This window comes from Ammoniphilus resinae (assembly GCF_017873965.1).
Classification (GTDB): Bacteria; Bacillota; Bacilli; order Aneurinibacillales; family RAOX-1; genus Ammoniphilus_A; species Ammoniphilus_A resinae.
This window is the reverse complement of record NZ_JAGGKT010000016.1, coordinates 1-86264: the sequence shown is the minus strand read 5'-3', so window position 1 is coordinate 86264 and position 86264 is coordinate 1. Positions and strand designations below refer to the sequence as shown.

Genomic DNA, 86264 nt, shown 5'->3' with positions numbered 1-86264 from the left:
TTTCACCTGCGTCAGACATTGTTGCTGATGATGAATCCTCACTGACAGACGTTTCTGAATCAGTACTTCCCCCTGTATCCGATGCCGTATTTTCAACGGATGAGTCTACACTACTTGATGTTTCTGATTGACCACTTTCACCTGCGTCAGACATTGTTGCTGATGATGAATCCTCACTGACAGACGTTTCTGAATCAGTACTTCCCCCTGTATCCGATGCCGTATTTTCAGTGGATGAGTCTACACTACTTGATGTTTCTGATTGACCATTTTCCCCTGAACTAGATGATGACGAAGTCGACGATTCGGATGTTGAACTGCTTCCCAATGACTCTGCTCTAACAGGAGTGAATGGATGTATAATGGAAGTTAGTAAAACCATTGCTGTTGCAGTAATGATGTTTTTACTGTTGTATAACGTAGATTTCCGCTTTTCTTTGGACTTTTTAAATTGAGCTTCTGCCCTAAGTTTTGATGCCCTTGACCTCCTCATTTCTTAATCTCCTTTCTCCATAGGTACAACCACCTGAAACGTATCAATTGCACCACCTGGTCCCATTATGTAAACCAACAACCTAACAGAATCAGCATTCTTGGGAATCTCCGGCATGATAATTTCTCCTGTTTGAACGGCACCCGGCTGGATTGGTTTAAGCCAAGTACTATCAAAAGTTCCGGACTTAAAATCAGTGCTATGATTATATTGTTCTCCATCAACTACAAGCTGCGAGAATTGTTCATTAAGAGCAACCGGTACCTCCCTATCATTTTTCAACTTAACCTTCAATTTAGTGGATCCACCACTTCTTTCTATGGAATCTACAGAGAATGTCACATCATTTTTTATATCGACTGCTTCATTATTAACATCAGGTCCATAGGTGAACGTCATCATAGCACTTTCCGCATCCCAACCTACTTTCGCTCCAAGATTCTCTGCAACGAGTCTGACTGGAACATACACATGATCCCCATACTCTACTGCATTCTCAGTGATTACATTTCCGTTGAAATTGAACTGGATCGATTTCACTGCAGCATTGATACTAAAACCATCAGCAAATGCTGCAGAACTAGTTGTTAACAACACTCCAGCTATTGTTCCTATCAAATATTTTTTCATTTGTTTTACCCCTTTCTAATCGTAAAAGAAGAATCAATATGTACTTTCACTATACCGTTCGTTAACGTTCTATTTAGAGAACTAATTTCAGTATACATTTAACAGTTGGAAATATCAACATAAAACGAACATTTAGTGTCATTTTAAGAACGGAGAGGGGTAAAACATTGTAAGCCACTACTGCGTAGTGGCTTACCTTTAATTGGACATAATACTTACGAAGGATCTATCTAAGTTATTAAATTGTATTGGCTGGGCCATCTGGATTCGAACCAGAGCCTGACGGAGTCAAAGTCCGTTGCCTTACCGCTTGGCTATGGCCCAATGGGTATGGATGAGTATGATCACAAGGCGCGGAAATCTTCACTATCTAATAGTGAAGCTCTCCGCTCACTTTGCTGTTTGGAATTGTTTTACAACGACAGCATTTTCTTGTGTTTGTGTTCTTTCTTCAACATTTTCGGAAGCTTGGGTTTGGAATGCTGTAGAATTTGCACCCTGATCCTGCTTTACTTCTGGTCCACATAATATTTGAATTTGATAGGGAATAAAAACATTGCTCTGTATTTGTTCAACATTCGACGAATTGGCGGAAACTTGCAACTGTCCTGAATGTCCAATAACCCCCTGAACTTGTGTAGTCCTTTCTGAGTCTTCTGCATACTGGGTTTGAAGTCCACCAATAATTAATGAGGTTTGCTCTTGGTATAAGTTATGCGAATTAAAGGCACCTAAAATTTGGGTGTTGCCTTCCAACAATGCATCTTGCTCCTGATTTGTTGTAATTGAACCTTTACTTGTTTGGAATTGATCGCTTGCAATTACTCCACTTAGTTGAGTTTGTATAACATTGGTCGATTGGGCCCCTGCTAATCCATGAAAAGCAAAAGTGGTTGAAATAGTTAGCAGGAAAATACTTGAAATGCGTTTGAGAGACATTCGTGATACTCCATTTCTATTGTTTTAAATCATTCTATTTGACCCCACCCAGATTTTCTGGGTGGAGTCGAAGTGAAAATTATTGAATTACTTGGGATTGGGCATTTCCATATACATCTTGAGCTTGACTTTGAGAGTTATTTGAAGCAGATGACCATGCTCCGGTAGTTACCTGCTGGTTTTGAGTATTTCCAAATACACCTGCATTTTGATTTTGAGCGTTATAATGAGAACCACCTGTTATGCTTTGACTTTGATTATTTCCACTAGCTGAGCCTGACTGATATTGGGCTGTATTAGTTGCAGTAATGCCTGGATTTCCACTTACACTTACAGATTGGGTTTGAGTATTCGCTTGAACCCCTTGTACTTGCCCTTGATTATTCCCCCATGATGTAGATGATTGTGACTGAACTCCTCCATTAACATTCCCGTATTGCTCCATGGTAGCATCAGTTGCACCTGTAGCACTTTGATTTTGTCTGTTTAAAAGAACATCTTGACCTTGGGATTGATTACTGTTGTTACCACTAATTGTTTGTGATTGGGTATTACCAAAAGTACTATTCGATTGTGTTCCAGTAATATTTCCTGCACCTGAAGCAGCTTGAGTTTGAATATTTCCTAAAGAACCACCACCAACTGCCATACCACCCACATTTTGAGTTTGTTGTTGGCTTACACTGGAAGTTCCATATGCACTAGAAGCTTGATTATTATTAACAGAGTTCGCATTTTGTGTGAAAGTTGACTGATTAGTATTTGCTATGCCAGCATATTGTTGATTAAGGCCTACGCTCTGCATTTGGCTCTGGGAGGTCCCATTTGCATACCCAGATTGAATATAGCCACTCTGAGCATTCCCACCAACTTGCATATACTGATTGGAAGTTGTATTACTGCTATCCGCAAATACCGATGTTCCCCCCATTAAAGACGCTGCTAGAATTCCTACTCCTACAAGTTTCTTAATCATGCCATTACCTCCAAATTAAATTGATTTTTCAAAAGGAGAACCTTTATGTACGTTCCCTTTCATGGCTTTAGTATATTCCGAATTGGCGGAAAACAAAAATCTCATTCCAGCCCAAAATTCGTTAAAAAGAACGTTTTTCGTTCCATATACAGCGTATATCTGTGTGTTTCTTTGTTTTTCTGCTATTTAAAGAACGATATCGTTTTATATATAGAACAAATTGGTCATATATATATTATTAGAGTTAACAGACTACTATAATAAAAGGGGAGTCCATGCTATATCTTGTATTTCCCACAAACCCTTACTATTCTGGTTTGAAGCTACCCCATATACTTTATTCCTTCAAATTTTGTCAATCTGGTAAAGTCCAAAATTAAAGGTCTTCTCTATAGAAAAAACTCCAAGATTCTTAAATTATAGTTTTCCTTGAATTAACTATTTTAATTATTTAAAAACAGCTTTAACTTTTTCGCGTTTCGTTCTATAATAAGAACGAAAGATTTCTTATACAAAACGATATGGTCTTTTTACCTTTTTCTTAATTTCAACATAAGGAGGGATTGGTCAAAATCAATGCATGAAATGGATCAAAACATTAAATAAAGGAGTTTAGGGCATAGACATGAAAAAGAAAATGATTCCGGTTTATTCAGCCATTACGACTTTTTCTTTGATATTTAGTTTGTTTTCTCCTGGTTTTGCCGAAGAGATAAACAACAATAGTACTGTACCTGACATTGGCATAGATCGACCCATACCTTCAATGAATATTTCCGATTACGCTAACAATAATTCCAGCTCATCTGATTTTACAAACGGAATCACAGGCAACACAAAAATTGACCCAATTATTCCTCAGAATGAATTGCCAAGTAGCATTAACATTGACAGCATTATTCCAAAAAACGGATCTCCAAGTGACTTTGACATTAACAATATTGATCCGTCAAAACTCCCGGGCAAACTTAACATTGACCCTAGCCCTCAGAAGGGATCACTTGACACTAAACAAACTGAAGCTGGGTCTGGGTTAGTAGGCGGTATTAAAATTGACACGGATATTCCTGGGAAGGGATTTCCGAACGGCATAAACATTGACCCTATTGATCTTTCAAAATTTCCGGAAGTTGTTGACATTGACCCTGGGATTTGGAAGCCATTCCCTGACGTGAATGATACTAATCCTCAAACTGGAGTTCCAAACAGCATTGACCTTTGCGAAACCTGTAAAAACAAAAGAGGTATTTACACCAACGTTTCCGTAAAGGGATATCTAGAAGGAGATAATGAATGGACTATTACCAAAGAGGTAAACCATAAAGTTTTGTATCCAGATGATAAAAACAATGACAAAGCGACTGCAACTTGGGAAATCACGGTGAAAAAGGAAAGGAGGGGTAAGACCACCGCCTACATTGATGGTGAAATTAACATTACGAACAGAAATGATAAGGCTACAGATCCTCTTTCCATTAAGCTAGATCTATTTAAAACGTCTTCCGACACTCTTATAGGCTCTAAAACTATAGTAGATCCTAATGATAATGTTGCACTGGGTCCTGATGAAAATAAAATATACAATTACAAGATTGACATTCCCGAAAAGGAAGTATCCACAAATAGTTCTTATCGAGTAGCTGTGCAAATATCAACAACTAATGGCTCCACTATAAAAATTAGCAAAACTACAAACTTAGAAGATCAAGGAAAAAACACCATCAAAGTCGAGGACATTTTGGATAATGACCAAAAAACAAAGCAGGAATTTTATTTTAAAGACAGCGGCTCAAAATCCTACAATACTCCCTTTACATGTGATCAAAAAGGTGATCATACAAATATCGCCACAATCGTGGGAACTGAAGCCCGTGCTTCTGCTACCGTAACAGTAAGGTGCGGTGGTGACGGCGATGACGGTGATGACGGCGATGACGGCGATGACGGCGATGACGGCGATGACGGCGATGACGGCGATGACGGCGATGACGGCGATGACGGCGATGACGGCGATGACGGCGATGACGGCGATGACGGCGATGACGGCGATGACGGCGATGACGGTGTTAAAAGTGATAAAGGTGACGGTCAATCCAATGAACCGATTATTTCGGAAGGGATGCCAAATCATTCGGAGCCACAATTGGAGGAACTGCCTGAGAAAACACCTTCAATGGATAACGTCTTACCAGTTAAACAACTGCCAAATACAGCAAGTCCGTGGTACAATTTACTAATGGTTAGTTTTGCCTTATTTGTTGTCTCTGGCATTGCATTATGGAAATTGAAATTTAAAAAGAAGAACCCCTAAATTGAAGAACCTCAGATAAGATACTGTATAGAATCCCGGTTCTATACAGTTCTTTTTTATATACATTTGAAATAAAGTGTTGTTTTTGCAGATGTAACCTCAATAATCATTTAGTATTAACAACGAACATAGCAGCAGTCTAATTTTAACTGTAAAAATTAACTTTATTTCGACTTGTTTTTACCCTATAATGAACCCAGAAGTATTCTAAATAGAACGATGCTAATAAAGGAGTCATTATGATAGGAAAACGGATACAGCAGCTACGAAAGGAAAAGGGATTGTCACTTTCTGAATTAGCGGAAAGAGCAAGTGTGGCCAAGTCCTACCTAAGTTCTATTGAGCGAGAAATTCAATCGAATCCTTCGATCCAATTCTTAGAAAAGGTGGCTAGTGTGCTTCAAGTTCCAGTCGATAGCCTAATTCACCCGGATCAAGAACAAGAATTAAAGCACATAGATGAAGATTGGATGAAGCTAGTTAAAGAAGCAATGGCCTCTGGAGTTAGCAAAGATCAATTCAGAGAATTCTTGGAATTTAATAAGTGGAGATTGGAAAAGGAAAAGGATAACTAAAAAGGCTCTCAAAAGTCCGTTTTTTTGACTTTTGAGAGCTTCTTTATTTCAACTGAGCTGTTAAAATATACCTTTGCGGTGCGGGACCAATAAAATCAAAGGGATAACATGTAATGATTGTTAACATTTGTTTATCATGTGTAAGCTGTAGACCTTGATAATCTGGATCTACAATCTTGTGCTCTATAATCTCATATAGGAAGCTACCTTCTTTTGTATCGATGGTTAAGAAATCCCCCATTTTTAATTCACCAAGTCCCCGTAAAACTGTGTCACGATGCCCAGCAAGAATACTATTTCCAACTTCCCCTGGTAATACAGATTCCGGCAAATGCCCTACACCTTTTGCAAGAGTGGCGGAATCAGAACCTTGTAAAATGGGTAGTGTTCGATCTAAGCGGTCTATTTCCATTTTACCTATTATTTCTCCAGTATTTGGTCTTTTCAATACCTTAAGATTAGCTTTGCCTGGTTCCATTCTATATTTCTCGATAAGGTTTTCTACTTTGATTTCATCTTGGTTGCTATCCTGTCCTATCGTTACTTGTTGATTCCATTCTTCAACCATTCGATTCATACTATACTCAGACCAAATAATTTGGAATAAAGCGTATCCCAATAGGACTATAGAACCTAAGAAGATTCCTATCACTATCGATTTTTTCATAATACACCTCACCATTTCGTTTCTTATAAAGAACTATACCGGACTAAACTCCTACTTGCAATAATATTAAAAAATATTAATCGACTACATCAGCCGACATACTTTGCAAAAATAAAATAGTAAAATAAAATATAGTTCTCAATAAAGAACATCGTTTTATTCACTACCCCCTGAAATAAAATTCACCTTTCGAATAGTTTGAAAAAGGAGGCGAACTAATATGATCGGACATAAAATTCATCTATTGCGTATTAAAAACGGGCTTTCCATCTCAGAGCTGGCAAAACGGGCGGATGTTTCTAAATCTTATTTGAGTACAGTGGAGCGTTCTAACGATTCCAATCCTTCAGTTCAATTTTTGGGGAAAATTGCGCGGGCCTTACACATTTCAATAGATGATCTTCTTCAGGAAGATGTCCTCACATATGGGGTCCATGCACTTGACTCCGAATGGGAGGAGCTTTTGAATGAAATAAAGGAATCGAATATGACCAAAGAACAATTTCGTGATTTTATAGAGTACAAACAATGGGTCAAAAAGAACAGTCTATAAAAAAAGAGTACAAGCCTCCCTTAGCCGTACTCTTTATCCAACGCGTTTTCAGTTTGATAGTTTCGCAAGTCTTTCGTTAATTAACTGGACCTTTTTATATAATAAAATCCGTGCCTGCCAATGCTGCGGATCTTTAACGGATTCTTTGATCATTTCCTTCTGATGGTGAAGTTTCTCCAGATCACACACTGTATTCAAATAGACGACAAACTCCTGCAGGTCATTCTCCATTTGTGAAAAAACTTGATTTTTCTTAGCAACCTCCTGTACTGTTTCTATTGCCATTTTTGATCTGCCATCTCCATTTCTATTAAAGAACAATTCGTTCTTTAATAAGAATAACGCAGATCCTGCTGTTTTTCAACCAGCAGCTATGAATTTAATATGGGATTTTGTGAGATGAGCTATTTCTGTGCTGATTCATCGCATTCTCCCTGACTACACCTTTTCCCTTTGCAACTGAGGGTCAAAGCGATACCCCTTGCCTCTGATGGTTTTAATATATTTTTGCCCCATCGATTTCGTTACAAGCTTCTTCCGAAGATTGCTAAGATGAACGACTACCGTTTTGGAGTCACCCCAGCTCGGAGAATTCCATACTGTAGAAAACAATTCATCGAGTGAAAAGATTTTATCGGGATTATCAGCTAAGGTCATCAGTAATTTAAATTCGGTTGTGGACAGATTGATGATCTCCCCTTCTACAGAAACATTTTGTTGTTTACTGTCAATCCGCAGTCCCGGGTAATTCAAGACCTTATTTACATCTGAGGAGGATTTCATCACTCGATACCGGCGAAGATTCGCACGCACTCTTGCCATCAATGAACGGGGACTAAACGGTTTGGTGATATAATCGTCTGCCCCTGCATCCAGACCTAAAATGGTATCGCTTTCACTTCCTCTACAGCTGAGAAAAATGATCGGTACATCTGTCATTTTCCTCATTTTCCTGCAGGCTTCAATCCCATCTATCCCTGGTAGTTCAATGTCTAGAATAATTAGATCCGATCCTCCAGTATGCAAAACCGCCTCTTCCGCAGATCCATACACTATTGGTTGGTATCCGTCCTTTTCCAAGTACACAGCAATCACATTGGCAATTTCTTGATCATCTTCGACAACCATAATGGTTCCGTCATTCATTCAGGCCCCTCCAATCCGCTATGATAGTTAAGGAAGATTTCCAACAAGTACATTTTACGCATGACTAGGACCATTATACCATTTTTTAACATATATTTAATATTTAAATATTCCCGAATATACTAATAACTGTATTAACTAACAAAAATAACCGGATCAATTCCCTTTGCTTTGTTCCGTAGGAATTTTATCCGGCTATAGGTCTGACTTTTCGCTAAACGCCCGTACGCCTCTCTTATGATGTTTGCTCTGGAATCGCAAGCGAACGCTCTTGTCGACGGTTCTCTTTTCTTTTCCGATAAGCCCCAATGGCCCAATAGACGACAGCATAGAAAATCAACGCAACCCAAATCCCATTCACTCCACTTCCTGTAAGGAAGGCTAGTCCTTTTTCCTTAAATGCCTCCCACGAAAAGAAGGAAGCAGTTTGAAGCGCGGTTTCATTACCTACACCCGTATGAACAAAGAATTCTCCGACTTTGTAATTAAAGACAAGGAACAGCGGAATCAACAGCTTTCCAGTGGCAAATCCAATTAAAGATACGGAAAACAAGCTTCGTGTAAATCTTATTAATGGAAAAAGCAATAAGAAGGCTAGTCCCATCGTTGGCAGGGTAATAAATTCGACAAACATTCCGATCGCAAAGCTGCGTGCAATGACAGTGGAAGCCCCTTTATTTCGCATCAGAACGATAAACTTATATTTCAAACCGCGAATAAATCTTCTAAACATAGGGTCCCTCCTGTCTTGATATCATGCCTGTCCTGCTATCTTAACTATACTCCTTCAGAAGGAGAATTGAAACCGTTTTACTAATATAGGAAGAAAAAAGCTGGTCATTCGACCAGCTTTTAAAATTATGCCGCTTTATCAATAGAAGATACATACGCGACAGCTTTCTTCTTATCATATTGGCCTTCCCATTTGGACATCACAACGGCTGCCAAAGAGTTTCCAATTACGTTTACGACGGTACGTGCCATGTCTAGAAGACGGTCCACACCAGCGATGAAGGCGAGACCTTCAAGCGGGATCCCTACGGATCCAAGGGTAGCCAGAAGAACGACGAACGATACACCTGGCACACCAGCAATCCCTTTGGAAGTAACCATGAGAACGAGGACCAAAGTAATTTGGGTACTGATTGGCATATCAATGCCATACATCTGGGCGATAAAGATCGCTGCCAGTGCTTGATAAAGGGTTGACCCATCCAAGTTAAAAGAATAGCCTGTTGGAATAACAAAGGAGGTGATGGCTTTTGGACAGCCAAACTTCTCCATTTTTTCCATGATTTTAGGAAGTACGGTTTCCGAACTGGATGTGGAATAAGCAAGAAGCAATTCGTCTTTCAGAATCTTAATGATCGACCACACGCTTGTTCCAGCGATTTTGGCAATGGTGCCAAGAACTACGAAGATGAAGAACAACATGGCTACATAAACGGTGATCATCAATTTCCCAAGAGGGATCAGAGAATCTACTCCAAATTTTGATACGGTAACCCCGATCAAAGCAAACACCCCAAATGGAGCAAACTTCATAATTTGGTTGGTCACCCAGAACATCGCATCGGCTACACCTTGGAAAAAGGCCAGTACAGGTTTTCCTCGATCGCCAACAGCAGCAATACCTAAACCAAACATGACGGAGAAAAAGATAATGGCTAACATATTTCCACTTGCCATGGAATCAATAATATTGGTTGGTACAATATTTACAAAGGTATCCGCAAAGCTGTGGTTTTGCACTTCATTCGTTGTTTCCACATACTTCGTAATATCTCCCTTGGATAGACTGGACATATCAATTCCAGCCCCAGGTTGCACGACATTTGCAAATAATAATCCGACAACAATCGCAATAGTGGTTACAATCTCAAAGTAAAGGATCGTTTTCCCACCGAGCTTTCCTAGTTGCTTCACGTCTCCGACCCCGGCAACACCAATGATTAGCGTTGACACAACGATCGGTACAACAATCATTTTAATTAGACGGATAAAGATGTCGCCAATCGGCTGAAGGTAAGTGGATACGGCTGGGTTGCCGTAAAATAGTGCACCTACGATAATACCAAGAATAAGACCGATCAAAATCTGCATCGCAAGTCCAAACTTTTTCATCGAATATCGCTCCTCTCCTATATAAAAACGCTTTCTTTTCTTCTGGGCTAATCAAAGTTGTTTAGTAAGGTTATTATAAAAGAGAGGCTACAACATCCGACAAAATCCTACAAAGCAAATGTAAATTTTTTTTGAAGAAAATTATGGATAAAGCAATTTGTCCTGGACTTCGATATAGAGCAACTGAAGGAATTTCTTAATATTCACCTTTGTTTTTGTCGATGCTTCTTCGTTCTCCATTTCCCGCATTCGTTGCCGTACATCCTGAAAATCAAAAAAACGTGTGGCATAATGTTCAAACTTGGGGTGGGTGTAATCCATCAAACCGAGAGATGAGAGATGGTCCATGGCGGCAAAGATCGCGCGGCGAACTCGCTGCTCGATCGCTTTGCTTTCTTTTCCCTGATCTTGTTCAGGCTTGTTGCGCTGGGCGATGACTTCGTACAATTCCTTCAAGGGTGGCATCGACATTGGATCCACTTGCGTGAGTTGCAAGTATTCAATAATAGAAATGAGATCCTGGCTTCCCGACTCCCCTGCGATTCCCATATCGTTAAGAATACTTAGAACTGCGCTGCGGGCACTCACTTTGGGTTTATTTCTCGTCTCCATTCCAGCCAGGGATTCTTTAATTACAGTGAGAGACCGCTTCAGAATCAGCTGATCTTTTATTTTTTGTAAAAGGGTCTCAACCTCAATCCGATTGATTGGCTTATGGATGAAAAATTCTACCCCTTTTTGATAGGCTTCTCCAACCATCTCTTTATTAGTCACCTGCGAGATCATGATGAAATATCCGTTAAACCCTTTTTGCTTCAGCCGATCCATCGTTTCTAGTCCATCCTGCTCAGGCATTAGCAAATCGATCAAGACGACTTCCGGGTGAAGCTGCAAAATTAAATTCTCTGCCTCCACCCCATTTTCTGCGGTTCCGAGCACTTGCCCGATTTCTTTTTCCTCTATTATTTTTTGCAGCATCCGGCGGCTGCTAGCATCATCATCGACAATAAAAAAATGAAAGGACATTTATAGTTCACCTCTTTTCACCTGGGTTATGGGTATGGTCAGGGTGCATGTTGTCCCCTCAGGAGTTGATTTGATTTCGATCGTTCCTTTTAGGGTTAAGATAATATCCTCCACGTGGGAAAGGCCGATGCCTGTAGCAGCGACTCCTTCTTCATTAAATTTAGTAGTAAAACCGGGTTCAAAAATGAGCTCGAGATCCTCTTCGGTGATTCCCGGACCATTGTCTCGAATGGAAAATTGCAGATTTGCGTTGAATGGGTTTACTTCAATAGAGATTGCCCCACTGCCTCTAATAGCCTCTACTGCATTGGCAACCAGGTTATTCAATATAGTTAATAGCGGTAGATAACGGTCTGTTGCGAAATCCTCTATTTGTTGAGTGACAGTAAAATGGATCTGTCTGCCTAATCTCTCACTGTATTTTTCGTTTGCATGTATGACAAATTCCAACAGCTCGGAAAGCTTCATCGTTTGTTTGTTATCGTCTAGGTAGAGTTTCGAAAGGCCGGCAAGAATACGCTGTGAATCCTTCTTGACCTCATGGATTTCCTGTGCGATCTGCAAGGCTTGTCTGCTCCATTTGGGATGTTCTGACTTCCTTAACTTTTGGTACAAATCATGACTCAGCGCCATAATGGACTCGATATTTTCCATCGATTTTTTTAGATAAAGGGTCTCAGCATAGAGTCCGGATCCTGTTTTCAGTACTTGCTCCATACGTTTGCTTTGATCCTTCAGGACAAGACCGCTATAGATTCCTACGACAAAGTAGCTGCGAAAAATGGCGACCCCCATCAACATCAACCATTCTTCAGACTGGAACTGGGTTGATCGCAGAATATGCTCTACACCGTTGACGACAAATTCCAGCGCTGAGATCATTCCCCCTAAAAACAGCGGCTCTGTCCGATATTTTTGCGGTTTGATCAGGACGAGTCCGATAGCATAGAGGATATAAAAGACAAATGCTGGATAATGGGCGTGTAAGCTTAGTCCTAGGGAAGGGGTACCTTCTAGGATGAAGTCCTTGATTAAGCGAAACACGAGGACGGTGAGTCCGGTGAGAATTCCTGTGCGTAAATAGGACTTCGGCTGCTCAATTAAGTTTAATAGAAAAAAAACGGTGCTTCCCAGTCCGAATCGGAAGGCTTCACCGCTGAACGGTACTACTTTAAATTCGCCGGCAAGGGCAGTCAAAATCGCGATATACAACACTTTAGCCTATCGCCTCCACTACACATGCTTCCCTTTTTTCAGGAAGAACAACCTTTGGAGGAAGATAAAAATCAGCAAGCCAAGCAAAATCCCAAATGAATCGATGAACACGTCATGAATTTTCGGGGTTCTATTAGGGGTGAACGCCTGATGCCACTCATCGCTCATTGCATACAAAAAGGTGATAAGGAAGGAGATGAAGTAGCTCAATCTGCCGATTCGCCGCCAGGTTAAACGGACAGCCCATTGAATGAGAATGGCTAGCACGGTATACACAAACACATGCGCACCCTTACGAACGAAAAATTCTACAAACCCCGGCACCCCTTTTGTCTGGATGCTCACTTCACTCCCGGCGTAGTTGACTTTGATATGGGAGAAATTTTCTTTAATGAACGTTTCCGGAAGCTTATCCTTCAGCCATGGCCGCATGTCCTGCTGTTGATAAGGCTGTGAGGAGAACGAAAAAATAAGAAGCATCCATAGTAATGCGGGTAACCAATATTTGAACATAAGGCTCCTTTCTTTATGCATGAATGATTTTGAAAAAGCCTGTCTACCTAATTTCTGTCTTGGCAACCTGATTTCCTGCTTGAAAATATTTTCAGGGGCAGTTGATAAGGGTTCTTGTGGGATTAATGGGGAGGATTTTTCGAGGGATTTTTGGGATTTGGGGAGGGGGAGTTTTTGGTCGTATTTACACCTTGCCAAGCATATAAATGAAGGGGACAGACAATTTTCGAAAGGGGGCCTGGAGTTCATGCTGTGGAGAAAGCGAGGGGTCTTGGGTAAACCATCTATACCTTTTGGACCGTTGATATTGGCAATGGTTGTGTTGTTGCTGATTTCTGGTATTTTCTATCTCTTCAGAGGCCCAGCCCCCCTATATCATAAGGAATTAACAGTACCAAGAGAGGTTGTTGAACAGTTTTATCGCTATGAGCAACAAGGGGATTTTGGAAGCTCCTGGGAACTGATGCACTCACAAATGAAAGAAAAGCTGGATAAGAAGAGGTATATCCAATGGGGCGCGAAATTTTTTATGGATGAATTTGGTGTGGATACATTCGGATTCACGGTGGAATCTATAAAGCATTTGCCATCTTGGCAGATGTCCCCCTCAGCGACGAAGCTCGCGAATGTGTATCAATTTAGGGTGACCCAAACATACCGTAGTAAATATTTTGGGATTTTTGCAGTCAATCGGGATGTGTTTGTTGGCGATGATAACGGCAAGCTCCGCGTTTTGTGGGCCTTCCCTTAGGGGAAGGCCTTTTTGGTAATATTTTGTTAGCGGGGGAGTGGCAAACTTTCGTGTTCCTGTTGGCACTCTCCCATTGGGTCAGTTCAAAACTTGAGCCGTCTCCACTGGAATTGATCTTTATAACCTGGATGAAGTTCAATTCCTAAGCCATCTCCACTGGAATTGATCTTCATAACCTGGATGAAGTTCAATTCCTAAGCCATCTCCACTGGAATTGTTCTTCATAACCCGGATGAAGTTCAATTCCTGAGCTGTCTCCACTGGAATTGATCTTCATAACCTGGATGAAGTTCAATTCCTGAGCCGTCTCCACTGGAATTGATCTTCATAACCTGGATGAAGATCATTTCCCGAGCTGTCTCCACTGGAATTGATCTTCATAACCTGGATGAAGATCATTTCCTGAGCTGTCTCCACCGAAATTGTTCTTCATAACCTGGATGAAGTTCAATTCCTGAGCCATCTCCACTGGAATTGATCTTTATAACCTGGATGAAGTTCAATTCCTGAGCCGTCTCCACTGGAGTTGATCTTCATAGCCCGGATGAAGTTCAAATCCTAAGCCGTCTCCACTGGAATTGATCTTCATAACCTGGATGAAGTTCAATTCCTGAGCTGTCTCCACTGGAATTGATCTTCATAACCCGGATGAAGTTCAAATCCTGAGCCGTCTCCACTGGAATTGATCTTCATAGCCGCCATAAAGGACACCCACCAGGTAAAACCAAGGTAAATGTCCTTCATAGTCAGTCCCCTACCTCGCCACCCGCATCTCCGCGCATCGGCTTGGTTTTGGGAACAGCTTGTCGGGGTTGAGCAGGTTGTTTGGGTTGAACACATCGCGAATGCAAAGTTGAGCCTCGAGTTCTTCTTCGGTAAATACAAAGCACATTTCATTCTGCTTTTCAATTCCCACGCCGTGTTCCCCAGTGATCGAACCGCCAACATCTGCACATACTTTCAAAACGGCCGATCCGACTTTTACTGCGAGCTCGGTCTCACCCGGTTTTCTTGCATCGTACAAAATGAGCGGGTGGAGGTTTCCGTCTCCTGCATGGAATACATTGGCGATGCGCAGTCCGGATTCTTCACTAATTTGCCTGATTTTCTCCAGCACTTCAGGTAATCGGCTGCGCGGAATTACGCCATCTTGCACCAAGTAATCGGGAGAAATGGCTCCCATTGCAGGAAAAGCGGTTTTCCGGTTGGCCCACCAGCTCGCTCGTTCGCGATCGTTTTCTGCTACTTTGACCTGGGTGACCTTCCGGTGCTTGCAAACCTCGATGATCTCGTCAATTTGATCATCAATTCCAGCGGCGATGCCATCGACCTCAATCAACAGCAGCGCTTCTAGACCTTTCGGGTGTCCGACGGGGAAGTTTCCAGCCTCGACAGCTTCTATGGCGGTTTTATCCATCATTTCCAGAGCGGCAGGGACAATGCCCGCAGCAATGATATCAGAAACAGCATGGCTTGCATCCTCGACCTGATCGAAGTAGGCAAGAACAGTCTTTTTGCCTTCTGGATTTTTTAGAATCCGCACGGTAATTTCCGTGACAATCCCCAGGGTTCCTTCCGATCCCGTCAAAATCCCCATCAAATCATATCCTGGCATATCGGGTGCACCGCCAATTTCTACGATCTCTCCATTTGCCAGGACGAGCTGCATTCCAAGAATATGGTTCGTGGTCACCCCGTATTTCAGACAATGGGCACCGCCAGCGTTCTCTGCAACATTTCCACCGATAGTGCAAGCATATTGGCTAGAAGGATCTGGGGCATAGTAGTACCCTTTGCTCGCCACCGAATTAGTTAGCTTCAGGTTAACAAATCCTGGTTGGACAACTGCTAAGCGATTTTGCAAATCGACATGGATAAGCTTGCGCATTTTCACGAGGCTCAATATCACTTCCCCGCTCAATGGAATCGCCCCTCCGCTTAACCCAGTCCCGGCCCCCCGTGGGATAAAGGGGACTTCATTTTCGTAGAGATATTTTACGATTTTTGAAACTTCTTCTGTTGAAGTTGGAAAAACGACGGCCCGTGGGGCCCGCTTGTGAACGGTATAGCCGTCACACTCATAGGCCAGAAGGTCCTCTGGGCGATACAAGGCAGCATCTCGGCCTACAAGATCGATTAATCCTTGAACAATCACATCCCTGATCATCCCCGGTCCTCCTTTTCCTCATTTTCATAAGCCCAATCTAGCATTTGTACGGTATGAACGATTTTTTGTCCATTTCCATGCTTCATCACACCGATACTCATCTGTAGCATACATCCAGGATTCCCCATGGAGATCATCTCCACATTCGATGGCACATGGCACATTTTTTCCTGCAGAACCTTCCCCGCCATATCTGGTTTCACCAAATTATAAATCCCTGCACTGCCACAGCAGCGATCCGCTTCAGGCATCTCCACCAATTCGACACCGGGGATTTCCCGCAGGATTTGTCTTGGTTCCGAACGAACCCCTTGACCATGAGCCAAGTGACATGCATCGTGATAGGTTAGCTTTGTGTCAAGACGCCCTCTAGGCTTTTCATATCCCTGGTCCACCAAAAACTTAGAAACATCCTCAATTTTTTCGGAAAACTGTTCAGCTTTCTCGTGGTACGCAGGGTCGTTTTGCAGCAGTTCCGGATACTCCTTTAAGGCACAGCCGCAACCTGCAGCGTTTACGACAATTTTATCGACATCAGCCGCGAGAAAAGCATCAATATTCTGTCTAGCAAGTCGTTTGCCTTCCTCGCGATCGCCTGCGTGGATATGTAGGGCCCCACAGCAGCGCTGTTCACGGGGAACAACGACCTCATAGCCATTGCGGGTCAACACGCGAACCGTTGCTTCATTGATATTGCCGAACATCACGTCCATCACACAGCCGGTCAACAGGGCTACCCGTTGTTTCGCCGCTGCATCCCCTTTTGCTGGGATGACTTCGGGGTATTTCTTCTTCACCGGATCGGAAACCGTTGGCATAACTGATTCCATATCTGCCAGATGGGGCGGCATGATCTTCATTAAACCTGTTTTCCGTACCACCTTTTGTAGGCCGGATTTTTGGTAAACCTTGAGTAACCCTCCTATTGTATGGAGCCGGTTCGGATGTGGAAATACGCCACGGAGGAAGAGTTTGTTCACCTTCGCTTTCCACCCGGTCAACGGCATCGCTTGGCGGATCTGCCCGCGAGCAGACTCAATCAGGGAGCCAACCTGGACCCCAGATGGACAAGCGGTTTCACAGGCCCGACAATCCAAGCAGGTGAAAATCGGGTTTTCAAACGCCTCGTTAATTTTCAATTTACCTTCTGCGACAGACTTAATGAGATGGACGCGGCCTCGCGGGGATTGGTGTTCATGCCCAGTTTCTAGGTATGTTGGGCATGACTCCAAACACATACCGCAGTGCACACATGCTGAATATTTGTCCTCATCCGGCGGATCTTCCCAAAGATAATTGCTTCTGGACTCACAAGGTGGTTCCATCTTTAATGGCATACTCATTCTAGATCCCTCCTACAAAGCGACTTGGATTTAAAATGCGTTTTGGATCAATGGCTTTTTTAATCCCTTCAAGCAGGGCAAAGTACGGCGGCCTTTTCCCCCAGACATCGAGTTCACGTCTCACTGCCAGCGGGGCATGCTGAATGATCACATAGGCTGCCTTTTCTGATGCTCGGAGTTGATCGATAAAGCCGGCATACTTCGCTAGATCTCCACCGCCGACATAGGCCTTTGCAATTCCATGACCTAATCCGCCATGTGCCTCCACCTGAACCCCCAGCTTTTCACCTAGTTCATGGCAGCTTACAAGAAGGTCCAGCGCGTCCAAGTTTTTGCTACCAATTTTTAGGGCGATTCGTGAATCGATGTCTGTGCCCGGAATGACGGCTGGTGCAAGTTCGGAAAAGCGTCTCCACCAGTTTCGTGCATCTTCTTGATCGATGTGATCAATCACCGCATTCTCCGGTTTATGCGTATGAACCCAATCTTCCTGGTAGTGCACCGCTTTTTCTACATCCTCAAAAGCAATGGCTAGGGCATACTGCTCTTTTCCATTTAGTAGAAAGTTTGTGGAAGGACTGAGTACCTCTAGCGAAACTGGCTCGATCATCGAATCTAGCAAACTGATCGCAAATGGGAGTACATTCTGCACCTGTGGAAGATGGAGAATGACAAGACTTTCGTATTTTGGCACCGGGCGCAGCTTGAGGGTGATTTCCGTAAGAACGGCCAAGGTTCCCATCGAGCCGATAAATAATTTATTCATGTCATAACCGGCGACATTTTTCACGACTTTTCCACCTGTGCGTAAGACTTTTCCATCCGGGTAGACCAATCTTGTACCGATCACCAAATCCCTTGCTGATCCATAGCGAAGTCTTTTCGCACCACTGTCATTCGCCGCAATCACTCCTCCAATCGTCGCATGACTCGGCCACATTGGGTCAAGGGGCAGCATTTGCTGGTGTTTCCCCAGGTATTCACTCAATTCCTGCATCGTAGTCCCTGCGCGAACGGTCAGCGTCATGTCCCCCTCGGAGTATTCCACGACACCTTTGTAATCAGCAAGGGAAAGAAGGATATCCGCCTTTTCCTCTGTTCCCCCGAATCCCCTTTTTGTACCGCCTCCCACTGGGATGACTGACAAGGATTGTTCATGTGCGTATTTTAAAATGGCCGATATTTCTTCTTCTGTTCTGGGAGAAATCAGATATTCCCCCCAGTTTCCAATGTCGTCTGAATCTTCCTTGATCGATTGGATCCGTGCTTCTTCTACTACACTACTCAGCAGCATAGGAGCCTCCTTCAGCATAAGTATGGGACTGATTGCTTAGCAACTGTTCTACAAAATTCAGGTGATCTAACATCGTGATGCGCGCGGTGTCTGGGTCTTTTGCTGAGATGGCATCATAAATGGCGACGTGCTGTTGAAAAACTTTGTTGGTTAAAAGGGGGTCAGAAAAAATCAGCCGATGACAATCGATGATGGCTTTTTTCATGGTCGTAGACAGGGTGTTTGTGAGATGGACTAAAATTTCATTTCCTGTGGCTTCAGCAAGTGTCGTGTGAAAGTCAAAATCCAGCTTCCATCCTTCGACGGTTGGCGTCTGTTCGAGCTCAGTAATAATCGCGTTAATCTTTTGTAAATGGGATTCCCTGCGATGGGTTGCTGCCAGTTCAGCCATTCCCGACTCTAGAATTTTTCGTACGGCAAAAAGCTGCTTGATATTCTTCTTCTCTAAAAGATGGATTTGATGAAAGAGTGATGTGCCATCCCACCGGCTGACAAAGCTCCCATCCCCCTGCTTCACATCCACTAACCCTTTTCCCTTTAGGGATGTGATGGCGTCGCGTACCGCAGATCTTCCCACGGCGAACATTTCGCAGAGCTCCCTTACGGAAGGAAGTTTTTGTCCCGGTTTAAAACTGCCTGAATGGATCCACTCCTCGATTTGCTTTTCGATGATTTCGGAAACTTTTTGTGTTGTAATTTTTTCGACTTTCAGGCTGATCACCTCCCCAAGGGTCTGTTATCAGATATCTGATAGGTAGATATATACTGATTATTTCATCTTTTTATGTGGTAGTCAATTATGAATTTTCAGATGTATGTGGGTGGTTTGAGGACACGCGTCTGTTGACTATCCCATTTTCTCAGCTTTTTGTCGAAAATAATTCCTGTACAGGGTATGGGGTGTTTGTTATTATATTTGTGGGAACACAAGTTCTTATTATCTACAATGTAAAAAGAGGCCCGACCTCTTGGCCAGCCTCTTTAAAAATTCTATTAAGAAAAACTACGGTTTACCTGTTCGACTACTTCTTGCGGAGTCATACCCTGGGCATTAATAACAGATGAGTTTGTGGCTACATCCGCCATCCCCATTACATCTTTGTCTTGTCCAGAAATGACGCAAGCATCACATTGCTGTGCATTCTCAGCTTCCAAATCCACGACTTCATGACCGCTGTTTTGAAGCTGCTGCTTCACATCACTTAATGTTGCTTCTACACCAATTCGCGCCATGTTTTCCATCACCTCCCATCTACACAATAATACTTTGAGCAGAACTGGTAAGAAATATTCCGCAAAATTTCAACATCCTTACACATTTCACCGCTGAAATTACGAATTTTAAACCTTTTTGTTACAATTTCAAAATATAAAGAAAAATTAATTCACATCGACACTTTTTTCACGATCAAACGACATTCTTTTTGAATCGAATCGATTATTATAATAAATGATTGGATGTGCATCAGAAAAAGGCAAACTCGTCGAAAGGCGGGGACGCAAAGTCACGGGTCTAAGGTGATCCTTTTCATCTTCACTAGGACGGCCGGATTACCTGTATAAATGTTCCTTGGGAGGGATTTACGGGATGGAAGTGGAAGAAAAGGAAATCATTTTGACAGTGGATGAAGAATGGGTAGAATTATTGAAATTAGCACGTGATATGGGCATTACTCCCGAGGAAGTCCGTGCATTCTTGAGACAGTCGTCAAAGTCCGTTTATCAATCGGCTTAATACAAATAAACTAGAATCGGGGTACGGCAGGCTTCATGAAAATGGGGCCGCTTTTTTTTGTTAACGCAACACAATTGCCACAATTAAGAGTTAAATGTGTGATATTTGTCACACCTATAAATTGCCACCCCACTTACTATTAAGGTAGTTCAAAATTTTAAATTCTATTGAAAGCTGGTGGTCGTGATGTTATGTTCAAGAATTCTTGTCGCTTATGACGGTTCGGAATTAGGTAATAAAGCGTTGAAAACAGCGATTGAATTGGCAAAAGCAAATGAGAAGATTGAGATGGATGTCCTTCACGTTGTGGAAGTTCCAGTGCTCTATGGCGAATTCCTTGTAGCTGAGCCAAACCTTCGTGAAACAGCCTTGAAATATGGAAAGGAAACGTTGGAACAAATCAAAGACACCCTAGATGCCATCCCGAACAAAACTCGCACCTTCATTGGAGAAGGACAACCAGCGCAAACCATACTAGACCATGCCCAGGCAAATGATTGTGACTTAATCGTAATGGGAAGCCGCGGACTAGGCGCCTTCAAAGAACTATTCCTCGGAAGCGTCAGCCATAATGTGGCGCAACAATCTCCTGTTCCGGTTTTCATTGTTAAATAGAAGGAGGGGGGGCTCCCAAGTTGGGGAGAGACCCTTTTTTTGTAGGGACTCGGTCCTGATTCGGACTCACTACCGGTTTCCTCCTTGCTCAGTCCGAATCAGGCCCGGTTTCGGACTCACTCTCGAGGTTTCCTCCTTGCTCAGTCCGAATCAAGCCCGGTTTCGGACTCACTCTCGAGGTTTCCTCCTCGCTCAGTCCGAATCATGCCTGATTTCGGACTCACTCTCGAGGTTTCCTCCTTGCTCAGTCCGAATCATGCCTGGTTTCGGACTCACTCTCGAGGTTTCCTCCTCGCTCAGTCCAAATCAAGCCTGGTTTCAGACTCACTCTCAAGGTTTCCTCCTTGCTCAGTCCGAATCAGGCCCGGTTTCGGACTCACTCTCGAGGTTTCCTCCTTGCTCAGTCCGAATCAAGCCCGGTTTCGGACTCACTCTCGAGTTTTCCTCCTCGCTCAGTCCGAATCATACCCGGTTTCGGACTCACTCTCGAGTTTTCCTCCTCGCTCAGTCCGAATCAGGGTTATGGAGGACCCTTCATCGAGAGTCAAAACATCCATTGGGTCCTTGAAAAGATGGTCATTACCTCCCTAACAGAAAAAAGACCAACCCACAGGGTCAGCCTTCAACTTTCCTTCCATTCACCTAAACACTCGAACATTCCTTCAACTGGCTTTGATAGACCTCATGAAACGTACGCACCGCGAAATCGCGTGCATCGGGCTGGCCGAGCTCGACCAACGTGTCCCCAATCAAGCGGATCGCCTTCCCGAACATCTCCTCCGTGACGTTGCCCATGTGCCCGATGCGGAAGGCCTTTCCAGCTAACGACGCAAGCGCACCGGCGACGACGACGCCCTTATCCGCCAATGATTTGCGGAATGCTGCATCGTCCACGCCCTGAGGATAAAGGATACAGCTTAAAGTTGGTGCGGCCACTTCTTCCGTAGCCAAAGCCTTCATCCCATAGACTCCAAGGGCTTCACGCACAGCCCGACCCAACGCCCGGTGGCGGCGATACCTTGCCTCTAGTCCTTCGGCCATTACAATCTCAAGTCCCTTATTCAACGCATAGATCATATTGACTGGCGGTGTGGCGTAATATTTGCCAGGATTGTTCATGATCGGAAGCCAATTTTTGATATCCGTATAGTAGGCTGATATCTGTCCAAGCTCTTCGCGTGCCGCCAATGCCGACCTGTTAAAAGCGACAATTCCTAATCCCGGCGGTACACCAATGGCTTTTTGTGAACCGGTCAAAACGATATCGATTTTGGCACCACCATTGCCATACCCTTTACACATGTTCTCTTCTACACCTGCTGCTGCACAAACACCGTCAAGGATAAAAAGAGCACCCGCCTCTTTCACAACAGGCACTAATGCTTCCAGGTCTGCCGCCACTCCCGTCGATGTATCGACATGTGTCACCGTAACGGCTTTAAATCCGCCCTCGGCTAGCTTCTGCCTAACCTGTTCGGGATCGATTTGCTTTCCCCATTCTGCTTGAAGCGCTTCCACTTCCATTCCGAAAGCTCTTCCTAAATCAATAAATCGGTCCCCGAAATAGCCTTGGCTCACCACCAACAGCTTCTCACCGGGTGCAACAACATTTACTATCGCCATCTCCATAGCCAATGTCCCGGAACCAGCAATAATAAATACCTCTCCATCGGTCTGAAAAAGGTCTTTTGTCTTTTGAATCGCTTCTGAAAAAATACGAACAAAACGTGGATCTGTATGTGCCCAGGTTTCACTTGACAAGGCATCGTAGATTTCATCAATAACAGGGGTGGGGCCAGGAATGAACAGCATTTCTTTGTTTGGCATGGTATCCTTCTCCTTCTTTTCCTTCTATTCTTAACATTTTATCTTCTCTACCTCTTCTGTTATTCCTCTTTTCTGAAAACAGAAAACTAACATTTCGACAAAACTAGTGAATTTCCCACCAAGGAATCTCATTTGCCTCTAGCGAATAAGAATGAGAATGCAGAAAAAGAACGCAAAGAGGTGAACACCATGCCGCAGCAGTGGGAGCCCTTGTTGGAACATCCCTTATTCGACGTCATCATCCAGGAGATTCGAAAATTTCCTTTTATCAATCACATCTCGATCCATGCGAGTTTTAATAATATTGCCTACCAAGGTGATACATCGACCAAAAGCTTTATACAACAGTTCAAAAATGCGTTTGACGATGACGTCAACAAAATGACGGAGTTTTTTCATCGTTATATAAAAGAGGAAATCGATTCTGCCCCCAAAATTGCGGTTGAAACAGAACCAATTTCCTCCGAGATTTGTCAATCCATTTTAACGTTAAGTTTCCCCTTTTTCATTAAGTCCCTTAAGGGATAACCACTAGATTTGTGGTGACGCGCCGCTGCCTTCCATCCGAAGGGCGGTTTAAAATTTGTCCGTTGTAATAAAAAGCGCTAGATCCCCCGCCGTCAAGGTTATAGGCGTCTTTCACGTGGAATTCCAGCAGCTTGTCCTGCGCCTCTTCCAAGGTAACGCCGCTGCTCCAGCCTTTTCTACGGCCATCGATGACGATGATCAAGAGATCCCCGTTGGTGAAATGCCCGATTAACGTCCGAGGGTGCTTCGCGTTCGCCCACTCCCGCGGGATGGGCTGCTTTTTCCCATCTTTTAAGAGGGTTGGTAGAAAGCTCGCGCCTTGGAGTACCCCCATTTTCTCCAATTGGGCCTTGGATGTAACCTTCCCGCCGACCAATCGACCTTGCTCGTTAAAGCCCACAAAGTCTAAATCTTGATAAGTATAAAAGGTTTTAATTTTGCCATCCACAACCGTTATCCCGATCGGAAATAGCTTGCCATTGGCATCCTTTCCAAATCCACCGGCATTGACTGCAAGCACCGCCCCTTTACGTTTGGCCGCTTGGCTTGTTGTTTCCCCATAGGGATCGTCAGTTAATACCATCTTAAGAGCTTTGGGATTTTTCAGATGGACCTTGGCCATATAACCTCGGTAGCCCGATTCCTCAAGCGAGTACACTTTGACCGTTGCATTGTCTCCAAAAGTCTGACCTACCGGATCGCCTAGCAAATTAGAGAGAATTTCATCGAGCACACTGAGTGATTTGGCATTCTGTGTTTCACTAAGGGCGAGAAGCTCGTTCACCTTTTCATGATGTTCCTCCGCTGCCTTCTGCTCTTTTTTGGCCGCCTCATGAATCCGCCCCAAGGTCTCTTTCGTTACTGTGATTCCTTCATTAATCCCCTGTACCTGTGCGGAAGCTTGTTCGATAGGAAGCTGCAGCTGTGTCCATTCCGCAGACAAGATCGGGTTTTCCTGATAAAAAGCGAAGAAGAAGCCAATTACCGGTGCCGCTAAAAAAAACATAAACAGCTGCCATTTACTGAACACGGATTGCTTCCTCCAGTTGTTTGAGGGAATTCTTCAAAGAGGCAAGCTGCTTGTCCAACGCCGCCATACGACTTTCCAAAGCCTGCTTGGTTTCATTTGTCCCATTGATCGTTTCATCGGTCATCGCCAATTCTTCCTGAATGGCCGATAATTCCTCCTGAACTTTCCCCAACTCCCCTTGTAGAGCCCCAATCTTTTCCTCATTATGTTGGTTCACTTCGGCAATTCGTTCATCAATATAGCTTTGTGTATTTTGAATATAGTGCTCAGCAACTTTATATCCTCCGAATAAGAGACCCGCCCATAGAATAACCCCAATTATAATCGGGATGGCAGGATGAATCGCTCTCCGCTTTCTTTTCCGCTGCGGACTGGTTTCACTTTGTATTGGAACAGATGTCTCCATAGCTGTGCCCCCCTTTTTCTCTTCTATTTTACCATGTTTTGTCGAATCGTGTTGGCGATAAAGCAAAAAAGGGACTGACATCCTTTTGGGATGCAGTTCCTTTTCTTGTTTAAGCTGAGTGCCGTTTGGCTTCAGCTTTGGGAAGCCAAACCGAGAAAGTAGTCCCCTCTCCTAAACTGCTTTTTACCGAAATCCGTCCATCATGCAGTTCAGTCAGCTTTTTCACAATGGAAAGGCCCAACCCTGTACCCTTGTTTGCCTTTGAGCGGCCGCGATCGACTTTAAAAAACCGCTCCCAAATACGGTCCAGGTCTCCTTCCGAGATTCCAATTCCGGTATCGGCTACATCCACCCGAACGAAGTCCCCTTCCGATTTTGCCTGCAAACGAATTTCCCCGTTCTCCGTGAACTTCACTGCATTTTTGAGGAGATTTTTAAAGATTTGCACCACCCTATCTTTATCTGCAAAAACCATGGGTAATGATTCCTCCGGGATCGATAGTTTTAATTCTGTTGCCTTCTCTGACGCCTCTTCTTCCAAAGTAAAAGATACCTTTTTCAACACTTCCCCAAGGTCAACAGGGGCCTTATATAAAGTCACTTCTTCATTTTCCAATTTGACCAGATCCATCAGGTCATCGACTAGCCGGTTTAAGTGCAGCGATTCCTGATACATTACCTGGTAATACTTTTGCCTTGATTCTTCCCCTTCCACTAACCCGTCCTGCAAAGCTTCCAAGAATCCTTGCATAGCCGTCAACGGCGTCCGCAGCTCGTGGGAGATATTGGCGATGAAATCGGTGCGGATCTTTTCCTGCCGTTCTCGATCCTGCTCAACCGTTTGTAGCTTAGCAGCCAACTTGTTAATCGTCTGGGCGAGATCTCCGATCTCATCTGGATTGCTAATCGATACCCGCTGATTATAATTTCCGGTGCCAATTTCCACCGCTGTTCGCTCGATTTTTCTTAAGGGAAGGGAGATCGACCAGGACAAGTAGGACACCATCGCCGTCGTGATCAGAACGCCCAGCAAAGTGACCCAAAGCGTGGTTTCTCGCATAAAACCAAAGGTCTTATTAATCCCCTCCACCGGAGAATGCAGGACGATCCCGCCATAGATCATATCCTTCTTCCCCCAGGGGACCACGACGGAAAGCATCGGTTTATCCAGGCCCTCAAACTGTTCAAGTTCAGATACGACCTGCTTTCCTTTCAACACTTTGCTAACCATCGATTCGGCCACGGACTTTCCGATAAAGACTTCATCCTCCATCGAACTGGCCACAATTTTACCAGAACGATCAAACAGCCAGATTCTTGTATCGAAAGATTGGTCAAAAAAAGCAAGTAGGTTCTGCACCTCTTGATTCGGTAAAGGCAGATCCTGAATGGCAAGATTAACATTTTTCGCTTTGCGGACAAGTTCCTCCTGTGTGACATCGTAAAAATGGTCCTTGGCAAAATAAGAAATGGCAAATCCTACGGCGCCAAGCCCGAACAGGACAATTACCAGATAGCTTACCAAAAGGCGGCGAAACAGGCTTTTATTGATCCACTTCATGGCTTCGCAACCTCAAATTTGTAGCCAACCCCCCACATCGTGTGAATGCAATCCATTTTTAAGTTGCTAAGCTTCTGTCGAATCTTTTTAATATGCACGTCAACCGTGCGAATATCGCCGAAGAAATCATATCCCCAGGTTTGTTCCAGCAACTGCTCTCTTGTAAAGACAATCCCCGGTGATTTCGCCATCTGCATTAAAAGATCGAATTCCTTTGGCCTGAAGGCGACTTTTTCCCCTTTTACTATGACTTCCCGGCGCTCCGGGTCAATGGTTAGATCCGTAAATTCCAATCGATTGGTCTCCATTTCGGTTTTCTCCCGCGGTTGGGTGCGGCGAAAAATGGCTTTCATCCTAGCAACCAGCTCCCGCGGACTAAAAGGTTTGGTTATATAATCATCAGCTCCCAGCTCCAAGCCGAGAACCCGATCCACCTCTTCTTCCTTGGCGGTCAACATAATAATGGGGACATCCGATGTTTTGCGAATCTCCCGACACACCTCAAACCCATCCATCTCGGGCATCATCACATCAAGGATCAGCATATCCGGGGCCTGACTCTGTGCAAGTTCAATGCCCGCCTGCCCATGCTCTGCCTCAATGAGCTCGATCTGATGCTTAGTGAAATATAGACGTACAATTTCACGTACATTTGGGTCATCATCAACAAGCAATACCTTTGTATTGATCATTTTCTAACCCTCCTTTGGTGAACAGTCTTTACACTATTCGAAAGCACCTTGTGATAAATGTATGGAAAAGATATGAACAATTTGTGAACTTTTTATGATCCTTTTATGTTTTTTACTTTTGACAGTCAAAATAGGGCTTTTGTCCCCGAATGGTTTAAGTGGTAATTTCGACATCATTAGGCAATATTTGCAAATGGAGGTGCTTGTCTTGAGGAATCAATTAAATGCACTTTATGATAAACTTCTTGATCAATGGCACGGATTGCGACGTGAAAGAGGCTCCCGGAGGAGGGACCGATCGAGTGAGTTTCGGCGCTCTGTGTTAACGGAAGAGGACTTGGAAAAGTTGGAGCGGATTGCGCAAAAGAAAAAGCTTTCGGTTCCTGAACTGTTGCAGCACGCGGTGAGTTCTTATTGTCAGGAATCAGATCAAATGCTTAAAGTGAAAATCAGCGAGGAACAAAAAGAAAGAAATCCGCTGCTTCGATTGCGCGGACTCGCTTCAACATCTCGGCCAAAAACGGAAATGCAAGGAGTTGATCTTTATGAATCCGACGACCTCGACCTTACCCTTATCAGGTAACAAAGTCATCTTTCTTGATAAATCTGCACTGCTTGTCTTTATGGATCAACACCACCCCCAACACGGGAAGGCTGTTTCCTATTTTTTAGAGTGGGATGATCTGGAGCGTCCGCTTGTGACTTTGAATTTCATTGTGTATGAATTACATCAATGGCTTCTTGAACACTCTGGTTATGATCACGCACAGTTCTTCTTAAATGTGGTGCAAAAGGCGGAGCAAAACGGGGTGCTAACCGTCCTCTCCGTAGATGAGGATCTAGAGCGCGAAGCCCTGCAAATGATCACCGACCAGCCACAATATGAGCTAAGCTTTATGAAGGCTTGTATCCTTTTGGTCATGGGACAGTTGGAAATCAAGCGAATCTTTTCGTTTGACCCTTTTTATAAAGGGGTTGTGAAGTATTTTCCCTATATTCAACTGATCCCGAGTGGTAAGGGGGACTGACAGTCCCCCCTGCTCGACACAAAAAGATAGGGTTGCCCGCTTGGGGCAACCCTATCTTTTGCAGTTTAGAAATAGTTGGATAAAGGATTCATCGCTCGTTGATTGATCTAATGCTTCCATCATTGGCTCATAGCAATCTGCAAAAATCATATCCTGGAGCATCTTGACCATAGCGATTGCCTCGTAATGCTGGAGTTGGTGCTGATCCTGAAAGATCTGGATGATCTCGTCGATGACTTTTTTTATTCTGTGATGTTCTACCGGATTATGCAGCACCTTTTCCAACGAGATTTCGCTCATGACTGTCGTGATGTTTTCGCGTTCTTTAGGCGATACTTCGCTCAGATATTGTTGTAATTCCAAAGATGCTCACCTTACAATTAGTTTTGTGGTGCTGTATCAGCGCCTGCGTCCGTACCAGCGTCAGCACCTGTATCGGCACCAGCATCAGCACCCGCGTCTGTACCAGCATCAGCTCCATCTGTTGCCCCAGCATCTGGTGTAGTATCCCCTGCTTCAGGAGCTGGTGCTGGCGCTATGTCACCACCCGTTGGTGCAGCCGGTGCTTCCGTTTCCGTTCCGCCCGGAACTGCTGGATCCTGTGAATCTCCTTCGCTCGAACATCCTACCATTAATGCAAAGGCCAAAGCTCCTGTTAGTAAACTTAAGAAGAATTTTTTCATCTTATCAAACACCCCTTTAGTAGTTAATAGCTTTCCTAATGAATTAGGATTGAGTATAAGTCTACCCAAGGGTTATTTCCATTCAATTTCCAATTTGTGAAAGGATCATGATCAATTTATTAAAAAACTGTGACCATCTCTCTCGTTACGCCTTTTTCCACTTGGAATGCCGAACCCGTGAGGAAACCATAACACTTCTTGGTGCCTCCTGATAGGAGTAAGCCAATCCTTGGATCATCGCAGAGCTTCCCACTAATAAAAGGGCGATTTGCGGACTCATAATGGTAAAGTCAAAAATCCCCTGACCAGCGATCATCGCTACGACTCCACATAACAATGGAGTGAGGCGGCAGCTTTTCGCAAACAAAAATCGCGCCTTTTGCAGCAAATCCCAAAACATCCAGGCAAAAATCCCGACACCTACCAAACCGAGCGTGGTCGCAATCGTTAATAGTGTATTATGTGCATGAAAAATACGTCCGTACAAATACAGGCTGTACTTATAATGGTAAATCCCAAACCAGCCCCAGCCGGTAAAAGGTTTGAGAAGAAACATATGAAAGCAGCTTTTCCAAATTTCTTGACGGTCGCGAATCGAGGAATACAGAATTTCCCCCCGCGGAAACAGATCTGGAAATAAAAGCATGAGCGCTGTGCTCGAAAGCAGGATGAAGGTGATGAAAAGCATCTTCTTCTTATGCCCTGCAAAATAGCTATATAGAATAAAACCGATGAAAATCCCAATTGCAGCGGCGCGTGATGCAGTCATCACCAATACTGTCGCAAATAAAACCATTCCCAGAGCGTACCCTAATTTCCTTTTCCCTTTTGTCCGCCCAAAAAAGTAGAAACCGATCATCAGCATAATCGCATACCAGGTCCCTGCTAAATTCGGGTTGTTAAATGTGCCAGAGATCCGTTCAAATTCTTCCAAGGAAACAATCGAGCGGGTCCCCAGTAGATACTTCCACCATGCTGGAGTGTAGGTGATGATATTAACTTTTGCCAATACCCCTATGACTGCTGACCCTATTGATAAGGTGAACAGGCGTGCTAGCAATTTCTCCACACTTTTTACGGTTTGAAAATGTTCTTGAAGATACACACTAACCGCAACAAAGCCTAACATTACAAAAGCGGCGAGGCTAGACTCGATGCTTTCATTGATGAGACCAACAAATAATGACCATAAAAATAACAAAAGAAGCCCTCTTGACCAGGCGTCTCTCAACTCCCATTGACCCTGCCGTATGTAATGAAACAACATATATAACAACGGCAAAAAAGCCAGATAAGGCGAAAAAATGATCAACCCTAAGCTGACATTCAAAGCAAATACCCCCTGAAAACTAGTTTATCTATCTATCTTTTTTAACAGGAAAACTCTACTCCACTGCCTGATCTTTTGCAAGCTGCAAAAAGTCCTGTATTTTCTCCGATTTGCTCATGTAAGCTATTTCATTTGGTTCTTTCGTCGGATCACCAATCCAGAACATAAAAAAAAGCGAGCCCATTTCGCTGAGCCCGCTTCCTCCATTATTCAGGAATATTTCCACCGGCAATTCTGTCCCCAGAATTACCCGCAGGGTTGGTTTTCTGATCATCTTCTTTCGCATGAATAATAATCGATTTGCCTCTTAAGGAATTTTCTTTCCCAGGTTCAAGGGTTGCTCCTGGAAGGTTGAATTTCCCTTTGCCAGCTCCATTCGCCTGTACCTCTAGATTCGGCATGTCTCCAAGATGTGGTCCTTTCGGATTTTCCAGGCCATGCTCTTTGCCGTAGGGGTTCAAATGGCCTCCAGCCGTGGCAAAATCAGTCCCCCGAAATGCTTTTTCATGAATATGGATGCCATGCTTCCCAGGCGGCGTGAGTCCTGTGACGTTGACTTCCATCAACACTCCTTTTGCCTGTTGGGTAAGCTTGGCTGTTCCAATGACATGGGATGTAGCATTGACGATATTCACGTTCACACTTTGCATGTTTTCCGAGACGGGAATAGCTTCTGGACTTTGTTCTTCAGCATGGGTCTGGGATGTTTGGGCACTTAGATCTGGTGCGGGGGCAATATTTGATTCTGGGGACAGGTTTAGTGTATAAAGTCCAAGCACCACCAGTACAAACAGCCCACTGTACAAAATAACTTTGCGCATCATTCATAACTCCTTTGCAAAAAATATGGATTTCCCAATCCCAGTTTATCCATCTTTTCACTTTTAAAACGTCACCGTGGAAAAGGATCTGTTTGAGGGGTTTCTTTTTGCTCCCTTTAACCACTATCCCCGCAAGTCATGTGATATCTGGTATACTAAAAAAAGGAAAAATATAGAAGGGGAGAGCAAGCCTATGAAAAAACTATCAGAGCAAAAATGGAATGATTTCGTCGAGGTCTCCCTCTTGAAGAAAGCGGCCACGACGTGGATTAAGAATGCCAATTATTTCAACATCTATACTGGTGAGATGATGGAGGGGAATATTGCTCTTTTTGAGGATCGAATTGCTTATGTTGGCGGCAAAGAACCCAAAGTAGATGAATCTACGATCGTGATCGATGCTGCAGATTATACGTTAGTACCCGGGTATATTGAGCCACATTCCCACCCCTTTCAAATCTATAATCCGCTGACCTGGATCGATTACTCCCTCTCACGCGGAACGACAACCATGATGCATGACAGTCTGCTCTTTTTCCTCAATGCCCCCCAGGAGCAGATGGAGAGATTTTTTCAGGATCTGCAAGATTCTCCGGTAAAAAACTTCTGGTGGGCCAGGCTCGACTCCCAGACTCCTAGTCCGGAGTTAGAAGCAAGGGTCCCGATACAGCGAACCCTGCAAACGCTCGAGCATCCGCAGGTGATTCAGGCTGGCGAATTAACTGCTTTTAAACGGATGCTTGATGGGGAACCTTTGCTGCGGGAGAGGATGTTCCTGGCATATCAATCAGGAAAACGGATCGAAGCGCATAACCCGGGTTCTTCTGTGGAAACGCTAAATGCAATGATGGCTGCAGGTGCCACCTGCTGTCATGAGAGTATTACAACCGAGGAAGTAATGCGGAGGTTAAGGCTGGGGCTTTACGCGACTCTGCGAAATTCCTCAATCCGCCCGGATCTGCCCGAATTGCTGCAGGGTCTTCTGAAGCTGGAGCGCGTCCCATGGGATCGATTGATGATGACGACGGATGGGTCTCCTCCATTTTTCTATGAACAAGGGACGGTTGACCGGCTAATCCATATCGCATTGGACTGCGGGGTTCCTGTCTGGGAGGCATACCGGATGGTCACCTTAAATCCTGCTGTCTATTATGGATTGGACCCGGATTTAGGCGGGATTGCTCCAGGACGAGTGGCAGATATTTTATTCCTTGAGGATCTGCATCATCCGACACCTGTGCAAGTGATGGCTAACGGGAAGCTGGTTGAAAAGGACAGGTCGGCCGCTCAGATTGATTGGTCTTCCTATGGAATTCTGGGAGTTCCAGCTGCAGATTGGAAAGCTGAAGCCGATTGGTTCCACGTTGCGGCGAGAGAGGATTTCCCTGTTGGCGAGATGATGAATGCGGTCATTATCCGCCAGCGTGATGAGACATTACCCGTAAATGATGGTGCAATTGATTTAACTGATAAACCAGACTATCTTTATGTAGCCCTTCTCGATCGTGCCGGAACATGGATAACGCGGGGCATTGTAAAAGGTTTTGGCAATGTGGAGGCATTAGCAAGTACCTATACCGTATCGCAGGACCTTTTTGTGCTTGGCCGGAATCCGGAAGAGATGGCTGCCGCAGCGAATCGGGTGATGGAAATGGGCGGCGGGATTTGCCTTCGGGAGAACAAAGAATCACTGTTTGAACTCCCCCTACCTTTACTTGGCGGGATGAGTGAAAAAGGGATGGCAGAGTTGATCGATGAGACGAGTCAATTCCTACGGTTGCTGCAGGAACGCGGTTATCAGCACGAGGATCCGATCTATTCCCTATTTTTCTTTACCGCCATCCATTTGCCCGTCATCCGCTTTACCCAGGATGGGATTTACTCGACCAAGCAGAATAAGATTCTTGTACCTAGTCAGCGGTTGCGATAGGGAGAGGGAGAGGCGCCGATGATGACCATCTTCGCATTTTCATAGGAGCATTTTGGTCATCATTGCCTTGATGATGACCATCTTCGCATTTTCATAGGAGCATTTTGGTCATCATTGCCTTGATGATGACCATCTTCGCATTTTCATAGGAGTGTTTTGGTCATCATTGCCCTGATGATAACCATCTTCGCATTTTCATAAGAGCATTTCGGTCATCATTGCCCTGATGATAACCATCTTCGCATTTTCATAAGAGCATTTCGGTCATCATTGCCTTGATGATGACCATCTTCGCATTTTCATAGGAGCATTTTGGTCATCATTGCCTTGATGATGACCATCTTCGCATTTTCATAGGAGCATTTTGGTCATCATTGCCCTGATGATAACCATCTTCGCATTTTCATAAGGGCATTTCGGTCATCATTGCCACGATGATGACCATTCTCCCACAAGAAACATCCCTTCTGATCAGGAGGAAACTCAAAAACTCACTCCGATCAGAAGGGACAACATGCTACTTCGGTTCAAGCCCCCGCTTAAAGACAAAGGTCGTCCTAACATACGTACGGCCGCCTTCCTCGTAGGAAGAGCGGTTCGTGCTAATCAACTCCCATCCTTCACGCCCCAGTCGATTGAACTGGATTTGAAGCTGTTCAGGGTAATTGGCCATCGCCTCGTCCACAATTTGAATTTTATATTCCCACAGTTGATTCGACATGTTACTACCTCCTAAACCAGAATTTACTTTAAAAAATATGCTGAATTTTGGAAGAGTAGTACAACATTCTGCCGTCACTTTCTAACATTCCCCTTGAATACACTAACAGGAGGGATGTATTGAATGGCCTATCAAATTCTCATTACCTTAGACAATCGAAGGTTGACTTTGCTGCAAAATGGTCAAGTGATTAAGACCTACCCAATCGGAATCGGCAAGGTTGCCACGCAAACACCGGTAGGAACTTACAATATTATTAACAAAGCCCCCCATCCAGGGGGGCCATTTGGCGTGATGTGGATGGGGCTAAGCCGCCCGCATTATGGAATCCATGGCACAAATAATCCCGGATCGATCGGTAGAGAGGTATCGCACGGATGTATCCGCATGTATAATCAGGATGTGCTGGAACTTTCGAGAATTGTTCCGATCGGAACGACGGTCATCATTCGCTACCGCTAAGGCTTCCAACCCATGGTGCTGCGAACAGATGCACACCACCCCTCATACAACTGATCTGCTCGTTCCTTCTCCATCGCGGGAGTGAACTCTCTTTCTACGGTGTGGTTGGCGAGGATTTGTTCCTTGGTTTTCCAAAATCCGACGGCCAAACCCGCCAGATAAGCGGTGCCAAGGGCCGTCGTTTCTTTTACTGCGGGTTTTTCCACCTTTGTCTGGATAAGATCTGCTTGAAACTGCATCAAAAACTGATTGCTGATCGCACCACCGTCCACTTTTAAGCTCGCTAAATGGATTCCAGCATCTTCCTGCATCGCATCGACAACGTCCTTTGTTTGGTAAGCGAGTGATTCGAGTGCAGCGCGGGTCAGGTGCTCTTTTGTCGTACCGCGAGTGAGGCCAAAAATGGCCCCTTTTGCCTCCATATCCCAATATGGCGCACCTAATCCAACAAAAGCGGGGACGAAGTAAACACCCTCTGTGGAGGAAACCGCTTGGGCCAAGGCCTCCGATTCAGGGGCTGTCTCGATCAATTTCAGACCATCTCGCAACCATTGAATGGCAGCGCCGGCAACAAAAATGCTCCCTTCCAAGGCGTACTTCACGCGTCCGCCTAGTCCCCAGGCAATGGTTGAAAGCAAGCCATTCTTTGATTCCACGATTTTCTCCCCCGTATTCATCAGAAGAAAACAACCTGTCCCGTACGTATTTTTCACCTCACCTGGCTGAAAACAGGTTTGCCCGAACAAAGCAGCCTGCTGGTCCCCGATCGCACTGGCGACAGGAACTTTATCCCCAACAATTGAAGTGTATCCATAAATTTCGCTTGAAGCATGAACAGAAGGAAGGATTGTCTTTGGAATCTGAAACAGCTGAAGCAGCTCCTCATCCCACTGGAGGGTATGGATATTGAATAGCATTGTACGCGAGGCATTCGTATAATCGGTTGCATGTACTTTTCCCTGGGTAAGCTTCCAAATTAGCCAACTGTCGATCGTGCCAAACAGCACGTCCCCTTTTTCCGCCTTTTCCCGGACCCCTTGGACATGGTCCAAAATCCATTTGATTTTCGAAGAGGAAAAATAGGCATCGATGACTAACCCGGTTTTCTGTTTGATGACAGGCTCTAGCCCATTCCGCTTCCACTCCTCACAAATATCGGCACTTTGCCTGCTCTGCCATACGATGGCCGGGTAAACCGGCTCTCCCGTATTTTTATCCCATAACACCGTCGTTTCCCGCTGGTTAGTCAATCCGATGGCAGCCACTTGAGCAGCGTCTAACCCCATTTTTTGTATGGCATCTTCGATCACGGCCTTTGTGGTTTCCCAGATTTCATTCGGGTCATGCTCCACCCAACCAGGCTGTGGATAATATTGGGTAAATTCCCTTTGGGAGATGCCTGCCACATCACCTGCCTGATTAAAAAGAATCGCCCGCGTACTTGTAGTCCCTTGGTCGATGCTCAGAATATACTTATCCATAACACTCCCCCTTTTCTATTATTCTATGGCTTCTTTTTCTACAAAAGAATCTTAACCCAGTCCGTATCCCATCTGTTCAGAAATCGCCTGCCCTGTTTCTTGCACCATTTTTATGAACCCTGTGAATGTTTCGTCATCTATACTCGAAAGAAGAGATGACAAACTAATCGCTGCGATCACCTGGCCCGAATGGTCGCGGATGGGAACCGCCACACTTCGTACCCCTTCCTCATTTTCCTCATTATCGATAGAGTATCCCCGCTGACGAACGAGTTCCAACTCTTTCAAATAGCTTTCCCGATCGGTGATCGTATTTTTGGCTCTTCGCTCGTATTGATAATCTGCTAAAATTTCCTCTATCTTCTCCTGCCTTTGATTACCTACCAAAACCTTCCCCACCGCACTACAATGAATCGATACCCGGCGTCCAATGCGAGAATAGAGCACTACCGCCAAAGGTCCTTCTACTTTATCAATATAAACCCCATGTTTGCCGTCGAGAACAACCAGATGTGTGGTTTGGCCGGTCCGCATAGAAAGATCATGAAGATTTCTTTTCGCTATCTTTCTTATATCTAATCCTTGGATGACAAAATTTCCTCTTTCTAGTAGTTTCATCCCTAACTTATACTTCCCATTTTCTGTATTTTGTCCAATATATCCGTGGTATTGAAGCGTTTTCAAAATCGAGTGAACGGTGCTCTTGTGAAGGTCTAGTCGCTCACTAATTTCTGTGATTTTCAGCTCCATTTCATGCTCGTCAAATAAATCGAGTATTTTTAAAGCACGATCAACCGCTTGAATGAGTCGCATAGGCTTTCCCCTTTGTAAAGTCTTCGAATGATGTACTTTGATCTTAGCATAATGTCGAAAAACTATAAAGAAAACTTCCATTAGTATTCCTACCCCGTTCATGCCGGATAAATATGTGTATTGACCTTTTTGTTGATAAACTTTATAATACTAACAGAAATTGGTCATGAGAAACGAGACCAATATGAAACTATTTCATTCATAAAACTGAATCTCTTATCGAGAGTGGTGGAGGGACTGGCCCGATGAAACCCGGCAACCCGCTTGCAGGATTCCTGTTAAGCATGGTGCTAATTCCTGCGGAACATCTTGTTCTGGTAGATAAGGAGTAGACATTTTACATCCGATGCCTTCTTCTTATGAAGAAGGCTTTTCTTGTCGCCTGAGAAGTGTCGATTTCCTGAATTCTAGTAAACTATTTTTTTAAAAAGGAAAGGTGGAAAAGAAGATGGGATTATTATCTTATCAAGTTGAGGGGAAGATTGGAACGATCACAATTCAAAATGACAAGCAGCGTAATGCGCTTTCCTTGCCACTTATTCAGGAATTTGACCAGCTTTTGCAAACGATTGGTCGCGAGCGTGAAGTAAACGTGTTAATCATCCAGGCAGAAGGAAAAGTATTTAGCTCTGGACACAATCTTCGCGAAATTTCTGGAAAACCAACTCGTGAAGTTCTACATTTATTCCAAGAATGTCAAAAACTATTCCGCACCATCCGTGAAATCCCTCAAATTACAATTGCCAAGATACACGGCATTGCTACAGCAGCTGGAGCTCAATTGGTAGCGGCATGTGACCTAGCTGTCGCAAGTGAAGCGGCGAAATTTGCCACCCCTGGGGTACATATCGGATTCTTCTGCACTACCCCTTCCGTGTTTGTCAGCCGTAACTTAGGCCGCAAAAAAGCCGCTGAAATGTTATTTACTGGTGATTTTATTTCTGCTGAGGAGGCTTTAATCCATGGACTTGTTAACAAAGTAGTAACACCTGAACAATTATCCGATGCCGTACAGGCGCTAGCTGAGTCCGTTGCACGCCATAGCTTAAACACGCTAGAAATTGGGAAGAAAGCATTCTATCAGCAGATCAATATGGAAGACTTCCAAGCATTAAACTATGCTTCCGAAGTAATGGCAACCAACAGCCAGCATGAGGATGCTGTGGAAGGGATTTCTGCCTTTTTGGAAAAACGCCCTGCTAAATGGAGTGACCGAGCATAAGCTCGGTCTTTTTTTCTAATTTTGTCACTTTTCCTCTCCCTTTGTGGCCGAAAATCTCTTATAATTTGTGGAAAAGAGATCAATTAAATGAGAGGTTACGATGGATTATCATACTCGAAATGAACCCTTCCGTTTTATTTTTGCCCCCCCCTTGGAAACCAAGTTTAAAATTATCCAATTAGAAGGAAAACCTGTTCAAACATCTGAAGGAATCGCCAAAATTATTGACCTCAGCCCACACGGAATGAAGCTGGAAACATCACTGAACATGCCTACAAGTCGGGAATTGGAGTTGGCCTTCGAATTTACATTGAATCAAACCTCTTTTATTTTAGAGGGGGAAATTCTTTGGCATAAAGGCAACCAATATGGATTAAGATTGGACATAAAAAAATCAACGGAAGAACAGTTAGTTAAGGAAATAAAATTTTACGCTAAAACCCACAAATAGATGATACAATATTGCTTATATTTGAAGTGCTCTGGAGGGAATTATGCGTAAACGTACAAAGTGGATACTAGGTAGTGTAGTTTGCTTAGCTGTACTCGGCGTAATCGGATATAATTGGGTAATCAGTTTTGCCTCCGACCGGCTGGTAGAACAAGTAACAAAGGACATGTTGACAGATGACGAAGTAAATGAACTGATGAAGGAGCCCGCGGTGCAAAAGGCATTGGAAGAGCAGTTAGGAGCTATCCCTTCTGATCAGGAGGAAGTTGATCAGGATTCTGCTGGGGATAGTCAGAAGAGTGATCAAAACACCACGGTCACACCTGAACCTTCCGAATCTGGGGGTCGGGCTGGTTCCAGTTCCAGCGGGTCCGAGACCGGCACTTCAACAGCTACTACGGGAAATCAAGAAAAAGTCGGCTTTTCGAATAAGGAAGAAGCATTGAAATTCCTACTCAGCCGATTTTCCATGTCAGAACTGAAAGAGTTTGTTTCCATGGCCAGCGGCGGAGTCACTGCTGAAGAAAAACAGGAGATCAAAAAAGCCCTTTTAGAGCGTCTTTCTCCTGAAGAATTTCAGGCACTGAAGGTGTTGGGGTTGATTGAACTGAAAAAGAGACAGCAGGAGTTGCCGTAAGAGGACTGCCTGTTGCGAGATGAGGGATATATACCCCTATAATTGAGGTTATGAAGGACAATTATTGGGCTAAATGCTGCCGGTATGTCCTTCATCAGAAAGAAAAGCAAAACCCCTCGCCATCAGCGAGGGGTTATCATTTACATATGTATTTGGTGCGGATGAAGGGACTTGAACCCCCACGATGTTGCCACCACTAGAACCTGAATCTAGCGCGTCTGCCGATTCCGCCACATCCGCATTTACTATGCTTTTATTATAGTGAGATTCCGTTTGTTAATCAAGAAAAAATTTACCCCCATTAGCCAGATGCTATTAGCCCTTTTTCTACTTCCAAATAAATAGGTGGATGTGGATAGGTACACGTCCATACACTTTTAGTTATTTAACCATAAGATAGGCGTAGTAACTTATGACAGAGGAGGTCCCACCATTATGGAAAATAAAAAGCTGCCCGGAGAACCAGAAAACCAGATTCAGGTGATTGATCTATGGACACATGAACATCTCTTTTCCCTTCCCGTCACAGAGAAAACATGTGGCATTGCTCTCAGTCCCAATGGAGACCGCGCCTATTTGACACACCATGAGACAGATCAACTAACCATCTGGGATACTTCTGCCCGAACCATATTGGCGACAATTTCTGTAGGGAGAAAACCCAAAGGTATAACGCTTTCTCCTGATGGGTCGCGGATTTATGTCACGAATTCAGGTTCGAGGGACATTTCGATCATTAATACAGAAACGCAAGAGCTCGAACATACCCTCCTGTTGGATGGAAATCCAATCGGAATTTCTTCCGCGGAAAACGGCTTACTTTTTATACTTACCGATCCCACTCAGAGTGAGGCAGATCCTGCCCTAGAATCAACTCCAAAGGTGCCGGCAGCTGACCCTGCCATTTTAAACAATCCACTAAACCAATTGGAGAGTACCAATCCATTTAGCGATACAAATCCACTTCTCCGAAAAGATCCGGCGACTGATGATCCGACTAAAGTAAACAATGAACTCTCCACTTTATCGGAAAATGAAAAGCTGTTAAACAAGCTGCCCACAAAGAATAATTTTCCGAGTATGCCGGACAATGTAGATATGTCGTTACCAAACACAGATTTACCAACTATGCAGCTGCCAAACATGGATTTACCAAACATGCAACTCCCAACAAATTTCCCTGCATTAGAGGCGCCAAATTTCTCAATGGGCGATTTGGCGAAGCTTGATCTCCCCTCTTTTCCTCAGGGGATGATCCCAAATGATCTACTTGCAGGTTCTTGGAATCTTGGTACACCCAATGCATTAAATATGATTCCACCACTGCCCCCCCTTAGTTTTAATCCTGGTAATCTTGCTTTTCCCATGCCACAAACACTTCCGAGCAACATGATGTTGCCTGCAAATTTGCCTCAATTCCCGTTTGAGCCGTTTCAGGGTATGAATCTAAATATGCCAAATACAGCAGGCGTTCAATCACTCAACCTCACAAGCACGTTAAAAAGTAGACTCCAACGCAAAGCACAGTTGAACAAATTAACCCATTTACGACAGAAAATTCGCAGTCTGGGTCTGCCAGACCATGTGTGTACGGCATTAGAAAAAAATCTTAACAAAGCCATCTTTCACTTAAAGACCTTTATCAAACAAGTAAAACGTTTTATGGCAATGCAACTAATTCCACGGCAAAAGGGGCTCGAACTAATTCAAGCAGCACAAAGGTTGATTTCATGATCGGAATCTGCGGTTTTGGTTTGAAAAGCCGAAGCCGCAGAGTAAAAAGAAATCGAACAGTTTTCCTCCTATGATATAATCATCGTATGGATAAGGAGGAATGAAAATGTTCCGAGGTAAAACCTTTCGAGTGGCAGTTTTTGTTTTTGCTATTTTATGTCTTCCTACCTTTTGTTCAGCAGATACTTCTTTAAGAGATCAAGCAGTCGATTTTTGGGAACAAGGCCAAGAGTTTGCAGAGAACCTTGCTTTGCCGCATCAGCCGATCTCGGATTCAACACCCGCACCACCCTTAGCAACACTTAAAACCAATCAGCAGGGTATCTTGGGTATTGCTATAGGTCAGTCAACACAACACCTAAAGGAAACATGGGGCAGTCCACAGCGCATTGATCCACATCCGTTAGGCTATGTGTGGTGGATTTACAACAAGGATCCCAACCATTATGTACAAGCTGCTGTAAAGGATGGGAAAGTAATGGAGATCTATTCCAATGCGCCAACCTGGTCTTTTCGCGGAATACAAATCGATTCTAGTAAAAAAGAATTGCTAGACACCTTCCCTTTTCAAAATAGAATCACCTTCTCCTATGAGAACGCCCAAGTTAGCGTTGATAACAACGTGGATGGGAAAGCACTATTTATGATCGAAGAGCAACCTATCTTATTTTATCTTGATCTTTACCGGGAACAGCGAGTAACGGGAATTCGCTTTCTTTCCAAGGAAGCCTTGGTAAAAGGGAGCTTCTTTAATAGGCAATTTACATATACCGGGCAAAAGCCAAGTCTGACGAAAGCTTCTTTGAATCAGGAACAACAGGACAAGCTTGAGCAAAGCATGGCCAAACAAATTTTTGATCTCACCAATGTGATTCGACAAAGATATAACCTTTCGGTTCTAACGTGGAATGAGGAGGCTGCGAGGGTAGCCCGCTCGCACAGTATGGACATGGTGTCCCATCAATTTTTTGATCATGTGTCCAAAACGACGGGAATGGATCCTTTTGAACGGATGGAATTTGCGGGTATACATTATAAAACGGCAGGAGAAAATATCGCCTATGGTCAAAACGATGGAATAGAGGCTTTGGAAGGTTGGATGAATTCAGAGGGACATCGAAAAAATATTTTATACGCTCCATTTACTACACTTGGCGTTGGGGTAAAGAACGATTATTACACGCAAAATTTTGTAACGCCCTAATACGAAAAAAAGGGGCTGAATGCCCCTTCCCCTAAAACCGACAGTATTTCCCGAGAAATGATACCATTTTGTAAATACTGACAAAACCTATGATCTTTCTAAAACCATAAATTGTCCCGTTGCTGAGGCAATATGGTCCCCTTTTTCATTTAAGGCCTCTGCAGATAGGACGACAATCCTTCTTCCCCTTCTAATTATATTGGATTTCACAATCAAGGTTTCCCCTGTCATTGGTTTTAAATAGCGAATATTCAAGTCAAGGGTTGATCCGTATTCTTCCGGTTTCAGCGTGGTAGAGAAAGCTGCTCCCATCGCCATATCAATGACAGTGGCAATGACTCCACCATGAAGAACCCCATATACTTGCTTAAACTTTTCCGTTACAGGTAGATGCAATTCTGCTTGTTGATCCTCTGCATAAATTACTTCTATTCCAAAAAGCTTCCACACCTCACCTGTTGCCAATCTCTCCACCCTAGGATGTATTTTCTGTTCGGTCATGTTTGAACACTCCTTTTTTTATTCTGTTCTCATCTGATTTTCTAGCATCTATTAACCTACCTAATATTTTACAATAATATTAGTAATTAAACAATTATGATAGTTTTAATGGGGTAATTCACCAAAATTCCCTATTCTTCGACAAATCTTGTGGTCTCAAGTCCAACAAGTTGGTATAATAGGAACAACAATCTTGAGTAAAAGGACTGCTAAAATGCGACTTGTATCCATTTACAACTGCAGATCAGGAATGATCCTCGGAAAGGCTGTATACCATGAAAATGGCAAAATGCTAATTTCTAATGGAATGGAGCTCACCGATCGTTTTATCAACCGCCTAAATGAACAAGGTGTTACACATCTTTATATCCTGGATCCTCTGACGGATGATATTGTCATTGACGAAACCATTCCTTTTGAACTGCGCACTCGGACCATCCAAATGATCCAAACCCTATTCAAAAACATCCATGAGGTGAAGGGAAAGCGCAAACTAAGCGATCTCATCAGAATTTCAGATTTCCAGAAATCCATTCAAAATATTATTTCTCTGCTTCAATCCAACAAACGGGTCGTTGATCTGCTTACCCATATTCACGTGAAGGACAATTATCTTTTTTCTCACTCCTTCAACGTGATGATTTACACCAGCGCACTTGCCGTTGAAAAAGGCCTCCCTTCGGAGAAAATTTATGAAATCGCAGTTGGTTGTCTTCTGCATGATATCGGGAAGCTACTGCTACCTGAAGAGATTCTACATAAACCTGGAAGGCTTACAAACGAAGAGTTCGCCCAGATCAAGGAACATACTAATATTGGCTTCGAGCTATTAAGAAAAGAATGGGATATTCCCCTACTTGCGGCCCATTGTGCCTTTCAACACCATGAAAAGTGGGATGGTACGGGTTATCCTCGAGGACTTAAGGGTGAAGAAATCCATCCTTATGCGCGGATAATGGCGGTTGGAGATGTATTTGATGCATTAACTACACATCGTGTCTATCGCAGGGCTATGCTTCCTCACGAGGCGATGGAACTGATATTTTCTGAAACAAACCTCCACTTTGAACAGGGTATAGTCGAGCTTTTTCGCAAAAAAATTGCCATCTATCCGATTGGCGTCACGGTGAAGCTCAGTACGGGAGAGACTGGTGTTGTCGTTGCCTATAATCAACACTGTATCGATCGACCGATCATCCGAATTTTCAAAGGAGAATCGGGGGAAGACTTGAAGTCACTTAAGGAAATTGATCTATCCAAAGAGCTATCTGTGATGATCGTGGAATGTGATGCGATATTATAAATCCCTCCTTCATGGAAGGAGGGATGGTAGTGTGCTCGCTAGGGTGCAACAAACTTTAACTCAGGAACCCATTGGTTCATATGCGTTTTAATTTCTTCATATGTTTGTGGATTGATCTGTTCAAGCAGCTTGATTTTGTAGTTTCGATAGTTCTTTTTCGAACAAAATGTCGGCAAAAAAGTCGGCTCCTTTAACTCGATTGTCATCAGATCCCCTTTCACTTTTTTTACCACATCGATTCCTACAATGCCTCCGATTTCTTTGTATTTCCCATCTTGTCCAGAAATGAAGTTCCCCAGCGACCAAGCCACAAAAGTTTGATTCCCCTTTGCACCTGTCAACCAACTCACGGGCTGCAGGACATGTGGATGATGTCCAATCACAATCTGCACCCCTTGATCAGCCAAAAATTGTGCCAGATCTTTTTGGGTATCATTTGGCATTCTTTCATATTCATTACCAAAATGCAGACTAACCACAATCACATCAGAAAGATCCTTCGCCTTCTCGATATCTTTTTTCATCTTCTCTTTATCGATCAAATTGACAAGATAAGGTTTGTCTTTAGGCAAGGGAATCCCGTTGGTTCCGTAAGTATAGGCGAGAAACGAAAAAGTGACTCCGTTTTTTTCAACGGTTCGAATCCGTGCTTGATCTTCCGCTGATCGGTTGGCTCCGAGAGATGTAATCCCCAGTTTATCGAGGTGATCAAGGGTATTCAGAATTGCTTTCTCTCCCCGATCCAAAGTGTGATTATTCGCCAAGGTCATTACATCAATCCCTGCTTCTTGCAGGGCTGTTCCCATTTCTTTCGGACTATTGAAACGCGGGTATTCAGAAAGCCCCAGTTCCGTGCCCCCCAGCATGGTTTCTTGATTGGCTATGGCGAGATCTGCTGCTGATAAAATGGGCTTTACCTCTTCAAACATCGTGGTGAAATCATAGCCATTCTTTTTGTGTGCATCCCGATAGACTGAACCGCTCACCAAGATATCCCCAATCGCTGCCAATTTAACAGAGTAGACCTGAGCTCTGATTTCTGGTGGGGCAAGAACTTCCGCAGGTTCAGTTGGAGTGACATCTTGAACCTCCTCTGGCACTTGTTGTCCTGTTGCAGTACTTACGGCCTCGGCAACCGCAAACTGCTCTTGTGAATACCTGACAACCCAAAACACAGCAATCATGGCGATGAGCAGAAAAATGGGAATGACAATTTTGGTTTTCAATTTTTCACATCCTTTTGAGTCTCATTTTCTCTACTTAGATGCTCTTTTCCGGCTGCCTACTTCGTCTACCTTTTTAATAGATTTTAAAATATTTTCGGCTGTTACAGGAAACTGTAGATGATGGATCGATCTCGCCGGTTCACAAGACTTACGAGCAACAAGGGCCAAGTCTTCTTCGCTGATAGGGTCCTCTGCTAGATCTGTCAAACAAATGGGAAGTCCAATATTTTGATAGAAGGACATTAACTCTTCCATTTCCGAAGGTTTGTCCTCAAGCATAAGCTGAACAAGCAAGCCAAAGGCAACCACATCTCCATGTAATGCGTGACTCGTTTGGGGAATATTGGTCATCCCGTAATTGATCGAGTGTGCCCCAGAAGTTTGGCAAGTATGGCTTCCCAGTCCACCAACAAGTCCACCCAATAAAATGTTTGTATCGATGACTTGACTTAATGCTTCGGCGTTGGAATCACCTGATTTACATTCATCAATCGCTTTCACACTGTACTCCAGCAATTGTTCTTTGGCTAATTCGGCAATTTTCAGCCCTGCTTTCGTTCTCGCATTCTGTTCCTTCCCCTCATTGATCGGATAGGCTTCATACCACTTTACCAAGGTATCACCGATTCCAGATACGAGATACGATAGCGGAGCATTTTGAATCACTTCTGTATCTACGAGAGTTAGTATTGGACAAAAATCAAACTTCTCTATTTTCACAAAGACATGCTCAGGCGTATACATAATCGATTGAGGGCTAGTCGCTGCGCAAGTGGAGGCAAGCGTCGGAAGCGTGATGATCGGCAATTCTAGTCGGTTCGCCACAATTTTTGAGATATCCAGGGCTTGACCGCCCCCAATTCCCACGACAAAATCAGTCGAGGAGTCTCTTAATTCTAGCAATCTCTCCATTTCCTCATACGAGCAATGACCCGCAAATAGTTCAAGTTGATAGTCCATTTCCCCTTGTTTTAAGCTCGGCACCAAAGCTTCTTCCACCTTACTCCAGGCCGTTGGACCGCTTATAATGAAAGGCTTATGACCGAATTTCTTGAACCAATTCGCTGCATCCTTCAGAACTCCAGGCTGCTGTAAATAATTTGAAGGAAACGCTTTCGAGACAAACATGTTTAACACTCCCACTCTTTGTAGTTTTCTGTTGTTTCTTGTTTTATTTTACTATATTTTCTGAAGTGATAGTATGTTTTGTTGTGAGAATTCGATGAATAGAAAAAGGCCACCATTGAGGCAGCCTCCATTTTCAACTATTCATTTATTTCATTTTCTTATTTTTCTTCTTGTTTCGTGGACCAATCTCCGTGTCGACCATTGTTGAGGTCAAATCATCTGCTTCAACTGTCTGCTCAAGGTTACCTACTCCCTTTTGCTTCTTCGCCGTTTGTTCATCCCTCCTTTCCGCTTACTAGTATCTCCCGCAAAGGAAAGTTTAGCACCTGGGTAGTTTACAATTTCATTCTGATATAAGATAGGAGATGAGTGATAAATAAAGGAGGAATTTTCATGGTTGAGCATTTAGTTATTCTAAAGTTTGGAACTAGTACAACGGGTGAGCAAAAGAACGAAGCCATCCAGCGGTTAAAAGGGCTTCAAGGACAAATCAGCGGAATCGTTGATCTGCAGGCTGGCCATAATTTCTGTGAGAGAAGCCAAGGGTTCGAAGTGGGCTTGTCTGTTCGCTTTGAGGACAAGGCTTCTTTGGAAGCGTACGGCCCACATCCGAAGCACCAGGAAGTAGTTGCTTTCCTAAGAGAAATTGGATTAGTTGACATTATTGTTGTGGATTTTGAGCACTAGGATTTGATTCGGACTCTGCCGGGCAGAAGTCTTGGGGTTCAGTCCGAATCCGGAGCTAATTCGGACTCTGCCGGGCGGAAGTCTTGGGGTTCAGTCCGAATCCCGGGTCGATTCGGACTCTGCCGGGCAGAAGTCTTGGGGGTCAGTCCGAATTCGTGGTTGATTCGGACTCTGCTGGGCGGAAGTCTTGGGGGTCAGTCCGAATCCGGGGTTGATTCGGACTCTGCCGGGCGGGAGCCTTGGGTTTCAGTCCGAATCCGAGGCTGATTCGGACTCTGCCGGGCGGGAGCCTTGGGTTTCAGTCCGAATCCGGGGTTGATTCGGACTCTGCCGGGCGGGAGCCTTGGGTTTCAGTCCGAATCCGGGGTTGATTCGGACTCTGCTGGGCAGGAGTCTAGGAGTTCAGTCCGAATCCGGGGTTGATTCGGACTCTGCCGGGCGGGAGCCTTGGGGGTCAGTCCGATTCCATTCCCTTTTGAGAACTTAATAAAAGCCTGTTCAGAAATAGCCTCGTTGCCTGACAACTAACTAAGTTTTCTACCTAATCGTGTCAGAAATAACCTCGTTGCCTGACAACTAACTAGGCTTTCTACTTAATCGTGTCTGAAATAACCTCGTTGCCTGACAACTAACTAGGTTTTCTACCTAATCGTGTCAGAAATAACCTCGTTGCCTGACAACTAACTAGGTTTTCTACCAAATCGTGTCAGAAATAGCCTCGTTGTCTGACAACTAACCAGGTTTTCTACCTAATCGTGTCAGATATAGCCTCGTTGCCTGACAACTAACCAGGTTTTCTACCTAATCGTGTCAGATATAGCCTCGTTGCCTGACAACTAACTAGGTTTTCTACCTAATCGTGTCAGGAATAGCCTCGTTGCCTGACAACTAACTAGGTTTTCTACCTAATCGAGTCAGATATAGCCTCCTTTCCTGACAACTAACCAGGTTTTCTACCTAATCGTGTCAGATATAGCCTCGTTGCCCGACAACTAACCAGGTTTTCTACCTAATCGAGTCAGGAATAGCCTTGGATTTCGATATTAGTAAACTAGCTTATTGTTCTCACTAATCTACCATACCTCTCCAACAAAACTCTTCTCTCTTTCACATGTTCCTTCCACACAACCCGGAGAAAACGGCCGGCCGAGGGTTGGGGGGCCGCCCCCCATATTCTCCCTCACCCTTCGATCACTGAAGGCTTTGGCCTAGAAACGGCGATAGTCCACACACAATACCCGACACCCGAGACAAAAAAGGCGATAACACCAGGGATCCATGATGCCGGGAGCACAAATGCCAGAAATGTTCCTATAAATATCATGGTAATGCCCCGCTGATTATAGGTATACGATCCGGTCAATACGCTGAGGTCGATCTTTCTTTTCTTTATCACTAGAAAATCTGCGCCAACTACGCCAATTACGGGTGCAATCAAGTACCCAAGAACAGAGATATACTCCTTGGCCTCTTCAACAATCGTTGGAAAACACCCAAGTACGGTGGCCACGATGCAAAAATAAAGGGTGCTGCGGATTCTTCCCAGGCCGGGAAAAGAATTCAACAAACTAAATCCGCCTGAATATGCGTTAAACATGTTGATAATAACCATAGCCAGCATTCCGGAGGAAAAGATGATTAACAATGCCGGAATGGAGGATGTTGCTTGATAAACAGCCACATAAGGATTCCAATCCCCGGAAGCGGCTGCCGCGTAAGTGGCAATTATAGCCGTTACCAAAAAGCCCAAGGCATTACCAAGCAGGAGTCCCCAATGGGCTTCTTTTGCTGATTTGGCATATCGAGCTAAATCGGCGGAGCTGGCTGACCCGGGTATATACTGGATAAATGCCAGTCCGGCAAAGAAAACTTTGGCTGTCCATGTATTTGTTGCGCTTTGAGAATTCCAAACGTTGGTGAACATAAAGTTTTCTGCAGGTGATGTAATAAACACATAAAGGAATGTGACAGACCCTAAAGTTAGCAATGGAAGGCCATATCTGGTGATATTTTTAACGGCATCAAAACCGACCACCGCGAGTATGGACATACAGAAAGCAAGGGTAAGACTAACAGGTAAAAAGGGCAGTTCCACTTTCCACATCTGTTCAGAAAGCGCCTGGATCATCAGGGTACCCCCGACAATTTGCACAGAAAACCAATATAGTGACGTCATACATCGGGCTGGTGATGAGACATACCGGGCACCTTTTACCCCGAGCATCGCTCTCATCGCAAATTGCGCAGGGATCCCATATTGTGCCCCAGAATAGGACATTAGGGAAACCATCAAATAAGCCATGCCCGCACCAATCAACGTAGATAATAACGCCCAGCCCATGGAAAGGCCGCCTTGAAGTACGGCAAGCGCTGGCACTAAGAAGTTTCCTGCGTTCGCCGAAAAAGAGAATTGGATAATTGCAAATTCATACCAGCGGGTTGTCTTCTGATCTTCAGGGACAGGTTCCAGCCCAAATTTTTCTATTGAATTTTTCTCCATCTCCAACCAGCCTTTATCTGTTATTTATTACTTCCTAGTATATACCCGCCTTGAATTAAATTGAACTCCCCACCCACAATGGATCTTCGACAAAACTCCCCCTCTTTCCATAATTTTTTATTTTGATGTGAAAATAACTAGTGACGTATAGCAAATAAAATTTTACAATTGTAATATATAGCCAAAATTTTGAATGTAGAGGGAATACATTATGTTGAAAGATTTATGTGTGAATATTTCCATTCTCCTATCCTTTTTATTTGTTATCCATTACTTTATTTGTAAAGAACCGATCGACAAAAACACCACCGTTAAAAAGCGAATATTTTTAGGGGTTAGTTATGGTGCCGCGAGTGCTGTATTGATGTTGTTCCGCTTTGAATTTGATTTGGGGGTAGTTGACCTGCGCCACCTTCCAATGCTGCTAGCTGCCTTATACGGCGGTTGGGTTTCGGTGGTGTCTTCTGGAGTCGTGTTGATAATTGTCCGATTATTTTGGTCAAGTCAGATGACCACCTTTCCGGAAGCGATTGCCATCATCCTTCTTGTCATCGTGGTTTCTCTGCTTATTTCCTCTATCATACATTCCAAAAAAAATCAGTGGATAGCGATGAACCTCAGCACGATGATCATGGTCCCTCTCATTCTTTCACACACTTCTGGTCGAACGGAATGGACTTTTTGGGTGGGGTATGATGTTGCCTTCTTGCTCGGAGGAGTTCTCGTCTATCACCTTGCTGAATCGCTTCGAAACGCCCAAGCTACTACCCTTAAACTTCATCAATCACAAAAACAGTTAGAAGAAACAGTTCAGCATTGGCGTGAGGCCACTGAGCAACTGGAATCCTATATCACCCACAACGCAGATCCCATTATTCTCTTAGATAAAGAAACGATGATTGTAAAAGTAAACCCTGCTTTTGAGCGCCTATTTGGGTGGAAGGCAGAGGAAATTTTTAGGAAACCAGTCCCTGTTATTCCCAGCGATGATCAACAATTCTCCTCTGCCCTTCACAATCTGACCACACAAGGAAGGCCAGTCATCCACTACGAAGCGGATCGGGTTAAAAAAGATGGTTCGATCTGTACGGTTTTTGCTTCTGCTGCAACGATCTATGATCGTTCTAATCAACTGATTGGCTATTCGGTTGTTTACCGGGATATCACGGAGAAGAAGCTAATGGAAGAGAAACTGCGCAGAAGTGAGGCGCAGTATCGCCTTATTGCTGAGCATTCATCCGATCTGATTGCGATGTTAAGCGTTAACGGCGATACCCTGTATGTTTCCCCTTCCCATTTGCCAATTCTAGGGCTTACCCCAGAGGAATTCCTTGGAAAAAATGTAGTGCCATTTATCCATCACGAGGATACACCAAGAGTTGTTCAGCTATGGCGGGAATCCCTTGCAAAAAAAGGTTCATCAACCCTCGAATACCGTTTTTTACACAAAGACGGACACTACGTTTGGTTGGAATCCAACTATGTGCCGATCCTCACAGGCTCTGGTGAGGTAGAAAAATTTGTAGTCATTAGCCGGGATGTGACCGAGCGGAAAGAAACGGAGAATCTGCTGCGCAACTCGGAAAAGCTATCTGTTGTAGGGGAACTGGCTGCAGGGATTGCCCATGAAATCCGCAATCCTTTAACAACCCTAAAGGGCTTTATGCAAATGATGAAAACGGAAGAAGATCATCCTTACTATATCGATGTGATGTACGGCGAGTTAGAACGGATGGAAGGAATCACCAATGAATTTCTCTGTCTAGCTAAACCGCAAATCTCTGAAATTAAAGAAATTCAGATATGGATACTGCTTGAGCAGGTATCGACCCTTCTCTATCCGCAAGCTTTACTTAATAAGATCGAGCTGATTGTAGAGAGCGAGCCAAACCTTCCGCTGATCACCTGTGTGGAAAATCAAATTAAACAGGTCTTTATCAACCTTGTGAAAAATGCGATTGAAGCTATGGACCACGACGGTGAGATTCGTTTGACCGCTCAGCGAGAAGACGAGCAGAATCTATTAATTACGATTCAGGATCAAGGAATTGGAATTTCCCCGGACAAAATTAAGAAATTGGGACAGCCCTTCTATAGTTTGAAGGAAAAAGGAACGGGACTTGGATTGACAGTATGCCAAAAAATTATTCGCGAGCATCGGGGATGGATTGATTTCCGAAGTGAAGTCGGAAAAGGAACAACAGTTGAGGTGAGATTGCCTTATCGAAGGAATGATCGGTGAACGCGTGAAAAGTTGTTAGAACGTACAAAAGGCACCCACAAGGGATGCCTTTTTAGGTTACTACAGCTTGTTTAAAATTTCGCGGATGAATGCAGGCTCGTCCTTTGGCGTTCTAGAAGTGATCAAGTTGCCGTCCACAACTACTTCTTCGTCCAAATACTCAGCGCCTGCAAGCTTCACATCGTCACGAATGCCGACAAAGCAAGTCGTCTTTTTACCTTTCAGAATATCAGCGCTGATCATGACCTGTGGACCATGACAGATCCCAGCAATCGCTTTACCTTGGTCATTCGCTTCTTTCACAAATTGCACCATTTGATCCTGAACACGAACACCTTCAGGTGAAGATCCTCCAGGAATCACGACAGCATCAAAGTCGGCAGCCTTTATATCATTGATGGATACATCGCTTGTATAGGAAACTGTTCCTTTTTTCCCTTTGATTTCTGCACCTTTTTCCGCTCCGACGATGACCGCTTCATGACCGGCTTCTTTCACCGCGTCGTAAGGATTTTTCATCTCGGAATCCTCAAAGTTATTCGCTAGTAGAAATGCTACTTTAGCCATATTTAAACAACCCCTTTGCCATCATTTGGAACCTACTGACTATTGTACCTATTCTGATCTATCTTGTACAGCCCCTGTTTGTTACCCTACTCCTTGCTTTTGAATCTGTTCTAAATACTCTCTACCCTTTTCAATCATATACCTAGAATACACATGGGAAATGGAAAGGAAGAATGCCGTAAGCAGCAACAGAACACCGAAGGTCCAGCCGAAAACTTGATTGTTCGCATGTACGGAATTATAAATAATAAAAATAAAACATCCCATCGTGATTAAGGTAGATATCACAATTCGCCGCAGTCTTTTCAGTCCTTCTTCCTTTGAGAAGATTAAAACCATATCTGACTGGCCCTGGATCACTTTAAAAATAACCTGTTTCAATGCTTGTATTGCAAAAAGTCTATATATACAGTAAAACCCAACAATCAATGCGAGGAACAACCAAACAAACCCCATCCCCCCATTTTCCAGGTCCAAAAAATAGAGTTGCATAAATAAAATAGGAAAAACCGCCCGGATACAAACCGAGAAGGTTAATTTGATAAAGCGTTTTAAGTCCTTACGCTCCATTTTCGGTTCAAATGCCATTTAGATCCTCCGTTCTTACACTTAATTCCGTCCTTTATCATAAAATACGCCAAATCTCTGCCAAACTTCCTCTAGCTTATCCAACCTTGATTCTACCTCTTTCATCCGCTCTTTTCCAACAAAAGTAATCAGCGCGTTGATCAAGCTGAGTGGAGCAACAAAGGAATCAAGGAAAGTAGGCATTTGACTGGAAGCGGTCAAGATCACATCGGCGTGAGGAATCAATGGTGAGAGCAAATTGTCCGTAATCACAATCGTCGTCGCCCCCTGTTCCTTAGCAAAAGCAACGGCCTCGATCGTGCTGCTGGAATACCTGGCAAAACTGATGCCGATTACGACATCACGCTCACTAAGTTTATAAAGTTGTTCACCGATCCCTTCTACTGAAGTGATCTGTTCGGTATTTCCCAACACGATTGTTAAATAATATTGAAGAAAAACCCCGAGGGACACCGCACTACGATTGGCGGAAATATAAACTTTTTCCGCGTGCAGAAGCAGGTCAACTGCCTTAAGAAAAGCTGCCTCATCTAACTTTTCCATGGTTGATTTGATATTCGCCATATCATCGCGAAAAATTTCGTATACCCCTTGTTCTTTTCCCCCATAGGCAACCGAAGACATTCGCAGTCTTTCCGTTGTCGTCAACTGCTGTTGAACAGAACTTTGCATCGCCTGCTGCAGTTCGGGATAGCCGGAATAGTCTAAGGACGTAGCGAAGCGAACGACAGTAGCCTCACTCACCCCCACTTTCTGCGCTAGCTTGGCGACTGTAAAGAAGGGTACAGCATGCGTATTTTCTAAAATGTATTTCGCAATTTTGCCTTGTGATTTGCTCATCTGTGGGATCTTTTCCGCGATATACTGGTATACATTGTCCCGGTCCATTTTTACCATTCCTCTATTAACAACAGTTTGCCTCATTATAAAAAACTTTCCAGGATGATTCAACAGGCAAGAAACTTTCCTATTTTCAAAACGAAAAAACCAAGATACAATGTAATATATATTTCATACTAATTAATATTTTAAAATAATATTTCATAGGAGTGAGTATTATGTCCATTAGCATGTTAAGTGAGGCCTACCAAGAATACGTCAGGAAAACCCCAAAATCCAAGCAGTTTGCTGAAGAAGCCCGTAAAGTGATGCCTGGTGGGGTAACGGCCAATATTAAGGCTTTTGACCCTTATCCCATCGTGATGCAGCGTGGAAACGGCGCTTATCTTTATGATCTCGATGGCAACGAATATATTGATTATTTACTTTCTTATGGCGCGCTGATGCTTGGCCACGGACACCCTGCTATCAAACAGGCGATACAAACCCAGATGGAACAGGAAGGAACCTTCTTGTTTGGCACCCCCCATCGTCTGGAAGTGGAAATGGGCCGTAAAATCCAATCGCTATACCCTAGTATGGAAATGATCCGCTACACCAACTCCGGGACGGAAGCAACGCTGCTTGCCATTCGGATGGCTTATGCCTATACCGGCAAACACAAAATCGCTAAGTTTGAAGGGCATTATCATGGAGGCTATGATCAAGTACTGTTAAGCGTCAACCCAACTTTAAGCGAAGCAGGACCTGCCCACGCACCAAAATCGTTAATTGAATCCAAAGGGGTTGATCCTTATCATGCGGAACATACGGTGATTCTCCCCTTTAACAATCTAGAAGCTGTTGCCGACATCCTTCGCCAACGAAAAGATGAAATCGCTGCCGTCATGATGGAGCCGATTCAGGGCGGGTTCATCCCGGCGGATCGCGCTTTTATGACTGGCCTTCGAAAACTGACCGAGGAATTAGGAATCCTATTGATTTTCGATGAAGTGAAGACCGGTTTTCGTCTTGGGTTAGGAGGTGCTCAATCGATTTTTCAAGTAAAACCAGATCTGACCACGTTGGGCAAGGTGGTTGGCGGCGGGTTCCCTGTTGGGATTATTGGCGGCAAGAAAGATATTTTGATGCAAAGTGCCCCTACCTCTTCATCTGACGTATTCGACAGCAGTCAAAGTCATAAGTCTAGTGCGAAGGACGTATTATTTCATAGCGGTACTTATAACGGACATCCTACGATTCTTGCCGCGGGGTTAGCGACGATTGAGGTATTGGAAAAGGAAATAGACCATGTCCTGGCTGTGACCGAACAATTAAAGGAAGGAATTCGCAAGCTGTTTGCCAAGTATGGTATAGCGATGCAAACCGTAGGAATGGGCTCTATCTTTAATGTAGTTATTACTGAAGAGGAAGAGATCAGCAATTACCGCGATCTGCAAAAATCCAATTTTGCCCTGCGCAAAGAGTTGGACTACTATCTACTTGCCTCAGGAATCTATACGAAACCATTAAACCGCTATAGCATGGCAACCGTTCATGGGGCCAAAGAGGTTGAACGTACACTGGAAGCCTACGAAGGGGCTCTGTCCAAGCTCATTTAACAAAATTGAAAATCTGGTATTCCTGTTTCACTTTCTCAAAACTTCTGCAATGTATATTGCAGTAAAAGTCTGTGTATGATAAAATTTCAAATATGGGCGGGAATTCAGATTTTTCTATAACAGACGGTGAAACCGCTTCCAGTGTGCTTTAACATAACAAATATATAAACAAGGGGGATTGCACGGATGAAAATGAAAAGATGGGCTTCTTTTGTGGCGGTTCTTGCTTTGGCTTTAACGACTGCCTGTGGTGGTGGCGCAAGTACACCAGCTCCAAGTCAGCCAAAGGAACAAAGCAGTGAACAAAAACCCGCAGAGAAACCTGCAGAGAAGCCAGCAGATTCTGGCAAAAAGCAAGAAATGATCTTAGGAACGGGAAGTACAGGTGGAACCTATTATCCACTTGGCGGTGAGATCGCAAACCTATGGAACAAGAACGTGGAAGGGGTTAACGTCACTTCTACTGCTTCTGCAGCCTCGATCGAAAACCTCGCCAAAATTGGAAGCGGTGAATTTGATTTAGGAATGACCGTTCACTTGCCTGCTCGTGATGCGGTGAATGGCAAAGGAGAGTTTGAAGGGCATAAGATTACAAACTTTGGATTTATCGGCCATGTCTATCCTGAGGTCTTGCAAATCCTTGTACGGGGCGAGAGCGGAATCAATACCATCGCTGATCTGAAGGGTAAGCGTATTGCAGTTGGACCTGGCGGTAGTGCAACGGCTGTTCTTTCAAAGATTATTTTAGAGGCTTACGGGGTTAAGGAAGGCGAATACGAGGCATTTAGCGAAGGTTTTGGTGCTGCTAAGGACCGCGTACAAGATGGAACGATTGACGCCTCCTTTGGTATTTTGGGTGTGCCCGCTTCAAGTATTGCAGAATTGAACGCCGCTACTAAGGATGCCAAGATTCTAGAAATCACCGGGCCAGAACTGGATCAAATCGTGGAAAAGTCAGGCTATGGCGCCCTTACGATCCCAGCAGGTACGTATGAGTGGATCGACAAAGATATCCATACGATTTCTGCCTACGCGATTATGGTGGCAAGCTTGGATAAAGTGAGTGAAGAACAAGCATACAACCTAACGAAAACCATGATTGAAAAATCAGGTGATATAACCCACGCGCAAGCGAAATTCACGACAAAGGAAAATGCCTTGAACGGTTCGGAAGGGCTTCCTTTCCACCCAGGGGCTGAAAAATATTACAAGGAAATCGGTTTAATTAAATAAGATCTGTTGTTCCACCTCTTTACATTCACCAAAACATGGTAAGGGCCAGACACGCTGTGTCCGGCCTTTTTGTACCTTCAAACCGACAACTTCGAAAGGATGGTGAAACCGTTTGGCCAAAACTATCGACCAAGTAGACGCACAAGCTTCCGCAGAAGCCATTTTGGAAAAATATGATCGTGAAAGCAATTATCGTCGAAATTTAGGACTTTGGACGTGGGTCGTTACCTTTATAGCGGTTGCCTTGACCGTTTTTCACCTTTATACCTCTTATTTTGGAACTTTGCAAACACAGATTCAAGGTGCTGTGCACTTGGGAACAGCCCTTGGACTGATTTTCCTCTTATACCCGATTAAAAGCGGGCTTCATCGCAAACAGACTGGAGTTCCCTGGTATGATGTTCTGCTTGCCTTCACTTCGGTTTTTGTTTGTTATTATAACGTGTTTCAATATGAAGAACTTTTAAAACGAACCGTTTTCGGTTACACGAGCTTGGATATCATCGTTGCTAGCTTAGGCGTTCTACTTGTGCTTGAAGCCACGCGTCGATGTGTGGGGATGCCCATTGTCATTGTCGCCGCCTTGGCCCTTGCTTACGCCTTATGGGGCAGTGGGATTCCCCTTTTCTCTCATCGCGGCTTCAGCTGGTCCATTCTTAGTTCTGATCTTTATTTTAAAACAGATGGAATTTTTGGTGTTCCGATTCGGGTTTCTTCTACGTTCATCTTCCTCTTCCTCTTCTTTGGGGTAATGCTGACCAAAACAGGGATTGGAAAATACTTTAATGATCTTGCTTTTGCTTTAACTGGAAGATTTACGGGTGGGCCTGCGAAAGCCGCCGTCGCAGCCAGTGCCCTGCAAGGAATGATCTCCGGCAGCTCGATTGCCAATACCGTTGGATCTGGTTCCTTCACCATCCCAATGATGAAGAAGGCCGGCTACAAACCTGAATTTGCTGCAGCAGCAGAAGCATCCGCTTCGACTGGGGGCCAGCTGATGCCACCGGTTATGGGTGCTGCCGCTTTTATCATGGCGGAATATACGGGAATTCCCTACAGCGAGATTATGATTTACGCGTTGATTCCAGCCATCCTCTACTTTACTGGCGTATTTTTGGGGGTTCATTTTGAATCCAAGAAACAAGGAATTTTCGGCTTGCCTGCTGATCAATTGCCGAAGATGAAGGAATTGCTGATCAAACAAGGGTATCTACTACTTCCCTTGATTATGATTATCTACACCCTTCTCAGCGGGAGAACGCCGATGCGAGCCGCCCTCATCGGGATAGCTGTAGCGTTCTTAGTAAGCTTTTTTTCCAAGGAAACACGTTTCAACCTGGCTGGAGTTATCGATGCATTGGAGCAAGGAGCAAGAGCTGCCCTACCGGTTATCGCCGCCTGTGCTTCCGCAGGGATTATTGTTGGGGTGGTTGTACTTACAGGGCTTGGTGCAAAGGTCGCTGGAGGAATCATTACCTTGGCTGACAATGTTCTAATCCTAACCCTCTTCTATACGATGATTGCCTGTATTATTCTCGGTATGGGTCTGCCAACAACAGCCAATTACATTGTTACTGCGACGATTGCTGCTCCGGCACTGATCTCCATGGATGTTCCGGTCATGGCTGTGCACCTGTTCGTGTTTTACTTTGGGATTGTTGCTGACATCACCCCACCGGTGTGTTTAGCGGCCTATGCGGGGGCCGGTATAGCCAAGGCTAATCCCTTTAAGACAGGTATTAATGCAACCAGGCTCGCCATTGCAGCCTTTATCATCCCGTATATGTTTGTCTACAATCCGGCACTCGTACTCGTCGATTATACACCGTCAAGCCTAGTCCTTGCGCTCATCTCCGCGTTTGTCGGAATGGTCGGAATCAGCTCCGCCGTGATGGGCTTCCTGATTAGAAGGGCGCGTCTTTGGGAGCGAATCTCCCTCTTTATCGCCGGACTTTGCCTAATCGATCCACACTTTATTCTAGACATCATCGGTTATGGAACAATCGCCATTATGTTCTTTATACAATCTCGCCGCCCGGTTGATGTGGAAGCGAGTAATTCAGTAGGGCAATCTTATGGAATGTAACGAAAAAGGACCGGGTATCCGGTCCTTTTATTTATGCACTTAATACTTATAAAACCCTTCCCCGGATTTGCGGCCAAGCAGGCCAGCGTCAACCATTTTTCGGAGCAATGGGCATGGGCGATATTTCGGATCGCCGTAGCCTTCGTACATCACTTCCATAACAGAAAGTGTCGTGTCCAAACCGGCGAAATCGGCCAACTCTAGTGGTCCCATCGGGAAATTGGCGCCGAGTTTCATAGCGCGGTCGACGTCTTCAGGTTTGTTTCCTTCCATAACCATGTACATTGCTTCATTCCACATTGGCACTAATAAACGGTTCACTGTAAAAGCTGGGAAATCCTGTGCTGTAACCGGCTCTTTGCCGATCGCTTCGGATAAATGCATGACGGTTTCGTAAGTTTCATCCGAGGTCCTTAATCCACGGATCACCTCAACAAGTTTCATTACCGGTGCGGGGATGAAAAAGTGCATCCCGACCACCTTATCTGGACGCTTCGTCACTCCGCCCAGCTTGGTAATCGAAATTGTAGATGTGTTGGAAGCAATGATTGCTTCTTTTTTGAGCAATTCATCAAGTTTGCGGAAGACATCCTTCTTGATTTCTTCCTTTTCGGTGACCACTTCAATGGCAAAATCTACGTCGCTGCCATCGGCCATTTCTATAGAGGTGCTGATCCGCCCAAGGATCTCCTCTTTTTCCGCTTCTGTTATGCGGTTTTTAACCACACTGCGTTCCAAGTTCTTGCGGATCGTCTGGATTCCGCGATCAACAAACTCCTGCTTTACGTCGACCATTAAAACAGGCATTCCAGCCGTCGCAAACACCTGGGTGATTCCCGAGCCCATTTGTCCTGACCCAACAACCATCACTTTTTCTATATTCATTGTCCCTTACCTCCGTTCCCACTTATTGTTGTGCATTTTTATAAATGACTGCTAATCCTTGACCACCGCCGATACATAAAGTAGCTAAGCCGTATTCCAGGTTCCGCTCCAATAAATCGTACATTAACTTCACTGTGATCAAGCAGCCGGTTGCACCAACAGGGTGTCCGAGGGCAATGGCTCCACCGTTGACATTGACCTTTTCAGGATCTAGGTTTAAGCCTTTAGAAACAGCCAAAGCTTGGGCGGCAAAGGCCTCATTGGATTCAATCGAATCGATCTGATCGAGAGTTAGACCTGTTTTTTCAAGTACCTTCTGTACAGCAGGGATCGGACCAGTTCCCATATGCGATGGACGTACCCCAGCAACAGCAGCTCCGACAATCGTTAACAATGGCTTGATCCCAAGTTCACGAGCCTTGGACTCGGACATCATCACCACAGCGGCAGCCCCATCGTTGATCCCGGAAGCATTTCCCGCGGTAACCGTTCCATCTTTCTTAAAGACAGTGCGCAGCTTACCTAGAGTTTCCAGTGTTGTGTTTGGTTTTGGATGTTCGTCGGTATCAACAATGATATCATCGCCTTTTCTTTGCTTTACGGGGACAGGCACGATTTGTTCTTTGAACTTTCCAGATTCAATAGCGCGAATTGCTTTTTGTTGGCTTTCCAAAGCGAATTGATCCTGTTCTAAGCGCGAAATCTCGAATTCTTCCGCCACGTTTTCCGCGGTAACTCCCATAGAATAGCGTTCAAACGGATCGGAAAGGATATCTTGCAGGCCATCCACCATCCCCGTGTCACCCATTCTTGCTCCCCATCTCATATCGCGGGAAAGATAAGGGTATCTGCTCATATTTTCCGCCCCACCTGCGACCACGATCTCTGCCATCCCGGTTTGGATCGCTGACATTCCTGTCACAATCGCTTGTAGCCCGGAAGAACAAAGGCGGTTGACGGTTTGTGCGGTGGTTTCAACCGGCAATCCGGCTTTGATTGCGCTGACACGTGCTAAGTATGCTTCTTCTCCAAATTGTCCCACACATCCCATGATCACTTCATCAACCTGGCTAGCATCAATCCCTGCGCGGTTTACGGCTTCTTTAATAACAATTGCCCCTAAATCAGATGCAGAAACTGTTTTAAAAGCCCCTCCAAACGTACCAACTGCTGTTCTTACCCCACTGACAATAACGATATTTTCCATCCTGATCCTCTCCTTTTCTTTTTTAAATGGTACGAAGTAAATGTTTCACAACCTTGCCTCCAGGGTTACGCGGAAGCTGGTCGGTAAACTCGATGTATTTAGGTACTTTGTATTTTGCTAGCCGAGGCTTCAAGTAGTCTAGCAGCTCCTCGACTGTCATGCTGTGCCCCTTCCGGCAAACGACAACCGCTTTGACCGCCTCCCCATAAACGGGATCGGGAACACCGACAATCGCTGCTTCGAGAATTTTCGGATGCTGGTACAGCACATTTTCCACTTCGGCGCTAAAAATTTTATCTCCGCCGCGGTTGATCATATCTTTAATCCGGTCCTGAATGACGATGAAACCTTCTTCATCCATGGATGCCATATCACCCGTATGAAACCATCCATTACGAAACGACTTTTGCGTGGCATCTTCATTGCGCCAATAACCCGGAATGACGAATGGGCCCCGAACGACTAGCTCTCCTGTTTCTCCTGGTGGACAATCTTTTCCCGTATCCGGATCAACAATCCGACACTCCCCGTTCGGCACGGCAATCCCCACCGTTTCCTTACGTGATAATTGGTATTCCATCGGCAACAAGGTGGTCGGCGACGTGGTCTCTGTCAAACCGTAGGCGTTTGTCAAGACGACCTGTGGCAACCATTTCTTTAGGGTTTCGATCACGTCTGTCGGCATTGGGGACCCTCCATAAACGATCCGCCGCATAGAACGCCAATCAAAACTTTGATAATCCGCCTCAGCCAAAGCCATCATATAAACCGTTGGGGATCCCATGATATGGGTAACCTGCTTCTCTTCCACCAGTCGCAACATCTCCCGTTTATCATATTGCGGCATCAAGACACAACTGGCTCCCAGGTAGATAAAAGTAGCAAGCTGTGCAGCAAGGCCGGAGATGGTAAACAGCGGGATGGCGATCAACGTACGATCGGTATCCTTCAGCTCGAGGCAATTCACATAATTCAAGATCGTATGGACAAAGTTAAAGTGGGTCATCACGGCCCCTTTGGGCAGCCCCGTTGTACCCGAGGTGTACATAATAAAAATCGGATCATGCTCTTTAACTTCAGCGCTTACCATGATTGGGGCTTCTTGCGAATCTAGCTCAGAGAAAGGTAAAGTCCCCTCCGGAACTGTCTCCCCTGTAACAAAGAACGCTTCACAAGGAATCGCGTCCCTTATCGATTCAATATGTCCCCACCACTGTGGATTGGTCATGATTACGCGGGCGCCGGAGTTCTCCAGCATATACTGCAGTTCCTTGGCCTTTAGCTTTGTATTCAGAATCACGCCAATCGCGCCCAATTGGGCTGCAGCATAAGCACAAATTGCAAATTCCACACTGTTCACCAAAAGAATCCCGATACGATCCCCTTTTTTCAGGTTAAACCTGTGCTGCAACTGATAGGCAACATTGTTCACGCGCTTCTGAAATTCCCGATAGGTTATTGTCGTGGTATCTGTAATAAATACCTCTTTATCCGGGAATCTTCGGGCGCTCTCCTCCAAAGTCTCCGTTAAGGTCTGCGGGCGGTTGGAGTAAACTTTCAGGGGGATCCCAGAAACTTCTTCTTTATGCAATTCTTTTAGAATGTCATCTGACCATTTTACCAACCCTGACCTACCTCCCATGCTTGTCTCTTTTCGAGTCTGCTTGACAGCGAATTCATAACCGAACAATGAAAAAATAAATTAAGTTCCTGTTACTCTGAATTTTCCACCCTAAAATGTTATTCAACAACAATCTCCAATTTTCCTCCAATATTTCGAAAAGTAGGCAAGAAAAAAAGAGGCTAATTTCTTAGCCTCCATTCATCCACGTGATTCCATCGTTTTAAGGTGTGGAATGCGGCATCTTGCGATGCTTTGTAGCTTGTTCGTAGGCATAGCCTATTTCGAACAATGTCGGTTCACTCCAGGGGCGACCCAGGAATTCGATCCCAACGGGCACACCTAGCGGTGCTGTCACTGTCGGTGTAGAGAAACCGCCAGGCACGGTTAATGCTGGGAACCAGGTTCCGGCTGCTAGCATTCCATTCCTACCTGTTTGCGAATCACCTATTTTTACGACCAATTCCTTTTGGTGTGGGTAAACCAATGCATCTAATTGTTGATCTGCCATCACTTTCATCACCAGGTCCCGATTTTCCTGTCGTTTGACTAGGCGATTCTTGTATTCTGGCATTTCCATTGGATTTTCCAATGCCTGGGCGTCTTTCAGGCCTTGTTCAATGGTTGGATGTACACCTGCCGCAAGCAGTTCCGCAACATTCTTGACAGGTGCATCTTCACCCAGGGTTTCTAGGTAGTTGTTAATTAGTGGCTTTGATTCATAAACCTGAACATCCGTTTCACTGGCCAGCTTATCGACATCCAGTTCAGGTACATCCAAATAAATAATCTCCGCACCCTGCTTTTTAAGGTCCTCAATGGCCTGTTCCATCACCTGATTGACTTCCTGATGTTTGGCTTCCGAACCAAATAGTGTCTTCAACACACCAAGCCGTTTGCCTTTTAGGCCGTCTTCTTTCAAGGAATCTGTATAGGTTTTGGGAATATGTCCTACACTCCAAGCTGTTTCGATATCGGCAGGGTCATAGCCCGCTAACACATCAAGCATAACCGCCGCATCTGTCACCGTATTTGTTATAGGGCCTGCTGTGTCTTGGGTTAAGGCAGCAGGTATAATGCCATCTCTGCTTAACAATCCTCTGGTCGGTCTAAAGCCCACGAGATTGTTTGCAGATGAAGGTGAGCGCACGGAATTCACCGTATCTGTCCCCATACCAGCAACTGCAAAATGGCTAGCAATCGCAGCGCCAGTTCCGCCGCTTGAGCCTCCCGGTGTACGGGTTAGGTCATACGGATTTAAGGTTTGTCCAGCCAATGAGCTGACTGTGGTCCCCGAGCGAGCAAGTTCGTGCAAATTCGATTTGGCCAGAATAATTGCCCCGGCATCTCTCAGCTTTTTCGTTAAAAACGCATCATCTGGCGGAATCGAACCCTTCAATGCCTGGGCAGCTCCTGTTGTCGGCATATCGGCGGTATCAAAATTATCCTTCAGAATGATCGGAATCCCATGCAGCGGTCCGCGAATTTTCTTTTGTTTGCGTTCTTCGTCAAGCTTCTTTGCTTCCTCCATCGCATGAGGGTTAATGTAAATGATACTGTTTAGTTTTGGGCCCTTTTGATCATAGGCATCCATTCGTTTCAAGTAATATTGAATCAATTCCTGTGATGTCAGCTGCCCGGTATGTAAGGCTTTTTGAATATCTGGTATGGTTGCTACCGTTAAATCGAGGTGTTTATTTTTTTCACTTGCCGCGGAGTTGCTGGCAGCAGCAGAAAAGGGCAATACGGTTGTCATTACCAAGGTTAACAAAAGATATGACGTCTTTTTCCATGCTGATTTAACCAAATCTCATCCTCCTTTTTCCCATTTAAATTTAAGTAGGTCCTAAGTTGAATGTAATCCTGCGGTCCCTTATTCCAGTCAATCAACTCCTCTTAAAATAATTTAAATTATATTAATATTTATAATGTTTAATTATATGATAGTCAATAGTTACTTTTTCCTAAAAGAATGATTACAGGGCGTTGCAATAAGGCTATTATAGGAGAGGATATGGTTAAATTTACATCCTCTCTATTTAAACAAAATAGTTTTATAGGAGAATGGTTGCATTTTATAATACATACAGGTTTCTTGAATTAGATAAAAAGGGGGCTTTTTTCTGCAGCTTATTGTTGATAGCCTAAATGACATCATTTGGAGTCGCGCCCTGATTCTTCTTTGCCTAGGGGCAGGGTTGTTTTATTCCATATCGACTCGTTTTCTGCAAATTCGTCACTTTGGGCATATGGTAAAAATCATGTTTGAGGGAAAAAGTTCCGATGCCGGTGTATCTTCCTTTCAGGCATTATCGATTGCCCTTTCTGGAAGGGTTGGAACTGGTAATATTGCCGGTGTAGCGACTGCTATTGCTGCTGGTGGCCCCGGATCGATCTTTTGGATGTGGCTAATCGCGTTTTTGGGTGCTGGTTCTGCCTATGTTAAGTCGACACTTGGACAGATCTATAAAAGCAAACAGGAGGGTCAATTTCGTGGAGGGCCTGCCTTTTATATTGAAAAAGGGCTAAAAAAGAGATGGTACGCTATATTATTTGCTATTGTTACTGTTATTTCTACAGGTATTTTAATGCCCGGCGTGCAAGCCAACAGTATTGCGATCGGAATCGACAACGCCTTTGGGATCAATCCAAAAGTAACAGGTATTATTTTGATCATTATTCTCGGAGTGATAATTTTTGGTGGGGTCAAACGGATTGCGCATGTTGCCGAGTTTGTTGTTCCTTTTATGGCATTAGGCTATATTCTCGTAGCTTTAATCATCGTTGGCTCAAACCTTTCCCAGCTTCCCAGCGTTCTATCTCTCATTTTTTCTAGTGCGTTTGGAGTGCATTCCGTATTTGGAGGAATTCTTGGTGCGGCGATATCCTGGGGGGTCAAACGTGGAATATACTCCAATGAAGCTGGACAAGGAACGGCTCCTCATGCGGCCGCAGCGGCAGAGGTAACCCATCCTGTCAAGCAAGGATTGGTCCAGGCCTTTTCCGTCTATATAGACACTTGGTTTGTTTGTTCCGCAACCGCTTTTATGATTCTCTTGACTGGGATGTATAATGTCACGCCTGAAGGATCTGCCCCGATTGTCAACAATTTGGGGGATGTCAAAGCCGGGCCTTACTTTACCCAACAAGCTGTTGAATCTGTACTTCCCGGTTTTGGAGCACCTTTCGTTGCTATTGCCCTGCTCTTCTTCGCCTTTACCACAATCATGGCTTACTATTATATAGCTGAAACAAATCTTGCCTATCTAAATAGAAAGGTGAGAAGGGTATGGTCTGAACACATCCTCAGAATTGCTGTTTTGGGGATGGTTTACTACGGATGTGTAAAAACGGCTGAACTTGCCTGGGCTTTGGGCGATATCGGTGTAGGAAGCATGGCCTGGCTAAACCTGATTGCGATCCTTCTGCTCTCTAGGCCTACTTTAGTAGCCTTGAAAGATTATGAAAAGCAAAAGAGAATGGGACTTGATCCCGTTTTTGATCCGATTAAATTGGGAATTAAAGATGCTGATTTCTGGGAAAATGAATATCAACCTGAAACTCGGGCCTAGTCTTGATGTAGACGTTGTGACTGTGGGGTGGGGGGGTGTGTGTTTTTCCAATTCTTGTAGGCATAATCCCCTCTCCTCAGAAAGGACTGATTTATTTTAAGGTGACTCCTTGGCGAGGTGGTGTTACTTCTTTGTCCCCTATAGGCACTATCCCTTTTGGTCAGGAATTTACTTAGGGATAACTATTTTGTTATTGAAGGATATCGTGAGTCATTGCTGGATGTTAAATAGGGTTACTTTTCTAACTCCTTTAGGCATCATCCCTTTTGCTCAGAAAAACTATTATTGTTGCCCAAGCTGCTTAGAGTGGGCACATTCCCTTCGATCCATAAGCTGGTTGTTGATTGCTTGTTTCCTAACAATTAGATAGGGAGATCGGCCAATTGCTTTGGTTTAAATCTTTTCCTCCGCCCTACTATCGTCCTGTAACTCACCGCTTTCGATGAAGCGCAGCACTGAATAAGGCTACCGAAAAGAGGTGCTTTTTGCAGCAGCCGATTTAATCGATAACAAAATTCATCTAAATAAGCTTGTAAATGTCGACCTCCAATGCCATGAAATGTTTCGTTGATCCAACGTTGGGCAATGGTAAAGATAGGGTATCCTTTTTTAAGTTTGCGTGGTTTTAGCCTCTCTGTAATAAACTCCACTTGGGATTCTTCAGATTGAATATACCGATCGGCAAAGTTCTCTTTTTCTTGACGATTAATCCTTTTCTCCCTTGGAATCTCTACAAGAAGCTTCATTTTAATATAGGTAGGTTCTTTTTGTTCATTCAGGTTGACTCCAACAAGAAGCGGGTGCTCTTCTGCATGTGTGAAGTGTGTAGGATTATAAGGCCGGCCATAGCAGGCATCATGGACTTGCACAATTCCGGATAATTGAACAGAAGCATCCGCCTCACTCATCGCGCGGCGAATTTTATGGAGCATTAACCAGGCAGTTTTATACGTCACATTGATTTCCTTTTTCAAAGCCGTTGCACTAATACCAGGAGAAGGTTGGGATACTAGGAAGATCGCGTGGAACCACTTTTGCAGAGCTGTATGACTTCCTTCCATGACGGTTCCAACGGTTAAAGAAGCCTGGTAGCGGCATCGGGCACATTCATAGAGAGGTAATCTGCGGGTGATAGTCATATAATACTGGCGATGACTGCAACGCGTACAGACAAATCCTTCAGGCCATTTCATTTGAAACAAGTAGTCAGCACAGGCCTCCTCTGTATTATACCGAGACAAAAATTGCTCCAAACTAAGCTCCCCCACCATATTGATCCCTCCTAATAATACGAACGTTTATTCCTATTTAAATAATAACAAACACACGTTCTCGTGTAAAGGAGAATCCTTCGACAAAGACTAGGTCTCTATTACCTATTTCCATCATCTGTTTATTATCCCTCTTCTTCAGTTCAAACATATCGCAGCTTGTTCACACTTTACTCTGCCATCCGCGGATTTTCTTCTGAATAAAAGGGATAGTGGGCAAAGAGTGGTGAAAAGTAATAGGCAATCGGGGCCATACCCTTCTTTTCCATCTGCGGCGTTTCTTCTGAATAAAGGGGATAGTGGGTAGAAGAATGGAAAAAAGATATATCAGGTGACAGCCGGAGCTAATTGAAAAACGAAACGTTAAAAGAAAAACCCAAGGAAAACCTTCCTTGGGCGGAAATCAGCTTATTTTATTCTGATCCGGAACTTTGAACTGTGCAACCTCACGTTGCAGTTCCTCTGCCATTCGGGATAACGATGTTGCAGATCCCGTAATTTCTTCCATTGAGGCTAGTTGTTCTTGGGCTGCTGCTGAGATGTTTTGCGTTCCAGATGCCACGCTTTGTGAAACGGTAGAGATGTTTTCCATTACATGTACAACCTGTTCCGTACTTGCTGACATTTCCTCAGAGGCGGCGGAAATCTCCTGAATCTGTGTCGCCACCTCATCAATCGAATGCTGTATTTCCTTAAACAGCTTACCGGCGTGATGTACCACCCGGATCCCCTTAGCTACCTCATCAGCCCCTTGTTCCATCGAACGAGAAGCATGTTTGGAGCCGGTTTGGATATTTTCGATCAGCTGTGAAATTTGTTCAGATGAATGTGCCGATTGTTCCGCTAGTTTTCGCACTTCATCGGCAACCACTGCGAATCCTCGACCATGCTCCCCTGCTCGAGCTGCTTCAATCGCGGCATTTAGCGCCAACAAATTCGTCTGCCCAGCAATCCCCGATATAACCTGCACAATTTCCCCAATCTCTTGAGAGCGTTGATCCATTTCCTGAATGGCCTGTGATAATTCTGTAATTTTTGCTTGAATGGCATCCATCTGTTGGACTGCCTCTTGAATGGAGTCGTTCCCTTCTGCTGCTTTTTGCGCGGCGTTAAGTGAGACAGACGAAGTTTCCATGGAACTTCTAGCAATCTGCTGAACCCCTGCGGACATATCGTTAATGACCTGGACACCCTCGTCCACGCTTTGCGCTTGTTGGTCTGACCCCGATGCCACTTCCTGAATCACGGCTGTGATTTGTTCCGTAGCCCGGGAAGTCTGCTCCGAGCTTGCCGACAGCTCAGCAGATGCCGCTGCAACCTGCTCTGAATTCAAATGAACCTGAAGGATTAGCCGGCGAAGATTGGATGACATCTGGTTAAACGTTTGTGCCAAATCTCCGATTTCGTCACGATTTTTAATATGTAAAGCTCCAACAGTGAGATCCCCATCCGCAATCGATGCAGCGTGAACCGCTAAGGCATTAAGCGGTTTGGTAATCACTCTGGAAAGGAAATAGCCAATAACAATAGAAAGAACAAAAGCACTAACCGTCATGATCAACGTCAGATTTTTGACAAATCCCGCCAGTTGTTCACTGATAGCCTTTTCCTCCTTCATCATTTCCTCTTGCCGATCAGATGTTTCAGCAGCTAAACGAGTCATTCCGATACCAAGTGGAATAACCTCACTAACTGTTAGGCTTCTTGCCTGTTCGAGATTGGTCCCAGCCGTTTGAATAACCTGTTCCGCTTTGTCTCGAAAGTATTTATTCGATTGCTTGATCAACTCAAAACGCTTCATATCTTGCTCGCTTTCCATAAGTGGCATCGCCTTATCAACCCATTGATCAAGATCCTTGCTTTGCTGACGAAAACTTTCCACAAATTCTTCATTCGGTGCAAGCAAAAATCCCCGCAGACTGTCAGATTGTTGAATAGCGCTTTTTTCAACCTCCTGTGCCGCGGTAAAAATCGTCATTCTCCGCTCCAACAGGTCATTGTACGATGTTTGCATTTGCGATAGAAACGCAAAAATCACACTGCAGGTAACACCAAGCAATAACGCGATGGATAAAAAACCTATCGTTAACTTCTTACCAATGTTAAATCGAAATCTGCCTTTCAAAAACTCCCACCCCTTTTTTCTAGTTGCAGCCGACCTTGTCTTTTTTATATTGGTCCATTTTGACTATATAACCAAATCAGCCAAAATTCAACATTAATCGGGAATTCAGCAAGCAGGGGACAGGGCTTCATTTCTACTTTTTAATAGAATAGGTCACTTCACGTTCTTTATTAGTAAAAGGATGCTTATAGATAAAACGAAGAGAACCGTCTTTTTCACCGACAAATGTGAGTGAGTCTGTGTAGAATGGCAGATCATTTTTCTCTGCAATCTCCTGTTCCTCCTTGGTTAAAAGCTGCTGATACAATAGGACTTTGTTGTTCGTCTTCAAGTCAATCAAGATATGTTTCCCAGTTTTGTTAGGCTTCACAAGCAAGTAATTTTCGCCCATTCCTTCTATAGAGTAAGAATCACCCTCCCCTACCAATCGCACCAAATCATAGGTTTGCGTAACTTTTCCTGTTTGATCCACTAGCTCGATCATTTGCCCGTCAGTAAATACAGCCTGATCTTGATAGATATAACCTAATTTTCCAGTCCAGTAGCGATAATAAGCTTTGGTTTGATAGATGATCTTTTGATCTTTCACAAGAAGTTGGTATGCTTCATTATTAATGTGCGGTTCTCCATAATTATCCCAAATTGTAAGGATCCAGGTGTTCTGACTCCATTTTCTGGCTTCCATCCGTGCAAACTCTTTAATCGGTTCCCCTATAGAACCAATTTCCTTGGCAGGGACAAAAGATTTGGAAACATATAAAGTACCGGTTTTGTCATCCAACCAAAACCGATGATTCTCTATATCGATTCCGTGGCCGATGGTATAGTGCTTTGAATCCGTAATCTCAATCGTTCGCTTTGCAGCTTTCCATTCTACCTGTGCACCGAGTGATTCAGCAACAAAACGGAGTGGCACAAAAGTTTTCCCATTCACTAAACGAGGGACTGCATATAACATAGTTTGCTTTTCGTTGACGATGGCTTCTTTTGAACCAATCCTTAGCTTGGCGTACTGTGGACCGCGGATAACCGTGATCGATTTTGTTTTCCCCTCCCAGTCTACTTGGCAATCAAGTGTTTCCACAGCATCCTTAAGTGGGATTAGCCAGGTTCCTTCCGCAAAATATGGTGGATTTTTTAGAGATATGGTGCTTCCGTTTACTTGGATTTGAACAGGCTGATTTTCCTTTGGTTGAATTGTCTTCGCTTGAACTGTATTTGTTAATAGAATCGTTGCTACTAGTGCCGCAAGACCTGTTATTTTTACTTTTCTCATCAGGTTCCCCTCCCTATGGCTGTATAAGTGTATAGACGTACTTTTTCATAGAAAGTTTCCTTTGGACCTTCCATACCACAGAGGAAAGCTACTCCTTCTTACAGAATTATACCTTTTGAGAGGAATCCTACGATATACATTCCACTCTCCTCTGACCACTCTCCCCTTTCGTCAGTAACCACACCCTTTGACATTCCTTCACATTTTTAGCAGCAAGAAAAATAAAGCGAACCTTTTCCTCAGGAAAATTGTTACATACATAGAAACCAACAAACAGAAAGGAGGGAAATACGCGATGACGCCTCGTGAGGTTTTTGAACTGTATAAAGAAGATGTTTTTCGAACCTGCTATTACATGCTACAAAATCAACAGGATGCCGAAGATGTGTGCCAGGATGTTTTTATTAAGGCGTTTGAACGGGATTTTCTGACCATTGAAAAGGTAAAGCCTTGGTTACTGAGTATCGCCATGAATACATGCCGAAATTTTTTAAAGCGAAGGAGTCGCCAGGGGATCTGGGATTGGACGAAAAAATTAATGGATCCCCATTCCTCAGAAAAAAAATTGATCAATGAGGAAACTCGTTCGGAACTCTTTCAGATCTTGGGGGAACTGCCCGAAAAGATTCGGTCCGTTGTCATTCTTCGGTATTTCCATGATTTGAGCTATGAAGAGATTGCAGAAGTTCTGCAGATAGCAGTTGGAACCGTGAAATCACGCTGCTTTAAAGGACACCAGACATTACAAAGAAAATCCAAGATGCAAAAACTAGCTAAGGAATGGGGGGTTTTATAAATGAGTGAAATGGAAAATCAGTATCGCCAATTGCTTCAGGAAGAGAAGATTCCGCAGGTTGATTTTGATCATATGTGGAGCCGCATTGAAAGGGATATAAAGCCTAGAAAAAAAGCTGTTCCAACGAAGAAGGCCGTGCTCATTTTTTCGACGGCTTTCCTGTTAGTTGTTGGAACCGCCTCGGCCAATTATTTTAGCAAAGTGGGTCAAACCGAAATTAACGTTGTTTCACAACAAGAATTACCGCCTCCTCCGTTCCGATCAACGGAAGTAAATGAAGAAGACGCTCACCCAGATCTTTCGATGTACGGAACGATCACTCGGGAGGAATCAGTGAAATTAGTTGGAACACAATTTGCCCTCCCCTCTTATGTGCCAGAAGGTTTTCAGTTGGCATTTGAAGGGGGCCAGGATTACATGTTCGTGATGAACGAGGACCGGTCCTTTCAGAAGAGGGAGTTAATCCCTATTCTCAAGCATCTTTACCATGCTATTTATACCAACGGAGGCGTCAAACCAGATCAGAAGCAGATGAAGGATGCTGTTCACGTCAGCTACTTCTTTTATAACACTGAGATTAAAAGCTCCATTAATATGGTCGCCGAGAAAACAAAATCTTTTACATTTGAAGGGTATGATGCTTTTTATCAAGAAGATGTGCTCACTGTCTTTCGACCCGGGGAAAAGGATGGATTAACGGAGATTAAGATTTTTGGACCAATCCCTTCCGAGGAAAAAGAGAAGATGATGAAAAGCCTCCTGGATGGATGGAAATAAGTTAAAAAAGCTGTAAGGAGGCCACAACCGCTTTCGTCTATTCATGTAGTTTAATCTGGTGGAGGGATTCTGCATGAAAAAATTACTGTTGTGTACCACATTGTTGGTGACTTGTTTACAAGGGATGGCATCCGCCGCGGCTGTGGCTCCCGCCGAGGTTCGGATAGAGTTATTAGAGAAGGCATTTTCCGCTGCGACGGCCAAAGACGCTGTGAACGCTTGGGCAAAGGGACTGCAGGATCGTAACGGGGCTATTCAGTATGCATATCTGTCAAAAGAACTGCGGGCAAAATATTATTTTGCGATGGAAGAATTGAATTGGGTAACGGGTGGATCCAGTCCGTGGGTCGAGCGTTTTGCGGTGACAAAAGAAAACAAGTTATCTGAACAGAAGGTAGTTTATGATTTAACTTTTGAGGTGACTGATTCGAGCAAGCTGAAAAGGCAGGAACAGGCAAAGGTTACAGCTGTTTTGGAAGATAAGAAATGGGTCATTTCGGACGTCGTAATGGATAAAGATGGGGTTGTGGGCGTACGGTCTCCCTATCTGTCAGGGGAGTTTTATCTTTACGAGGAGGAGGACTTTTCTTTAGCCCTCCCCTCCTCTTGGAAAGGGAAATTGAAAATCGTGAAGGATGAGGAGTTAAATCGAACTGGATTTCTTTATAAAGGCTCAGGCAAAGATGATGGTGCCTTATTCGGAGTCGAGCGGATCGCCCTTCAGGATTGGAATGACTGGGGTCAGGAAACGGGCATGCACACCTATCTAGGTGAGCGAAATGGAATCGTTTATGCGTTAGTGAAAGCATCGGAAATCCCTTACGCGGGTAATCCTGATGGGGTGGAATACCAGGAGGCTTTGGTAATGATGATGAAGGTGAAAGAACTGGTGAATAGTTTTTCTGTGCGGGGCTAGCTTCTGATCAAGCGGGATAGTGGGCACAGGGTTTTAACATAGGCACCCTACCATGGCTAGCGAGGATTTTAACGGAAAAATTTTCCGCTATACTCAAAAATCCTAGCAATATTAGCTCAATAGCGGTAAAAATTTCCGCTATTGAGCTCTAGTAACCCAATTTATCTGTTCCTTTGGCCGAATAAGGGAAAAATTTTCCGCTATTCATCACTTTTCAAGCCCAGATTTACGAATAACGGAAAATCTTTCCGCTATTCTCTCCTATAGCTGCTCCAACGCCTGCTCCAAATCAGCTATGATGTCTTCCGCGTCTTCGATTCCAACAGAAAGCCGCAACAGTCCCATGGTAATTCCCCAGGTTTGTTGTTTTTCCGGTGACCATGCCCGGTGGGAGGTCATCATCGGATGTGACAAGGTTGAGGCGACACCTGCCAGAGATGGCGCGAGATTGATCGATTCAAGGGTGCGTATGAAACGATTGATTTTCTCTTTGTCATCAACCACTTTAAAACTGACCATCCCGCCATAACGCCCATCCAATAGTTTCTCTGCCACCGCAAAAGTCGGATGTGTCGGCAATCCAGGGTAGTAGACCTTTTCAATTTTGGGGTGCTGGGCAAGGAACTGCGCTATTTTCATACCATTTTCACAGTGCTGCTTCATCCGCAAAGCAAAGGTTTTAATTCCTCGCAAAGCCAACCAAGCCTCAAACGGCCCAAGATTACAACCCATGCGCACAATGATTTCCCGCGTCCGGTTGATCTTCCCCTGATCCGATATCACCACTCCTGCTGTAACATCGTTATGGCCGTTTAAATATTTCGTTGCACTGTGGACCACGATATCTGCTCCAAATTCTAGAGGACGAATGACGTATGGTGAAGTAAAAGTGCTGTCCACAATCAATTGGCATTGATGGGCATGCGCCAGATCAGCCAAAGCGCCGATATCCATCACCGTAAGTAAAGGATTTGCCACGACTTCTGTGACAAAAGCCTTCGTATTCGGTTGGATGGCACTCTCTACGGATGAAAGATCGTGAAAAGAAGCAAAGCTGTACTCAACTCCAAGTCTGTTTAACTCTTTTTCCAATAAGGCACCGGTTACACCGTAAATCTCCGAGGAACAAAGGACATGATCCCCCGCTTGAACACAGCTGAGGATCCCGGCGCAGATCCCAGCCATCCCCGAAGAGGTGACCACCGCTGCTTCCCCGCCTTCAAGATCAGCATAGACTTGCTCCAAAGCGGATGGATTAGGATTTTTGTCACGGGAATATAAGTAGGAATCACTGGAAGGTTCAAAATAGCTTTCCATATGGCTTAAATCATCAAAAGTAAAAACAGAGGTTTGATAAATTGGCATTGCTTCCGGACGATTGGATAGATGGATGTCCTTTCCCCCATGCACAGAACGAGAGGAGAAGCCTTTCTTTTTCATTGCCTTTTGCCTTCTTTCGTTTTTAAATTGGTCTCGTAGAACAGTTTAATTGTAAAGTATTTTTACCAGAAGGGAAAGTTTGATCATGGGAATGATCACTAGCGAGGGTTGTGTGCGAGGAGATAGCTAGATTAAGCGGGGAAATTTGAAAATTCCGCCTAAATCTTTACTTTAAAGATAGGCGGAATTCTCGGTTCATAAATTAATAGAGAATCTCTAGTCCCTTGCGATTCCCTTCATGCAGCTGTAGTCTACGGTAAATTGCCTCCATAAAATAATAATCACCATACATTGTGGACTCATTGATCCCAGAATTTCTAGGCTTATCCACAGTGGCCTTTTCAATAATCCCGAACCGCTCCATATCATGGTATAGACAGTGAGTGGCCATGCCCTGCAAGATTTGGTCGGCACGATCTAGCCAAATGTCCGCATCCAGTGAACCTGCCTGCTTGAGAAGATCATACATTAAAATCATCCCGGAGGCTGCAATGGAAGCGGAAGATGCGTCAAGGGGCTCGTCGGTACGATTTTGGAAGACAAAATCCCATCTTGGCAATTTCAAATCATCATCTAAATGATCCCAGTAGTACTCGCCTATTTTTTGCGCCGCCTCAAGATATTCTGCCTTCTTCGTGTATCGGTACATATTGGCAAATCCGTAGGTCGCCCAAGCTTGGCCTCTGGACCAGCAGCTTTCAGGAGCAAAGCCCTGATGGGTTCTTCTTTCCACGATCTCATAACTGCTTGGATCCCAGCGAACCACATGATAAGTGGAACCGTCGGGGCGAACATGATGTTGTAAAATGTGATCGGCAGTATGGCAGGCTAGTTCATGGTATTCCGGTTTGTCCTGCTGCTTTGCAACCCAGGATAACAAGGGAAGGTTCATGATCGTATCAACTATGGCCACCCCTTCATAGCCTGGTTCATCCCAGGCTAGAATCAGCCCGACTCGATCTTCGAACAGATCACGCATGTTTTTTGCCCCAGCCTCGGCCAAGCGAATAAACTCAGGATCCCCTGTCAGATGGTAGCCCAAAATACAGCTTGGTCCAAAAATAAAGCCTTGATCATGCGTTTTATTGTCAGTCACGCGGACAGCAAGCCGTTTTGCCCATCCGGCTGCTTTTGTTTGAAGCTGTGCTCTCTCCGACTCGACCGCGTATAGCGATTTCAGCCACAACAACCCAACCCAAAATCCGCCTGTCCAATGCCCATTTTCGTGTGTCAGCCATTGTCCATCCCTTGTAATATGCGGAAATTCACGTAAACTCTCCTCCATATTCGCTACTTTTTGCAGACCTTTCTCAAAAACTTCCTTTTTAGTTAACCTCACTTTGCTCGCTCCTCCCTTTTTCTAATCGATTAGATATCAACACACTAACGATAAATCCCATCTCCGCTTGTTTTTCTCACCACAAGTTGCGTCGGCAGAACGATTTCCATCGGTTCCATAGTCTTTGTTCGCTGAATTCGGTCAATGATCAAACGGGCGGCCTGTTGACCGATCTCATAGCGGGGGATACGCACACTGGTTAACTGAATACGCTGGGTACCAGCAAAAAATAGGTCATCAAAGCCAATCACTGCCATATCCGCTGGAACCTGGTATCCCCGATCCTCCACCGCGTCCATGACTCCTAAGGCAACCATGTCATTCATACAAACCACGGCAGTTGGTCTTTCTTCCCAAGGCAGGCGCATCAGATTTGCGGAAGCATTATAAGCGAGCTGGTAATCTCCTAACGTATTGCACATCCATTCCTGACGGATTGGGAGACCGGCGTCTGTCATCGCCTTGATAAAACCCTCTTTTCGTTCCATATTCACTGAGGTCTCATCCACACCTGTAAACATAGCAATCCGGGTATGACCAAGGGAAATAAAATAGCGTACGGCCGATGTGACCCCCTGGAAATTGTCGGCCACAACAGAATCCACCTGAAGATCCTGGATACGGCGATGGGCCAGGACGATGGGATACCCTTCTAACACCAGTTCCTGCAGAATCCCCAGGTCTTGCTTGACGGCACTGGCGATGATTAATCCATCTACTTTCCCTTCCCGAATTTGCAAAACGGCATTGATGATCCGCTCCCTTTGCTCATTGGTATTTAACATGACTAGAGAAAAACCGGCGGCCTGTGCTGCGTCCTCACAGCCTTTTGCTAAATCAGGAAAAAAGGGATTCGTAATATCTGATAAAACCAAACCTAAAGTCTTTGTATTCCTAGCTCTAAGCCCACGGGCCACAGCGTTGGGAACATAATTCAGTTCCTCAACAGCCTGCAAAACGCGTTCCCTTCGCTGTGGACTCACGTATCTTGTGTTGTTTAATACATAAGAAACGGTAGCCACGGAAACGCCCGCATGCTTTGCAATGTCCTTAATCGTTACCAAATCCTCACTTCCTGTGAAAGATAATATTTAACCGTTTAAATTTTCTAAAATATACCTAAATGATATAACAAATCTGAAAAAATGCAATATTTAATTGCAGCAAAAAAATATCCCGACACCATAACCTGGCGCCAGGGACAGTCATCTAGTGTAAAACATAGGACTGGAATTGATTTTGTTTCTCAAAAAATTGTGCAGTGAAATCTTCCGCCGAAATGGGCGGGCTAAAGAGATATCCCTGTCCTTGGTGGCACTGATGACGCTCCAAATAACGGAATTGCTCCAAGGTCTCTACCCCTTCGGCAATCACTTTGATTTCCAGGAATTTGGCCATCGAGATGATCATCGAGGTTAAGGCAGCATTTTGTTTATCTTCTAGTATATTTCGGATAAAGGATTGATCAATTTTTAACCGGTCGATGGGAAGTTCTTTTAAATAATTCAAGGAGGAATACCCTGTACCGAAATCATCGACAGAGACTTTTACTCCAAGCTTCTTTAACTTTTGCAAAACACCAATTGCATGGCTCACATTCATCGTCATGCTTTCGGTAATTTCCAACTCTAGATAATGCGAAGGAAGATCTGTTTCCTCAAGAATTTCTTCAACCTTTTCCGCTAAATTATGCTGGAAAAATTGCCGTGTAGAGAGATTCACGGATATGCCAAAGGGCGGAAATCCCTGTTCGTGCCAAGCCTTTACCTGTCTACATGCCGTTCTTAATACCCATTCACCAATTGGAATAATCAACCCTGTTTCTTCCGCAATCGGAATAAATTGACCCGGCGAAATCCACCCTTGTTTCGGATGCTTCCATCGCAGAAGGGCCTCGAGGGCAAGGATCTGCCCGTTACATAAATCAACTTGTGGTTGATAGACGACATGTAATTCGTTTTTTTCCAGAGCTTTATGTAAATCTTGTTCCAGGACTAACCTAGCCAAAGACTGCTGCTCCATGGTCGGATGAAAAATGGCAAATCGATCGACGTCCTGCTCAGCTTCGTTCATGGCAATCTGCGCGTGTCGCAGAAGTTCGCTTTTCGCTTCGCCGTGTTCTGGATAAACCGCAATTCCTATGTTTACGGTGACATTTAAAAGAAGGCCCTGAATCACAAAAGGGTCGTGCAATGCCTCGTGAATATGCCGACAAATTCCCACCGGGGATTCACCAGCTATTGCACTGGGGGCCAGGATGCAAAACTTGTCCCCTCTCAACTTCCCCAAAAATAAATCATCAGAAAGAGACTCACGAAGACGGGCTGCTACCGATTGCAAAACCAGATCTCCGAAGGTATAGCCGAGTGATTGATTAATCGTTTTAAAGCGGGCCATTTCAAGCAATAACACAACCACTTTGCCATCTGCATGCTGTTCTATCATCTGGTCCAGCTTTTCATCAATGTAGCGTGAATTCGGGAGCTTGCTCGTTTCATCGTGATGAGCGACAAAAGCCAAATGTTCGCGTGCTTCTTTTAATTTTTGGAAAGGTTCCTCCACAGAACTATAATAGAGAGCCCTTAAAAGGAAGTAGAAGCCAAATACCTGAAAGATATGCCCAACAAAATTCATTACATCGTAAACACTTTTGTATGTAGTGAACATCGAATCGCCAATCATTAAATAGATCGAAGCTAAAATCAGCACTCGGTTGAAGGTTTCTTTGGACTTTATATTTTTCACAAGAACAACAATGATAAGGAATTGCAAAATAATCGCTGTATACTGCAGGCCATTTTTAAGTGCCGTCGTTCCGATCCCTTCCACAACCAATTGCGGGAGGACTTGATTGGGATGAAGAATGATCGCTATCCATAGAAGTGAATAGAAAAAAGCCAAGCCATAAGCTCCCCATCGATATTGAGGCTGCACCTGCTTTTCCTTGGTTACCACAATCAAGAGCAGGCATAAGGCCTGTGTCACTCGATTTACAATATAAAACCAGGTCGCACGATAGGGTGAACTGTCCACTAGGAAAAACGGCATTCCTTTATATGTAATGACCTGGAAGATCTCCAGGATGCCAATCGATAGGAAAAGCGAGCCAAGCCACAATCGGTGATTGGACAAAATATGCGGAAAAATCATCCACGCCTGCAGGGCGATCGTAAAAGAGATGATGATAATAACAATCTCGATAATGAGATGAATCGTAAGATGGTTTTGCACTCGAAAAGCTGGATCTGATAGTTCAATAAAAAGGAAAGCGAGTACGAGCATGATAAGTGATACCATGATCACGATTCCTTGTGTTTTCCAAAACTTCATCACTGCCCCTCCTCCCTATGTACTGGATCATAAATAATTATTTTTTTATATTTGATGAATCTATTTTACTGCAAGGGAGTTCATTATACTTCTGAAAGTATTATGAACTTTGTTCGAGGGGGTTGATTGGACAGAGGAAAACCGAATCGAATCGGCCCAATGAAAAAAAGGAGCAACGAGTGCTCCTTCTACAGTGTGGACCCACTATCAATCACAACGATCGCTCCCGTCATCGAATCGGTTTCGATTAGTGCTTTGATTTGCCGTGCGTTATCAGCTAAAGTTGGAAGAGAATGAAGCGGTGAGCTTTCTATGAAGCTATCAATTGTCTTCTGACTGTGCCCACGTGTCCATCTCGTATCCAATAATCCAGGGGCAATTGCATTGACTAGTATTTCTGGCCCTAATCCTTTAGCCAAGCCTTTGGTCAAATGGATTGCAGCCGCTTTTGAAACGGAGTATGGAAGGGAGCTTCCTCTTGGTCTAATGCCTGCTACAGAGGTGGTGATGACAATTCGACCAGCCCCCTGTTTTTTCATATAGGGAGCAGCTGCTTTTGCAGTAAGCCAAGCACCTTTCACGTTCACTGCCATGATGCGATCCCAATCCTCTTCTGTTACCCCATCGATATCGTCAAAAGAACGGAAGACAGTCGTCCCTGCATTGGCCACAACCGCATCTAATCTACCAAACTTTTCAATAATCGCCCCTATCATATCATTCACTTCCGCGCTGGAAGAAACGTCTGCCCGAATGGCCATAGCGGTTCCACCCAAAGCTTGAATCGCCTCAACCGTCTCATTTGCATCCTGCTCTGAACGAGAATAGTTGACAGCAACAGACATCCCCGATTTTGCCAAGTCTAATGAAACCTCACGTCCTAGCCCAGTTGCCCCACCAGTAACCAAAACTACACGACCTTTTAATTCCATGTTATGTACTTCCCTTCTATTTGTATTTCAATTCTATTAAAATAAAACATTAAATAAACATTTGGCATTATATGGCTAATATTATGATAATTTTAATTGTAAATCAATAAAAATTTGGGATATTTTGTCATAGTCCGTGTGGAGGTTTGGAGATTTGTCCTTCATCTAGGCAATGAAGGACAAAATGATGGCGGAAAAACTCAGTGAAATGAATCACCCATTAACAATCGTCCCCCCATTTATATGAAGCATCTGCCCTGTCATGTAAGAGGAATCATCACAAGCTAGGAATACATATCCCGCTGCCAACTCCTCTGGCTGTCCTGCGCGCTTCATCGGGGTATCCGTACCGAAAACCGCCACTTGTTCTGCGGTAAAGGTTGAAGGAATTAGCGGGGTCCAAATCGGCCCTGGTGCTACGGCATTGACGCGAATTCCTTTATTCACTATAGATTGGGATAAGGACCTAGTGAAGGTGACGACAGCCCCTTTTGTTGATGAATAATCGATTAACTGTTCATTTCCTTTATACGCTGTAATCGAAGCAGTATTGACAATACTGCTGCCTGGTTTAAGGTAGGGAAGAGCTGCTTTGGTTAGGTAAAACATGGCAAAGATGTTTGTACGGAAAGTTCTTTCAAGTTGGACCGAAGTAATGTATTCAATCCCAGGCTGCGGATGCTGCTCAGCGGCGTTGTTGACCAGAATATCGAGACCCGAAAAGGTTTGTACCACTTGCTGGGCGATCTTTGTACAAAACGCCTCATCCCCGATATCCCCAGGAATCAGCAGGCATTTTTGCCCCGTTTCTTCCACGCGTCGCTTTGTTTCTTCTGCATCCTGATGCTCGGAAAGATAGCTTATGGCTACGTTGGCCCCTTCCTTTGCATAGGCGATTGCCACCGCTCGACCAATTCCACTGTCCCCGCCGGTTATTAATGCCACTTTCCCTTTCAGCTTACCGCTTCCTTTATAGTCGCGATCCTCGGAAATCGGCAGAGGATTCATCTCATATTCCAAGCCAGGCTGTTGAAATTGATGTTGTGGGGGTTGTGAAGATGGGTAATTTAATTCTTTACTCATGGTGGGTACCTCCCAGTTTTTTCCCTTCTTACTTTTTACTGGGAGGGGGGGGAATATGCTTTTCTTGGGTTTGAGGAGGTGGGCATCAAAGCCTTGAAGTTCATTGACCGGCGTCTGATCGGCCTCATTGATCTTCATAGCCCCGATGAAGTTCATTGACCGACGTCTGATCGGCCTCATTGATCTTCATAGCTCCGATGAAGTTCATTGACCGACGTCTGATCGGCCTCATTGATCTTCATAGCCTTGATGAAGTTCATTGACCGACGTCTGATCGGCCTCATTGATCTTCATAGCCTTGATGAAGTTCAATGACCGGCGTCTGATCGGCGTGATTGATCTTCATAGCTCCGATGAAGTTCATTGACCGACGTCTGATCGGCCTCATTGATCTTCATAGCCTTAATGAAGTTCATTGACCGACGCCAACCTCGACCTCAACCTCAATATCCTGAAGCTTCCCTCGTCTCCATAACCGCTTTCGCCCGCTTAATCTTAAACGCAACGATCCAAGCAATGACAACTAGACCGAAGGAGATCAAGAATGCAGTTTTCATCCCTGCGGTCAGCGCGAGTACTGGATCAGCAGTGCTTCCTGCCTGTTCCATAAAACGCTCCGCGCTGGTCGACATCACAGTCACTAAAAGGGCTGTACCGACTGCACCGGCCACCTGCTGCAATGTACTGATGATCGCTGTACCGTGGGGATACAATGGAACCGGAAGTTGGTTCAGGGCATTAGTCATGACGGGCATCATGAGCATGGAAATCCCTAGCATCAGCAAAGTATTCATCACCATAATCTCCAGATATGGTGTCGTCACGGTGATAAAAGCAAATCGCCACAGCGTCACAGCCATCAACCCTAATCCGATTACGGCGAGCCACTTGGCCCCAAACTTATCAAACAATCGCCCGGTGACCGGTGACATAATCCCCATCACGATCCCACCGGGAAGCATCACGAAGCCAGCTTTTAGCGGACTATATCCAAGCCCATTTTGCAAAAAGATCGGCAACAGCATCATTGCAGAGAACATCGCCATCATCACGATGATCATAATTACAGTCGATAGCCTGAAAATGGGGTATCTAAATGTCCGCAGATCAAGCATCGGATGAGCCATTGTCAACTGACGCCAAGTGAATAATGCGAGCGAAACCCCACCAATCACAATCGGCATCCACACCTCGTTGCTGGTCCACTCCACATTTTCTCCGCCGGCACTGCTAAACCCAAACACGATTCCGCCAAATCCTACAGTGGATAGAAACAGGGAAACAAGATCAATCGACGGACGGCTGACTTCCGTGACATTTTTCAATTTGATAAAAGCAAAAACAATCACAAACAACGCAATCGGCAAAACACTATAAAACAAAACACGCCAACTAAAGTGCTCGACAATAATCCCGGACAACGTCGGTCCAATCGCCGGGGCAAAGGTGATCACGATTCCAATCGTCCCCATTGCTGAACCCCTTTTTTCCAAAGGAACCATCGCGAATACGACATTCGTAAGCAGCGGGAACATCAGCCCTGTTCCCGCTGCTTGCAAGACCCTTCCCAACAACAACACAGCAAAATTCGGTGAGATCGCCGCAATCAAAGTCCCGAGCGTAAATAAACCCATTGCCGATAAAAAGAGACCCCTTGTCGTAAACCGTTCAATTAGAAAGGCTGTGACCGGAATCAATACACCGATCACCAAGAGGTATCCCGTACTAAGCCACTGCGCTGTACTTGGTTCGATCCCGATATCTGCCATAATTTTCGGCAGGGCCACATTCAGCAGGGTTTCATTCAGAATAGCGACAAACACACCAAAGATCATCACGATAATGACTAAAAGGTTCTCCTTACTCCCAAAGGTGCCTCCGTCTTTTTCTATTTTTTGGTCCACAAATTTTCTCCTCTCATGCTAAACCTTTTTTCTTCCTCATCAACAAACCTATTAACGTAAACAACAGCCCAAAAGTTGCAGTCCCAAATGGATAAAGTAGTGGAAACAAGAGACTGGGCCAACCCTGCAGGATATTTGAACGATATCCGAGTGCAATCGGCGAGGTCGATGCCTGATTGACAAAGTTCACCCGCTGCGGAAGATCCCCCCGTTCATCATAGGTAAATTGGTCCAGGGTGACTTGCCCATCCTTTTGAATCCGAAGAGTGCGCCAAGCAAGGTCTTGCTCCCTTTTAAATTCAGGGCCGGAAACCCGTTGAACAAGAACCAATTCTTCGTTCCCCTCCGATTTAACCCTTAACACACCAAAAAAGCCATGGTATCGATTGTTATCAAAGTAATTTGGACGTATCTCAATCGGATTTTCAACAGAATAATCCTTGCCATTGATGACCACCTTCAATTTGGAAAGCGGATAGTCCTCTTCATCGACAATCCCCGGCTGAAAATAATCTTGGGTTAGAATCGTATGACCATTCCAGGCGTATTCCCGAGTATATTGGGTTGAATCTTTTCCCCGCTGCAGATCGTTCTTGACCGTGATCCCTTCAACCTCAATCGGAGCCCCTTTTCCAAGGATCTCAACCTTTCCAAGCTCCATGAAGTTCACGCTAATTTGATCGATTTGAAACTCTCGATTCACTTTATTTTCATAGTAAATTTCCCGTCCCATTAAAAATAATGGATTAATCGAGATAAAGATCAATACCACTCCAAAGATGAGAAACCACCGTCTCATTTTTAACATCGCCCCTTCCCATGGAAGTTACCCATTATACCATGGAAATAGGGGAAAAACGACAATTTTAGATTAACCGTTCTATCCGTTTCTTTTTCCAGATCAGGCGATAATAGGTATATTGTAAAAGGAGGTTCACGAAAAAGGCAGCTGGATATCCAATCCAGATCCCTTTAATTCCAAGGCTTGTGAACGAAGAAAGGTAATAGGCAACCGGTACCTCCACCAACCAAATAGAGACAATGCCAAATACCATGGGCCACAACACCGTTCCACTGGCTCGCATCATGGAGCTGACAATCATCGCATGACCGAAAACCAGGTAACTCCACAGAGTGATCATCAATAGGCTATGGGCGATTTCAAGCGTTGACTGGTTGGTGAGGAACCAGGATAGAATATGCTGTGAAAAAAGATAGACAACGATCACCAGGAATCCGCCGATCAAGTAGTTTAGCAGTAACCCCGCTCGGAAGACCTGGGCTAACTGTTCTTGTTGGCCCCTCCCAATGGCATGAGCCGCAAAAATCGAAACCGCCATACCGAGACTTATCGCTGGCATGGAAACGTAACTGACCACCTGGTTAACTGCACCATAAGCTGCCGTTGCATCCGATCCAAAACGATTGACAAAAGTGATCACGGCAATTTCTGATAAAGAAACCAGGATCATATTGACGCTGGATGGAATCCCAAGGCGCAGGAGCTTTTTTAGTAAAGCCATGTCAATCCGTAAATGTTGCCGAACCGACGCATCAAATTGTAGCGGGTGGTTGGTTTTCTTCAGATAAATGAGCATCACGATAAAGGTTAAAACCGTCGAAATCACAGAAGCATAAGCTGCACCATAAACCCCGAGTTCAGGCAAGCCCAACCAGCCGAAAATAAGAAAAGGCAAGAGCGCAACATTTAGTGAGGTACTAACAATGAGCAGGTGAAAAGGGGTTTTTGAATCTCCTGTTCCCCGCATGAACGTCGTATAAGCAATGTATAAAAACAGAATGGGCATCGACCAAAATAAAATGCGGGCATAGTGAACGCTAACCCCAATCACATTTTCCGGCGTTCCAATCAGGCGCAGAATATCCCAAGTGAAGATTCCACCGATCAAAGCCAGTAGGACACTTAGCACAAAGGTTGTGGTCAGTGTTGTTCCGACTACTGCTTTTAGTCGCTCCTGATTTCCCGCACCGTACGCCTGACCGATGAGAATCGAACTGCCCGCACCGATTCCGATCGTGAAAGAAATAAGCAGAAAAAATAGCGGAAAGAAGGCCGAAATCGCCGCTAACGCATCGACCCCCACCCACCGGCCGACAAAGATACTGCCGGCTAATTGCCCAATCGATTGCAGGGCATTACTTAAAATTAAGGGGATCAAAAAGATCAACATAGGGCGCATGACTGTCTGATTTTCATTCCCCTGTGAATTCACAACCTCTTGGGCCGATTTCATCTTTGGTACTCCTATTCATTAAGATTTTTTCTTATTATACCCTTGATCCCCATAGGGCTGAAGATGATCTAACCACTTTTGTTCAAGCTTTTTTAAATCATCTTTCGGATCAACATATTCATTTTTATTCTCTTTTAAAATTTCTAGCACCTCAAAGACAAATGCATCTTCCCCATACTGATTCCACTCCGCTTGTAAGGCTTTGTTCATATGGGAGCCCATCTTCAGCTGAAACAATTTCCCACTTAAAGTCTTCAAATTTGTGGTGCTATCGATATAGATTTTGTTGTTTTGCGTGTTGCGAATTTGATACACCCCAGCCTCACTTTTCGTTTCTTTATATTGCTGTTTCAGTTCCTTCTTTCTATCCAATTCTTCCATCCCCTTTTCTGACTTCTCCTCTTTTTGGGCGGACTTTACCCAGTATTCACTTCCCTCAGGTTTTCGCTCTAAAAATCCAAGATCAATTAAATACCTACGTACCATCACATAATCGTCGAAAGTCTCTTTTAAATGGTCATTGATTTCCTTCTCGGTGTAGATCTGGTCTGGATCAAATTGCTTCACTATTTTTTCCAGTACGGATCGCTTATCCTTTAGTTTCTTCGGAAAGGGCTGGAGTGCACGGGACTTGGGCTGCTTTTCTCCATTTTCCTGCAACAGCTCCATCAAGGTTAAAAATATCTTTGCTTGGCGCTCCTTCTCCTTGAGAGCAAAACGATGGTTGCGAATCGTCGAGGCACTGCCGATTCCCATTTCCTTTTGCACCTCGGGATCGCTTTTCCCTTGATAAAAAAGGTGTAGCAGGTTTTTCTGATGATCGGTGAGACCTGTGATTTTTTTGTCCTGGTGAATCAAGTATTCAAACACTGATCCATGATATTGCTCGATATGAATTTGCGTAAAACGTTCCGCATCGTAGAATCGGTCTTGGTCCGGGTAGATCCTCCCTTTTTCAAACTGAGTCCCGCAAAGCAGACAAACATACTGATCCGTCTCGAGGGTGTATCCTTTTTTAAGCTCTTCGATAGAGGCATTCCAAAGTAATTCCGAAAACATAAGTAAACACATCCTATTTTTGTTTGTTTTATAATAGACATATTATCATTATGTTTACTTATTAGTCAACATAAAAAAGGGGGACTTACCGAGGAAGTTAGAAGAATACTGAATGGGGTATTTATTTGTAATCATTACACCAATGTGAGCAGGACTTTATTTCCCGTGACCTAAATCCTATTTCCCGTGACCTGGACCCCTCTTTTTGTGACCTGGATTCCACAAAAAAAGAGGCAACCCCATCATAATATGGTACCTGTAGTTAGGACACTTGAAAAAGAGTGTTTTATCTGCAGGTATTTTTTTATATACTTAAATTTCAACATACGGGAAATAAGGG

80 protein-coding genes, 2 tRNA genes, 1 pseudogene and 2 riboswitches are annotated in these 86264 nt (G+C 44.4%); of the genes and pseudogenes, 26 read left to right on the top strand and 57 right to left on the bottom strand.

From position 1 onward, the window contains the following. From J2Z37_RS20225 to J2Z37_RS20205, 5 genes and pseudogenes are all read right to left on the bottom strand, one after another. Positions 1-493: pseudogene (locus tag J2Z37_RS20225) on the bottom strand (hypothetical protein); the annotation flags it as partial. A gap of 3 nt (positions 494-496) precedes the next feature. Then, a complete protein-coding gene (locus J2Z37_RS20220) occupies positions 497-1123 on the bottom strand; it encodes a stalk domain-containing protein (protein WP_209812124.1) in 627 nt (208 codons plus the stop codon). Positions 1124-1372: 249 nt separating this feature from the next. Then, positions 1373-1447: transfer RNA gene (locus J2Z37_RS20215), tRNA-Gln, on the bottom strand. Positions 1448-1513: 66 nt separating this feature from the next. Then, complete coding sequence (locus J2Z37_RS20210; protein WP_209812123.1) at positions 1514-2062, bottom strand: hypothetical protein; 549 nt, start codon at positions 2060-2062, stop codon at positions 1514-1516. Positions 2063-2141: 79 nt separating this feature from the next. After that, complete coding sequence (locus J2Z37_RS20205) at positions 2142-3038, bottom strand: serine-rich family protein (protein WP_209812122.1); 897 nt, start codon at positions 3036-3038, stop codon at positions 2142-2144. 625 nt (positions 3039-3663) lie between these two features. Here J2Z37_RS20205 and J2Z37_RS20200 point away from each other — a divergent pair. Together J2Z37_RS20200 and J2Z37_RS20195 are read left to right on the top strand one after the other, a co-directional pair. Next, positions 3664-5349: a hypothetical protein gene (locus tag J2Z37_RS20200; RefSeq protein ID WP_209812121.1), complete on the top strand. Its 1686-nt coding sequence runs from the start codon at positions 3664-3666 to the stop codon at positions 5347-5349. Between the two features lie 239 nt (positions 5350-5588). Further along, positions 5589-5924, top strand: coding sequence for a helix-turn-helix domain-containing protein (locus J2Z37_RS20195; RefSeq protein WP_209812120.1), 336 nt, complete (start codon positions 5589-5591; stop codon positions 5922-5924). A 43-nt stretch (positions 5925-5967) separates the two neighbouring features. Here the strand turns inward: J2Z37_RS20195 and J2Z37_RS20190 are convergent, their stop codons facing one another. After that, entirely contained in the window at positions 5968-6591 is a 624-nt protein-coding gene (locus J2Z37_RS20190; protein ID WP_209812119.1) for a class D sortase, read from the bottom strand. 220 nt (positions 6592-6811) lie between these two features. Between J2Z37_RS20190 and J2Z37_RS20185 the strand changes: the two genes are divergently transcribed. Then, on the top strand, positions 6812-7144 hold the full coding sequence (locus tag J2Z37_RS20185; protein ID WP_209812118.1) for a helix-turn-helix domain-containing protein: 333 nt from the start codon (positions 6812-6814) through the stop codon (positions 7142-7144). A gap of 48 nt (positions 7145-7192) precedes the next feature. Here J2Z37_RS20185 and J2Z37_RS20180 read toward each other — a convergent pair whose 3' ends face one another. From J2Z37_RS20180 to J2Z37_RS20150, 7 genes are all read right to left on the bottom strand, one after another. Then, positions 7193-7429, bottom strand: a complete 237-nt coding sequence (locus J2Z37_RS20180; RefSeq protein ID WP_209812117.1) for a hypothetical protein — start codon at positions 7427-7429, stop codon at positions 7193-7195. Positions 7430-7582: 153 nt separating this feature from the next. Beyond that, positions 7583-8290, bottom strand: coding sequence for a response regulator (locus tag J2Z37_RS20175; RefSeq protein WP_209812116.1), 708 nt, complete (start codon positions 8288-8290; stop codon positions 7583-7585). Between the two features lie 235 nt (positions 8291-8525). After that, entirely contained in the window at positions 8526-9023 is a 498-nt protein-coding gene (locus J2Z37_RS20170; protein ID WP_209812115.1) for a DUF2062 domain-containing protein, read from the bottom strand. 125 nt (positions 9024-9148) lie between these two features. Further along, on the bottom strand, positions 9149-10414 hold the full coding sequence (gene gltP / locus J2Z37_RS20165; protein ID WP_209812114.1) for a glutamate/aspartate:proton symporter GltP: 1266 nt from the start codon (positions 10412-10414) through the stop codon (positions 9149-9151). Positions 10415-10555: 141 nt separating this feature from the next. Further along, positions 10556-11440 (bottom strand): response regulator, encoded by an 885-nt coding sequence (locus J2Z37_RS20160; protein WP_209812113.1) that lies wholly within the window; start codon positions 11438-11440, stop codon positions 10556-10558. Then, a complete protein-coding gene (locus J2Z37_RS20155; RefSeq protein WP_209812112.1) occupies positions 11441-12655 on the bottom strand; it encodes a sensor histidine kinase in 1215 nt (404 codons plus the stop codon). It abuts the gene before it with no gap. A gap of 18 nt (positions 12656-12673) precedes the next feature. Then, positions 12674-13168 (bottom strand): VanZ family protein, encoded by a 495-nt coding sequence (locus J2Z37_RS20150; RefSeq protein WP_280922245.1) that lies wholly within the window; start codon positions 13166-13168, stop codon positions 12674-12676. Between the two features lie 247 nt (positions 13169-13415). On the opposite strand from J2Z37_RS20150, the gene J2Z37_RS20145 reads away from it, so the two are divergent. Then, entirely contained in the window at positions 13416-13919 is a 504-nt protein-coding gene (locus tag J2Z37_RS20145) for a hypothetical protein (RefSeq protein ID WP_209812110.1), read from the top strand. Positions 13920-14522: 603 nt separating this feature from the next. Here the strand turns inward: J2Z37_RS20145 and J2Z37_RS20140 are convergent. The 6 genes from J2Z37_RS20140 to J2Z37_RS20115 all read right to left on the bottom strand — a co-directional run bounded on the left by J2Z37_RS20140 (position 14523) and on the right by J2Z37_RS20115 (position 19956). Further along, a complete protein-coding gene (locus tag J2Z37_RS20140) occupies positions 14523-14663 on the bottom strand; it encodes a hypothetical protein (RefSeq protein WP_209812109.1) in 141 nt (46 codons plus the stop codon). Between the two features lie 10 nt (positions 14664-14673). Continuing rightward, complete coding sequence (locus J2Z37_RS20135; protein WP_209812108.1) at positions 14674-16086, bottom strand: FAD-linked oxidase C-terminal domain-containing protein; 1413 nt, start codon at positions 16084-16086, stop codon at positions 14674-14676. Further along, positions 16083-17429, bottom strand: coding sequence for a (Fe-S)-binding protein (locus J2Z37_RS20130; RefSeq protein WP_209812107.1), 1347 nt, complete (start codon positions 17427-17429; stop codon positions 16083-16085). The genes J2Z37_RS20135 and J2Z37_RS20130 overlap by 4 nt, the downstream gene beginning before the upstream one ends. Position 17430: 1 nt before the next feature. Continuing rightward, positions 17431-18723 (bottom strand): FAD-binding oxidoreductase, encoded by a 1293-nt coding sequence (locus tag J2Z37_RS20125; RefSeq protein ID WP_209812106.1) that lies wholly within the window; start codon positions 18721-18723, stop codon positions 17431-17433. Then, positions 18710-19444 (bottom strand): FadR/GntR family transcriptional regulator, encoded by a 735-nt coding sequence (locus J2Z37_RS20120; RefSeq protein ID WP_342453860.1) that lies wholly within the window; start codon positions 19442-19444, stop codon positions 18710-18712. Before J2Z37_RS20120 ends, J2Z37_RS20125 begins: the two co-directional genes overlap by 14 nt. 272 nt (positions 19445-19716) lie before the next feature. After that, positions 19717-19956, bottom strand: coding sequence for a YkuS family protein (locus J2Z37_RS20115; RefSeq protein ID WP_209812105.1), 240 nt, complete (start codon positions 19954-19956; stop codon positions 19717-19719). A 231-nt stretch (positions 19957-20187) separates the two neighbouring features. Continuing rightward, positions 20188-20282, top strand: a riboswitch (cyclic di-GMP riboswitch). A 29-nt stretch (positions 20283-20311) separates the two neighbouring features. Between J2Z37_RS20115 and J2Z37_RS20110 the strand changes: the two genes are divergently transcribed. Further along, a complete protein-coding gene (locus J2Z37_RS20110) occupies positions 20312-20458 on the top strand; it encodes an anti-repressor SinI family protein (RefSeq protein ID WP_245204006.1) in 147 nt (48 codons plus the stop codon). 186 nt (positions 20459-20644) lie between these two features. Further along, positions 20645-21073, top strand: coding sequence for a universal stress protein (locus J2Z37_RS20105; RefSeq protein WP_209812104.1), 429 nt, complete (start codon positions 20645-20647; stop codon positions 21071-21073). Positions 21074-21715: 642 nt separating this feature from the next. Here the strand turns inward: J2Z37_RS20105 and J2Z37_RS20100 are convergent. Then, positions 21716-22900 carry a pyridoxal-phosphate-dependent aminotransferase family protein gene (locus tag J2Z37_RS20100; protein ID WP_209812103.1) on the bottom strand — a complete coding sequence of 395 codons (1185 nt, stop codon included), beginning with the start codon at positions 22898-22900 and terminating at the stop codon, positions 21716-21718. Positions 22901-23032: 132 nt separating this feature from the next. On the opposite strand from J2Z37_RS20100, the gene J2Z37_RS20095 reads away from it, so the two are divergent. Continuing rightward, positions 23033-23428 (top strand): hypothetical protein, encoded by a 396-nt coding sequence (locus tag J2Z37_RS20095; protein WP_209812102.1) that lies wholly within the window; start codon positions 23033-23035, stop codon positions 23426-23428. On the opposite strand, the gene J2Z37_RS20090 is transcribed toward J2Z37_RS20095, so the two are convergent. The 4 genes from J2Z37_RS20090 to J2Z37_RS20075 all read right to left on the bottom strand — a co-directional run bounded on the left by J2Z37_RS20090 (position 23418) and on the right by J2Z37_RS20075 (position 27117). Further along, the gene (locus tag J2Z37_RS20090) at positions 23418-24458 is read right to left on the bottom strand and encodes a phosphodiester glycosidase family protein (protein WP_425340342.1); all 1041 of its coding nucleotides are present in this window, start codon (positions 24456-24458) and stop codon (positions 23418-23420) included. The genes J2Z37_RS20095 and J2Z37_RS20090 overlap by 11 nt on opposite strands. Next, positions 24448-24864 (bottom strand): coiled-coil domain-containing protein, encoded by a 417-nt coding sequence (locus J2Z37_RS20085; RefSeq protein ID WP_209812101.1) that lies wholly within the window; start codon positions 24862-24864, stop codon positions 24448-24450. Before J2Z37_RS20085 ends, J2Z37_RS20090 begins: the two co-directional genes overlap by 11 nt. A 109-nt stretch (positions 24865-24973) precedes the next feature. Beyond that, positions 24974-26425: a sensor histidine kinase gene (locus J2Z37_RS20080; RefSeq protein WP_209812100.1), complete on the bottom strand. Its 1452-nt coding sequence runs from the start codon at positions 26423-26425 to the stop codon at positions 24974-24976. Beyond that, complete coding sequence (locus tag J2Z37_RS20075) at positions 26422-27117, bottom strand: response regulator transcription factor (RefSeq protein WP_209812099.1); 696 nt, start codon at positions 27115-27117, stop codon at positions 26422-26424. Before J2Z37_RS20075 ends, J2Z37_RS20080 begins: the two co-directional genes overlap by 4 nt. Positions 27118-27325: 208 nt before the next feature. Between J2Z37_RS20075 and J2Z37_RS20070 the strand changes: the two genes are divergently transcribed. Further along, a complete protein-coding gene (locus J2Z37_RS20070; RefSeq protein WP_209812098.1) occupies positions 27326-27700 on the top strand; it encodes a hypothetical protein in 375 nt (124 codons plus the stop codon). Continuing rightward, on the top strand, positions 27663-28145 hold the full coding sequence (locus J2Z37_RS20065) for a type II toxin-antitoxin system VapC family toxin (RefSeq protein WP_209812097.1): 483 nt from the start codon (positions 27663-27665) through the stop codon (positions 28143-28145). The genes J2Z37_RS20070 and J2Z37_RS20065 overlap by 38 nt, the downstream gene beginning before the upstream one ends. A 51-nt stretch (positions 28146-28196) precedes the next feature. Here the strand turns inward: J2Z37_RS20065 and J2Z37_RS20060 are convergent, their stop codons facing one another. The 5 genes from J2Z37_RS20060 to J2Z37_RS20045 all read right to left on the bottom strand — a co-directional run bounded on the left by J2Z37_RS20060 (position 28197) and on the right by J2Z37_RS20045 (position 30979). Beyond that, on the bottom strand, positions 28197-28508 hold the full coding sequence (locus J2Z37_RS20060; RefSeq protein ID WP_209812096.1) for a hypothetical protein: 312 nt from the start codon (positions 28506-28508) through the stop codon (positions 28197-28199). 17 nt (positions 28509-28525) lie between these two features. Beyond that, positions 28526-28828 carry a hypothetical protein gene (locus J2Z37_RS20055; RefSeq protein WP_209812095.1) on the bottom strand — a complete coding sequence of 101 codons (303 nt, stop codon included), beginning with the start codon at positions 28826-28828 and terminating at the stop codon, positions 28526-28528. A 145-nt stretch (positions 28829-28973) separates the two neighbouring features. Further along, positions 28974-30158 carry an O-antigen ligase family protein gene (locus J2Z37_RS20050; protein ID WP_209812094.1) on the bottom strand — a complete coding sequence of 395 codons (1185 nt, stop codon included), beginning with the start codon at positions 30156-30158 and terminating at the stop codon, positions 28974-28976. A 55-nt stretch (positions 30159-30213) separates the two neighbouring features. After that, a complete protein-coding gene (locus tag J2Z37_RS25895; RefSeq protein ID WP_280922244.1) occupies positions 30214-30342 on the bottom strand; it encodes a hypothetical protein in 129 nt (42 codons plus the stop codon). A 22-nt stretch (positions 30343-30364) separates the two neighbouring features. Next, on the bottom strand, positions 30365-30979 hold the full coding sequence (locus J2Z37_RS20045) for a superoxide dismutase family protein (protein WP_245204001.1): 615 nt from the start codon (positions 30977-30979) through the stop codon (positions 30365-30367). A 193-nt stretch (positions 30980-31172) separates the two neighbouring features. On the opposite strand from J2Z37_RS20045, the gene J2Z37_RS20040 reads away from it, so the two are divergent. Next, positions 31173-32909, top strand: a complete 1737-nt coding sequence (locus tag J2Z37_RS20040) for an adenine deaminase C-terminal domain-containing protein (protein WP_209812092.1) — start codon at positions 31173-31175, stop codon at positions 32907-32909. A 517-nt stretch (positions 32910-33426) separates the two neighbouring features. Here the strand turns inward: J2Z37_RS20040 and J2Z37_RS20035 are convergent. Further along, entirely contained in the window at positions 33427-33630 is a 204-nt protein-coding gene (locus tag J2Z37_RS20035; protein ID WP_209812091.1) for a DUF4177 domain-containing protein, read from the bottom strand. Positions 33631-33753: 123 nt separating this feature from the next. Here J2Z37_RS20035 and J2Z37_RS20030 point away from each other — a divergent pair, with 123 nt between their 5' ends. Then, a complete protein-coding gene (locus tag J2Z37_RS20030; RefSeq protein ID WP_209812090.1) occupies positions 33754-34092 on the top strand; it encodes a L,D-transpeptidase in 339 nt (112 codons plus the stop codon). Here the strand turns inward: J2Z37_RS20030 and glpK are convergent. Both glpK and J2Z37_RS20020 read right to left on the bottom strand, forming a co-directional pair. Beyond that, entirely contained in the window at positions 34089-35573 is a 1485-nt protein-coding gene (gene glpK, locus J2Z37_RS20025) for a glycerol kinase GlpK (protein WP_209812089.1), read from the bottom strand. The genes J2Z37_RS20030 and glpK overlap by 4 nt on opposite strands. Before the next feature lie 51 nt (positions 35574-35624). Continuing rightward, complete coding sequence (locus J2Z37_RS20020; RefSeq protein ID WP_209812088.1) at positions 35625-36386, bottom strand: IclR family transcriptional regulator; 762 nt, start codon at positions 36384-36386, stop codon at positions 35625-35627. 213 nt (positions 36387-36599) lie between these two features. Further along, positions 36600-36714: riboswitch (SAM riboswitch) on the top strand. 120 nt (positions 36715-36834) lie between these two features. Here J2Z37_RS20020 and J2Z37_RS20015 point away from each other — a divergent pair. From J2Z37_RS20015 to J2Z37_RS20005, 3 genes are all read left to right on the top strand, one after another. Continuing rightward, positions 36835-37608, top strand: a complete 774-nt coding sequence (locus tag J2Z37_RS20015; RefSeq protein ID WP_209812087.1) for an enoyl-CoA hydratase-related protein — start codon at positions 36835-36837, stop codon at positions 37606-37608. Between the two features lie 100 nt (positions 37609-37708). Beyond that, the gene (locus tag J2Z37_RS20010; protein WP_209812086.1) at positions 37709-38059 is read left to right on the top strand and encodes a PilZ domain-containing protein; all 351 of its coding nucleotides are present in this window, start codon (positions 37709-37711) and stop codon (positions 38057-38059) included. A 43-nt stretch (positions 38060-38102) separates the two neighbouring features. Then, a complete protein-coding gene (locus J2Z37_RS20005; protein WP_209812085.1) occupies positions 38103-38696 on the top strand; it encodes a hypothetical protein in 594 nt (197 codons plus the stop codon). Between the two features lie 153 nt (positions 38697-38849). Here the strand turns inward: J2Z37_RS20005 and J2Z37_RS20000 are convergent. Then, a tRNA-Leu gene (locus tag J2Z37_RS20000) sits at positions 38850-38936 on the bottom strand. A gap of 195 nt (positions 38937-39131) precedes the next feature. Between J2Z37_RS20000 and J2Z37_RS19995 the strand changes: the two genes are divergently transcribed. Both J2Z37_RS19995 and J2Z37_RS19990 read left to right on the top strand, forming a co-directional pair. Next, positions 39132-40430 carry a YncE family protein gene (locus J2Z37_RS19995; RefSeq protein ID WP_209812084.1) on the top strand — a complete coding sequence of 433 codons (1299 nt, stop codon included), beginning with the start codon at positions 39132-39134 and terminating at the stop codon, positions 40428-40430. A 106-nt stretch (positions 40431-40536) separates the two neighbouring features. Next, positions 40537-41634 carry a CAP domain-containing protein gene (locus tag J2Z37_RS19990; RefSeq protein WP_209812083.1) on the top strand — a complete coding sequence of 366 codons (1098 nt, stop codon included), beginning with the start codon at positions 40537-40539 and terminating at the stop codon, positions 41632-41634. Between the two features lie 87 nt (positions 41635-41721). Here J2Z37_RS19990 and J2Z37_RS19985 read toward each other — a convergent pair whose 3' ends face one another. Beyond that, a complete protein-coding gene (locus J2Z37_RS19985; protein WP_209812082.1) occupies positions 41722-42135 on the bottom strand; it encodes a PaaI family thioesterase in 414 nt (137 codons plus the stop codon). A gap of 193 nt (positions 42136-42328) precedes the next feature. Between J2Z37_RS19985 and J2Z37_RS19980 the strand changes: the two genes are divergently transcribed. Beyond that, positions 42329-43438, top strand: a complete 1110-nt coding sequence (locus J2Z37_RS19980; protein WP_209812081.1) for an HD-GYP domain-containing protein — start codon at positions 42329-42331, stop codon at positions 43436-43438. 38 nt (positions 43439-43476) lie between these two features. On the opposite strand, the gene J2Z37_RS19975 is transcribed toward J2Z37_RS19980, so the two are convergent. Both J2Z37_RS19975 and J2Z37_RS19970 read right to left on the bottom strand, forming a co-directional pair. Then, positions 43477-44664: a CapA family protein gene (locus tag J2Z37_RS19975; protein ID WP_245203998.1), complete on the bottom strand. Its 1188-nt coding sequence runs from the start codon at positions 44662-44664 to the stop codon at positions 43477-43479. A gap of 30 nt (positions 44665-44694) precedes the next feature. After that, positions 44695-45792 (bottom strand): iron-containing alcohol dehydrogenase family protein, encoded by a 1098-nt coding sequence (locus J2Z37_RS19970; RefSeq protein WP_209812080.1) that lies wholly within the window; start codon positions 45790-45792, stop codon positions 44695-44697. A gap of 393 nt (positions 45793-46185) precedes the next feature. Between J2Z37_RS19970 and J2Z37_RS19965 the strand changes: the two genes are divergently transcribed. Further along, a complete protein-coding gene (locus J2Z37_RS19965) occupies positions 46186-46479 on the top strand; it encodes a Dabb family protein (RefSeq protein ID WP_209812079.1) in 294 nt (97 codons plus the stop codon). Between the two features lie 1180 nt (positions 46480-47659). Here J2Z37_RS19965 and J2Z37_RS19960 read toward each other — a convergent pair. Next, positions 47660-48979, bottom strand: a complete 1320-nt coding sequence (locus J2Z37_RS19960; RefSeq protein WP_209812078.1) for a purine-cytosine permease family protein — start codon at positions 48977-48979, stop codon at positions 47660-47662. A 211-nt stretch (positions 48980-49190) separates the two neighbouring features. Here J2Z37_RS19960 and J2Z37_RS19955 point away from each other — a divergent pair, with 211 nt between their 5' ends. Next, complete coding sequence (locus J2Z37_RS19955; protein ID WP_209812077.1) at positions 49191-51221, top strand: PAS domain S-box protein; 2031 nt, start codon at positions 49191-49193, stop codon at positions 51219-51221. Positions 51222-51281: 60 nt separating this feature from the next. Here J2Z37_RS19955 and J2Z37_RS19950 read toward each other — a convergent pair whose 3' ends face one another. From J2Z37_RS19950 to J2Z37_RS19940, 3 genes are all read right to left on the bottom strand, one after another. Next, positions 51282-51788: a type 1 glutamine amidotransferase domain-containing protein gene (locus tag J2Z37_RS19950; protein ID WP_209812076.1), complete on the bottom strand. Its 507-nt coding sequence runs from the start codon at positions 51786-51788 to the stop codon at positions 51282-51284. Between the two features lie 81 nt (positions 51789-51869). After that, complete coding sequence (locus tag J2Z37_RS19945) at positions 51870-52376, bottom strand: hypothetical protein (RefSeq protein WP_209812075.1); 507 nt, start codon at positions 52374-52376, stop codon at positions 51870-51872. Between the two features lie 21 nt (positions 52377-52397). After that, entirely contained in the window at positions 52398-53300 is a 903-nt protein-coding gene (locus J2Z37_RS19940) for a MurR/RpiR family transcriptional regulator (RefSeq protein WP_245203995.1), read from the bottom strand. A gap of 134 nt (positions 53301-53434) precedes the next feature. Here J2Z37_RS19940 and J2Z37_RS19935 point away from each other — a divergent pair, with 134 nt between their 5' ends. The 3 genes from J2Z37_RS19935 to J2Z37_RS19925 all read left to right on the top strand — a co-directional run bounded on the left by J2Z37_RS19935 (position 53435) and on the right by J2Z37_RS19925 (position 58136). Continuing rightward, positions 53435-54817, top strand: coding sequence for an aspartate aminotransferase family protein (locus J2Z37_RS19935; RefSeq protein ID WP_209812074.1), 1383 nt, complete (start codon positions 53435-53437; stop codon positions 54815-54817). A gap of 186 nt (positions 54818-55003) precedes the next feature. After that, positions 55004-56050: a TAXI family TRAP transporter solute-binding subunit gene (locus tag J2Z37_RS19930; RefSeq protein WP_209812073.1), complete on the top strand. Its 1047-nt coding sequence runs from the start codon at positions 55004-55006 to the stop codon at positions 56048-56050. A 112-nt stretch (positions 56051-56162) separates the two neighbouring features. Beyond that, positions 56163-58136, top strand: coding sequence for a TRAP transporter permease (locus J2Z37_RS19925; protein WP_209812072.1), 1974 nt, complete (start codon positions 56163-56165; stop codon positions 58134-58136). Positions 58137-58175: 39 nt separating this feature from the next. On the opposite strand, the gene J2Z37_RS19920 is transcribed toward J2Z37_RS19925, so the two are convergent. The 4 genes from J2Z37_RS19920 to J2Z37_RS19905 all read right to left on the bottom strand — a co-directional run bounded on the left by J2Z37_RS19920 (position 58176) and on the right by J2Z37_RS19905 (position 63656). After that, complete coding sequence (locus tag J2Z37_RS19920) at positions 58176-59021, bottom strand: 3-hydroxyacyl-CoA dehydrogenase family protein (protein WP_209812071.1); 846 nt, start codon at positions 59019-59021, stop codon at positions 58176-58178. A gap of 22 nt (positions 59022-59043) precedes the next feature. Further along, the gene (locus tag J2Z37_RS19915; RefSeq protein ID WP_209812070.1) at positions 59044-60228 is read right to left on the bottom strand and encodes a thiolase family protein; all 1185 of its coding nucleotides are present in this window, start codon (positions 60226-60228) and stop codon (positions 59044-59046) included. 22 nt (positions 60229-60250) lie between these two features. Further along, positions 60251-61852 (bottom strand): class I adenylate-forming enzyme family protein, encoded by a 1602-nt coding sequence (locus J2Z37_RS19910; RefSeq protein WP_209812069.1) that lies wholly within the window; start codon positions 61850-61852, stop codon positions 60251-60253. 220 nt (positions 61853-62072) lie between these two features. Then, on the bottom strand, positions 62073-63656 hold the full coding sequence (locus tag J2Z37_RS19905) for an amidase family protein (protein WP_209812068.1): 1584 nt from the start codon (positions 63654-63656) through the stop codon (positions 62073-62075). Positions 63657-63972: 316 nt separating this feature from the next. On the opposite strand from J2Z37_RS19905, the gene J2Z37_RS19900 reads away from it, so the two are divergent. Further along, positions 63973-65421, top strand: a complete 1449-nt coding sequence (locus J2Z37_RS19900) for an alanine/glycine:cation symporter family protein (protein ID WP_209812126.1) — start codon at positions 63973-63975, stop codon at positions 65419-65421. A gap of 362 nt (positions 65422-65783) precedes the next feature. Here J2Z37_RS19900 and J2Z37_RS19895 read toward each other — a convergent pair whose 3' ends face one another. From J2Z37_RS19895 to J2Z37_RS19885, 3 genes are all read right to left on the bottom strand, one after another. Next, positions 65784-66689, bottom strand: a complete 906-nt coding sequence (locus J2Z37_RS19895) for a transposase (RefSeq protein ID WP_209812067.1) — start codon at positions 66687-66689, stop codon at positions 65784-65786. Positions 66690-67095: 406 nt separating this feature from the next. Next, positions 67096-68817, bottom strand: a complete 1722-nt coding sequence (locus J2Z37_RS19890; RefSeq protein WP_209812066.1) for a methyl-accepting chemotaxis protein — start codon at positions 68815-68817, stop codon at positions 67096-67098. A gap of 133 nt (positions 68818-68950) precedes the next feature. Further along, entirely contained in the window at positions 68951-70093 is a 1143-nt protein-coding gene (locus J2Z37_RS19885; RefSeq protein ID WP_209812065.1) for a stalk domain-containing protein, read from the bottom strand. Between the two features lie 295 nt (positions 70094-70388). On the opposite strand from J2Z37_RS19885, the gene J2Z37_RS19880 reads away from it, so the two are divergent. From J2Z37_RS19880 to J2Z37_RS19870, 3 genes are all read left to right on the top strand, one after another. Continuing rightward, positions 70389-70889 carry an RNA polymerase sigma factor gene (locus J2Z37_RS19880; RefSeq protein ID WP_209812064.1) on the top strand — a complete coding sequence of 167 codons (501 nt, stop codon included), beginning with the start codon at positions 70389-70391 and terminating at the stop codon, positions 70887-70889. Beyond that, positions 70890-71666 carry a hypothetical protein gene (locus J2Z37_RS19875; protein ID WP_209812063.1) on the top strand — a complete coding sequence of 259 codons (777 nt, stop codon included), beginning with the start codon at positions 70890-70892 and terminating at the stop codon, positions 71664-71666. It begins immediately after the preceding gene. A gap of 73 nt (positions 71667-71739) precedes the next feature. Continuing rightward, positions 71740-72582 carry a hypothetical protein gene (locus J2Z37_RS19870; RefSeq protein WP_209812062.1) on the top strand — a complete coding sequence of 281 codons (843 nt, stop codon included), beginning with the start codon at positions 71740-71742 and terminating at the stop codon, positions 72580-72582. Positions 72583-72843: 261 nt separating this feature from the next. Here the strand turns inward: J2Z37_RS19870 and J2Z37_RS19865 are convergent, their stop codons facing one another. From J2Z37_RS19865 to J2Z37_RS19820, 10 genes are all read right to left on the bottom strand, one after another. After that, the gene (locus J2Z37_RS19865) at positions 72844-74022 is read right to left on the bottom strand and encodes a trans-sulfuration enzyme family protein (protein ID WP_209812061.1); all 1179 of its coding nucleotides are present in this window, start codon (positions 74020-74022) and stop codon (positions 72844-72846) included. Between the two features lie 202 nt (positions 74023-74224). After that, entirely contained in the window at positions 74225-75361 is a 1137-nt protein-coding gene (locus tag J2Z37_RS19860) for a glycoside hydrolase family 88 protein (protein ID WP_209812060.1), read from the bottom strand. A 44-nt stretch (positions 75362-75405) separates the two neighbouring features. Then, positions 75406-76425, bottom strand: coding sequence for a LacI family DNA-binding transcriptional regulator (locus J2Z37_RS19855; RefSeq protein WP_209812059.1), 1020 nt, complete (start codon positions 76423-76425; stop codon positions 75406-75408). Between the two features lie 145 nt (positions 76426-76570). After that, positions 76571-78691 carry a bifunctional diguanylate cyclase/phosphodiesterase gene (locus J2Z37_RS19850; protein ID WP_209812058.1) on the bottom strand — a complete coding sequence of 707 codons (2121 nt, stop codon included), beginning with the start codon at positions 78689-78691 and terminating at the stop codon, positions 76571-76573. A 188-nt stretch (positions 78692-78879) separates the two neighbouring features. Then, a complete protein-coding gene (locus tag J2Z37_RS19845; protein ID WP_209812057.1) occupies positions 78880-79623 on the bottom strand; it encodes an SDR family NAD(P)-dependent oxidoreductase in 744 nt (247 codons plus the stop codon). A 213-nt stretch (positions 79624-79836) separates the two neighbouring features. Next, positions 79837-80706 carry an SDR family oxidoreductase gene (locus tag J2Z37_RS19840; RefSeq protein WP_209812056.1) on the bottom strand — a complete coding sequence of 290 codons (870 nt, stop codon included), beginning with the start codon at positions 80704-80706 and terminating at the stop codon, positions 79837-79839. A gap of 443 nt (positions 80707-81149) precedes the next feature. Continuing rightward, complete coding sequence (locus tag J2Z37_RS19835; protein ID WP_342453859.1) at positions 81150-82610, bottom strand: MDR family MFS transporter; 1461 nt, start codon at positions 82608-82610, stop codon at positions 81150-81152. 13 nt (positions 82611-82623) lie between these two features. After that, positions 82624-83409, bottom strand: coding sequence for a hypothetical protein (locus J2Z37_RS19830; protein WP_209812055.1), 786 nt, complete (start codon positions 83407-83409; stop codon positions 82624-82626). Positions 83410-83476: 67 nt separating this feature from the next. Beyond that, positions 83477-84811 carry an MATE family efflux transporter gene (locus tag J2Z37_RS19825; RefSeq protein ID WP_425340343.1) on the bottom strand — a complete coding sequence of 445 codons (1335 nt, stop codon included), beginning with the start codon at positions 84809-84811 and terminating at the stop codon, positions 83477-83479. A 72-nt stretch (positions 84812-84883) separates the two neighbouring features. Next, positions 84884-85924: a DUF2087 domain-containing protein gene (locus J2Z37_RS19820; protein WP_209812053.1), complete on the bottom strand. Its 1041-nt coding sequence runs from the start codon at positions 85922-85924 to the stop codon at positions 84884-84886. Positions 85925-86264 lie beyond the last annotated feature (340 nt).

Bases quoted from the DNA above. Each gene is read 5' to 3' on its own strand.
- J2Z37_RS20130 (WP_209812107.1), bottom strand. From the start codon at position 17,429: ATGAGTATGCCATTAAAGATGGAACCACCTTGTGAGTCCAGAAGCAAT.
- J2Z37_RS19955 (WP_209812077.1), top strand. From the start codon at position 49,191: ATGTTGAAAGATTTATGTGTGAATATTTCCATTCTCCTATCCTTTTTA.
- J2Z37_RS20135 (WP_209812108.1), bottom strand. From the start codon at position 16,086: ATGATCAGGGATGTGATTGTTCAAGGATTAATCGATCTTGTAGGCCGA.
- J2Z37_RS20210 (WP_209812123.1), bottom strand. From the start codon at position 2,062: ATGTCTCTCAAACGCATTTCAAGTATTTTCCTGCTAACTATTTCAACC.
- J2Z37_RS19865 (WP_209812061.1), bottom strand. From the start codon at position 74,022: ATGAAAAAGAAAGGCTTCTCCTCTCGTTCTGTGCATGGGGGAAAGGAC.
- J2Z37_RS20220 (WP_209812124.1), bottom strand. From the start codon at position 1,123: ATGAAAAAATATTTGATAGGAACAATAGCTGGAGTGTTGTTAACAACT.
- J2Z37_RS20170 (WP_209812115.1), bottom strand. From the start codon at position 9,023: ATGTTTAGAAGATTTATTCGCGGTTTGAAATATAAGTTTATCGTTCTG.
- J2Z37_RS19920 (WP_209812071.1), bottom strand. From the start codon at position 59,021: ATGAATATAGAAAAAGTGATGGTTGTTGGGTCAGGACAAATGGGCTCG.
- J2Z37_RS19970 (WP_209812080.1), bottom strand. From the start codon at position 45,792: ATGTTTGTCTCGAAAGCGTTTCCTTCAAATTATTTACAGCAGCCTGGA.
- J2Z37_RS20190 (WP_209812119.1), bottom strand. From the start codon at position 6,591: ATGAAAAAATCGATAGTGATAGGAATCTTCTTAGGTTCTATAGTCCTA.
- J2Z37_RS20195 (WP_209812120.1), top strand. From the start codon at position 5,589: ATGATAGGAAAACGGATACAGCAGCTACGAAAGGAAAAGGGATTGTCA.
- J2Z37_RS20145 (WP_209812110.1), top strand. From the start codon at position 13,416: ATGCTGTGGAGAAAGCGAGGGGTCTTGGGTAAACCATCTATACCTTTT.
- J2Z37_RS20035 (WP_209812091.1), bottom strand. From the start codon at position 33,630: ATGTCGAATCAACTGTGGGAATATAAAATTCAAATTGTGGACGAGGCG.
- J2Z37_RS20150 (WP_280922245.1), bottom strand. From the start codon at position 13,168: ATGTTCAAATATTGGTTACCCGCATTACTATGGATGCTTCTTATTTTT.
- J2Z37_RS20175 (WP_209812116.1), bottom strand. From the start codon at position 8,290: ATGAATGACGGAACCATTATGGTTGTCGAAGATGATCAAGAAATTGCC.
- J2Z37_RS20045 (WP_245204001.1), bottom strand. From the start codon at position 30,979: ATGCGCAAAGTTATTTTGTACAGTGGGCTGTTTGTACTGGTGGTGCTT.
- J2Z37_RS20015 (WP_209812087.1), top strand. From the start codon at position 36,835: ATGGGATTATTATCTTATCAAGTTGAGGGGAAGATTGGAACGATCACA.
- J2Z37_RS19965 (WP_209812079.1), top strand. From the start codon at position 46,186: ATGGTTGAGCATTTAGTTATTCTAAAGTTTGGAACTAGTACAACGGGT.
- J2Z37_RS20075 (WP_209812099.1), bottom strand. From the start codon at position 27,117: ATGATCAATACAAAGGTATTGCTTGTTGATGATGACCCAAATGTACGT.
- J2Z37_RS19960 (WP_209812078.1), bottom strand. From the start codon at position 48,979: ATGGAGAAAAATTCAATAGAAAAATTTGGGCTGGAACCTGTCCCTGAA.
- J2Z37_RS20205 (WP_209812122.1), bottom strand. From the start codon at position 3,038: ATGATTAAGAAACTTGTAGGAGTAGGAATTCTAGCAGCGTCTTTAATG.
- J2Z37_RS19885 (WP_209812065.1), bottom strand. From the start codon at position 70,093: ATGAGAAAAGTAAAAATAACAGGTCTTGCGGCACTAGTAGCAACGATT.
- J2Z37_RS20115 (WP_209812105.1), bottom strand. From the start codon at position 19,956: ATGGCGCGAATTGGTGTAGAAGCAACATTAAGTGATGTGAAGCAGCAG.
- J2Z37_RS19880 (WP_209812064.1), top strand. From the start codon at position 70,389: ATGACGCCTCGTGAGGTTTTTGAACTGTATAAAGAAGATGTTTTTCGA.
- J2Z37_RS20030 (WP_209812090.1), top strand. From the start codon at position 33,754: ATGGCCTATCAAATTCTCATTACCTTAGACAATCGAAGGTTGACTTTG.
- J2Z37_RS20105 (WP_209812104.1), top strand. From the start codon at position 20,645: ATGTTATGTTCAAGAATTCTTGTCGCTTATGACGGTTCGGAATTAGGT.
- J2Z37_RS19840 (WP_209812056.1), bottom strand. From the start codon at position 80,706: ATGAGTAAAGAATTAAATTACCCATCTTCACAACCCCCACAACATCAA.
- J2Z37_RS20055 (WP_209812095.1), bottom strand. From the start codon at position 28,828: ATGAAAAAATTCTTCTTAAGTTTACTAACAGGAGCTTTGGCCTTTGCA.
- glpK (WP_209812089.1), bottom strand. From the start codon at position 35,573: ATGGATAAGTATATTCTGAGCATCGACCAAGGGACTACAAGTACGCGG.
- J2Z37_RS19935 (WP_209812074.1), top strand. From the start codon at position 53,435: ATGTCCATTAGCATGTTAAGTGAGGCCTACCAAGAATACGTCAGGAAA.
- J2Z37_RS19825 (WP_425340343.1), bottom strand. From the start codon at position 84,811: ATGCGCCCTATGTTGATCTTTTTGATCCCCTTAATTTTAAGTAATGCC.
- J2Z37_RS20125 (WP_209812106.1), bottom strand. From the start codon at position 18,723: ATGCTGCTGAGTAGTGTAGTAGAAGAAGCACGGATCCAATCGATCAAG.
- J2Z37_RS20020 (WP_209812088.1), bottom strand. From the start codon at position 36,386: ATGCGACTCATTCAAGCGGTTGATCGTGCTTTAAAAATACTCGATTTA.
- J2Z37_RS20200 (WP_209812121.1), top strand. From the start codon at position 3,664: ATGAAAAAGAAAATGATTCCGGTTTATTCAGCCATTACGACTTTTTCT.
- J2Z37_RS20085 (WP_209812101.1), bottom strand. From the start codon at position 24,864: ATGGAGACATCTGTTCCAATACAAAGTGAAACCAGTCCGCAGCGGAAA.
- J2Z37_RS25895 (WP_280922244.1), bottom strand. From the start codon at position 30,342: ATGGGCTCGCTTTTTTTTATGTTCTGGATTGGTGATCCGACGAAAGAA.
- J2Z37_RS20110 (WP_245204006.1), top strand. From the start codon at position 20,312: ATGGAAGTGGAAGAAAAGGAAATCATTTTGACAGTGGATGAAGAATGG.
- J2Z37_RS19845 (WP_209812057.1), bottom strand. From the start codon at position 79,623: ATGGAATTAAAAGGTCGTGTAGTTTTGGTTACTGGTGGGGCAACTGGG.
- J2Z37_RS20185 (WP_209812118.1), top strand. From the start codon at position 6,812: ATGATCGGACATAAAATTCATCTATTGCGTATTAAAAACGGGCTTTCC.
- J2Z37_RS19915 (WP_209812070.1), bottom strand. From the start codon at position 60,228: ATGGAAAATATCGTTATTGTCAGTGGGGTAAGAACAGCAGTTGGTACG.
- J2Z37_RS19945 (WP_209812075.1), bottom strand. From the start codon at position 52,376: ATGGCATTTGAACCGAAAATGGAGCGTAAGGACTTAAAACGCTTTATC.
- J2Z37_RS19995 (WP_209812084.1), top strand. From the start codon at position 39,132: ATGGAAAATAAAAAGCTGCCCGGAGAACCAGAAAACCAGATTCAGGTG.
- J2Z37_RS20065 (WP_209812097.1), top strand. From the start codon at position 27,663: ATGAATCCGACGACCTCGACCTTACCCTTATCAGGTAACAAAGTCATC.
- J2Z37_RS19830 (WP_209812055.1), bottom strand. From the start codon at position 83,409: ATGAGACGGTGGTTTCTCATCTTTGGAGTGGTATTGATCTTTATCTCG.
- J2Z37_RS19985 (WP_209812082.1), bottom strand. From the start codon at position 42,135: ATGACCGAACAGAAAATACATCCTAGGGTGGAGAGATTGGCAACAGGT.
- J2Z37_RS19875 (WP_209812063.1), top strand. From the start codon at position 70,890: ATGAGTGAAATGGAAAATCAGTATCGCCAATTGCTTCAGGAAGAGAAG.
- J2Z37_RS20100 (WP_209812103.1), bottom strand. From the start codon at position 22,900: ATGCCAAACAAAGAAATGCTGTTCATTCCTGGCCCCACCCCTGTTATT.
- J2Z37_RS19820 (WP_209812053.1), bottom strand. From the start codon at position 85,924: ATGTTTTCGGAATTACTTTGGAATGCCTCTATCGAAGAGCTTAAAAAA.
- J2Z37_RS19990 (WP_209812083.1), top strand. From the start codon at position 40,537: ATGTTCCGAGGTAAAACCTTTCGAGTGGCAGTTTTTGTTTTTGCTATT.
- J2Z37_RS20040 (WP_209812092.1), top strand. From the start codon at position 31,173: ATGAAAAAACTATCAGAGCAAAAATGGAATGATTTCGTCGAGGTCTCC.
- J2Z37_RS19850 (WP_209812058.1), bottom strand. From the start codon at position 78,691: ATGAAGTTTTGGAAAACACAAGGAATCGTGATCATGGTATCACTTATC.
- J2Z37_RS19940 (WP_245203995.1), bottom strand. From the start codon at position 53,300: ATGAGGCAAACTGTTGTTAATAGAGGAATGGTAAAAATGGACCGGGAC.
- gltP (WP_209812114.1), bottom strand. From the start codon at position 10,414: ATGAAAAAGTTTGGACTTGCGATGCAGATTTTGATCGGTCTTATTCTT.
- J2Z37_RS20140 (WP_209812109.1), bottom strand. From the start codon at position 14,663: ATGAAGGACATTTACCTTGGTTTTACCTGGTGGGTGTCCTTTATGGCG.
- J2Z37_RS19950 (WP_209812076.1), bottom strand. From the start codon at position 51,788: ATGGCTAAAGTAGCATTTCTACTAGCGAATAACTTTGAGGATTCCGAG.
- J2Z37_RS20080 (WP_209812100.1), bottom strand. From the start codon at position 26,425: ATGAAGTGGATCAATAAAAGCCTGTTTCGCCGCCTTTTGGTAAGCTAT.
- J2Z37_RS20160 (WP_209812113.1), bottom strand. From the start codon at position 11,440: ATGTCCTTTCATTTTTTTATTGTCGATGATGATGCTAGCAGCCGCCGG.
- J2Z37_RS20005 (WP_209812085.1), top strand. From the start codon at position 38,103: ATGCGTAAACGTACAAAGTGGATACTAGGTAGTGTAGTTTGCTTAGCT.
- J2Z37_RS20180 (WP_209812117.1), bottom strand. From the start codon at position 7,429: ATGGCAATAGAAACAGTACAGGAGGTTGCTAAGAAAAATCAAGTTTTT.
- J2Z37_RS20010 (WP_209812086.1), top strand. From the start codon at position 37,709: ATGGATTATCATACTCGAAATGAACCCTTCCGTTTTATTTTTGCCCCC.
- J2Z37_RS19930 (WP_209812073.1), top strand. From the start codon at position 55,004: ATGAAAATGAAAAGATGGGCTTCTTTTGTGGCGGTTCTTGCTTTGGCT.
- J2Z37_RS19870 (WP_209812062.1), top strand. From the start codon at position 71,740: ATGAAAAAATTACTGTTGTGTACCACATTGTTGGTGACTTGTTTACAA.